109 protein-coding genes, 1 pseudogene and 1 other annotated feature (2 of these 111 running past the window's edge) are annotated in these 115,343 nt (G+C 37.0%); of the genes and pseudogenes, 59 read left to right on the top strand and 51 right to left on the bottom strand.

Features of this window, described 5'->3' with window-relative positions; all coding sequences use genetic code 11:
* Together parC and AC4D4A_RS03355 are read left to right on the top strand one after the other, a co-directional pair.
* Positions 1-1,929 carry the 3' portion of a DNA topoisomerase IV subunit A gene (gene parC / locus AC4D4A_RS03360; protein WP_490994761.1) on the top strand. 504 nt of this gene lie to the left of the window's left edge, so the window shows 1,929 of its 2,433 coding nt (coding positions 505-2,433); its start codon lies off the left edge, out of view; the stop codon is at positions 1,927-1,929.
* A gap of 150 nt (positions 1,930-2,079) precedes the next feature.
* Positions 2,080-2,835: a YybI family spore inner coat protein gene (locus AC4D4A_RS03355; protein ID WP_490994579.1), complete on the top strand. Its 756-nt coding sequence runs from the start codon at positions 2,080-2,082 to the stop codon at positions 2,833-2,835.
* A 209-nt stretch (positions 2,836-3,044) separates the two neighbouring features.
* Here AC4D4A_RS03355 and AC4D4A_RS03350 read toward each other — a convergent pair whose 3' ends face one another.
* A complete protein-coding gene (locus AC4D4A_RS03350) occupies positions 3,045-3,464 on the bottom strand; it encodes a hypothetical protein (protein WP_490994578.1) in 420 nt (139 codons plus the stop codon).
* Between the two features lie 450 nt (positions 3,465-3,914).
* Between AC4D4A_RS03350 and AC4D4A_RS03345 the strand changes: the two genes are divergently transcribed.
* The 4 genes from AC4D4A_RS03345 (at position 3,915) to AC4D4A_RS03330 (ending at position 6,585) form a co-directional block, all read left to right on the top strand.
* Positions 3,915-4,832: a nucleoside hydrolase gene (locus AC4D4A_RS03345; RefSeq protein WP_490994577.1), complete on the top strand. Its 918-nt coding sequence runs from the start codon at positions 3,915-3,917 to the stop codon at positions 4,830-4,832.
* A 167-nt stretch (positions 4,833-4,999) separates the two neighbouring features.
* Positions 5,000-5,449 (top strand): staygreen family protein, encoded by a 450-nt coding sequence (locus tag AC4D4A_RS03340; RefSeq protein WP_490994576.1) that lies wholly within the window; start codon positions 5,000-5,002, stop codon positions 5,447-5,449.
* An 81-nt stretch (positions 5,450-5,530) separates the two neighbouring features.
* Positions 5,531-6,091, top strand: coding sequence for a YcxB family protein (locus AC4D4A_RS03335; RefSeq protein WP_490994575.1), 561 nt, complete (start codon positions 5,531-5,533; stop codon positions 6,089-6,091).
* On the top strand, positions 6,088-6,585 hold the full coding sequence (locus AC4D4A_RS03330; RefSeq protein ID WP_490994574.1) for a metallophosphoesterase family protein: 498 nt from the start codon (positions 6,088-6,090) through the stop codon (positions 6,583-6,585). The genes AC4D4A_RS03335 and AC4D4A_RS03330 overlap by 4 nt, the downstream gene beginning before the upstream one ends.
* 47 nt (positions 6,586-6,632) lie before the next feature.
* On the opposite strand, the gene AC4D4A_RS03325 is transcribed toward AC4D4A_RS03330, so the two are convergent.
* Both AC4D4A_RS03325 and AC4D4A_RS03320 read right to left on the bottom strand, forming a co-directional pair.
* Positions 6,633-7,655 carry an HAAS signaling domain-containing protein gene (locus AC4D4A_RS03325; protein ID WP_490994573.1) on the bottom strand — a complete coding sequence of 341 codons (1,023 nt, stop codon included), beginning with the start codon at positions 7,653-7,655 and terminating at the stop codon, positions 6,633-6,635.
* Complete coding sequence (locus tag AC4D4A_RS03320; RefSeq protein WP_490994572.1) at positions 7,642-7,989, bottom strand: PadR family transcriptional regulator; 348 nt, start codon at positions 7,987-7,989, stop codon at positions 7,642-7,644. Before AC4D4A_RS03320 ends, AC4D4A_RS03325 begins: the two co-directional genes overlap by 14 nt.
* A gap of 406 nt (positions 7,990-8,395) precedes the next feature.
* On the opposite strand from AC4D4A_RS03320, the gene AC4D4A_RS03315 reads away from it, so the two are divergent.
* The 7 genes from AC4D4A_RS03315 (at position 8,396) to AC4D4A_RS03285 (ending at position 14,521) form a co-directional block, all read left to right on the top strand.
* Positions 8,396-8,947 carry a site-specific integrase gene (locus tag AC4D4A_RS03315; RefSeq protein WP_490994760.1) on the top strand — a complete coding sequence of 184 codons (552 nt, stop codon included), beginning with the start codon at positions 8,396-8,398 and terminating at the stop codon, positions 8,945-8,947.
* Between the two features lie 131 nt (positions 8,948-9,078).
* Positions 9,079-9,579 carry a hypothetical protein gene (locus AC4D4A_RS03310; RefSeq protein WP_490557930.1) on the top strand — a complete coding sequence of 167 codons (501 nt, stop codon included), beginning with the start codon at positions 9,079-9,081 and terminating at the stop codon, positions 9,577-9,579.
* 297 nt (positions 9,580-9,876) lie between these two features.
* Positions 9,877-10,155: a hypothetical protein gene (locus AC4D4A_RS03305; RefSeq protein ID WP_139063816.1), complete on the top strand. Its 279-nt coding sequence runs from the start codon at positions 9,877-9,879 to the stop codon at positions 10,153-10,155.
* Positions 10,156-10,194: 39 nt separating this feature from the next.
* The gene (locus AC4D4A_RS03300) at positions 10,195-10,473 is read left to right on the top strand and encodes an alpha-amylase family glycosyl hydrolase (RefSeq protein ID WP_148629692.1); all 279 of its coding nucleotides are present in this window, start codon (positions 10,195-10,197) and stop codon (positions 10,471-10,473) included.
* Positions 10,474-10,915: 442 nt separating this feature from the next.
* The gene (locus AC4D4A_RS03295; protein ID WP_077248024.1) at positions 10,916-12,229 is read left to right on the top strand and encodes a sugar ABC transporter substrate-binding protein; all 1,314 of its coding nucleotides are present in this window, start codon (positions 10,916-10,918) and stop codon (positions 12,227-12,229) included.
* A gap of 85 nt (positions 12,230-12,314) precedes the next feature.
* On the top strand, positions 12,315-13,616 hold the full coding sequence (locus AC4D4A_RS03290) for a carbohydrate ABC transporter permease (RefSeq protein WP_490994571.1): 1,302 nt from the start codon (positions 12,315-12,317) through the stop codon (positions 13,614-13,616).
* Positions 13,613-14,521, top strand: a complete 909-nt coding sequence (locus AC4D4A_RS03285; RefSeq protein WP_490994570.1) for a sugar ABC transporter permease — start codon at positions 13,613-13,615, stop codon at positions 14,519-14,521. Before AC4D4A_RS03290 ends, AC4D4A_RS03285 begins: the two co-directional genes overlap by 4 nt.
* Before the next feature lie 158 nt (positions 14,522-14,679).
* Here the strand turns inward: AC4D4A_RS03285 and AC4D4A_RS03280 are convergent, their stop codons facing one another.
* Positions 14,680-15,672, bottom strand: coding sequence for an aldo/keto reductase (locus tag AC4D4A_RS03280; protein ID WP_490994569.1), 993 nt, complete (start codon positions 15,670-15,672; stop codon positions 14,680-14,682).
* 574 nt (positions 15,673-16,246) lie between these two features.
* Here AC4D4A_RS03280 and AC4D4A_RS03275 point away from each other — a divergent pair.
* The 13 genes from AC4D4A_RS03275 (at position 16,247) to AC4D4A_RS03215 (ending at position 28,024) form a co-directional block, all read left to right on the top strand.
* The gene (locus AC4D4A_RS03275; RefSeq protein ID WP_490994568.1) at positions 16,247-17,107 is read left to right on the top strand and encodes an HAD family hydrolase; all 861 of its coding nucleotides are present in this window, start codon (positions 16,247-16,249) and stop codon (positions 17,105-17,107) included.
* Between the two features lie 191 nt (positions 17,108-17,298).
* Positions 17,299-18,210 carry an N-acetylmuramic acid 6-phosphate etherase gene (gene murQ / locus AC4D4A_RS03270; protein ID WP_066103898.1) on the top strand — a complete coding sequence of 304 codons (912 nt, stop codon included), beginning with the start codon at positions 17,299-17,301 and terminating at the stop codon, positions 18,208-18,210.
* Between the two features lie 25 nt (positions 18,211-18,235).
* Positions 18,236-19,096 (top strand): MurR/RpiR family transcriptional regulator, encoded by an 861-nt coding sequence (locus AC4D4A_RS03265; protein WP_490994567.1) that lies wholly within the window; start codon positions 18,236-18,238, stop codon positions 19,094-19,096.
* Between the two features lie 23 nt (positions 19,097-19,119).
* Complete coding sequence (locus AC4D4A_RS03260) at positions 19,120-20,484, top strand: PTS transporter subunit EIIC (RefSeq protein WP_490994566.1); 1,365 nt, start codon at positions 19,120-19,122, stop codon at positions 20,482-20,484.
* On the top strand, positions 20,481-21,485 hold the full coding sequence (locus AC4D4A_RS03255; RefSeq protein WP_490994565.1) for a MupG family TIM beta-alpha barrel fold protein: 1,005 nt from the start codon (positions 20,481-20,483) through the stop codon (positions 21,483-21,485). The genes AC4D4A_RS03260 and AC4D4A_RS03255 overlap by 4 nt, the downstream gene beginning before the upstream one ends.
* Positions 21,486-21,666: 181 nt before the next feature.
* The gene (locus AC4D4A_RS03250) at positions 21,667-21,918 is read left to right on the top strand and encodes a GlsB/YeaQ/YmgE family stress response membrane protein (protein ID WP_490994564.1); all 252 of its coding nucleotides are present in this window, start codon (positions 21,667-21,669) and stop codon (positions 21,916-21,918) included.
* A 211-nt stretch (positions 21,919-22,129) separates the two neighbouring features.
* Positions 22,130-22,402, top strand: coding sequence for a YhdT family protein (locus AC4D4A_RS03245; protein WP_490994563.1), 273 nt, complete (start codon positions 22,130-22,132; stop codon positions 22,400-22,402).
* A complete protein-coding gene (panF, locus tag AC4D4A_RS03240) occupies positions 22,399-23,841 on the top strand; it encodes a sodium/pantothenate symporter (protein WP_490994562.1) in 1,443 nt (480 codons plus the stop codon). Before AC4D4A_RS03245 ends, panF begins: the two co-directional genes overlap by 4 nt.
* A gap of 241 nt (positions 23,842-24,082) precedes the next feature.
* The gene (locus tag AC4D4A_RS03235; protein WP_490994561.1) at positions 24,083-24,229 is read left to right on the top strand and encodes a hypothetical protein; all 147 of its coding nucleotides are present in this window, start codon (positions 24,083-24,085) and stop codon (positions 24,227-24,229) included.
* A 67-nt stretch (positions 24,230-24,296) separates the two neighbouring features.
* Positions 24,297-24,431 carry a DUF6254 family protein gene (locus AC4D4A_RS03230; RefSeq protein WP_219847586.1) on the top strand — a complete coding sequence of 45 codons (135 nt, stop codon included), beginning with the start codon at positions 24,297-24,299 and terminating at the stop codon, positions 24,429-24,431.
* A 110-nt stretch (positions 24,432-24,541) separates the two neighbouring features.
* Complete coding sequence (locus AC4D4A_RS03225; protein WP_490994560.1) at positions 24,542-25,156, top strand: PH domain-containing protein; 615 nt, start codon at positions 24,542-24,544, stop codon at positions 25,154-25,156.
* Between the two features lie 615 nt (positions 25,157-25,771).
* The gene (locus AC4D4A_RS03220; RefSeq protein WP_490994559.1) at positions 25,772-26,179 is read left to right on the top strand and encodes a hypothetical protein; all 408 of its coding nucleotides are present in this window, start codon (positions 25,772-25,774) and stop codon (positions 26,177-26,179) included.
* Between the two features lie 180 nt (positions 26,180-26,359).
* Positions 26,360-28,024, top strand: coding sequence for an FAD-binding dehydrogenase (locus tag AC4D4A_RS03215; RefSeq protein WP_490994558.1), 1,665 nt, complete (start codon positions 26,360-26,362; stop codon positions 28,022-28,024).
* Between the two features lie 38 nt (positions 28,025-28,062).
* Here the strand turns inward: AC4D4A_RS03215 and AC4D4A_RS03210 are convergent, their stop codons facing one another.
* The gene (locus tag AC4D4A_RS03210) at positions 28,063-29,829 is read right to left on the bottom strand and encodes a glycoside hydrolase family 3 protein (protein WP_066103876.1); all 1,767 of its coding nucleotides are present in this window, start codon (positions 29,827-29,829) and stop codon (positions 28,063-28,065) included.
* Between the two features lie 350 nt (positions 29,830-30,179).
* Between AC4D4A_RS03210 and AC4D4A_RS03205 the strand changes: the two genes are divergently transcribed.
* Positions 30,180-30,353 (top strand): hypothetical protein, encoded by a 174-nt coding sequence (locus AC4D4A_RS03205; RefSeq protein ID WP_180349962.1) that lies wholly within the window; start codon positions 30,180-30,182, stop codon positions 30,351-30,353.
* A gap of 188 nt (positions 30,354-30,541) precedes the next feature.
* Here the strand turns inward: AC4D4A_RS03205 and AC4D4A_RS03200 are convergent, their stop codons facing one another.
* Entirely contained in the window at positions 30,542-31,039 is a 498-nt protein-coding gene (locus AC4D4A_RS03200; RefSeq protein WP_181161997.1) for a phosphatidylglycerophosphatase A family protein, read from the bottom strand.
* A gap of 109 nt (positions 31,040-31,148) precedes the next feature.
* Between AC4D4A_RS03200 and yutH the strand changes: the two genes are divergently transcribed.
* Positions 31,149-32,177, top strand: a complete 1,029-nt coding sequence (gene yutH / locus AC4D4A_RS03195; RefSeq protein WP_490994557.1) for a spore coat putative kinase YutH — start codon at positions 31,149-31,151, stop codon at positions 32,175-32,177.
* Positions 32,178-32,257: 80 nt separating this feature from the next.
* On the opposite strand, the gene AC4D4A_RS03190 is transcribed toward yutH, so the two are convergent.
* Positions 32,258-33,082 (bottom strand): STAS domain-containing protein, encoded by an 825-nt coding sequence (locus tag AC4D4A_RS03190; protein WP_139891957.1) that lies wholly within the window; start codon positions 33,080-33,082, stop codon positions 32,258-32,260.
* A gap of 462 nt (positions 33,083-33,544) precedes the next feature.
* Between AC4D4A_RS03190 and AC4D4A_RS03185 the strand changes: the two genes are divergently transcribed.
* The 10 genes from AC4D4A_RS03185 to AC4D4A_RS03140 all read left to right on the top strand — a co-directional run bounded on the left by AC4D4A_RS03185 (position 33,545) and on the right by AC4D4A_RS03140 (position 47,703).
* Positions 33,545-34,306, top strand: a complete 762-nt coding sequence (locus AC4D4A_RS03185; protein WP_066103869.1) for an ion channel — start codon at positions 33,545-33,547, stop codon at positions 34,304-34,306.
* Positions 34,307-34,729: 423 nt separating this feature from the next.
* Entirely contained in the window at positions 34,730-34,978 is a 249-nt protein-coding gene (locus AC4D4A_RS03180; RefSeq protein ID WP_490994556.1) for a hypothetical protein, read from the top strand.
* 297 nt (positions 34,979-35,275) lie between these two features.
* On the top strand, positions 35,276-36,784 hold the full coding sequence (locus AC4D4A_RS03175; protein ID WP_490994555.1) for a sensor histidine kinase: 1,509 nt from the start codon (positions 35,276-35,278) through the stop codon (positions 36,782-36,784).
* A gap of 192 nt (positions 36,785-36,976) precedes the next feature.
* Positions 36,977-37,738 carry a sporulation protein gene (locus AC4D4A_RS03170; protein ID WP_490994554.1) on the top strand — a complete coding sequence of 254 codons (762 nt, stop codon included), beginning with the start codon at positions 36,977-36,979 and terminating at the stop codon, positions 37,736-37,738.
* A 446-nt stretch (positions 37,739-38,184) separates the two neighbouring features.
* Positions 38,185-39,837 carry a serine hydrolase domain-containing protein gene (locus tag AC4D4A_RS03165; RefSeq protein ID WP_490994553.1) on the top strand — a complete coding sequence of 551 codons (1,653 nt, stop codon included), beginning with the start codon at positions 38,185-38,187 and terminating at the stop codon, positions 39,835-39,837.
* Positions 39,838-39,853: 16 nt separating this feature from the next.
* Positions 39,854-41,935, top strand: coding sequence for a glycoside hydrolase family 3 protein (locus tag AC4D4A_RS03160; protein WP_490994552.1), 2,082 nt, complete (start codon positions 39,854-39,856; stop codon positions 41,933-41,935).
* A 25-nt stretch (positions 41,936-41,960) separates the two neighbouring features.
* Positions 41,961-43,217 (top strand): exo-beta-N-acetylmuramidase NamZ family protein, encoded by a 1,257-nt coding sequence (locus tag AC4D4A_RS03155; protein ID WP_490994759.1) that lies wholly within the window; start codon positions 41,961-41,963, stop codon positions 43,215-43,217.
* A gap of 352 nt (positions 43,218-43,569) precedes the next feature.
* On the top strand, positions 43,570-44,238 hold the full coding sequence (locus AC4D4A_RS03150; RefSeq protein ID WP_490994551.1) for a hypothetical protein: 669 nt from the start codon (positions 43,570-43,572) through the stop codon (positions 44,236-44,238).
* A gap of 257 nt (positions 44,239-44,495) precedes the next feature.
* The gene (locus tag AC4D4A_RS03145; RefSeq protein ID WP_490994550.1) at positions 44,496-46,562 is read left to right on the top strand and encodes a thioredoxin domain-containing protein; all 2,067 of its coding nucleotides are present in this window, start codon (positions 44,496-44,498) and stop codon (positions 46,560-46,562) included.
* Between the two features lie 166 nt (positions 46,563-46,728).
* A complete protein-coding gene (locus AC4D4A_RS03140; protein WP_490994549.1) occupies positions 46,729-47,703 on the top strand; it encodes a Gfo/Idh/MocA family protein in 975 nt (324 codons plus the stop codon).
* Positions 47,704-47,766: 63 nt separating this feature from the next.
* On the opposite strand, the gene AC4D4A_RS03135 is transcribed toward AC4D4A_RS03140, so the two are convergent.
* Positions 47,767-47,976, bottom strand: a complete 210-nt coding sequence (locus tag AC4D4A_RS03135) for a hypothetical protein (protein WP_490994548.1) — start codon at positions 47,974-47,976, stop codon at positions 47,767-47,769.
* 303 nt (positions 47,977-48,279) lie between these two features.
* Here AC4D4A_RS03135 and AC4D4A_RS03130 point away from each other — a divergent pair, with 303 nt between their 5' ends.
* Complete coding sequence (locus AC4D4A_RS03130) at positions 48,280-49,239, top strand: YsnF/AvaK domain-containing protein (RefSeq protein ID WP_490994547.1); 960 nt, start codon at positions 48,280-48,282, stop codon at positions 49,237-49,239.
* Positions 49,240-49,286: 47 nt separating this feature from the next.
* Here the strand turns inward: AC4D4A_RS03130 and AC4D4A_RS03125 are convergent, their stop codons facing one another.
* Together AC4D4A_RS03125 and AC4D4A_RS03120 are read right to left on the bottom strand one after the other, a co-directional pair.
* Positions 49,287-49,718, bottom strand: a complete 432-nt coding sequence (locus AC4D4A_RS03125) for a MarR family winged helix-turn-helix transcriptional regulator (protein WP_490994546.1) — start codon at positions 49,716-49,718, stop codon at positions 49,287-49,289.
* A 6-nt stretch (positions 49,719-49,724) separates the two neighbouring features.
* Positions 49,725-50,207, bottom strand: a complete 483-nt coding sequence (locus AC4D4A_RS03120) for a glutathione peroxidase (RefSeq protein ID WP_490994545.1) — start codon at positions 50,205-50,207, stop codon at positions 49,725-49,727.
* A gap of 154 nt (positions 50,208-50,361) precedes the next feature.
* On the opposite strand from AC4D4A_RS03120, the gene AC4D4A_RS03115 reads away from it, so the two are divergent.
* The 3 genes from AC4D4A_RS03115 (at position 50,362) to AC4D4A_RS03105 (ending at position 51,734) form a co-directional block, all read left to right on the top strand.
* A complete protein-coding gene (locus AC4D4A_RS03115) occupies positions 50,362-51,024 on the top strand; it encodes a hypothetical protein (protein ID WP_490994544.1) in 663 nt (220 codons plus the stop codon).
* A 15-nt stretch (positions 51,025-51,039) separates the two neighbouring features.
* Positions 51,040-51,231 (top strand): YkvA family protein, encoded by a 192-nt coding sequence (locus AC4D4A_RS03110; RefSeq protein WP_490994543.1) that lies wholly within the window; start codon positions 51,040-51,042, stop codon positions 51,229-51,231.
* Positions 51,232-51,467: 236 nt separating this feature from the next.
* Positions 51,468-51,734, top strand: a complete 267-nt coding sequence (locus AC4D4A_RS03105) for an NINE protein (protein WP_490994542.1) — start codon at positions 51,468-51,470, stop codon at positions 51,732-51,734.
* 113 nt (positions 51,735-51,847) lie between these two features.
* On the opposite strand, the gene AC4D4A_RS03100 is transcribed toward AC4D4A_RS03105, so the two are convergent.
* From AC4D4A_RS03100 to AC4D4A_RS03085, 4 genes are all read right to left on the bottom strand, one after another.
* A complete protein-coding gene (locus AC4D4A_RS03100; RefSeq protein WP_490994541.1) occupies positions 51,848-52,582 on the bottom strand; it encodes an exonuclease domain-containing protein in 735 nt (244 codons plus the stop codon).
* Positions 52,569-53,561, bottom strand: coding sequence for a DUF294 nucleotidyltransferase-like domain-containing protein (locus AC4D4A_RS03095; RefSeq protein ID WP_490994540.1), 993 nt, complete (start codon positions 53,559-53,561; stop codon positions 52,569-52,571). The genes AC4D4A_RS03100 and AC4D4A_RS03095 overlap by 14 nt, the downstream gene beginning before the upstream one ends.
* Positions 53,562-53,619: 58 nt before the next feature.
* On the bottom strand, positions 53,620-54,894 hold the full coding sequence (locus AC4D4A_RS03090) for an ammonium transporter (RefSeq protein WP_490994539.1): 1,275 nt from the start codon (positions 54,892-54,894) through the stop codon (positions 53,620-53,622).
* A gap of 146 nt (positions 54,895-55,040) precedes the next feature.
* The gene (locus AC4D4A_RS03085) at positions 55,041-55,370 is read right to left on the bottom strand and encodes a MerR family transcriptional regulator (RefSeq protein ID WP_490994538.1); all 330 of its coding nucleotides are present in this window, start codon (positions 55,368-55,370) and stop codon (positions 55,041-55,043) included.
* Between the two features lie 226 nt (positions 55,371-55,596).
* Here AC4D4A_RS03085 and AC4D4A_RS03080 point away from each other — a divergent pair, with 226 nt between their 5' ends.
* Entirely contained in the window at positions 55,597-55,899 is a 303-nt protein-coding gene (locus AC4D4A_RS03080) for a MerR family transcriptional regulator (RefSeq protein WP_490994537.1), read from the top strand.
* Positions 55,900-56,043: 144 nt separating this feature from the next.
* Positions 56,044-56,309 (top strand) — a binding site (T-box leader).
* 60 nt (positions 56,310-56,369) lie between these two features.
* A complete protein-coding gene (metG, locus tag AC4D4A_RS03075; protein WP_490994536.1) occupies positions 56,370-58,007 on the top strand; it encodes a methionine--tRNA ligase in 1,638 nt (545 codons plus the stop codon).
* Between the two features lie 88 nt (positions 58,008-58,095).
* Here the strand turns inward: metG and AC4D4A_RS03070 are convergent, their stop codons facing one another.
* Positions 58,096-58,344 carry a hypothetical protein gene (locus AC4D4A_RS03070; protein ID WP_490994535.1) on the bottom strand — a complete coding sequence of 83 codons (249 nt, stop codon included), beginning with the start codon at positions 58,342-58,344 and terminating at the stop codon, positions 58,096-58,098.
* 117 nt (positions 58,345-58,461) lie between these two features.
* Positions 58,462-58,848 carry a hypothetical protein gene (locus tag AC4D4A_RS03065; protein WP_490994534.1) on the bottom strand — a complete coding sequence of 129 codons (387 nt, stop codon included), beginning with the start codon at positions 58,846-58,848 and terminating at the stop codon, positions 58,462-58,464.
* Between the two features lie 249 nt (positions 58,849-59,097).
* On the opposite strand from AC4D4A_RS03065, the gene AC4D4A_RS03060 reads away from it, so the two are divergent.
* The 3 genes from AC4D4A_RS03060 (at position 59,098) to AC4D4A_RS03050 (ending at position 61,740) form a co-directional block, all read left to right on the top strand.
* Entirely contained in the window at positions 59,098-59,262 is a 165-nt protein-coding gene (locus AC4D4A_RS03060; RefSeq protein WP_490994533.1) for a hypothetical protein, read from the top strand.
* A gap of 390 nt (positions 59,263-59,652) precedes the next feature.
* Positions 59,653-60,183, top strand: coding sequence for a hypothetical protein (locus AC4D4A_RS03055; RefSeq protein ID WP_490994532.1), 531 nt, complete (start codon positions 59,653-59,655; stop codon positions 60,181-60,183).
* 447 nt (positions 60,184-60,630) lie between these two features.
* Complete coding sequence (locus tag AC4D4A_RS03050) at positions 60,631-61,740, top strand: metallophosphoesterase (protein WP_490994758.1); 1,110 nt, start codon at positions 60,631-60,633, stop codon at positions 61,738-61,740.
* A gap of 1,417 nt (positions 61,741-63,157) precedes the next feature.
* Here the strand turns inward: AC4D4A_RS03050 and AC4D4A_RS03045 are convergent.
* From AC4D4A_RS03045 to AC4D4A_RS02990, 12 genes are all read right to left on the bottom strand, one after another.
* Positions 63,158-63,349: a hypothetical protein gene (locus tag AC4D4A_RS03045; RefSeq protein WP_490994531.1), complete on the bottom strand. Its 192-nt coding sequence runs from the start codon at positions 63,347-63,349 to the stop codon at positions 63,158-63,160.
* Positions 63,350-63,384: 35 nt separating this feature from the next.
* Complete coding sequence (locus AC4D4A_RS03040) at positions 63,385-63,831, bottom strand: YaiI/YqxD family protein (RefSeq protein WP_490994530.1); 447 nt, start codon at positions 63,829-63,831, stop codon at positions 63,385-63,387.
* A 318-nt stretch (positions 63,832-64,149) separates the two neighbouring features.
* The gene (locus AC4D4A_RS03035; RefSeq protein ID WP_490994529.1) at positions 64,150-64,566 is read right to left on the bottom strand and encodes a Zn-ribbon domain-containing OB-fold protein; all 417 of its coding nucleotides are present in this window, start codon (positions 64,564-64,566) and stop codon (positions 64,150-64,152) included.
* A gap of 12 nt (positions 64,567-64,578) precedes the next feature.
* A complete protein-coding gene (locus AC4D4A_RS03030) occupies positions 64,579-65,739 on the bottom strand; it encodes a thiolase C-terminal domain-containing protein (RefSeq protein ID WP_490994528.1) in 1,161 nt (386 codons plus the stop codon).
* Between the two features lie 26 nt (positions 65,740-65,765).
* On the bottom strand, positions 65,766-66,188 hold the full coding sequence (locus tag AC4D4A_RS03025) for a MaoC/PaaZ C-terminal domain-containing protein (protein WP_490994527.1): 423 nt from the start codon (positions 66,186-66,188) through the stop codon (positions 65,766-65,768).
* A gap of 20 nt (positions 66,189-66,208) precedes the next feature.
* Positions 66,209-66,649, bottom strand: a complete 441-nt coding sequence (locus AC4D4A_RS03020; RefSeq protein WP_490994526.1) for a MaoC family dehydratase N-terminal domain-containing protein — start codon at positions 66,647-66,649, stop codon at positions 66,209-66,211.
* 309 nt (positions 66,650-66,958) lie between these two features.
* Positions 66,959-68,704, bottom strand: a complete 1,746-nt coding sequence (locus tag AC4D4A_RS03015; RefSeq protein ID WP_490994525.1) for a class I adenylate-forming enzyme family protein — start codon at positions 68,702-68,704, stop codon at positions 66,959-66,961.
* A 73-nt stretch (positions 68,705-68,777) separates the two neighbouring features.
* Entirely contained in the window at positions 68,778-70,247 is a 1,470-nt protein-coding gene (locus tag AC4D4A_RS03010; RefSeq protein WP_490994524.1) for an aldehyde dehydrogenase family protein, read from the bottom strand.
* 46 nt (positions 70,248-70,293) lie between these two features.
* Complete coding sequence (locus tag AC4D4A_RS03005; RefSeq protein ID WP_490994523.1) at positions 70,294-71,430, bottom strand: acyl-CoA dehydrogenase family protein; 1,137 nt, start codon at positions 71,428-71,430, stop codon at positions 70,294-70,296.
* A gap of 21 nt (positions 71,431-71,451) precedes the next feature.
* Entirely contained in the window at positions 71,452-72,642 is a 1,191-nt protein-coding gene (locus AC4D4A_RS03000; protein ID WP_490994522.1) for an acyl-CoA dehydrogenase family protein, read from the bottom strand.
* A 274-nt stretch (positions 72,643-72,916) separates the two neighbouring features.
* A complete protein-coding gene (locus AC4D4A_RS02995) occupies positions 72,917-74,989 on the bottom strand; it encodes a helix-turn-helix domain-containing protein (protein WP_490994521.1) in 2,073 nt (690 codons plus the stop codon).
* Between the two features lie 321 nt (positions 74,990-75,310).
* A complete protein-coding gene (locus AC4D4A_RS02990; protein ID WP_490994520.1) occupies positions 75,311-76,819 on the bottom strand; it encodes a class I adenylate-forming enzyme family protein in 1,509 nt (502 codons plus the stop codon).
* Between the two features lie 453 nt (positions 76,820-77,272).
* Between AC4D4A_RS02990 and mbcS the strand changes: the two genes are divergently transcribed.
* On the top strand, positions 77,273-78,853 hold the full coding sequence (mbcS, locus tag AC4D4A_RS02985) for an acyl-CoA synthetase MbcS (protein ID WP_490994519.1): 1,581 nt from the start codon (positions 77,273-77,275) through the stop codon (positions 78,851-78,853).
* 90 nt (positions 78,854-78,943) lie between these two features.
* On the opposite strand, the gene AC4D4A_RS02980 is transcribed toward mbcS, so the two are convergent.
* From AC4D4A_RS02980 to AC4D4A_RS02915, 14 genes and pseudogenes are all read right to left on the bottom strand, one after another.
* Entirely contained in the window at positions 78,944-79,393 is a 450-nt protein-coding gene (locus AC4D4A_RS02980; RefSeq protein ID WP_490994518.1) for an OsmC family protein, read from the bottom strand.
* 98 nt (positions 79,394-79,491) lie between these two features.
* Positions 79,492-79,650: a hypothetical protein gene (locus AC4D4A_RS02975; protein WP_490994517.1), complete on the bottom strand. Its 159-nt coding sequence runs from the start codon at positions 79,648-79,650 to the stop codon at positions 79,492-79,494.
* Positions 79,651-80,022: 372 nt separating this feature from the next.
* Positions 80,023-80,691: a vWA domain-containing protein gene (locus AC4D4A_RS02970; RefSeq protein ID WP_490994516.1), complete on the bottom strand. Its 669-nt coding sequence runs from the start codon at positions 80,689-80,691 to the stop codon at positions 80,023-80,025.
* A gap of 42 nt (positions 80,692-80,733) precedes the next feature.
* Positions 80,734-81,357 (bottom strand): annotated as a pseudogene (locus AC4D4A_RS02965) (TerD family protein); the annotation flags it as partial.
* 203 nt (positions 81,358-81,560) lie between these two features.
* Positions 81,561-82,643, bottom strand: coding sequence for a toxic anion resistance protein (locus tag AC4D4A_RS02960; RefSeq protein WP_066103781.1), 1,083 nt, complete (start codon positions 82,641-82,643; stop codon positions 81,561-81,563).
* Between the two features lie 54 nt (positions 82,644-82,697).
* Positions 82,698-84,323 (bottom strand): YceG family protein, encoded by a 1,626-nt coding sequence (locus AC4D4A_RS02955; protein ID WP_490994515.1) that lies wholly within the window; start codon positions 84,321-84,323, stop codon positions 82,698-82,700.
* 313 nt (positions 84,324-84,636) lie between these two features.
* Positions 84,637-85,425: an HAD family hydrolase gene (locus AC4D4A_RS02950; protein ID WP_490994757.1), complete on the bottom strand. Its 789-nt coding sequence runs from the start codon at positions 85,423-85,425 to the stop codon at positions 84,637-84,639.
* Positions 85,426-85,441: 16 nt separating this feature from the next.
* Entirely contained in the window at positions 85,442-86,551 is a 1,110-nt protein-coding gene (locus AC4D4A_RS02945; protein ID WP_490994514.1) for a cysteine protease StiP family protein, read from the bottom strand.
* Positions 86,552-86,664: 113 nt separating this feature from the next.
* On the bottom strand, positions 86,665-88,050 hold the full coding sequence (locus tag AC4D4A_RS02940; RefSeq protein ID WP_490994513.1) for a phosphoribosyltransferase family protein: 1,386 nt from the start codon (positions 88,048-88,050) through the stop codon (positions 86,665-86,667).
* A 1-nt stretch (position 88,051) separates the two neighbouring features.
* Positions 88,052-89,260 (bottom strand): HpcH/HpaI aldolase/citrate lyase family protein, encoded by a 1,209-nt coding sequence (locus AC4D4A_RS02935; protein ID WP_490994512.1) that lies wholly within the window; start codon positions 89,258-89,260, stop codon positions 88,052-88,054.
* Positions 89,261-89,338: 78 nt separating this feature from the next.
* The gene (locus tag AC4D4A_RS02930) at positions 89,339-90,124 is read right to left on the bottom strand and encodes a TerC family protein (protein ID WP_490994511.1); all 786 of its coding nucleotides are present in this window, start codon (positions 90,122-90,124) and stop codon (positions 89,339-89,341) included.
* 74 nt (positions 90,125-90,198) lie between these two features.
* Positions 90,199-90,777 (bottom strand): TerD family protein, encoded by a 579-nt coding sequence (locus tag AC4D4A_RS02925; protein ID WP_490994510.1) that lies wholly within the window; start codon positions 90,775-90,777, stop codon positions 90,199-90,201.
* Between the two features lie 54 nt (positions 90,778-90,831).
* Entirely contained in the window at positions 90,832-91,413 is a 582-nt protein-coding gene (locus AC4D4A_RS02920; protein WP_066103765.1) for a TerD family protein, read from the bottom strand.
* Between the two features lie 33 nt (positions 91,414-91,446).
* On the bottom strand, positions 91,447-92,031 hold the full coding sequence (locus AC4D4A_RS02915) for a TerD family protein (protein ID WP_490994509.1): 585 nt from the start codon (positions 92,029-92,031) through the stop codon (positions 91,447-91,449).
* A gap of 547 nt (positions 92,032-92,578) precedes the next feature.
* Here AC4D4A_RS02915 and AC4D4A_RS02910 point away from each other — a divergent pair.
* Positions 92,579-93,073, top strand: coding sequence for a hypothetical protein (locus tag AC4D4A_RS02910; RefSeq protein ID WP_490994508.1), 495 nt, complete (start codon positions 92,579-92,581; stop codon positions 93,071-93,073).
* A gap of 141 nt (positions 93,074-93,214) precedes the next feature.
* Here AC4D4A_RS02910 and AC4D4A_RS02905 read toward each other — a convergent pair whose 3' ends face one another.
* On the bottom strand, positions 93,215-94,549 hold the full coding sequence (locus tag AC4D4A_RS02905; RefSeq protein ID WP_490994507.1) for a multi antimicrobial extrusion protein MatE: 1,335 nt from the start codon (positions 94,547-94,549) through the stop codon (positions 93,215-93,217).
* Positions 94,550-94,802: 253 nt separating this feature from the next.
* Between AC4D4A_RS02905 and AC4D4A_RS02900 the strand changes: the two genes are divergently transcribed.
* Positions 94,803-95,936, top strand: coding sequence for a DUF2515 family protein (locus AC4D4A_RS02900; protein WP_490994506.1), 1,134 nt, complete (start codon positions 94,803-94,805; stop codon positions 95,934-95,936).
* A 106-nt stretch (positions 95,937-96,042) separates the two neighbouring features.
* On the opposite strand, the gene AC4D4A_RS02895 is transcribed toward AC4D4A_RS02900, so the two are convergent.
* Positions 96,043-97,203, bottom strand: a complete 1,161-nt coding sequence (locus tag AC4D4A_RS02895) for a mechanosensitive ion channel family protein (RefSeq protein WP_490994505.1) — start codon at positions 97,201-97,203, stop codon at positions 96,043-96,045.
* A 231-nt stretch (positions 97,204-97,434) separates the two neighbouring features.
* Between AC4D4A_RS02895 and ilvD the strand changes: the two genes are divergently transcribed.
* Positions 97,435-99,123: a dihydroxy-acid dehydratase gene (gene ilvD / locus AC4D4A_RS02890; protein ID WP_490994756.1), complete on the top strand. Its 1,689-nt coding sequence runs from the start codon at positions 97,435-97,437 to the stop codon at positions 99,121-99,123.
* A 680-nt stretch (positions 99,124-99,803) separates the two neighbouring features.
* Positions 99,804-100,586, top strand: coding sequence for an FxLYD domain-containing protein (locus tag AC4D4A_RS02885; RefSeq protein WP_490994504.1), 783 nt, complete (start codon positions 99,804-99,806; stop codon positions 100,584-100,586).
* Between the two features lie 280 nt (positions 100,587-100,866).
* Here the strand turns inward: AC4D4A_RS02885 and AC4D4A_RS02880 are convergent, their stop codons facing one another.
* Positions 100,867-101,376, bottom strand: a complete 510-nt coding sequence (locus AC4D4A_RS02880) for a hypothetical protein (protein WP_490994503.1) — start codon at positions 101,374-101,376, stop codon at positions 100,867-100,869.
* 218 nt (positions 101,377-101,594) lie between these two features.
* On the opposite strand from AC4D4A_RS02880, the gene AC4D4A_RS02875 reads away from it, so the two are divergent.
* Together AC4D4A_RS02875 and AC4D4A_RS02870 are read left to right on the top strand one after the other, a co-directional pair.
* Positions 101,595-102,638: an ArsR/SmtB family transcription factor gene (locus tag AC4D4A_RS02875; RefSeq protein WP_490994502.1), complete on the top strand. Its 1,044-nt coding sequence runs from the start codon at positions 101,595-101,597 to the stop codon at positions 102,636-102,638.
* Positions 102,635-103,849: an MFS transporter gene (locus AC4D4A_RS02870; RefSeq protein ID WP_490994501.1), complete on the top strand. Its 1,215-nt coding sequence runs from the start codon at positions 102,635-102,637 to the stop codon at positions 103,847-103,849. Before AC4D4A_RS02875 ends, AC4D4A_RS02870 begins: the two co-directional genes overlap by 4 nt.
* A gap of 437 nt (positions 103,850-104,286) precedes the next feature.
* On the opposite strand, the gene AC4D4A_RS02865 is transcribed toward AC4D4A_RS02870, so the two are convergent.
* Both AC4D4A_RS02865 and AC4D4A_RS02860 read right to left on the bottom strand, forming a co-directional pair.
* On the bottom strand, positions 104,287-104,628 hold the full coding sequence (locus AC4D4A_RS02865) for a DUF3221 domain-containing protein (protein ID WP_490994500.1): 342 nt from the start codon (positions 104,626-104,628) through the stop codon (positions 104,287-104,289).
* A 208-nt stretch (positions 104,629-104,836) separates the two neighbouring features.
* Positions 104,837-105,709 (bottom strand): glycoside hydrolase family 73 protein, encoded by an 873-nt coding sequence (locus AC4D4A_RS02860; RefSeq protein ID WP_490994499.1) that lies wholly within the window; start codon positions 105,707-105,709, stop codon positions 104,837-104,839.
* A 416-nt stretch (positions 105,710-106,125) separates the two neighbouring features.
* Between AC4D4A_RS02860 and AC4D4A_RS02855 the strand changes: the two genes are divergently transcribed.
* From AC4D4A_RS02855 to AC4D4A_RS02840, 4 genes are read left to right on the top strand one after another with little or no spacing between them, the layout of a single operon-like run.
* Positions 106,126-107,328: an iron-containing alcohol dehydrogenase gene (locus tag AC4D4A_RS02855; RefSeq protein ID WP_490994498.1), complete on the top strand. Its 1,203-nt coding sequence runs from the start codon at positions 106,126-106,128 to the stop codon at positions 107,326-107,328.
* A gap of 11 nt (positions 107,329-107,339) precedes the next feature.
* A complete protein-coding gene (locus AC4D4A_RS02850) occupies positions 107,340-109,088 on the top strand; it encodes a thiamine pyrophosphate-binding protein (RefSeq protein WP_490994497.1) in 1,749 nt (582 codons plus the stop codon).
* 1 nt (position 109,089) lies between these two features.
* The gene (locus AC4D4A_RS02845) at positions 109,090-110,025 is read left to right on the top strand and encodes a bile acid:sodium symporter family protein (RefSeq protein WP_140461476.1); all 936 of its coding nucleotides are present in this window, start codon (positions 109,090-109,092) and stop codon (positions 110,023-110,025) included.
* Positions 110,022-111,026: an SDR family oxidoreductase gene (locus AC4D4A_RS02840; RefSeq protein WP_490994496.1), complete on the top strand. Its 1,005-nt coding sequence runs from the start codon at positions 110,022-110,024 to the stop codon at positions 111,024-111,026. The genes AC4D4A_RS02845 and AC4D4A_RS02840 overlap by 4 nt, the downstream gene beginning before the upstream one ends.
* A 305-nt stretch (positions 111,027-111,331) precedes the next feature.
* Here AC4D4A_RS02840 and AC4D4A_RS02835 read toward each other — a convergent pair whose 3' ends face one another.
* The 3 genes from AC4D4A_RS02835 to AC4D4A_RS02825 all read right to left on the bottom strand — a co-directional run bounded on the left by AC4D4A_RS02835 (position 111,332) and on the right by AC4D4A_RS02825 (position 113,323).
* Entirely contained in the window at positions 111,332-112,159 is an 828-nt protein-coding gene (locus AC4D4A_RS02835) for an MBL fold metallo-hydrolase (protein ID WP_490994495.1), read from the bottom strand.
* Between the two features lie 184 nt (positions 112,160-112,343).
* Complete coding sequence (locus AC4D4A_RS02830; protein ID WP_139891914.1) at positions 112,344-112,628, bottom strand: hypothetical protein; 285 nt, start codon at positions 112,626-112,628, stop codon at positions 112,344-112,346.
* 317 nt (positions 112,629-112,945) lie between these two features.
* Complete coding sequence (locus AC4D4A_RS02825; protein ID WP_490994494.1) at positions 112,946-113,323, bottom strand: PH domain-containing protein; 378 nt, start codon at positions 113,321-113,323, stop codon at positions 112,946-112,948.
* Positions 113,324-113,569: 246 nt separating this feature from the next.
* Between AC4D4A_RS02825 and AC4D4A_RS02820 the strand changes: the two genes are divergently transcribed.
* The gene (locus tag AC4D4A_RS02820) at positions 113,570-113,869 is read left to right on the top strand and encodes a TIGR04104 family putative zinc finger protein (RefSeq protein WP_490994493.1); all 300 of its coding nucleotides are present in this window, start codon (positions 113,570-113,572) and stop codon (positions 113,867-113,869) included.
* Between the two features lie 59 nt (positions 113,870-113,928).
* Here AC4D4A_RS02820 and AC4D4A_RS02815 read toward each other — a convergent pair whose 3' ends face one another.
* Positions 113,929-115,343: the 3' portion of a coiled-coil domain-containing protein gene (locus AC4D4A_RS02815; RefSeq protein ID WP_490994492.1), read on the bottom strand. The gene runs 3,046 nt beyond the window's last position; 1,415 of the gene's 4,461 nt are visible here — the last part of the coding sequence; the start codon falls outside the window, past its right edge — the gene reads right to left on this strand; its stop codon occupies positions 113,929-113,931.

Raw genomic sequence — 115,343 nt, 5'->3', positions numbered from 1 at the left:
GGTTCCACTGGAATTTCAGCTGGTTACGCCACTGAAATTCCGCCGCATAATCTTGGAGAGATTGTTGATGCAACGATCATGAGAATTGATAATCCAGATTGTACAGTTGATGAGCTAATGACTGCTGTAAAAGGACCTGATTTTCCTACAGGCGGAATCATCCAAGGGGCAGATGGAATTAAAAAGGCGTACGAAACAGGTAAAGGCAAAATTGTTATTCGAAGTAAAACTGCGATTGAAACATTACGCGGCGGCAGACAGCAAATCACGATTACTGAGCTTCCTTTTGATGTAAACAAAGCTAATCTGGTTAAAAAAATTGATGAATTACGCCTTGATCGTAAACTTGAGGGCATCTCTGAGGTAAGAGATGAGACGGATCGTACAGGTTTACGGATTGTCATTGAACTGAAAAAAGAAGTAGACTCTGATGTTATTCTTCAATATTTATTTAAAAACACAGATTTGCAAATTACATATAATTTCAATATGGTTGCCATTCATAAGAAACGTCCTCAGCTTATGGGCATAAAAGCAATGCTGGATGCCTATATTGATCATCGCCGTGAAGTGATAACAAGGCGCTCTGAATTTGATTTGGCAAAAGCCCGTGATCGTCAGCATATTGTTGAGGGACTTATCAAAATGATCTCCATTCTTGATAAAGTAATCGCAACGATCCGTGCATCTCTCGATAAAAAGGATGCAAAGGAAAACCTAATAAAGGAATACGCATTTACAGAGGCACAAGCAGAAGCGATTGTTTCCCTTCAGCTCTACCGATTAACGAATACGGATATTACGGCATTGGAAAACGAAGCTGAAGAACTCCGTAAAAAAATTGAAGAGCTGACAACTATCCTTGGCAATGACAAGAAGTTAATGGCAGTTATTAAAAAAGAACTAAAAGAGGTTAAAAAGGATTTTTCAGATTCACGCAGATCTCTAATAGAAGCTGAAATTCAAGACATTAAGATTAATCTTGAAGTTCTGATTCCAAGCGAAGATGTTATCGTTACGGTCACAAAAGAAGGGTATATAAAACGGACAAGCTTACGTTCTTATAGTGCTTCAGGCGGCCAGGATTACGGAATGAAAGAAGGAGATAGGCTCCTTCATAAGCTGGATATGAATACAACCGATACTTTGTTGCTATTCACAGATAAAGGAAGTTATATTTACTGTCCGGTTCACTTACTTCCTGATATCAGATGGAAGGATACTGGTCAGCATATCAGTAATATCGTACCGCTTGATAAGAATCAGAATCTATTAAAGGCTATTCCAGTTTCTGATTTTGAAAAAGGATCGTTTTTATTATTTGTTACGAAAAATGGATTAGTTAAGAAGTCTGAACTAGCCCTATATAAGGCAACGAGATACTCAAAACCTTTAACAGCTATTAATCTTAAGGGAGATGATCAGGTTGTGGATATCCATCAAACAGATGGAAATCAAAACATCTTCCTGGCAACTTCTATTGGGTATGGATTGATGTTCCCTGAAAGTGAAATTCCAACTGTTGGAGCACGTGCTGCCGGTGTTAAAGGTATAAATCTTAAGGACGATGATTATATAGTTGCAGGTAAAGTTTTTGCTGAAACTGATTCTTCTATGATAGCGTTGATTACACAGAGAGGCGCTATTAAGAAAATGAAACGAAGTGAGTTTGAAATGACTTCCCGTGCTAAACGAGGAGTTGTCATGCTGAGAGAGTTAAAGAAAAATCCACATCGAGTAGCAGGAATAGAATTTGTAAACGATGTTGATACTATTGTGATTTTGTCGGAAAAAGGCATGTTAGAAGAAGTTGCATCCTTCCAATTACGACCTAGTGATCGCTATTCAAATGGTTCGTTCTTTATGGATGAAGGAGAAAATGGACCAATCGTGGAAACATGGGTTAAGACTCCTGAAGTTTCAAATTGATAGCTTCAATGAATTTCTAACCAAAAAGCTGTAAGCAGTGCGAACTGTTTACAGCTTTTTTTCTTTGATTTTCATCAGTTAAGTGCATAATCAAGCTTGATTTCAGGCAATCTATAAAGAATAATCCTATACCTGGGAGTTGATGTTTATATGATGAAATGGATTAATCATTTTATAATTTTTTCGATAGTTGGGTGTTTGCTTCTGCCAGTAGCCGTTGATGCTGCCAAAAAAGATGCAAAGAGCCAGGAAGTTGAACTTGAATCTTATAAAGTGGATGTGACAGGAGACGGGAAGAAGGATCAGGTTTATTTATATGGTAGTCCTTTTGATCAGGAGACAAAATATTACAAGGAATTCAAGTTGGTTGTAAAAACAAAACAGGGAACTAAAAAGGAAACGATTCAAGGAGGATTTAAACCTGCCGTTAAGTTTCTCGATCTTAATGACGATAGTACATTGGAAGTTCTGATGGAGATTCCAACAGGGGGTAGCGGAGGAGTTAATGATTATTATGCCTTTTGCATTTATAATAATAAAATTGAACAGATTGAGCTCCCCGAAACATTAAATATCAACGGAGCATTCAAAAATAATTATCAAGCCACTGTAATGGTACCAGAAATGAATAAATCCTACTTAATTGATTTAAAGGATCATAAAAAGAAGTACGATAAACTCGGAGTTTATCGAAAAGGGAAATTAAGTGAACCATCTGAAACATTAGTAAGTGAATACAAATCATTAAAGGTCAAAGACATTGATAAGGATTGGCATAAGGAATTGGTAGGGATTCAGCAAATTTCCGGCGCATCCGTGGTTGACCGAATCGCTGAGGTTCGATCAAGCTGGGTATATAAAGAAGAGCAATGGGTACTAAAGGATGTTCAAGTGTTGCCAAATTAAATCCTTATAAGAGTGAGATCTCCGATTTCCTTTTGAAGTTAACGAGTGAGCGTGTTTAACAGCAATTATGTTTAAATAAAAAAGCCTCCTTGTCGGTAGGATTGCGTATCCTTTTCGACTAAGGAGGCACTTTTTATTGCGAAAAATTGCTGACATAAACTAATTATCCTGTTTATCCCGCTGAAAACCAGTTCGATATCCAGCTAGCATTATGAATTCATGACAGTAAAACAAGCTACAACAGCTACGAGAGGTATGGCTACTACTAAACTGACACCCATCATGGTGAGAGTCTTTATTGCTGATTTCAAGTCCCCTGGGGTATTCAAATCATTCGTTATTTCAGAGGATGTTCCATAGATGAAGATAATATTTAGAATGGTAACTACACCTACGATGATAAGGGGTAGAATAACGTCAGAAGTTGAAGAGGATAGGTTAATAAAGCCAAAAATGATTAATATAATGGGAATTGCCTCTACCACAGCTACTTTGATAAACATCTTAGTCTGAATGTTTTCTTTTCTTTCTGGCTCAATGACCAATTCCCTGAGTGCTGTTCGAACAGCCCAGCCAATGCCAAATGTTGCGATAACAGCAGCTAAAACAAAATAATAAAGAGCTTCCATCAGTAATACCACCTCAATCAATTATTTTTAAAATAGTCCTATATTAAAAAATCATTCTACTATTAATAGAATAGCACTATTGGATATATTTGTGATGTGATATTCGTTATCATACGACAAATTATTACCTAGCTATTGTTTTATATAATGTATTACAATCTATATACAAAGTAATAAATAAAAAATGATATAGACATAAATCTAGGTGAAAATACAGTATATGATTAGAATGAGCGATTTTATCACCTTGAAGATTAACTATTTGTTAAGAATACATATCTCACACTTCGATAAAAACAGATTTTTAAACCACTTGCTCATTTAATTTCGTGTGATATTTTTAAAAGTTGTTTTTTCGTTTAATAAATATCGGACGGCCAACCCATGACATTACATGCAGCCATCATCATACTAGTAAACCCTATACTTCAGGAGAAGAGGAGAGAACAAATGAAATCGGTTATCTTAGATGTAGATACAGGAATAGATGACGCACTGGCTATAGCTTATGCCGTTCATTCACCGGAATTAGATATAATAGGTATCACTGCGTGTTTCGGCAATATTCCTGTTGAAGAAGCGGTAAGAAATTCACAAATCATTTTAGGAAAATTAGGTCGTTCAGACATCCCAGTGTATGCCGGCGCGCATGAATTTCTTAGACGTGGGCCGCGAAAAGTATATGCTCGTCATGTCCATGGTGAGGATGGTCTTGGAAATGTACTTAATGGGGAGAAGGCCAGTGACATACCAGAGGTCCATGCAGTTGATTATCTGATTGAGCAGGTGAAAAACAACCCTGGTAAAATCACTTATATTTGCGTAGGACCGCTGACAAATCTTGCACTTGCCCTTCAAAAAGCGCCTGAGATAACTACTATGTTTGAAGAAATCATCATCATGGGGGGAGCCGTTTTCTGTAAAGGAAATGTAACACCGCATGCCGAAGCAAATATTCACTGCGATCCTGAAGCAGCTGACCTTGTTTTCCGCTCTAATCTACCGCTTTTCCTCGTAGGGCTTGATGTAACGATGCAAACCCTGCTTAAGAGGGAGGAACTAGTAAACTGGCGGAAGAAGGAAGATAAACTCGGTTCCTTTTTAGCAGATATGACAGAGTTTTATATGGACTTTTATAAGAGGGCCAATCGTGGTATTAAAGGCTGTGCTCTGCACGATCCGCTGGCTGTTGGAGTAGCAATTGACAAGAGCTTCGTCACACTGAAGACAGAACCCATCTCGGTGGAACTCGAAGGAGAGATGGTAGGGAAAACTTGTCCAAGTGGAAACGAAAGACCGCTTGTTCAAGTATGTGTAGATGTGGACGAAAAACGTTTTGTGGAACATTTTTTAAATAGAATTATTTGATGTTTTATAGCGGGTAAAAACAATATGACTGTGAAGGTAAATATCTTGTTTTAACATTCCAGTTTACGAGTAAGGAGAAAAATAGCGACCTATTTCTTTTGCACCATTTTTAGGCTGATGTCATAGAATGGTAAAAAAATCTTCTTATTTAAAGGAGTGTTTCAGATATGTCCTTTCAGACGGAACAATTAAGTGTAACCTATATTCCACCGGTAACCCCTTCAAGTCCTTTAGAGGGTAGAAAATATACGTTAACACACTCTGACTTGACCGGACAGTTGTTTCTAAGCATTGGCTGTGAGGTTGATGCATTGAACATCAACTGGGAGATGAGGGATGAGGTTGTGGCTGATTGGCGCATGTTGAATGGACAATATGTCCTAACAGCCTATATTCATATTAGTAAAGGTGAGTTTGATGAACAAAAGGCTCAATCACGCTATGATCATTTTGTTAAGATGATGCCTGTAGCCTTACATGCTATTGTACATGGTGATCAAACGCTGTTTGCTTACTATCCATGGTTGCTAGATAGCCCTATTTATGTTCAGTTTTCTTCTATTTATCCGGATTACAATAAGATTGAATATTATGGGACGGTCCGACATTATCAATGATAATGTCGGCTGTCCTTTTTGTTTGTTGTCATTACCTGTTACAATAAAGTTGAATTGAAATAGAAGATGTGAGGGAGTAAAATGCAACTAACATATGATCTTAAGCTGACTGATGTAACCAATTTTTATCTCCACATGAACAAACAATCTGAAATAAGTAATCGGAGAATGAGGAATAGACAACTAAGATTATTTTTGATTACTTTATGTATATCACTAATCCTGCAATGGCTATATTTTCGACCTACCATACCCATTTACTATTTGATCAGTTTATTTATTGCAGTCTTACCGGTACTATTTTATTCATTCTATTTAGAGAATATAATTAGAAGGAAGTTTAGAAAATTTCATAAAAACAGCAGGGAACCTAATCTATTTGGTACATACCGCTTATCCATGGGGAAAGGCGGATTAACAGAGATGATTGATGGTGGCTATGAGGTACTCTATGAATGGAAAGATATTAAACAAATCGAAATGCTAAAAAATTATATTTATATTTATACAAATGCTATTCATGCTGTTATTATTCCGGTAAGGGTGTTTGATACAATAGACGACTGTACCTTTTTTCTGAATGAATTGAAGAGACATATAAAGGAATCAACAAAGCAAAATGTAGAGGTGAATCACCGTTGAAAATCATTGTACTATCAGATACCCATATGCCCAGAATGGCAAAAGGGCTCCCACCTCGTTTAAAGGAAGAACTGAAAACAGCTGATCTCATTTTACATGCTGGTGATTGGCAAACGAAGGACGTATATGAAGAACTACTAACCTATGCACCCGTTGATGGTGTTTGTGGCAATGTCGATGGACAGGATCTGATCGACCAATTTGGATATCAAAAGATTCTCACATTAGATGGATATCGAATTGGTTTGGTACATGGACATGGTAAGAAAGGAACGACAGAAGGAAGAGCAATCGAAGCATTTAACGGAGAGGAATTGGATCTAATTATTTTCGGGCATTCTCATATACCTGTTAATAAAGACATAAATGGGATAATTCTATTTAACCCGGGTTCTCCGACAGATAAAAGGCGTCAATCTGAATACTCATTCGGGATTATTCGGATTGAAAAGAGTTTATCGGTTGAGCATGTGTTTTATAAAAATAAGCGATAAGTGTAAACAAAAAGGATGCAAGCTTGATAAAGCTGCATCCTTCTTGTTTACTTTTTCTTTTTTTGCTGATTTTTAGTCGTTTTATAGGCTTTATAAAATGCAAAGCTGCAATCATATACAGATATTAAAATAACAACTGCTAATGTGATGGCTATAATACCTGATGGTAATGTGCCATTTGTAGATTTTTCAAATAATAAATTGAAGCGTTCGATAAAATCGCTATTGTATAAAGTAGTGTCATACAGCATTTTATAAAGAATTGCTATAACAAATGCGCTTTGGATTGTATAAAAAATAGCGATATGGTAGGTCCATTTACCCATCATGTATTTTAATCCAGCTAAACTTATTTCTAAAACTGCCAAAGCTATTAAAAGAGGGACATATGTTTTCAGGACATCTTGGTTAAACAAGGAGGCTTGCAAAACAAGCTCGCCATTAACGGTTTCATACCAACCTAATAGATGTTCAGAAAATAGTAGAACTAGGGTCCATATAAATGTCCAAATAAGTCCAAAGATTGCTTCCGCTTTGGATATTTGATATTTATGCTTTTGAACAGTCCGCCTCTGCAATTGGTCAGTGTTCCATTTCGACTTTACAAGAGGGATGCTATTTGTTTTATTCGCAATTTTATCTATAACTATAAATGTGATGGTCACCCAGGTAAATACCTGAAATGCTGCCTGAATGATTCCTATGATAGAATCCGTAAACATGTCAATTAGAAATGATACAACAGAGGAGTAACTTGTATAATCCGCCATCCCACTGACTGTTTGACCCAATAAAACCAAGCCCGCCATCACAGCAAAGGCTATTAGTAATACGCGAATATAACTATCGTAAAAAATCGGTCCTATAATATATCGGTTATTTCCGCTATAATCGGCAGCAAGAATTCTTGGATTACCCAAGCTATTCAACACGTTCTTCACATCATTTTCAGTATAGTTATCTGGCAGCATATCCTCAATATTTCCCTTGAGTTCCAGCGCAATCTCTTCTTTTGACGTTTCTGGTAGCCACTTTGTAACTTCATAAATATATATATCAATTAAACTCATCGCATTCATCCTCTCTTAACAATTGTACCATCTGATTAGACGTTTCAGACCATGCTTCCTTTAATTTTTCATAAATCTGTCTGCCATTCTGGCTTAATTGGTAATATTTCCTTTGTCGATTTCCATTTAACTCCCAATTGCTAACCAGGAGACCTTGCTTTTCTAATCTTCTCAATAAAGGATATAGTGTGCTTGGGTCAATGGTAACATTTTTTTCTTCAAGGGATTGAACGAGTGAGTATCCATATTCCGGTTTTTGTAATTGACTTAAGACTGCGAGAGTGAGTGTACCTCTCCGCAGTTCTATAATGAGAGATTGTATGAGTTCATCCAAAATGTCTCCACCCCCTAATTCCATAATACTGTATGATGTACAGTATTGTTAAGTGAATAATAACCAAAAATAAATACAAGAAGAGCCAAAAAACGACCTTCATAATTGGATTTTAAGCACCTTGTTTTTTATACTTAAGGTGTTTGTGTTCTAAATGATTTTTGTCGAATATAGGCGATTTATAGCCTTTTCGAGAAATGTATTAAATTATTCCGGGATTTACCATTAAAAATTCGAAAATTCCGAATGTAACAAAGGACTTGAATTGATACATTCGAAAACCGATTAAATCAACCTTTCCAGAGGGTGTGGAATTGAAAAAAACTTGTGTTTGAATGACCTCTTCACGTACAATAGGAGAAGGGAAGAAGGGGGACTGGCAAAAGTGAGTACAGCAACAAAACGAATTAAAAATGTACAGCCTATTCGCCGGCTTGATCAAATAGAGGCCATGAAAAAAGCGTTATTACGCTATTGCAGTTATCGGGATTATATAATGTTTACAATTGGGATCAATATAGGACTGAGGATAGGGGATTTATTGCAGCTACGAGTAAAGGATGTACTGGATGGAACGCACATTGTCATTATTGAACAGAAGACGGAAAAAACGAAACGGTTTCTGATTAATCCGCACTTGCGAAAGGAAATTAAAAAATACGTCAAGAAAGAAAAACTTTCAAAGGATGATTACTTATTTCCGAGCCGTAAAGGAAATGGACCGATTACGAGGGTTCAGGCTTACCGTGTGTTAAATAAAGCAGCCGAAATGGCAGATATTCAGGATATAGGGACACATACTCTACGTAAAACATTTGGTTATTTACACTACCAAAAATTCAAAGATATTGCATTGCTGCAGCAAATTTTAAACCATTCCAACCAAAAAGATACAATGATTTACATAGGATTGACACAGGATTTAATGGATGAAACTTTAATGGATTTCTACTTTTAACCAATTATTTACGAACCAACCACCTCTAGAATGGTTGGTTTATTTGTACAGTTAAGCCAAACCTGTCATAATTAAAAGGCATAAAATCCCAATAATAGGATGACAAATACTTTTGATAGGCGGGAGAACGAATGACTAAAAAACAAGATAAGAAAAAATCAAAGTGGCTATCTCTTTTAATATTAATAGTAGGTATATTAGCAGCTGGAGTGATTGGTCTTACTGTCTATTATCATTTGAATGATTCATCTAAAGAAGCAATGGATCAATTAAAGAAAAACCCTCCGAAAAATATATCGAATCAAGAAAGTGTGTTAATTGCTGAATATCACGCTAAATACAATGATTTAACAGGCTATGGCAGTATTGAAGAATTAGATATGTCAGAAGCCAAAAGTTTATCAGCCATACTTGAAAAAGATACGAATGAAATCATTAGCCAGGGGATAGAAAATAAAAAGGTATCAGAAGATTTTAAACAAATCCACGCAATTGCCAAGGCGACCAAAAATAAAGCAGACAAAGAACAGATTCGATTAATACATCGTTATTTTCATGATCTAGATATTGCGATTAATCAGTATAATGATACGAAGGATGTATTTGGGGTGACTAAGACTCTCGGTAAGTAAGTCTCGTGATTTAATGTAGATATTGTAATAGACAGAGAAGAAAATAAATTTTTAATTAAACGCTTAACTTATACAGTAGACATTTTAAAGATAATAAGGATAGTCAGGCATAGATAATTGCTTGTCTATCCTTTTGTTTACTGACTTCTAACTGCATAAATCCTGATACTCAAGCGATGAAAATTTCGTCAAAAAACGTTGTGAATTCTCAACATTCTTAAACTATGGATATACGATATGGTAAAATGAAAAATTGTTAAAAAAATAGTTTTCTGATATCCATGTTTCCTTCATATAATGAATGGGAGCGGGGTTTCTTGGGTATTACGGGAAGAGACGTTTGCCCGCTTTGCCATCATGACGGTTGGGGGAAGACAATGGGGGTGTTTGGCGGAAGTAGACAAATGGGTAGGAGAAAAAGAGGATATTTCAATATCATTTTTCTGCTCGAACGCCTGGGGTTATGGAATCGAGGGGATGGGGGGAGGACTGAATATGCCTTTGAAGCAGACTCTGCAAATGGTAAAAGGGACTGTAGGATCCCGGGTCGAATGCTTTGCTTTCGGAAAATCATGACCAGCCGAGAAGCTTCAGCACCTGGGTAAATGACGAGTCATGGCGCAGAGAAAGTGCCCAAGCACTCAGCACCTTGTTTTTGGAACCACGTTTATTTATGACGGGCAGGAAATCAGCATGACAAATATCCACTTCGCGACCATTGAGCAGTACAACGGTGTGGGCATGAAAAATTTACACAATATTGAAATATGGCAAGGGCGATTTATACGAGGAGATCATGCAGATCATTGGAAAAATGGAAGAGACAATTCTCGAACATTAGTACAATGGGATGATACTCATCAAGCGGGAATTACAACGAATAAATCTGCTTAGTTTGACATCAATCCCAACTACTCTCATGCTAATGTGTTCAATCAGAAAAAGGATACGCAAAGTATTTTCACGTACTACAAACAGATGATTCAACTCCGAAAAACCAACCTCTTATTTGTGTTTAGAACTATGACATATCCACCACGTACCACAACTGTGAATTTATACCTATGCCGAACCTTCGGGGACGAGCAGGCGGCGAGTCTGGTCTAATTGGCTCTCCAAGAATGTACCATTGTGATACAGGAAGAACTGAATGTACCCGTTAATGGTTATTTTTGAAAGCGTTTTCTAAAGGTGCCGCTGGATTAACTTTTGTTCGTATGAGGAAATGGTCTATCAGAAACGAAAGTAAAAAAAAGTGTGTATCGCAAAAGCACTTACAGCTTCTGTTTCATTAATTTTATACTTGGTACAAAAATTCCCACATAGGAGGTTTCACATGATCAAGAAAAGAATAGTTGGTATATTGGCATCCGCCACCCTATTGGCAGGAATATTGGCGGGATGTTCGGAAGATGAAACGAAAAAAGCAACCACGGAAACAAAACCCAAGGAAACCACAAAAGAAACACTCAAACCTGAAGATGGAGCAACCCTGATTATTTGGGACAACGGAGCGGACGAGGGCGCGTGGGCGACCTATGTCGCAGAGCAATTCACGAAAAAATACAATGTGCCTGTTGAAGTACAAGAAGTGGGACACACAGACGCAGCAGGAAAATTGGAAACTGATGGGCCAGCTGGCTTAGGTGCCGATGTTTTCAACTCCGCCCATGATCATTTAGGAAAATTGGTGAAAGCAGGTTTGGTATATGACAACTATTATGCCGATGACTATCAAGACATGTTCTTGGAAGCAGCGGTAAACGGGACAAGTTTTGTGGATAAAGATGGAAAAAAGAAAATGTTTGGCTATCCCATCTCCATTGAAACATATGCCTTGTACTACAATAAAGACATCGTAAAAGAGGCACCAAAAACATGGGATGACTTGTTCAAAACAGCTAAAGAATTCCAAGCAACGAGCAAAGGAAAAAATCAGAAATATGGTTTTATGATGGAACCAGGTAACTTTTATTATACACATGCTTTCCTATCTGGTTATGGCGGTTATGTATTTGGAAAAGAAGACACCGATCCAACGGATCTTGGTGTCAACAATGAAGGAGCCATCAAATCGGCGGAATTTATGAAAAAAATCAACAAAGAATTGTTACCGATGAAAAAAGAAGACATTACAGGTGATGTGATTTCCTCTTTCTTCAATGAAAGTAAATTAGCCTACCGAATTTCAGGTCCATGGGATGTTAAAAACCATCAAGATGCTGGTGTGAACTTTGGAATAGCTCCACTTCCAACATTGGATAACGGCGAAACGCCAAAATCCTATTCAGGCATCAAAGCGTACTATGTAAACAGTTATTCCAAATATCCCAAAGCAGCAACTCTTTTAGCTCAAATGGCTTCCAGTGAAGAAATGCTCTTAAAAAGATACGAAATGACAGGCCAATTGCCACCAGCGACTTCGCTCCTTGAAAACGAAACCATCAAAAAAGATGAAGTGTCCATGGCTTTCTTGGAACAGGCGAAAAATGCTGTGCCGATGCCAAATATCCCTGAAATGCAAGCTGTATGGGGACCAATGGAAACGGCTTACACATCCATCTGGAATGATGGAACCGACTCGAAAAAAACGTTTGACGCAGCCAAAGAACAAATTGAAGATGCAGTAGCCACTCAGAATAAAAAATAAAGAGTTCATCTATCAATAGAACCAATATCCAGGTAGTGAGATATTGGTTCTTTTTTCTAAGAAGTGAAAAGGAGGTTAAAAACAAATGAAAACACATGCCAAGAAAAGCCTGATCTTTTCTTTGCTGCTCATGGGACTTGGGCAATTGTACAATCGACAGTACATCAAAGGGATCTTATTTATCTTTATGGAGCTATACCTTGTAGTGTTCTGGACATTACCGTTTCGAAATGCTATGTGGGGGTTGGCCACATTAGGGGAAACGGTGCAGACCCGTGTGGGATTTGAAATTCAGCAAGGGGATCACAGCATCTTCTTGTTAATCGAAGGAATCATCTTTTTAATTTGCGGATTGTTCTTTGTATGGATGTATTATTTGAATGTGAAGGATGCTTGGAAAGTCGGACAATGGCGAGATCAAGGGGGAAAACCAAACTCATTCAAAGAAACCCTCCGTGTCTTAATAGATAAAGGATTTCCTTACTTTTTGCTCACACCATCCATTGTATTCACGGCCTTTTTAACCATCTTGCCTCTGATTTTTGGAATCGCAATCGCTTTCACAAACTATTCAGGACCGAACCACTTGCCGCCTGCTTCTCTAGTGGACTGGGTGGGATTTCAAACCTTTGTGGACTTATTTAACTTGAAAACCTGGAACCGAACGTTCATCGGTGTCTTCGGATGGACGATTCTTTGGGCAATTTCAGCCACGGTTACCACGTTCTTTGCCGGAATCTTATTTGCGGTTCTCTTGAATTCAAAGGGAATCAAATTTCGGAAATTTTGGAGAAGCATTTATATCTTGCCATGGGCGATTCCTTCGTTCGTCAGCATTTTGATCATGAGGAACCTATTCAACGGGGAATTTGGACCTATTAACCAATATTTGGAAGTCATTGGACTATCCAGTATCCCGTGGCTTAGCGACCCGATGTGGGCGAAATTCGCGCTTATCATGGTGAATGTCTGGTTTGGATTTCCGTTCTGGATGGTCTTGATGAGTGGCGTCATGACGAGTATAGATCGTGAATTATATGAGGCGGCGCAGGTGGATGGGGCAAACGGTAAGCAACAGTTCTGGAAAATCACCATGCCGATTGTCATGTTCTCTACCGCCCCCTTACTTATCATGCAGTTTGCGGGGAATTTTAATAACTTTAACCTAATTTATCTTATGACGAATGGAGGACCTGTGAATGTGGATTACAGTTATGCAGGCTCCACAGATATTTTAATCAGCTGGATTTACAAACTGACCCTCGACCAAAGCCAATTTAATATGGCAAGCGTTGTGAGCATCCTGATTTTCATTGTTATTGCCATCATTTCGGTTTGGAACTTCAGACGAACGAAAGCATTCAACGAGGAGGACATGATGTCATGAAACAAAAAACACGTGAACGAATTTCATTCGTGTGGAAACATTTTCTGCTTCTCGTGGTGGCCATCTTCGTGCTTTATCCAGTTGTATGGATTCTCATGGGAAGTTTGAATCCTGGGGATTCCCTATTCAGTGCACAGCTTCTTCCTGGGATGGAATGGGGTCTCTTTTGGGAAGGGGTTCGGAATTTTGATTTTGCTCAAATTGCCCAGTCCGTAAAAGGAATCCGTTTATCCCTAGATCATTTTGTCTATTTGATTCAGAAGACCGAGTATGTGACATGGTATAAAAACACCTTAAAAATAGCACTATGGAACATGGTCATTTCGACCTTTTTAGTGGTCACAGCTGCTTATGCGTTTAGCCGATTCCGCTTTCCAGGCCGGAAAGAAGGATTGATGGCTATGTTGATTCTGCAAATGTTTCCCGGATTTATGGGGATGATTGCTATCTATATCCTGCTTTTACAAATGGGATTATTGGACAATCACTGGGGACTCATATTGGTTTATGCAGGCGGATCCATTCCGTTTAACGCCTGGCTTGTGAAAGGATACTTCGATTCCATGCCTCGCAGTTTGGAGGAAGCTGCGAAAATTGACGGAGCAGGTCATTTCACTATTTTCTTTAAAGTGATGATGCCATTGAGCGTTCCAATTCTCGTCTTCGTAGCGGTTTCGAACTTCATCGGTCCGTGGATGGACTTTATCTTTGCTCGACTGGTTTTACGATCCAATGAAAATAAAACCTTAGCGATTGGGTTGTTTGAGATGGTGACGGGACGAGGAAACACCGAATTTACGACATTCGCGGCTGGAGCAGTGCTTGTTGCACTGCCTATCACGATTCTCTTTATGGCGTTCCAAAAATACATGGTAGAAGGGTTGAAGGCTGGGGCGAATAAATAAGCCCCAAGCCCCCTTACGATGGCAGGTATTTAGAGAGCAAAAATTGTTCGGCATTTAGTAGAATCACGAAAGAACATGATCCCGTAATATTGGTTGGCCATTGATTATTCAATAAGTTTATTCCGAATTGAATTCAGAAACTAAACTGGTTTGTTCAGTTATGCTAAAGAAATGTTATCAATCTGCTGTAACTCTTCTTCTGTGAATGTGATATTTTTTAAAGCTCCAATGTTATCAAGAATCTGGCTAGGTTTGGAAGCTCCTATGAGAACACTGGTCACAATTCCATCTCGCAAAATCCAGCTTATCGCCATCTCTGCAAGTGACTGCCCTCGCTCCTCAGCTATCTCATTGAGTTTTTTAATTTGAGTTAATCGGTCTTCGGATAAGGCAGAAGCATTTAAAAATCGTCCATCCGTCTTTATTCTACTGTCGTCCGGAATTCCATGTAAATATCGATTGGTTAACATTCCCTGTTCCAAAGGACTAAACGCAATAATACCTTTTTTTAACTTTTTAGATGTATCTTTCAAATCATTTTGTTCAATTGTTCGATCAAAAATTGAATACCTATTCTGATTTATAATAAATGGGCAATGTAATTCTTGTAAAATTTCAGTCGCCTTTTCTAACGTTTTTCCATCGTAGTTTGAGAGACCTACATATAATGCCTTGCCACTTCTAACGATTTGGGCTAGCGCATTCATCGTTTCTTCCAATGGTGTGTGGGGATCCATTCGATGATGGTAAAAAATATCAACATATTCTAATCCCATTCTCTTTAAGCTTTGGTCGAGGCTTGCAATAAGATATTTTCGGCTTCCCCAGTTTCCATATGGACCATCCCACATATCATATCCTGCTTTAGTACTGATGATAAGTTCATCACGATATGCTGCAAAGTTTTCTTTCATAATAAGTCCTAGATTTTTTTCAGCACTCCCAGGTTCTGGTCCATAGTTATTTGCTAAATCAAAGTGAGTAATTCCATTATCAAAAGCGGTAAAACAGAGTTGTTTCATATTTTCATATGAAGCTGTATCGCCGAAATTGTGCCAGAATCCTAATGAAATAGCTGGTAATTGAAGTCCACTGTTACCACAGTGGAAATATGTCATAGATTTATAACGTTGTCTTGATGCCTGATACATGTTTTCCCTCCTATATTAAATACTCTACTTTACTCAGCGTAGCCTTCAAGTAGACTTGAAGTCAAGCGTAGTATTTTGTTTTTTAAGAGTAATTTAAACATTCTAAATTTATATGGAGGAAGGGGAGTCTATTCGAGTATGGAAGAATTCTTGGGGAAAACTATATGATGTGTAGATAGTATTTCTACTACCTTCTCTATAAGTGAATCTCTCTGTTTTAGAGGTGTTAGAAAATCTCCTAATATACTCCTTTGTAAGATAGATTAACATTGTCTTTTCTTGTTCACAGTTCTTCATTTAGCTTTTCAGCATGCTTGATTTTCGGTTTGTATTTTTGCCCAGTCAGTTCCTTTGCAACAAGGTGAAAATTATCCTCTGTAATTAGCCAGATTTATAATCGGTAATCCCGCTATCTAAGAGGTACGATATACATTGCTATCTAGTTTAACGAGTAATAAATAGGTACACAGGTGTTATTCTCCTACTATGAGGGATTGGAAATGCGAATCTTTTGTGTGGTTGCCGGTAAAATATGATAATCTGCAAGTATATAGGGACCTGGGAGGGATACTGGATGGAGTATAAATTATTGGCGGTTGATTTGGATGGAACCTTGTTGAACGCGAAGATGGATATTGACAAAGAAACGATAGAGGCCCTGCATGACTTTAAATCAAGGAGAGGAAAGGTAATCATCTGCAGCGGAAGAACGCCTTTGGCGACTAGGTGGATTGCGGAGGCTATCCGTTTATCCGATCCAATCATTGCCTACAACGGAGCTGTTATACAAGGGCGGGACGGGAAGATTATTCAGCAATCTACCTTTAAAAAAGAAAGTCTGTTGGCCTTTATAGATGCGTGCCAAAGCTATGGGGTATATGGGCATTTGTATGAGGGTGACTGTTTACTAGTTCCAGAGAAAAATAAGTGGAATGAAAAATGGATTGAGAATAATATCCTGCCTTTACAAGGAACCGGTGCAGAAATGGGAGGATGTGAACGATTCCGGGCTCAGTGCGAAATCAGGCTGTTTCATTCTTTCGATGAATATGTGAAAGAAAACGAACCTGCCATTCAAAAGCTGGCTGCTTTTCGGAAGGAACAAGGAGACTATGAAGGATTTATGGATCGGCTATTCAACATGGAAAATCATTTTGAAGTGAGCAGCAGCTTCGGTTTCACAAGCCTTGAAATTACTCCACCAAAGACTACTAAGGCTTCTGCTTTAGAATATTTGGCAAAAAGGCTTGGCTTGGATATGTCTGAGGTGGCTGCGATCGGTGACAACTTTAACGATAGACAAATGCTGCTTTCAGCGGGACTTGGCATAGCTATGGGAAATGCGCCGGAGGAAGTTAAGGAAGCAGCTGATGCTGTGACCGAGCCTAATGACCGAATGGGAGTAGCGCATGCAATCAAAAAATATATACTATAAAAAAAAGGTTTTTTTAGCATATCCTATGTAGTTCTGCATATGAGAATATGCTTCTTTTTTTGGATTAGAATGAAATAAAATTTTAAATATTCAATAAAATTATTGAATATCAATTTCAGTTGGAGTATATTGGAAGTGTCGAGTTACTAGTAAATGGTAATCGCAAAAGGAGCTACCTGGAGGTCTTACTAATGAAAGAAAATCTTAATCTATTAACCACGGAATCACGCAATGATCGAAGTATGCAGATAGACACTTCCAGTCCGATGGAAATTCTGCGAATTATGAATGAGGAAGACCAAAAAGTAGCCGCTGCAGTTCAAGAGGTTTTACCAGATGTTGAAATAGCCGTTCACTTTGCTGTTTCATCTTTCCAAAATGGAGGGCGCCTTATCTATATGGGAGCCGGGACTAGCGGAAGGCTTGGTGTACTCGATGCTGTTGAATGCCCGCCGACATTCAGTACCAAGCCAGAGATGGTACTGGGTATTATCGCCGGCGGAGAAAGCGCATTCATAAAGGCGGTTGAAGGAGCGGAGGATAGGCCGGAGGATGGCGAGAAGGATTTAAAAGACATCACCCTTACTGAGAATGATACGGTTATCGGTATTGCTGCAAGCGGCCGGACACCATATGTTATTGGTGCACTTCGTTACGCACGGTCGGTAGGAGCCAAAACAGTGGCACTGTCGTGTAATAAACAGGCTAGAATCAGTGAAGAAGCAGATCATGCCATCGAGGTGGTCGTAGGTCCGGAAGTGCTTACGGGATCTACTAGACTGAAATCTGCAACCGCTCACAAAATGATTCTAAACATGATTTCAACCTCTTCAATGGTTTTGCTCGGCAAAGCGTATGAAAACTTAATGATTGATGTCCATGTCAGCAACGAGAAGCTCAAAGAAAGAGCTATCGGCATTATTAGCAAAATCACAGGAGTAAGCTATGAAACAGCGAGACAAACATTAGAGGATGCTGATCATCAAGTAAAGGTCGCCTTAGTCATGCTTAAAAAGGATATTAAGAAAGAAGAAGCGGCTCTGATTCTGGAGCAATCTGGAGGGTATGTCCGAAAAGCCATTGAAGCCGAGCTCTCAGATTGATTTAAACACAAGTAGGTGATGATAAGTGGTTTCCGGAGTATTGAAAATGGTAGTAAACAGGGTAGAACACTTGCCTGCATCTGAACGGAAAATTGCTGAATATATACTGGAAAATCCGTATGAGGTTGTCAATTGTAAAGTCAATGAATTGGCAGAAAAGACGAGTTCAAGCGGGGCAGCGGTCATCAGGCTATGCAAGTCACTGGGGCTGAATGGCTTCCAGGATTTGAAGGTCCGTATTGCCGGTGATCTCGGCAGACCGGAGGAACCGGGTTACAGAGACATTGAACGGGATGAAACCGCCGAGATGATCGTCCAAAAGACTTTGAATAATAGTATACAAAGTTTGCGTGATTCCTCTGAAGTAATCAACTACGAAGAACTAAAAAAAGCGGTCGATGTGCTGTTGAAAGCGAAAAATGTCCATTTCTTTGGAATCGGGGCATCATCAATCATCGCCGTGGATGCGCAGCAAAAACTGCTTCGGATCAATAAAAGCGCAACAGCATTTTCGGATGCGCATCTTGTAGCAACATTGATTGCTAACGCCGAGCTGGATGACGTGGTGTTCACCATTTCGTTTTCTGGTGAAACAATCGAGGTCATCGAAGTTACAAGACTCGCAAAGGAACAAGGTATCCAAACAATCAGTTTGACTAAATATGGGCCCTCATCGGTTGCAGCATTAGCCGATATTAATTTATATACATCCTATTCGAAGGAAGCTCCGTTCCGGAGTGCGGCCACTTCTTCAAGGTTAGCTCAGCTGTTCATGATTGATATTTTGTTTTTGAGCATGGCGACAGAGCAATATGAAGAAACGGTCAGAGCCATCGATAAGACGAGAGAGGCTATAAGATTTATGAAAGGCAAAACATACAAATAATCAGTTTTTTGGGGGGAAAGAAAATGGCTGGTCAAGATTACAAAACTCTGGCTAAAAAAATCTTGGAGCAGTTGGGCGGGGCGAAGAATATTAAAGCCTTTACGAACTGTATGACACGTCTTAGAGTCACACCTTATGATGAATCACTCGTTAACAAAGAAGCCATAAAAAAAATCGATGGAGTTCTCGGCTTTGTTGAAGAAGAAACGCTGCAAATCATTCTGGGTCCTGGGCATGTCAATAAGGTAACAGACGAATTTGAGAAACTGCTCAAAGAATCAGGAGACATCAATCTTAATGAGCGGGCTTCCAGCCTGAAGGGTGAGCTTGAAAAGAAAAACAGCACGCCGTTTAAGCTCTTTTTGAGAAAAATTGCTAGTATATTTATTCCTTTGATACCTGCGTTAGTAGCTTCCGGTTTGGTCAATGGTATTTCTAAGGCTGTCATTCAAGCAGGATGGTTATCGGCTGAATCACAACTTGCAATTATTTTAACAGTTATCGGTGGAGGTTTATTCACCTATTTAGGAATCTTTGTAGGGATCAATACAGCTAAAGAGTTCGGTGGGTCCCCTGCACTTGGCGGGTTAGCCGCTATATTGATTATTAACCCTGCTGCTGCCCAGATTGTCTTGTTCGGGGAAGAATTACTGCCTGGACGCGGTGGTTTAATCGGGGTCATGTTTGCTGCGATATTTATGGCTTTTATTGAGAAGAATGTCCGTAAGTTTGTTCCAGCGTCGCTTGATATTATCGTGACACCGACTATTGCCCTTTTGCTTACAGGTATTATGACGTATCTGGTATTTATGCCTGTCGGGGGATTTGTCTCTGATGTGATTACAGATGGATTGACTGCGGTGCTTGATTTTGGAGGAGCTATTGCAGGGTTCGTTCTTGGAGCGACATTCTTGCCATTGGTCGTGACAGGTCTGCATCAAGGTCTCACACCTATACATTTGGAATTACTCAATACAATCGGTGATGACCCATTATTGCCTATTCTTGCAATGGGTGGCGCTGGTCAGGTTGGTGCAGCGTTCGCTATCTATATGAAAACAAAGAAAACACGCTTGAAAAGAGCGATTGGCGGGGGACTTCCAGCTGGTATTCTTGGTATCGGCGAGCCATTGATCTTCGGAGTTACATTGCCGCTCGGCCGGCCGTTCTTGACCGCATGTTTGGGGGCGGGCGTTGGTGCAGCCTTCCAGGCACATTTCAATATCGCAACGACAGCAATTGGGGTATCTGGTTTACCGCTTGCATTCCTTGTGAATAATGGTGAGGTTCTGCTTTACTTAGTCGGAGTATTAATTGCTTATGTTGCTGGCTTCATCTTTACTTACCTGTTTGGGTTTAAAGATGAAATGGCTGGTGAATTTGATTGATCGGGATTTCCTTTTATTTGAATGATCCTCTGGCTGAGGAACGTATTATCCTTGCAGGCCAAATGGGAGTGAAGCGGGGATTTACCTCGCTTCATATCCCGGAGGAAGCAGGCGAACTGGCAGTACGTGCCAAAAGGCTGCTCCTCCTGGCTAAAGAACAGGGAATCGATGTATATGCCGATGTTTCATTTAAAACACCAGGCCATTTGGGAATCGGAAGTTTGTTTCATCTGAAGGAGTTGGGTATCACTGGGCTAAGACTGGACGATTTCTTTGACCATGGTTTTATTGCTAGTCTGGCAAAGGAATTTAAAATTGCAGTTAATTCCAGTATACTGTTCGAGCGTGATATAAAGATCCTTCTGGATAACGGACTTAAAAGTGAACAGTTAATCGGTTGGCATAATTTTTACCCTCGGAGGGAAACGGGACTAAGTAAATCGTTTTTCCGGGAGCAAAATGCTTTGTACAAGCGATATGACATTCCGGTCTTTGCTTTTGTACCGGGAGGAGGCGAGAAACGCGGCCCTTTATTTGAAGGCCTGCCGACTCTGGAGAAGCATCGATATATATCCCCTTTTATTGCCGCGCTTGAACTATATAATGAAGGAACGGAATATGTATTTGTTGGTGATCCGGAGCCTGGAGAGGACTTACTTAAAAGGATGGTCGACTTTGATAACGGAAAGATTATCATCCAGACAGAGCAAGGATTCAGAAATTATGGTGAATACCGTTTGCGGCCGGATGCTTCCAGGGACGTTCTTCGTTTTATGGATACAAGGGTTGCGGAATCTTTACCGCCACTGCAAAATGATTTCCGTCCGAAAGGAAGCATAACCATTGATAATGACCTGTATGGACGCTATCGCGGTGAAATGCAGATTACGCTGACAGATTTGCCTGCTGATGAACGGGTCAATGTCGTTGGAAGGGTGGCAGAAAGCGATTTGCTGATTTTGAATCATGTGAAGCCGGGTATGGTTATTGAATTAGTATAGGAATATTGTAAACTCCACCCAACAATGGGTTGGAGTTTTTTTTGTAGGGAGACATGGCTCATGATAAATGCTTTTCTCTTCGACGTATTTATATCGTAAAGAAAAAGTAGCCCTCTTTCCTGCTAAATAAAGCCATTTAGACCTTACCAGCATATACTGTCCATGAAGGAGGGAGCTAAAAATGTCCTTTATTGGCATCCTGTTTGTTGGTGGCTTTATTGGTTGGATTGCGGGGTTACTTATTCATGAAAACGTTCACAACAGGATGATAGGGAATTTCCTGGCTGGCATAATTGGTGCGTGGATTGGTACAGGGATTCTCAGTGAAATGGGCCCTGAAACTGGAGGGTTTTATCTATTTCCAGCATTCACAGGTGCTCTTGTCCTTACCCTAATTGTGAGTTTTATTTTAATAAAGACAAGTAAATGGTGAAATTATATAATCTGTCTCCTCAAAATCTGATTTTGAGGCTTCTTTGCGTAGTATAGGTATTTTATTAAAGCTATGCATTATAAGTTATTTTACCAAATTTTGTACCTTCATTTTAAGAGTATAGCTTGGTTTAATGGTAATGTTGTTTGTTTACGTATTATATAAAAAATAATGGCGGGCAAACTAATGGTGCTATTGCAAGGAGGAAGATATGAAAGATAGACGTTTTAAAGTAGCCCATAGGGAAGCAATCATAGGTGTCGTACTTGTCATTATAAATTTTATCTGGTGGTTTGGATTTGCGTATGGGCTAGGGTCGGGTAGTCCGGAGGGATATACATATATTTTAGGTTTGCCAGCTTGGTTTTTTCTAAGTTGTGTAGTCGGCTTTCTTGTTATGGTAGTCCTTGTTACTCTTACTGTCACATTTTTGTTTGAAGAAGTATCCTTTGATGTAGATGACGAAGAGGAGGAGCAATCATGAAGTGGGAAGTCATTGCTCCTTTATTGATCTTTTTAGTTATTATTTTTTATATAGGATTCTGGGCAAATGGAAAATTAAAAACCTCTGATTCTTCCTTCCTGCAGGAATATTTTCTTGGCGGGAGACAATTAGGCGGGTTTGTGCTTGCAATGACTATGATGGCAACATACGGTAGTGCTTCGAGCTTTATTGGCGGACCGGGTGTTGCCTATACACGTGGACTCGGATGGGTTTTACTATCTATGGCTCAACTGGCAACCGGCTATTTTGTATTGATGGTCTTAGGAAAAAAATTTGCGATTATGGCCCGTAAGTATAAAGCGATCACGATCATTGATTTTCTAAAAGGCAGATATAAAAGTGATACGGTCGTTATTATTTCTGCCGTCAGTATCATCATTTTTCTATTCGCTTCGATGACTGCCCAATGGGTTGGAGGAGCGCGTTTGATTGAATCCTTAACAGGTCTTTCATATAAGACAGCTCTTTTTATATTCGCCGTTTCAGTTTTAATTTATGTGATTATTGGCGGTTTCAGAGCTGTCGCTTTAACAGATAGTGTTCAAGGAGTAGTGATGTTAGCCGGAACCGTCATCCTTTTAATCGCCACCATTATTGCTGGCGGAGGAATATCGAACATTATGTCAGACTTAATGGCTGAAAACCCGAACCTAATTACTCCTTTTGGTGCAGAACGAGATTTAACGCCTTTATATGTCTCATCTTTTTGGATTTTAGTTGGTGTGGGCGTTGTGGGTCTACCGCAAATCAGCATGAGAGCGATGTCCTATAAAAATTCGAAGGGAATGCACACAGCGATAATAACCGGAACAATTGTAGTAGGTACTGTGATGCTGGGAATGCATTTAATTGGAATTTTAGCGCGTCCTTTGATACCTGGGATAGAAATAGGTGATATGGTAATGCCTACATTGACTATGGAGGTCTTGCCACCATTTATTGCTGGGATTGTCTTAGCCGCTCCCATGGCTGCAATCATGTCCACAGTTGATTCTCTTTTAATATTGGTAAGCGCAACTATAGTAAAGGATGTATATATCAATTACATAAAAAAAGATGCTACTGAGAAGCAGATTAAAAGAATCAGCTTTTGGGTCACATCAGCAATCGGAATCGCTGTTGTATTATTTGCGTTGAGTCCACCGGATTTAATTGTATGGTTAAACTTGTTTGCATTTGGAGGCTTAGAATCAGTGTTTATATGGCCAGTTATTATGGGATTATATTGGCCAGGCGGGAATAAATACGGTGCGGTTTCATCTATGATTGTAGGGATAGGCAGCTTTATGATTATAGATCGTTTTTATCCAAATCCTTTCGGGATGCATACGGTCGTACTGCCGATTGTTTTATCGTTTTTTACCTATGTTTTAATGAGTAAACTGACGAATGCAAAACAACAGTTATCTATTCAATAACAAGTAAGATAATCGCACAGTCAAGGGCGGTCTCAATATTTAGATCAATCAAGCAAAGAATGCATAGTGTGAAACATTCTTTGCTTTTTCTTTTATCCACGATCAGCTAATTCACATAACATAGCTATTGGAAAAGAAAAAGGAGTAGTCGTCCTTTGAAAGAAGATACAACAACAATTCAAGCTGACAGTGCATATTTACTTTTTACTTTCTAATACTAAATGAGAGAAGGAGGGATCGTATGCCGAAAAGAAAGCATGATGCAGCTCAAAAAAGTAAACAGGGGTTTGATTCCAGTAAAACGGATGCTGAATTCTCTGAGGAATTTGGAAGTGCCAACGCAAATCAAGCCTATAAGAATAAATCTAAAAAGGCAAAGAAATTATAAAATAAAGGAAATAGAGCGGTATGTGTCAGGTTCATAGCCGCTTAGTCTTTTAATCGGAGGTATATATATGTCACATTCAAAAAAAGAAGAAGAAAGACACTGGAAGCAACGAAAAAATTCACAGCATCCTCATGACGAAGTAAAAAGTTATAAGAAGCTTGGTGAAGAAATAGCAAAAATAACAAAAAAATATGATGAATAATGACATAAAAACACATGGACCATCCATGTGTTTTCTTGAGCATTAAATGAATTTTATACTAATCACTTTTCTGATATAGTAAAAGTATAAACTACAATGGGGTGATATACATGTTAAAGAAAATGGCTTCTGATGCATTGGGTTTGTCTGATGTAGGTGTTATTATTCCGCCGGAAGATTATGACAAAACGGATGCAGACGACTATGTTATGCACGAGGATAATGAGAAGATTTATTTCATTATCAAAACGAAGGCAGACGAATATTGCTTTACAAATCTAGCATTAATTCATGTAGATGGCGAAAATGCTGTCTCATCTAAACGTTTATTAAAACGATACCCATATTCTCAGTATAAGATTTCAAATGTCATGCTTGAAACTGCAGGGCGATTAGATTTGGATACAGAAATAAAGTTTGATGTAGGAAATGTTCATTTTGATATTGACGTCAAGAAAAATCAAATTGAAGAATTAAAGGATTTGTATAAAGCATTACTGCGAATTGAGGAAATCACGTATGAAAACTCCATTCAAATGAATTATGCCAAAGAAGGACTCGATCGTGCAGTTCAAACACTCCAACACTCTAGATCTGAAGAAGCATCCTTAACAAACACGTATAAAGGAATAACAGAATTTACATTCGAATGGCTAAAATCCTCCTATAATGAATATCATATGAAAGATTTTGGTGCAGTTTTTGAAAAATACATTAATAATTAATTTTGCCTGGATAGAGTGCAAATTTATGAATAAATAACTAAAAGGGGAGTTCTAAAGTCTATTTATTTTAGGGCTCCTTCCTCTTTTACTAATTCTTCTGGTACCCTCAATAACTTACTCCAATAGAAGACTCATAAATAAATGTAAGTTAACATACTAGGGATGATGAATCCTTGAGCCAATGCACTCGCATCTGCTGTCTTCCCATTTTCGCCTCATAAATAGTTTAGTCCACTTACTTATCGAACTTATCGACTTTCGCTTCGATTTGCGGAAGTATACACTGACGTATTTTAATTTCTTCTGCAACGCAGAGAAAAATTTCAATTCCAAATTAACTAATTTCCTCATAAATACACCATAGAATACATAATCGGGTCTATTGGAAATAAGAGGTGGTTGTCCTCTTATTTTTCATAAAATCTGAAACTCTTGGGACAATTCAATAATAAGCGAAATAAAATCTTGTTGAGAGCCATATAATCGTATGAACGGCAGGGGGATGAATACTAATTTTATAAGAAAGAAGTAAATTGGTACTATGTCGGCAACTATCAGGAGAAACGACGGAGTCTGTGGAAGAATACTTCTATAATACATAAAGGGGAGGATAGGATGGCTAAGAAATATAAAGTGATGATTATCATAGCAGCTGCGGTATTGATATTAGGGATAGCGGCCTTTGCAAGTTATAAATATTACTCAGACGCGGAAAACAAAATTGCCAGGGTCGCCAAGAATAAAGTGGAAGATGCTTCATCAAAGGATGAAACTTTTGAATTTATTGGGCATAGCAAAGTCGAGTACAACAAGGATGAAGATTATTATGTCGTGAGCGGATTCATGGAAGTCAATGATGAATATGAGGCTGGACGCAGAGTGATGTATATAGTAATAGTTGAAGAGAACATGGGGGAATATCAAGCTACAGAAGTGGAACGAACAGATGATGAAGTAAAATATGAATTCGTGGATTATTTCTCCGATTATGAGGAAGAGGAAGATGAGGAAGATGATTATTGAACCAGTCTGGTACTAGGCTGGTTTTTTATTTATAAAAAGGGAGGAATATAAAACTGTTGATTTATGGCTCATCATTTTAAGCAAAGTAAATTCTTCTTTTTATATCAGTATACATACCCAAATTATGGAACTATAGATTAATATAAGAGTATAAACGTTTATCAAAAAGGGGGAAATACATTGGAGTTCGGAGCGATTGTTATTGGGGCTGGTTTGGCCGGTTTGGTGGCTACAGCAGAAATTGCAGATGCAGGGAAAAAGGTATTATTGCTAGATCAAGAACCTGAAGCTTCATTAGGCGGACAAGCTTGGTGGTCATTCGGTGGTTTATTTTTAGTGGATTCCCCGGAACAACGCCGATTTGGTATTAAAGATTCTAAGGAATTGGCTTGGCAGGATTGGATGGGTACTGCAGGGTTTGATCGAGATGATGAAGATTATTGGGGTAAAAAATGGGCAGAAGCGTATATTGACTTTGCTGCTGGGGAAAAACACGCCTGGCTTCAAAAACAGGGTGTTCGCTTTTTTCCTGTAGTTGGTTGGGCCGAAAGAGGAGGTTATTTGGCTGAAGGACATGGTAACTCAGTACCAAGATTTCATATTGTTTGGGGAACAGGTCCAGGTATTGTAGCGCCTTTTGAGAAAAGGGTAAGAGAGCATATTAAAAATGGATTAGTTGATTATCGCCCTCGCCACCGTGTAGATGAACTGATAAGCAATAACGGGATAATTCATGGGTTAAAGGGTTCGATACTGGCAGCCAGTTCGGCTTTAAGAGGTGAGAAAAGCAACAGGGACGTTATTAGCCATTTTGAGTTTTCAGGTAAAGCAGTTCTTGTATCGAGCGGCGGTATAGGTGCCAATCATGATTTAATCCGTGCAAACTGGCCAGAAAGGCTGGGGCCGCCTCCAAAGAACATGATTTCAGGGGTCCCGGCACATGTGGATGGCAGAATGCTGGGGATATCAGAAGAGGCAGGTGGGCGTATTGTAAATCGAGATCGTATGTGGCATTACACAGAGGGAATCAAAAACTGGAACTCGGTATGGGAAAACCATGGAATTAGAATTTTGCCAGGTCCGTCCTCTATTTGGCTGAATGCAACAGGCCAGCGCTTCCCGGCCCCCAACTTTCCTGGGTATGATACACTTGGCACCCTGGAGGCTATCCAAAAAACAGGATTTGATTACTCATGGTTTATTTTGACACAGAAAATTATTGAGAAAGAGTTCGCATTATCTGGTTCTGAGCAAAATCCGGATTTAACGAATAAGAGTATCCGTAAGGTCTTAAGCAGAGTACTCCCTGGTCCTCCTGGTCCGGTAAAGGCATTTATGGATCATGGCGAGGATTTTGTCATTGCAGATAACTTAGTGCAACTGGTTAAAGGAATGAATGAATTAACAAAAGATAATCTATTAAATTACGAAGAAATTGAAAGACAAATAAAAGCGAGAGATCGTGAAATGGATCATACATTCACAAAGGATTTGCAAATTACGGCATTAAGGGGAGCGAGAAATTACATAGGTGACAAATTAATCCGAGTCGCCAAACCGCATAAAATACTTGATCCTCAAAATGGACCATTGATTGCTGTTCGTCTAAACATTGTAAGTCGCAAAACTCTAGGCGGGCTACAAACAGATTTATCAGCACGAGTCCTCAATTCTAAGGGTGAGGCAATACCTGGCTTTTATGCAGCTGGTGAGGTTTCTGGATTTGGAGGGGGAGGAGTTCACGGATATCGTTCGCTAGAGGGGACATTTCTTGGAGGCTGTTTATTTACAGGCAGGGTAGCAGGCAGGGCAATCGCTTCCTACTTAAAAGAGAAAAAGGATTAAACCGAGGATGGTTTAATCCTTTTTTTGCTTTTGACAGATTAAATGTATGTGTCTTTTAATCCGCAGTATGCATCAACTGGGCTGTCACCCTTGAATGGTGATTTACCCATCATTTTTTCTACTAGTACTTCAATTGTTTCTTTATTACCGTCATACGTGTTGATGTATGTTTTCACTTGTGGAACATCCGCTAAGTGGAATGGGTAGTTTACAGAAACAAAGATTGTTGGTACTTCGTGTACATAGAACGGAATATCAGGTGTTCCTTTTAACGCATTCCATGTCATACGTTGAACAACTTCACCCATTTTGATATTAGCGATATTAATGATTAAATCATATTTATCGGTTAATTCTTTAATAGGGCGTTTTGCTGCATATGCGTTCATGATGCTCTTCATTTGTTCTTCTGGTGGCAGGTCCGCGATTTTATCCATTGGAGATTCGTGAATTTCCACTTCAAAGCCTTGCGCTTCAAGCTCTGCTTTCAGAAGATCAATTGGCTTAGGTTTGTTACCGCTAATTAATTTACTGAATGCACCTTCAGCAGTTTTAACATTAACTAGTAATACTCGTTTGTATTTTTCAGGAGTAACAGGCCAAATATCTTGTTTGTCTTTTACCAATGTGATTGCACGATCAGTAACTTCTTTAAATAGCTTAACGTTTTCAGGAAGACCGATTTGTTTAAGCGCTTCTTCTTTCGGCATCATGATTTCCGTTTTTGCTTTTTTGTGAAGACCTAAAGATGCTTTAAGACCAAGGATACGAGTAAGAGCTGCTTCTAAACGCTCTTCTGTAATAATACCGTTTTTGTATCCGTCCATCATGTAGCCGAAATCTTCATCTGGATCGTTGAAGAATAAGAATAAGTCACAACCAGCAGCAATAGCAGTAGGAAGCATTTCGCTGCGTTTCATTGCAGAAGTCATCGCAACCATGTGGCTCGCATCTGTAACAACAACGCCATTGAATTCTAATTTACCACGTAATAAATCTGTGATTAGCTCTTTAGAAAGAGTTGCTGGCAGCAAATCTTCATCTGTAAGGCTAGGGTTGAAGTGCTTGGAATAAGCAGGCATATGGATGTGACCAGCCATGATAGAAGGTAGGCCAGCATCGATTAAGCCTTTGTAAACTTTTCCGAAAGTTTCATCCCACTCATCACAAGATAGGCTGTTAGGCGCGAAGGATAAATGCTGGTCACGCTCATCTACGCCGTCACCAGGGAAGTGTTTAGCAGCAGGTGCAATTCCGCTTTCCTGGATACCTTTCATGTAAGCCAAGCTCATTTCTAAAACTTGATCAGGGTCAGAACCAAAAGTACGGCTGGAGATGATTGGGTTACGCCAGTTCATGTGAATATCTACGATTGGCGCAAAGCTCCAGTTACATCCGATTGCAGAAGCTTCTACACCAGAAACTCGGCCCATTTCATATGCCCATTTCGCATCTTTTGTTGCACCGATTTTAACTTCAAGACCAACTTCAGTACCGTCTGTACAAGCTCCATTACCGCCTGCTTCTGTGTTTGCAGCAATTAGCAATGGAATTTTGCTGTTTTCTTGAAGAATTTTATTTTGATCGTAAACTTCTTCAGCTTTACCAGGATTGTAACGTACAGCACCGATATGGTAGTTGTTTAGCATACCTGTTAAATATTCTTCAGTACGGCTAGCTCCCATATTAACGAATAATTGGCCAATCTTTTCTTCGATTGTCATAGAATTAATTGTGTCTGTTACCCATTTAATATCTTCATCAGATAAATGGTATGGTTTTGCTTTTAAATCCACTTTAGTCATCCTATGTAATACTCCCTTACTAAATATTTGAGAAAAATTTCTATCATCATGTAGTATGTACGTTTTTTCCTTTATTTATGTTTAGGCTTTCATAATTAAAGACGAAGGCATCGACCTTCAAATAAATTAGCCATACATTTAAACTACAAAAAAGTAATTTAACTCAACCACTAGTATTCTAGCATACTAGTTTAAGGATTTCTATAGAAAGTTCAATATTTCACAAACTTATTCAGGATTTAAATAATAAAGATTAATATTTAGAAAAGCCATACAATTGTCAAGATACCTATAGGTATAGTGTTTGATAACGGGAATAATGATAATAGAAGAAAAAGGGGGGATAGACGATGATTCTAAGATTTTCAATACTAATCTTACTCGATATCATTTTTGCAATTACCCTTATTGATCAGCAGCTCATATTGGCAGCACTGATTGCTCTTGCCTTTGTTTATTATACAATAGAGCTTGCAGCTGAAATGGAGTTTGACAATGTGGAATTTGAGTTAGTTCACTTATGATTACCTAAGCGATTAAATGAATTCAAAATGATGTGTATTACACATAATTTATATAAATATCTAAACAGTAGAACGAAAGGGCAGGTATGCTCTTTCGTTCTTACTTGTTAGACTGTTAGGAAATTAACCGACTCGGTTTAATTACCTTATAAAAGAAAAATCCAAAGTATAAATTCAGGATTTTATATTTATTCTACATTCTCTACTCGGTGGGCTAAACGGCTGGAAGCGGCAGCAGCAATCGCCCCAACAATATCATCCAGGAAGGTATGGCACTCACCGGAGGATTTATCATTCAATTTTGCCAGTATGCCTGGTTTCTTTTTATCAATATATCCATAATTGGTAAAACCAATAGAACCATATACATTTACAATGCTAAATGCTAAAATCTCATCAACCCCGTACAATCCCTCATCTGTCCTAATAATGGATTGTAAAGGTTCTTCAAGCATCCCTTTTTCGGAAAGCATATCTAGTTGTATGCCAGTTAAAATGGCATTTTGGACTTCGCGTTTTGAGAGTACGCGCTCCACATTTTTAATACACTCATCCAATAGCAGATTTTCATGATATTGATGCTGAAGGTACAACACTAATTCACCAATATCTGTAACTGTCACCCCTCGATCATGCAACCATTTTCTTGCTGTTTGTTCAGTCATATCTACAGGTTTCCCTTTCATACGAAGACACCAACTCCCATGCATATAGTAAGTATAAATCTTGATGTTAACCACATATAACAGTTATCTTGCCCATATACTTATCATAGTAAGCAAGGAATTAGAGGTGATGAACAATATTGTGATGAACAAACAATTATTACACGAACAATATGGAATTACAGTTGATCAAGAAATAAGCAGTGGGGCAATAAACATATATAACGGTGGAGGCAGAGTATTCATGAGCTTTGCCATAAACATGGAAGAGCAAGAGCTCCAGGAACGAAGCAGTTTGGCGTACCATATGCATAACAAAGGGGAGAAGGGAGTATGGCTTCCCCTGTTAAACAAGGAACAAAAGCTATTAACAAAACTGGAAAGTAACGATTATGTGGTTTGTATAAATGAAATGGAAATTCCTCAGTCATATGAAGTGGGCAGAGAGCTGGCAATATTTCATTATCGTGGCAGGTCTATTCCGCAACGAATCATTTTTTGCAGCAGAATCGGAAAATGGAAGGAAATGTGGGAGCAGCGTGTCGATCAGCTTGAACGAGTTTGGAGAGATAAATTGGCAGCAAAGCCACAAAACGATTTTGAAAAACTGTTTATTGACAGCTATCCTTATTACGCAGGCCTTTCGGAAAACGCAATCCAATATTTAGTTGATACTGAAATAGATGAAAACCCGGAGATGGTTGATGCTGGGACTGTTTGTTATGATCGCTTTACTTCAGAAACCTGGGGATCTGGCTCAAATGGCAAATTATTTAGTGAATGGGTTTTTGACCATAGTGCGAGGGATATTGCTGAGTGGATACGCGCTTATTATTTTAAACAGCCAAATACATACCATCAGGGTGTTGAGTCATTTTTGCGCCAATATCAATCGATTACGCCTTTATCAACATTTTCTGCACGGATGTTATTCTCAAGGTTGCTCTTACCGGTTCATTATTTTGAAATTATTGAGCAGTATTATGTAACAAAATCAGAAGGAGAAAAGACTCGTTTGGAGGAAAGATTAGAAAATTTCGTGAAGCACTCTACTATGTATGAAAGAATGCTAAGTGAAATATATGAACTGGCTGGTATACTAAAGGGGAATATCAAAATGGTTGTTCCTGAATGGATCATGGACAGGAGACCCATTTAGTCTATTTTAAGACATTCTTTGAGTGTCTTTTTTGTTTTAAATAAAAATACTCCCGACTGTATGTGCGGGAGAGAAATTTATCATAGGATATCTTTAACAGCCAAATGTAAGCTAGAGTAGCTTTTAGCTGTAAATTTAATTCCGAGGTTTACCATTGTTTGTGCAATTTCTATTCGGATACCGGATAAGCGCGTTTCGATACCGATGAGTCGCAATGCATCAATAACTTTAAATATCTGATGAGCCACCATTGTGTCCGTAATCGGAACTCCTGATAGATCAATAATAATATAACTTAGATCATATTCACTTCCAGCCTGTAATGCTTTTTCCATCAAGTGGCTTGCACGTTGAGTGTCTAATACTCCAATGATTGGAATAATCCCGATATTGGATGTAATCCTAACAACAGGAATAGACAGTTCAAAAGCAGTCCTCTCCGCCAATACGATTCTATTGGAATATTGTGAAGAATAAGAAATACTAAGCCAGTGTATCGCTTTATCAACAACTGAATCGAATTTAGAAATGATTTCATAGAAAACGTCCAGACTTACTGAATATTTTTTAGCTTGGTCCTTAATGATACCGCCAATTTTATCACGATAAAATCTAACTTCTTCTATTGCATCAGCAAGTGATAAATTTAAGTTTATGAGTAAATCAACGGTTTCCTTTCCCCATTCTTTTAAAACTGCAAAGGTTTCGTTTTGCTCTTGGGCAATTGAAAATCCATATATCTCTATAAGGGTTTTTCGCCAAGTTTTAACCATACTATTGATTTCCTCAGAATATGTATTCGTATCGTCTTTAAATCGTAAATCTGCAAGAGTATCTTCTGAAGAGATTATGTGAGTTGAAACACCTTCTAAAAACACATGTATGCTACTATCAATGCTATGCATATCAACAGCTCCTAATTACTGCGATTTATGACCCATTGTTTTTTTGCAAAGAAAAAAACCCTTTAGAAGGATTAATTTTGAAAATATTTAAGCGCATATCCAATAAGCTAATAACCCTTATACAAAGAATGTATATTATTTTCTCTAACATAACAGTTGGAGAAAAAACTGTAAAGAAATACCTATTTACAAAATGCTTCACATTTAACCAAATTATCTTAAGATTTGCGTAGTTAGAGATAGAGTAACCCGGTATATGGGTAGTAAATAATTGAAATATGTAGGCAAATATTTTAATTGGAATTGCAGAAGCATACGAGAGGAAAGAGGGACACGCTAAATAACTTAACTTTGGACAGCATTATATTGAATAACAAAAGGAATAAAATGGAATTGAGTATATATTAATTATATACGCATTAACCGAAAAAAATCCTGTTCAGAGTAAGAAGAGGTGTTTGAATGATTATCTTACGTAATTTATATTTTAAACTAACACATATGTCTTGGTTATTATTGACCACATCAACCATATTTTTAATCGTATTCTGTACAATTATGCTCAGGTTGATTGAACCAGATACGTTTACTACCTATATGGACTCGTTATGGTTCACAATGACGACCATGTTGACGGTTGGATATGGAGACATGTCACCGACTACTATAGAAGGAAGAATATTTACAATCCTATTTTTGTATGTGGTTGGTATTGGTTTATTCGCCACTTTTATCGGAAAAGTTATGGAAAGTTTTACGGTTTACAGAAGACGTAAAGAGGGTGGAGAGCTTATGTATGAAGGAAAGAATCATATTGTTATCATAGATTGGTCACATAAGGCGCAAAACGCAGTTAAGGAAATTTTAGACAAGAATAAAAAGGCGGAAATAGTGGTTATAGATATGCTTGAAAAGCTATCTTATGTAAATGGAAATATCCATTATATAAGAGGAGAGGCCTCGAATGTTGAGGTATTAAAGAAAGCCAATATCCAAAATGCAAAATCTATCTTGATTTTCTCTGATGATCGGATTCAGAATCAAACCTTAACTGACGGAAAGTCATTAATGATTGCATGTGCGGTTGAAAGAATCGCCTCTCATGTTCATACAGTTGTCGAAATTGAAAGAGAAGAGCATGTTGAAAATTTCTCACATATTAATATTGATAAATTTATATTATCCAATGGAACGATTGCCAAGATGGTAGTAGATGCAATGTAAGTGAGATAACAGGCAAGGCATAAATTTAGAGCTAGTAGGTGGATTATTTAAGGATATCGCTTATCTACTGCCGTTTGTTCATGCTGTTGAAGCTGGAAAAGCTACATTAAGCGGAGTTTATAGAAATATGTTTCCGCATCTATGGTGGGTACTTGGCTATGCTGTTATTATTCTATTTATTTCAATATTTGTTTTTAAAAAGAGAACTCAGGAAGTCTAATTATTAACTTAAAATTATAGATGATTAATCATCTGAAATTGGTGCATGGTCATTAGGCCATGCTTATTTTAGTGAAGTCAGAATTTACTAATCCATCAGATAAGAGGATCATTATTCTTCTAGAATTTAAAGTAGCTTTTTCGCATTATTAATGAAGGATTTTACCATATATCAATAGAATTAAATTGGAAAGGAGGATATCTATGAACACATACGGCAAATTATCTTTATTAACAGTAGGCATCTGTATAGTTTTATCCTATTTTATAACGGATACTATGGCATATCCTAGATTGTTCTTGTTAATGGCTACCATCTTATCTATAGCAGGAATCGTCTTTGCTATTTTATCTAAAAAAATGGTAAGCATGATTTTTGGTATCCTTCTAAATGCCCTTATATGGGTTGGCTTTTTTATATTAATATTAGTTGTAGGTATAGGTATAAACTAAAGGGCCCTCCTTGTTGATAGTGTATCAAATTAATAATTTTTAATTGCAGACTGCTCTATCTATTTATAAAAATATTCTTTAGGTAGATATCCTTTTTTATTACGTCTTTCCAATCGGAGCGGCGTTTTATTTTTGCTTTCATAATCATATTTTCAACTAATTTTCTAATGAATGATGGTGCTAACACATAGCGAAAGGATTGGAATTATATACATATAAAAAGCCTTTATTATTTTGATATAATGAAATCCTCTGTTAATTTAATTGATTAGGCGAAAGGAACACTTAAGATATAAAATGATTAGTTTTAAAAATAATTTGATAAATAATCAGCGAGTGTTAAAGCAAGTTGCATACTTTTCAATCATTTCGTTGGTGTTTATTACCACTATTCTATTTGGTTATAACAGGATGTCGACTCTCTTTAGGAAAGAAGCATCTGAATTATTCCCAACTCATATTTGGCTAGAACATGCTTTATATGAAGATCAACTAGATACAGATGAATTAACTCACTTTTTGCAAACTATTCCAAAAGAAAACGAGTATATCTATGTTTATAATCAAGATACTAAGTCAAAGGCATTATATTATAAGGACACAACGGTACTGCATGATGACGTTGAAGGCATCGATGGCCTTTTATTATTATTGTTAAACAAACTGTTAACACATGTCGATTTAGGGGATGTCTATAATGTGTTTATTAATCAACATTTGGATATGAAATTACTTAATGAAAGTAATTCTACTTTAATCCAAATTGGCCATGAGGTTAATACAGATGCTTTTAAGGGTGAGATCGTTGCTTACCGAAATGTTAGTACAGATCTCTTGGCGGAATTCAAAATAGTAATTTATCAATGCTTGCTATTCATCGGTCTTTCAGTGCTTTTTATTTTCATTAACTATAAAATTATGAAAACTCTTTACTTTACCCCTCTAATAAAAATGAGAGAACATTTTATGAAAATGTCACGATTTCATCTAGAGAGTTTCGTATACGAAAAGCCTGTCACTCCAGACGTAGAAAAGACGATTAATGCAGTCAATACGACGATGTTGGAACTGCAGGATGGAATTAAAGAGACCAAATCCTTCCTTGATGAAATGGTACATGAAATAAAAAATCCAGCCCATAATATTAAAAATGAACTAGAATTGATAGAGGATATGCTACCTGAAGCAGATGAGGAAATGAAACAGAGACTTCAATCCGTTATAAATGAAACTGAAAATATCACTTCCTTATTATCCAGCATAAAAATCATTTATGATATGTATTATTTAGGGGGATCCCCTCCAGATAGTTGGCTGAATCCAATCGAGAAAATCAATCCTATTTTTGAGGAATATAAGAAAAAATACCCTAATCGAGAATTTCATTTCAAGTATAGTATTAACCCCAATATTCATATATGGATTGACCAAGGTTCAATCGAATTGATGATCAGAAACTTGCTTGATAATGCCATAAAATATTCAAAAGAAGACTCCTCCATCTTTATTGGTATCCGTGAGTATAATCAGACCAAAAAGATCGTTATTGAAGTCATAAATTCTGGTTCGAGTATAGATTATAATAATCTTGGAAAGATTTTTGGAAAGTATTATCGTACAAATTCGGCTAAAGCGCAAACGAGTGGAGCAGGTATTGGACTTTGGCTGATTAATAGTATTGCAGACATCTATAATGCCAACGTACATGTGCAAAGTTCAACAAATACCACAGGATTTGCGATTGCTTTTCAGCATTATAAAATTGTAGAACAAAAATCACTTGAGGATGAAGCAATCTCTTCGTAGGAGGTCGCTTTTTTACGTTTCGTTTCTAAATCTTTTATTTTTAAAAGGAATGATCAGTAAGTGTATTTATAAATAGATTGCTTATTATTTCTGTGAAACTCAGGAGATTTATACGATATATTAATTACAGAGTGTTATTTTCCGCTAGAAGTATAGTAAAATAGACTTATAAAAAGGAAATGAGGGATTATCATGTTTGATAAACTGCTGTCATCCATAGGTATCGGTGCTGCCAAAGTTGATACCAGGCTTGCGAAAAAGAGTTATACTGTCGGGGAGACAATCGAAGGGGAAGTTTTCATCAAGGGAGGAAAAAACGAGCAGGACATTGATAATATCTATTTAACATTAATGACCGACTATGTGGTGGAAGTTGATGATAAAAAGGTAAGACGTTCGGTTGCCTTGGACAAAATCTTATTGACTGAGCGCTTTACAATAGCTCCAAATGAAGATAAAGTGGTGCCATTCCAGATAAATGTCCCTTATGAAGCACCTGTTACAATGGGAAGTACCCGTGTTTGGATTCAAACCGGCTTGGATATTAAAATGGCAATTGACCCTCAAGATAAAGACTTTTTAGATATAAAGCCACATCCGCTTGTAAGAGAATTTATAGATGCTGCAGGAAGATTAGGGTTCCGCTTACGTCAGGTAGATTGTGAAAAGACTCCTTCGTATTTCAGAAACGGCTTACCGTTTGTTCAGGAATTTGAATTCAAAGCTACATCCGGTGAATTTGCGAGAAAACTGGATGAACTAGAAGCTGTATTCCAGCTGACAGAAAATGAAGCAAGAGTTTTACTTCAAATAGATCGAAGAGCAAGAGGTTTCTCAAGCTTTTTAGCTGAATCACTAAACATGGACGAATCCTTTGTTAAATTCACTTTTGATAAGTCGGACATTGGCACGCTAGACCGGACATTGGGAGATATCATTAGAAAATATTGCTGATATATGGGTTCGACCAGTCAGATTCAATAAAATTTGACATGGTTTTTATATTTCGATGAAAGAAACTGCTCACTGGCAGTTTCTTTTTTATATAGAAATCTATTTATTTATAAAAATAGTTAGCTGAGAAATTAGATATAAGTAAATGAAACCAAGGATCTCTTAGTTAAGAATATATCCATAGAGGTAAACTAAGCATTAAGAATGAGGGAAATGTACAGAAGTTTGTCATTTTAACATGGAATAATTGATTCTACATTAAGATAGACCTAAGGGTAATAATGAAGTAAGTACTTATGCCGGATGGAAAAATAAGAAAGATGGATGTATTCTCGAGTGAGAGGAATCTATCTAGATACATCCCCAAAGATCCATCTCCGTAGCCTTCATCAACCTTTCTTTCGTTTTGTTCACTCGCTTTGTGATAAAAAAAGAGGAGGAATGATATGAAAAAAATCACCTCAATTGCATTCAGCACGATGATTACTGTGTCTGCATTTAACACATCCGATGGTCTAATGATGACAAGTGCTAAGGGACATTCCGACAATGCCTCATATTGGGACGAACCAGGTCGAATGCTACCGATACTCCTACCTTCAAATGCCAGAATGGCAGGTATGAAGCAGTCTGCACTTGATGACATAGATGTGACAATCGGCCAATACATCGAAAGCGGCTTAATTCCAGGGGCGGTCACCTTTGTGGCACGAAGCGGTCATATTGTTCAAAAAGCTGCATATGGGTTTGCGGCTCTCTATCAGGATGATGGCTTCACGGAAATTGAAACACCTCTTAAAATGAAAGCGGATACAATTTTTGATATTGCTTCTATAAGTAAGCTTTTTACAACTACTGCGGTCATGATGCTTTATGAGCAAGGAATTTTCCAACTCGATGACCCTGTTGCGTTGCATCTGTCTCAATTCGCTGCAAACGGCAAAGAAGACATCACAATCAGACAACTTTTAACCCATACTTCAGGTTTTGCAGCTGGGATGCCTCTTTATATGCAAGAGGGCACTCGAGAAAGTCGCATCCAGTCCGTACTGCAACATGGTTTGATTAACGAGCCTGGGACCACCTATTTATACAGTGATTTGAACATGATAACGCTTGGGGCGCTAGTCGAGAAATGGTGTGGTCTCCGGCAGGACGAGTTTGTTAAGAAAGCCATCACAGAGCCGCTTGGTATGAAGGATACGATGTATAATCCTCCGGCAAAATTAAAGAAACGTATAGCTGCAACCGAATATCAGTCAAAGATAGGGAGAGGGCTTGTCTGGGGCGAGGTTCATGATGAAAATGCGTGGTCGCTTGAAGGTGTGGCCGGTCATGCAGGCGTCTTCTCCACAGCCAAGGATTTAGGGATTCTCGCCCATGCATATCTAAATGATGGTAAATACGGTAAGATACGCATTCTAAAGAAGAAAACGATTGACTTAATTATGAAGAACTATAACGCTGCGTTTCCAGGAAATGACCATGGATTAGGCTTTGAGCTTAATCAGGGCTGGTACATGGATTCGCTTTCTGACACATTCACCGGCGGCCATACGGGCTACACCGGTACAGCTCTTGTGATGAGTCCATCTAATCAGACTGTTGCTATTTTACTTACAAACCGGGTACATCCATCCCGAAATACACCTTCCATTAATCCTATCAGACGAACATTCGCTAGAGGTGTGGGAGACAGCATACCTATAAATGTGAAAAAGGGACAAATGGCTTGGTTCGCGAGCTATGGAGATCAATTAGATAACACACTTTCAGCTCAAGTGAATTTAAAAAGAGATGCTTATTTGAGTTTCGATACCTGGTTCCGTATTGAAGAGGAGAGTGATTATGGATATTTGGAAACATCGACTGACGGAAAAGCATTTACAAGTATTCAAAGCTTCACAGGAAAAAGCAATGGATGGGAGAAGGAGAATGTCCTCATTCCTGCCGGCACGAAATTTATTCGTTTTTCTTATAAAACGGATGATAGTGTCAACGGGCGCGGCTGGTATATTCAAGATGCAAGCATAAAAACAAATGGAAAGAAGGAACGACTGACATTCGAGAGCAATGGATTTGAACGCAGAACAGATTAAATGGGAGGAGCTAATATTGAAAAATAAAAAATGGTTCTTGATTATACTTGTGATGAGTGTATTCCTGACGGCAGGATTCAGCAATCAAACTAAGAAACCAGCTAAGCCAAATGATGGTGTGCGAGATATTGTCATCTATCAAAATCTGCCTGAGGTTGATAAAACGATTAGCGGTAACAGTGTCAAAATGAAGGCAGTGAACGTCTATCATGATGGTCATTTCACAGAGACAAAAAAGGTGAAATGGTCGGTGGCAAATAAACGAATCGCGAAAATCACCTCTGATGGTACCTTGACGATTTCAGGGAAACCAGGAGTGGCAGCCATTCTTGCAACATCGGGAAAAAAGATAGACACAGCTTTTTTGGTGGTGGATAAAAAGGGAAAGGCCACATTTCGTTCTATCAAGCAGAAACGGTATCGGCTTGCTGATTATGCCGTTAGCAAAATGAAGTTAGAAGAAAAAATCGGACAAATGCTCATGCCTGATTATCGGAACTGGGACGGTAGAAATGTGACGGAAATGCTGCCTGAGATAGAACGGCAAATTAAGGATTATGACTTGGGTGGAGTTATTCTATTCCGTGAAAATGTCGTAACGACTGAGCAAACCGCCCGTCTAGTGGATGCGTATCAGCTTGCCTCCGAGAAATATGGGATGCTCATCTCAATTGATCAAGAGGGTGGAATTGTGACCAGGCTGCAATCTGGAACTGATATGCCCGGCAATATGGCCTTAGGAGCTACACGGTCTGGGACAATCACGAAAGATGTTGCGCGTGCCATTGGCGAGGAGCTGGGTTCGCTTGGCATTAATACAAACTTTGCCCCATCGCTCGATGTCAACAATAATAGTAACAATCCTGTCATTGGTGTCCGTTCCTTCAGTGAAGACCCGAAACTTACCGCTGAACTCGGAACTGCTTATATTGAAGGCATGCAGGAAACAGGTACGATTGCAACAGCCAAGCATTTTCCAGGTCATGGAGATACGGCTGTTGATTCTCATGTTGGACTTCCAGAGGTTCCATATGAGATGGAGAGGTTAAAGGAAGTGGAATTATACCCGTTTCAGCAAGTGATGAATTCTGGTGTTGATGCCATCATGACCGCGCATATCACCTTCCCGAAGGTAGATGACACGAAAGTCATTTCCAAAAAGACCGGTGAGGAGGTCTCCGTACCAGCTACTCTATCCAACCGCTTTCTAACTGGGTTGGTTAGGGAGGAAATGAACTATGATGGATTGATCGTTACAGACGCCATGAATATGGGGGCTATCACCGAGCATTATGGAACTGTCGATGCGGCCATCATGTCTGTTAAGGCAGGAACGGACATTGTACTTATGCCTGTTGGATTAGAGGATGTTCGTAATGGTCTACTTGATGCAGTAAAAAATCGTGACATTAAAGTAAAGCAAATTGATGCATCTGTAAAACGGATACTATCACTCAAAATTAAAAGAGGCATTTTTAAGGAAGAATCACCAGAGCCACTTGACGAAAGAATCGAAAAAGCGCTTGAGACTGTTGGTTCACCAGAGCATAAGGCGATTGAGAAAACAGCTGCAGAGAAATCGATTACCCTCGTCAAGAATAACAATCAGATTCTGCCTTTAAATGACGTTGAGGAATCCGGAAAGATTGTTGTTATCGGTATGACATACAACCAAGATTTATATAACGCAATTAAAGAAAAGCATGCAAACACTGAGGAGATTACTCTTCCTTCTAGCTATCAACTGACAGATGCACAGAAGGAGCAGCTCCGTCAGGCGGATTATATTATTATTGGCAGCCATACATCAAATGTAGCAATGCGATTACCTACCCATCCTCAAATGCAGAGAATTAATGATATTATCGACAACTATGATGCACCTTCTATAGCTGTTGCGATTCGTAATCCATATGACATTATGTCCTATCCTCAGGTTGATGCATATATCACTCAATATGGTTTCCGTACCGCAAGCTTTAAAGCAACTGCAGCGGCCATTTTCGGTGAGATAAATCCATCTGGTAAGCTCCCAGTCACCATACCGAACGGGCAAGAGGAAATTTTATATCCATTTGGCCACGGTTTATCCTACTAATTGATAACTAAGGAGGCTTCATATGCTGAAGAAAGGTTTCGCAGTCCTATTCACATTAATCATGATTTTATCGACAATTTCTTTCGCCCAGGCAGGTCAAAAGGACAGGCATAAAAAGAAGGATTTAGAACTAGGCGTCGACGTTATTCTAAGTGATAAAAAAGAATTGCTGGAAGGTAAAAGGGTCGGTCTCATCACAAATCCGACGGGTGTAGATCAAGAACTTAACAGCATTGTTGACCGTTTCTATGAGGATGAGGACATCAATCTCACCGCTTTATATGGCCCGGAGCATGGAGTTAGAGGAGACGCACAGGCCGGCAGCTATGTTGATTTCTACATTGATGAAACTACAGGTCTTCCTGTATACAGCCTTTACGGAAAAACTCGTAAACCAACACCGGAAATGCTAAAAGATATCGATGTACTTGTATTTGATATTCAGGATGTAGGCGCACGCTTCTATACGTACATTTACACAATGGCATTAGCGATGGAAGCAGCAAAGGAACAAGGAATCCCATTCATCGTCCTTGATCGCCCGAATCCCCTAGGTGGATTGAAAGTAGAAGGACCAATTCTTGAAGCACCTGAATATGCATCGTTTATCGGGCAATACGAAATCCCGCTCAGACATGGAATGACTGTTGGAGAACTCGCGAAACTATTTAACAAGGAATTTGGCATTGGGGCGGATTTAACCGTTGTAAAAATGAAAAATTGGAAGCGTTATATGAATTATGAAGATACAGGGCTAGAATGGGTGCTTCCATCTCCTAACATGCCGACACTCGACACAGCCTATGCTTACCCGGGCACAGGATTAATTGAAGGAACAAATTTATCCGAAGGGCGTGGAACAACGAAGCCTTTTGAATTGCTCGGAGCCCCATTCATAAACGGAACAGAACTAGCAAGGGAGCTAAACAAGCTAAACTTAAAAGGTGTTCAATTCCGAGCAGCCTCATTCACGCCGACATTTTCGAAGCATAGTGGAATCCTAACCCATGGTGTTCAGGTTCATATAACAGACTATGATGATTTCGTGCCACTAGAGACAGGTCTTCATATCGTCAAGACCATTCATGACATGTACCCGGATGATTTCGAATTCCGTGCAGAGGACAGCAAGGGAATTTCCTATTTCGACTTACTTGTTGGCAACGGTTGGATTCGCGATGATATAGAAGCTGGAAAATCTGTTAAACAAATCAAGCAAAAATGGGGAAATGATTTAAAAGACTTCATGAAATTACGATCTAAATATTTGCTGTATAGATAAGGGAGAGGAGCTTGAAGGCTTATGCTTTTGAGCTCTTTTTTTGTGGAGAAAATAAGATATAGAGAAAAAATACACGGAGTACTAGAATTTTCATTACTTTTGTTAAATTTCATCATTATGTGAACAGCTGCTAAAAAAGAAAAAGTGATCGAAGGCTTGTTTCCTTATTGTTTCTTTACTTCAACACAACTATATGAAAATGAGACTTCCCAGTCATATAAGTTAATAGAAGGCAATAGTTAGGTTGTAAGATCTATCACAAAAGGTTATGAATATTACAAATTGATCGTACATTATGATAAAATTAGGTATATAGTACTATATAAAAATACAATTGAAGGAGCGAGGGAAAATGAACAAGATAAAAGATATTTTATTTAAACAACGTATACTATTATTAGTAATCATAGTTGTATCACTTATTTTTGTGTCATTTTTCATTGGGAATACAAGCGCTTCAACAAAAATTGACCAAGAAAAGTTAAAATATGATGAAATCAATCAAAAGATAAAAGAAAAAGAAGAAGAATTAGACAAAATAAAGACTGATATAGAGATTACTCAGTCTAATTATGATTATCTTTTTGAAGAGTATGAGGAAGCATTAAGTATTATCGATGAAAAAGATACAGCTTTACAAGAAAAGAATGCAGCTTTAGAAGAAATAGAGAAAGCGCAAAATGAAGTCGATAAATTAAAAAAGCAAGAGGATGATTTGAAACAGTCATTAAAGGATAAAGAGTCTGAATTAAATTCTTTAACTGGTAAAATAAAAGAAGCTAAAGGGCAACCAAAAGTATTAAGTGCAGGTAAATTCACAGTAGGAAAAGACATTCCTGCAGGAAGATATAAAGTAACGCCAAATGGCCAATCACCTGGTAACTTTTTTGTTAATGATGGTATGGATGTGAACATAATCTTAGGTTCTGGTGATTTTGGTGAATCAGAATATGTATTTGAAGCTTTTGAGGGTGACGAGATTGAATTAACTATATCAGCCAAATTTACACCTATTGAATAATAAGTTAATAAATATGAAATTTAAAAAAACCGGATTCTACGAGTCTGGTTTTTTGTTATCGTCAAATCACTTTAATTCCTCTAACTAGTATACCGCTAGTTAATTACTCAATATTATCTCCTATAATTAGCTGTTTTTCTAAGCAACACTTTAACTAAAAATCACTTACATATATTTAAGCAATGAATTAAAGGAATAGCTTTGTGGTAATGTAATGATATGTGTAAATTAACTGAGAAGAAGGTGATGATGTCCATATGTCAAATAATAACAAACCAAATAGACTAATAAATGAGAAATCACCATACCTTTTACAGCATGCTTATAACCCTGTTGACTGGTATCCATGGGGACCGGAGGCTTTTGAAAAAGCGAAACAGGAGAATAAGCCTGTGTTTGTGAGTATAGGATATTCTACTTGCCATTGGTGTCATGTGATGGAGAGGGAAAGCTTTGAAGATGAAGAAGTGGCGTCGATTATAAATGAGCGGTTTATTTCCATAAAGGTAGACCGAGAAGAACGACCTGATTTGGATTCGATTTATATGTCCGTGTGCCAGGTGATGACGGGACAAGGCGGTTGGCCGCTCAATGTGTTTTTAACTTCTGATCAGGTCCCCTTTTATGCGGGAACCTATTTTCCTAAGCATAGCCGGTATGGTCGTCCTGGAATAATAGATGTGATTACTCAGCTACACGATACGTATATTAATGAGCCACATAAAATTGAAATGACGGGTGAGCGGATTAAAGATGCGATTATGCCAACGAAACAGGAGACATCGAGTGAGAAATTAACGATGACTGCAATCGATGCAGCAGTTCAACAATTTAAGAGGGTATTTGATGAACAGTACGGCGGGTTTGGATCGGCTCCAAAGTTTCCTACTCCACATAATTTAATATTCCTACTGCGTTACTATCATATGACGAAGGATCAGGAAGTATTGAATATGGTAGTAAAGACATTAGAAGGGCTATCAAGAGGTGGGATTTACGATCATATCGGATACGGGTTTTCTCGCTATTCCACTGATGAACTATACTTAGTCCCACACTTTGAAAAGATGCTATATGATAATGCCATGCTCTTAATGGCATATACAGAAGCCTATCAGGTTAACGGAGAAAATTCGCATAAAGTGATTTCTGAACAAATCATCGAATATGTTTTACGGGACATGCGACATCCTGATGGCGGATTTTACTCAGCTGAGGATGCAGATTCAGAGGGTGTGGAAGGGAAATTCTATATATGGGACTACTTTGAAATCTTTGATCACCTCGATGAAGACGTAGCAGAATTATATTGCGCTGTTTATGATATAACCCCTGAAGGAAACTTTGAAGGTGAAAATATTCCGAATCTAATTCGTGAACCAATTGACTCATTTGCTGCTCATAATGATTTAGATCCAGCAGAGGTTCGTAAACAACTGGAGGAAGCAAGGAAAGTCTTATTTAATGTTCGCGAGGAGCGGGTTCATCCACATAAGGATGACAAAATATTGACTGCCTGGAATGGATTAATGATTGCCGCTCTAGCCAAAGCTGGTAGAGTTTACAATCATAATGAAGCACTGGATGCAGCAAAAAGTGCTATCCAATTTATTGAACAGAATTTAATCGTGGACGGAAGAGTTATGGTCCGATACAGAGATGGTGAGGTTAAGCAGGAAGGATTTATAGATGACTATGCGTATCTTCTTTGGTCTTACATTGAACTCTATGAAACGACATTTGATTTATCCTATCTCAATAAAGCAAAAACACTTACGCATCAAATGATTGAATTATTTTGGGATGAGGAAAATGGTGGATTCTATTTCTATGGAGAGGATAATGAGGAATTGCTGATTCGTCCAAAAGACGTATATGATGGAGCATTACCATCCGGCAATAGTGTCGCAACCTTGCAAATGCTGAGGCTGGCTCGTTTAACTGGTGAGTTTTCATTAGAGGATAAGGTACAGAACGTTTTTGACGCATTCGGAGATGATGTCATTCACTACCCAATGGGCCATACTTATATGTTAATGGCGTATTTGACGACCCAGATGAAAATGAAAGAAGTCGTTGTATTGGGAAGCGCAGATTCAGAGAATAAAGTTATTTCACATTTACACAAGGAGTTTCATCCACACTTAACCTATCTGGCAAACGAGGATTCCTCTTTATTTAGTGGTGTTGCTAATTTTGCGGCAGGTTATTCCATGGTTAATGATCAGGCAACCTATTATGTATGTGAAAATTTTGTTTGCCACAGACCGTTGACCAGTGAAGATGAAGCAATCGAGCTTATAGATGGCGACAAAGAGTCGTAAGTTTTATTAAATATCAACTTCACTTTTTATATAAAATAGTACATCATGTTTGGTGTGCTATTTTATTTTGTGTCTTTCCACTACTAATTGTCTCATCTATGATTTATTTATATTATAATGAATGTAAATATTCTATAAATTAAATAAATTGAAATTGAGGGATTTTATGAAAACAATTCAGTGGGGTATTATAGGGCTTGGTAACATTGCAGAACGTTTTGCAAAAACAGTGAAAGCAATGGATGGCGTTACTTTAAAAGCTGTCGCATCCAGGACGAAGGATCACGCGCTCGAATTCGGCCGAAAATATGAGGTTGAAGAAAAATTTTGCTATGGTACATATGATGACCTAATACAGGATGAACAAATAGACGCCATTTATATCGCTGTTCCACACCCGTTTCATAAAGAGAATGCGATTCGTTGTTTAAACCACGGAAAAGCTGTGCTTTGTGAAAAGCCTGTTACAATGAATAAAGAGGAAGTTCAAGAAGTCATTCATGCAGCCAAAGAGAATAAAGTCTTCTTTATGGAAGCGATGAAATCACGCTTTATGCCAGTTAATAAAGAAATAAGAAAGCTTGTAAAGGAAGGTGCTATTGGAGACCCTACTTTCATGAGAGCCGAACTCGGCTTTAAAGGGGAATTTGATCCGAAGGGACGCATATTTAACCGAGAACTGGGCGGAGGGGCTTTATTAGATATCGGCATTTATCCTATCTCATATTGCGCTTATATACTTGGAAATAAACCAAAATCGATTCAAAGTTCATTACAATATGGAGTAACAGATGTAGATGAGAATGGGACTGTACAATTAAGCTATGATAATGGATTATTTGCTCAAATTTACTGTACGATAAGGGCAAATACACGAAAAGATGCAAGTCTATTAGGCACAGATGGCAGTATTTATATACCGTATTTTTCAAATGCCCAGTCCACAACAATCACCACGGCAAATAAAGAATGGACGATTGAAGAACCTTTTGAATTTACTGGATTTGAATATCAAATTCGCGAGGTCGGCCGATGCCTTCAAGAAGGAATGCTTGAGAGTCCACAAATGACTTGGCAGGATTCTATTGAAGTCATGGATATCGTCGATCAAATATTTGCTAATAATGTTTTGAAAGGTTGAGAAGAGAGCCATTAGGCTCTCTTTTTTTAGAGGATTTATTGATTACGAATTGTATTAAATAAATTAAGTCAAGAAAATGGGCAGTAGGGTCACGATTAAACCAACCACTAATAATATCGTTCCAAAAATACGAGATAACAATTCTTCGTCACCTGAGATACCGTTCCACAAAACAAGATTCACTAAGAAGAGGGCTTTATTCCTTAATACCAAAAAACCAATAAACATAATAAAAATACCAATGATGATGGCTGTTAAAGTCTCCATTTTCATTCACCTCCACCTCCGAAAATATACTTCACACTCTTTTTTGTTCATTTTAACATATATATCCAATTGTTCTTATGAGTATGAAGGATTGAGAAGGGCTGTTTATTTGCTCGATAACCCTAAAATGACAAAGATAATAAAAAAATTTTAAAAAAATAAAAACGAAAACCTACCATATATGCGAAAAAAACACTTGACATAATGGAGCCGCTGATCTCCACTATATTGTTTATTGATTTCTAGCGCGGGTATACCTTAACTGTGAGCAAGAATCATTCGAACAAAAAATGCTAGGAGGAATTTAACATGAATAAAACAGTATATGGAGTTTATACACAAAGTGCAGAAGTCGTACAGGCTATTAATAGTTTGAAAGCAAAAGGGTATGATGGTTCTGATATTACTGTCGTCGCAGATAATGCAAACAGATTGGATTTAATGGGAAATTACATGATAGATAAAGATGTTAAAACAGTATCAAATGATGAAGATTCCTTTATGGATAAAGTTGCAAAATTCTTTACACTGGATACCAATAATCCAGTTGAAGAAACAATGAGAACGGACTATGGTTTTACTTCTGAAGAAAGCGCACGTTATGCAGAAGAAGTGAACAACGGAAAAATTTTAGTTCTTGTTGATCAGGATGCACAGCTTGGAGATACAATGGGCATGGATCGTACTGAAGATGTGAATGTAGGAGCAAATGCTTCTGCCGCTCTTAATACAACTGATCGTTTGGCGAATGATGATACATTAACTGACGAAGAAAGAAGAATTAAACTTCGCGAAGAACGTTTAAACGTTGATAAAAATGAAGTGAAAACCGGAGAAGTAATTGTTAATAAAGAAGTAACGGAAAGACAAAAAGAAGTTGAAGTACCAGTGGACCATGAAGAAGTTTATATTGAACGCCGTAAAGTAACAGATCAAGATACAGCAGATCAATTGGGAGCTATCACTGACAATGAAGAAATCCGTATCCCTGTGACAGAGGAAAGAATTGAAGTGACTAAAAAACCAGTTGTGACTGATGAGATTGTCATCGGTAAAGAAAAAGTTACAGATACCAAAACGGTTCAAGATACCGTTAAAAAAGAAGATGTTCATGTTGACAAGGATGGTAATCCATTTGTAAATGATCATAATACAACTACTCGTATGGAAGGTGCTTCTGTACAGGATTCATCGTTAACAGATGAAGATACAGACCGTTTAACTACAAAGCCATATCAAAAAAATACGATTGATACGGATAATCTTTAAGATTAATATAGAAAAAGCTGTCTCATTAGAGGCAGCTTTTTTTTATATTAAAGACTTTTTAACTTGGCATTGAGTTTATTTACATATTCCATCAATGCTTGATACTCCTCGATGTCTAATCCACATTCCTCAATTTTTGATTTAATGCAATCAATGATATTATTTTTTTGCTTATATGCTTTTTCTTGCAGAGAGATCAGCATCATGCGTTCGTCCGTCTTAGATCGTTCTTTTATCAGCCATCCGCTATGCTGCATCCTTGAAATAATGGGATTTAACGTCCCAGTTCCCATATTCAGCTTTTGTCCAAGCTTTTTCATTGGAACTTGATCTTGCTCCCATAAGCTCAATAATACTAAGTATTGAGGATATGTTAAGCCAAATGGCTTTAAAACATTAGAATATAGCCTCGTAAATTCATTGGTAGTTTCGTATAAAGCGAAGCATAACTGTTTATTTAATGTAACTTCCTTCTCCATAACCTATCACTTTTCCAATTCTTCCATGATATCTTTCGTAATTTTTTCGGGAGCGGTGGTTGGAGCATAACGCTCGATAACCTGACCTTTTTTATCAATTAAAAATTTAGTGAAGTTCCATTTAATTTTTTTGCTAAGGAGACCTTTCTGTTCAGTCGTTAAATACTGAAAAAGCGGGTCAGCATGATCACCATTTACATCAATTTTCGCAAAAATCGGGAATGTAACACCATAGTTTATTTGGCAAAACTCGGTCGTTTTATTAATATCATCATATTCCTGACTATTAAATTGGTCGCATGGGAAACCTAATACTTCAAACCCTTGGCTGTTAAATTTCTCGTATAACTCCTGAAGTCCTTTAAATTGAGGCGCCAGCCCACATTTACTGGCTGTATTAACGATAAGGAGAGGCTTTCCTTCATAATCTTTCAAAGACTGCATTTTGCCATTTGTCTTTTTTACTTCAAAATCGTAAACACTTTTCATCATATTCCTCCTTTTATATCGTGTACGATATAATTATACAATATATGGTATTTCGAAACCAAATTTAAAGCCTTACGTATAAGGTAATAGAAGGAAATAGACAGGGAAAAGTATAGCTGGTAAACTATTATAAACTTAATAGAGGTGAATGATTTTGGGAAAACGATTGGCGTGTATGCATGCACATCATTCAAATATTCATTATATTGACGAGGCATTCTCACCCTATGAGGTAGACCTTGTACACTTTGTGGATCCAGGTTTAATGAGTCGTTTAACTCATGATTTATCTTTTCAAAAAGAACAAGCTGGAATGAAAATTGCAGAACAAATAAATTGGATGGAGAGCTGTCAGGTAGATGGGATTCTTCTGACATGTACAAATTATATTGCTCTGTTACAGGAAGAACATGTAACATCCAAACTACCCATATTTAAAATAGACGAGCCTTTTTTCGAGGCAATCTGCGGGGTTACTGAACCACAGACTATATTCTTTTCGAATCCAGGAACTGTAAAGGGAACGATGGACCGACTTCATCAATATGCTGCTATAAAGGGTAAGACATTACCTATTAATGTTCATGTTATAGAAGGTACATTCGATTTAATGATGAAGGGGAAGACCGAACAATATAACGAAAGAATAGCGGAATATATTACGTTATATCGTCAAAAATCTCAAGATATCCTATCAGTTGGTCAACTATCTATGTATGATGGTGCTAAACAAACAGGTCTTGAGATTATTAATCCTTTGGATACACTGGTAAAACCGATCGTCCGTGAACTCGGTTTAAATAAACGCCAAAAATAAAATGGAGGTAATCCTATGCTGAAAAAATTATCAAAGAAATCAAAGTTTGCTATCGCTGCAGCCGGATTATATTTAGTATTACCTACAGATGTGATACCTGACTTTATCATCGGTTTCGGCCAAGTAGATGATTTAGCCGTTGCAGGCTTTGTTTTTAAGACAATCTATGAAGATCTTAAAAAATCAAAAAAAGCTATTAATCAGTAACTAATTGAGGAATATGTGATATGGAATGTCCGTATTTAGTGTTCGAACAAATCGGATAAAACTATTAAATCTAAGTTGAAAACTTATTGATAAGCTATTTAACGTAGAGAACGGGTTATTATTAGATTAGTACTTTTACACAGGGTCACTTCTTCAAGTATTATGTATAATTGTTAAATTTAGCAGGTAGACATAGTTATTCGCTTCTTTCATAATGATGTGCGAAGGACTTTGCAATGCTAGAATTTATACTTAATACAGAGAAAGAAGGACTTATTTTGAGAGCACAAAGAAAATCATTTGGAATCGCATTATTATTATGGTTTCTTCTCGGAAGCATCGGAGCTCATAGAATGTATATACAGGAACGCATCCATTATTTCTTTTGGTATTGGTTTGCGGTGATGTGTACATTTTCTATCATTCTATGGATTGATCTGTTTAGATTGAAAGGTATGATTGATAGACAGTATTACTACGACCGTGGTAAATATGGGGTTTGAAATTATTGTCTTATTTAGTGCAAGAGGGGGTTAAGAACCCCCTCTTTGTAGTTTTATAACACTTGAGTTATCTATTTAATAATTTTAATGGAACAATAAAAGGAATATGTTCCTTATCTATACCTGGCTATATGATTATATATTTCACTAAGATTTTTAAATCCTGCTTCCTGGGCTTTCGATAGATAATAGCTCCATAAGTGAGCCGTCATAAAGGCATCGCCCAATGCGTGATGTCTATTTTTGATTTCTATCCCACATCCAGTGCATAGATCTTCTAAGGCATTTGAGTTGCTGACGGGATTAAATAGTTGTGTTAAGAATGAAGTATCAAGGATTCTATGCTGGAATTTTGTCCGTGTCACATCCCAGGTGAGCTTGTGCATAAAGCTTTGCTCATGCTGAGAATGATGGGCAACCAGACTTTTAGTAGAGACAAATTTAAAGAAATTCATCAGGACATCTGAACTGTCAGGAGCGGCTTGAAGTTCTTCATCTGTAATATTCGTTAGGGAAGTAATTTCAGAAGATAAAGGAATGTCCGTCTTAATCAGTGAATAGAAGCGTTCTTCAGTTAATATTTCACTTCCGTGCATTTTCACAGCACCTATAGAGATCATCTGATCACCCTTGTCAGGGAAAAATCCTGTTGTTTCAATGTCAAACACCACCACATCAAGCTGATCAAGAGGACAGCTTAGATCGTCTTTTTTACGCGCTTCTTTTTCTAGCTGCCGCAAAAAAGAGATGTTTTGCGGAGAGGCTTGCCCCTGTACACCGGCGAGTACGTTCGAACTGATCTTACCGCCCATTCCTCTGAAAAATTCGATAAAATCATTCATTCCCATTTTTATCATCCTTTGCTGCAAGCTTTTTCACATATTCAGTCAGTTGAATCCCATTCTTGATTATTTCCTTAACATTTTTCTTTTCTACTTTCGATAGCTTATTCACAGCCAAGTAATGTCCGGATTCATAGTCTGTATGAATTCCATAGACCAGCCGATATGTTTGTAGTTTGGCAAACTGATTAGCATATTTTTCTCGATTTTGTTTTGGTAGCACAGAATCCGGTACACCTTTAAGCCTATCGATAGTGGTGGTTGCATTTAATTTTTCTTTGATTGCGAGAATTCTTCCGGCATTCACATATGGGTATATAGCAGATTCCTTTATATTTAAACAGCCAGAATATGGGCCGTGAGTTTCTAAAAGTAACTGTCCGAATACACCAATCGTTTTTTTTATATGCATTGTATTATCCAGGATACGAGTTAATAAATGTTTTTCATCAATTAGTTGATAAGAATACTTTTTTAATTGCCGTATAAACCTTTCCTCGCCCAGAAATGCTCGACTATCCATAAAAGTAAGCAAATAACGGATAGATTCCCATGAAGCATCATCTATCCAATCATCTAATTGTTGTATCCACTGATTGTATGATCTGCACCAGAAAGGATTACTTGCCATCACTTTACCTTCACAAAGGCTATATCCAACTTGCATTAACCCCTCGGATATTTCTTTCCCCAGCGATAAGAAATAATTTCGCACTTCTGGATGGTTGTGTTCAAAAATGATCCCATGGTCCTGATCGCTCCAGATGCCTTGTTCTTTTCGACCGGCACTTCCCATAACAAAAAAGCAAAAAGGGGAGGGAGGAGGGCCAGAGATTTGGACTGTCTTGTTAAAAGCTATAGTGATGGTCTGCCTTATAATCTCGTCATGCAGCAAATTCAGTTCATCAGGGCTTAAGATTATTGAATTAAATTGCTGCACTCGATAAGCCAATATTTTTGAATAGTCCTGATTTTCGGTTTCCATTCAGACGCTCCTTAATGGAAATGATCCCCTGAACTAAGCACAGTTCAGGGGATACCATTTACACGATAGATTTATCAGTTGTTTCATTTTTAAGTAATTCAGGATAACCATATGCGCCATGCTCACTCATATCCAATCCCATAATTTCTTCTTCTTCCGTAACTCGAAGGCCGCCCATTACTTTTTTCATACCTAACAAAAGAATATAGGATACAAGAAAAGCAAATGCTCCGCATACAACGACACCCAAAGCTTGAACACCTAATTGGCTAAAGCCGCCGCCGTAAAATAAACCAGCTTTTCCGACAGTGGCCAGCTCTTTTGTAGCAAAAAAGCCAGTGGATAAGGTGCCCCATATCCCAGCAGCTCCATGAACGGAAAGAGCATAGATTGGATCATCAATTTTTCGAGCTTCAAAGAAACGGATACTATAAAATACTAGGATTCCAGCAACAAATCCAATGACTACGGATGCCCATGCTTCAACGAATGCACAGGATGCCGTAATGGCAACCAGACCGGCTAATGCTCCATTTAACATCATGGATACATCTGCTTTCCCCATGACAATCCAAGAAATAATCATCGCAGCTATCGTTCCGGCAGCCGCGGCAAGATTCGTATTAACTGCAACAAATCCAAAGAATCCTGCATCCACTGCTACCGTACTGCCGGCATTGAATCCGAACCAGCCAACCCAAAGCAATAAAACACTTAAAGCTGTGTAAACTTGGTTATGTCCATATAAGTTATTAGCTGAGCCATCTTTATTAAATTTACCGATACGCGGTTTTAAAAGGATCGTAGCTGCCAAAGCCGCCATTGCACCCGTTAAATGAACAACAGTGGAACCGGCAAAATCCTGTTTTCCATGATCCGCTAACCAGCCACCGCCCCAAATCCAGTGAGCGATAGGTGGGTAAACAAGGGCAGAGAATAAAATGGCGAAGAGTACATATACACCCATTTTCGCTCGTTCTGCAAATCCACCAAATGCAATGGTTATTGATATTCCGGCGAAGGCTGTTTGGAATAAGAAAAAGACAGCTCCAGATAAACCAACACTTTCTAGATCGTAGCCAGAATAGAAGAAGTCAGATAAACCAATGAATTGACTTAGACCAGCTCCATCCCCAAATATGAATCCAAAGCCCACAGCCCAAAAGACTATAGAAGAGATACCAAATGTAAGAATCGTTTTACCTGCGATGTGACCAGCATTTTTCATTCGAGTGGATCCAGTCTCCAGCAGGATGAAGCCACCAATCATCAGGATGACTAACACCGCTCCCACCATCACCCAAAGGCTATTCATTAAAAAAATCGTATCCATAATTCCACACCTTCCTAATAAGTTTTCCTTTACTGTCTGTATTGTCGCATCATCAAGGATGGAAATTCTACAACCATGTAAGGAAACCTAACGTGGTTTTTGGAAAGGAGTGGAAGTTTATTTACAGTATGGGAATAAACCGTGAGCTAGTTGTATTTTTGTACACCAAATTGAGCATTTAATTGACCTTGGATCATTTTTTTATGCGTTTTAGCCGCATCTTCTTTTTTCTTTTCCCTGAGCATTTCTTGCCTGATCTCATAGGTCTGTATACCATCTTCAATTTTTTCAGCTATATCCATTAATAGTTCAATGTCTGTAAAAGAGTATTTCCGACTCCCACCATTGTTTCTGGCAGGAAAAATGAGTTTACGTTCTTCGTAATAACGGATTTGCCTTTCCGATAACCCGGTTAATTCCTTAACAACACCGATTGTTATGACTTTTTTATCTTTATATGTAGTCTCCTGGCTCATCCGCAATCCTCCTAAATATAGTAAAATGTACCTTGTGATATTATCTCACATAGATGGAATTAAATATATTGAAAATTCAAAAATCATTACTAAAAATTATTTATAATTTATGAAGCTGTAAAAAATATATGTCAGAACATCTCCCAAACACCTTGAGATTCACTGCAAACAAGTAATAATCATCTATATAGCGATCTATATAGCTTGTTTAGGGGGTGAGGGAGCGATGTCTTCATATAAGGATAAGAAGGTTATATCTATAGGCATTGTTAGCGAGCTAACAGGTATCTCCCAACGGAAAATTCGTTATTACGAAGAACGGGGTTTGATTTTTCCTGAAAGATCAAATAAAGGTATTCGAAAATACTCATTTCAAGATGTGGAAACCTTAATGAAGATAGCAGAAAAGATGGAGGAAGGTGTACAAACAGCAGAAATAAGAAATGATATGCAACGCAGAAAAATTCGGGATGAAATGATTAAGGGACAATTAAATGCTCATTTTCGTTTTCGGAACTCAGATAAATAGATGGAATATCATATAAACAACATTTGTTTTAAATATAAAGACTACTAGATATTTGTGTATTAATTGTTGCGACTACTATCAGGAAAGTATTAATTTACTATTGACTTTATTAGCAATAATGAATAAGATAATTGTAATTATTTTCTAAAAGCGATGAAGAGAAAAGTAAAATGTTCTGGATTTTATACAGAGAGCTTCGGTAGCTGAAAAGAAGCAAAAACAAACATTTGAACAATGGACTCTGAGCTTCGTACTGAACGTACTTGTTACCAGTAGGCTACGACGAGATTTGGCACTCGTTATCCATGTCACAGTATAAGAGTAACCATACTCCGTACTTGCAGAGGCAACTCGTGTGAACGATTTGCAAATTAAGGTGGTACCGCGTGGAATTAAACCTCGCCCTTAACATTTAACTGTTAAGGCGAGGTTTTTTGTTTTTTTAAAATAGTAGATCAGGGGGGAAGTTTATGAGTATTTTTATTGGAGGGGCATGGGCGTATGCTAACGGCTCATTACATTTAGGGCATGTTTCAAGTTTATTGCCCGGCGATATTTTGGCTAGATATTTTCGCCTTAAAGGAGAAAAGGTTTTATATGTATCAGGCAGTGATTGTAATGGGACACCGATTACGGTAAGAGCTAAACAGGAAGGTGTTAATCCGAATATGATTGCAAACCGGTATCATAAAGAATTCGAGGATTGCTTTTCAAAATTAGGCTTCTCCTATGATCTTTATACACGAACGGATACCAATCATCACCACAAGCTTGTACAAGAAATCTTCTTAAAGTTACTCGCAAAAGAATTAATATATATAAAAGAAATCGAACAGTCCTATTGTGAGCATTGTGAGCAATTTTTGCCTGACCGTTATGTTGAAGGGATTTGCCCTGTATGTCGAAAGCCCTCTCGCGGAGACCAGTGTGATCACTGTTCAACTATATTAGACCCAATGGATTTAATCGAAAGGAAATGTAAAATTTGCGATAACGAACCGACTGTTAGACTTACCGAGCATTTTTACTTTTCACTAAGTTCATTCCAAACAGTTTTACAAAACTTAATTGAAGAAGCGGGGGTTGAAAAACGTTGGCGAGAAAATGCGATTGCCATTTCGAAACGGTATTTAAAGGAGGGGCTGCAGGATCGAGCGGTTTCGAGGGATTTGCCCATTGGGGTAAGTGTACCAGTTGCCGGATATGAGGATAAGAAAATTTATGTCTGGATAGAGGCTGTATCTGGTTACTATACAGCAAGTAAACTTTGGGCGAAGGAAACGAATAGGGATGATTCGGCATTTTGGCATACATCCACGAAATCTTATTACGTTCATGGGAAAGACAATATCCCATTTCATTCAATTATTTGGCCAGGAATTCTTGCTGGTCTGGGGGTAGAGCCACTGCCTACGCATATTGTTTCAAACGAGTATTTAACATTAGAAAAGAAAAAATTATCGACAAGCAAAAATTGGGCTGTTTGGGTTCCTGACATGCTGGAAAGGTATGACCCAGATTCTATACGTTACTTCCTTACAATCAACGCACCTGAAAGCAGAGATGCCGATTTTTCATGGAAGGAGTTCATTTATAGCCATAATAGTGAGTTATTAGGGGCATATGGGAATTTAGTCAATCGGACTTTAAAATTTATTGAAAAATCATTCGATGGTGCAATTCCTCATTCAGACATTCCTTTGCTTATACAGGAGAGGGTTAATCATTTATATAAGGAAGTTGGTCTTTGTATTGAAAAGGCTTCATTTAAACATGGACTGGAAAAAGCATTTGAACTAGTCAGATACTCAAATAAATACTTTGATGAACAAAAGCCTTGGATAAAAATTAAAGAAAATCCAGGATCATGCGAGCAAACTATAAGTGTATGCATTTATTTAATTGCGAACTTAGCTCAAATCCTTACTCCGTTTCTTCCTTTTTCAAGTGAAAAAATCAAGGGGATGTTAAACATACACGTAACTGAGTGGAAACCGTTTTTTGTTCCTTCTAAATATTTATCGAACGTAAAACCTTTATTTGAACGAATCGACCCAGTTAAAATTGAGGAAGAATTGGAGCGGTTACAGCAGCAAAGTTTATCATAAACAAAAAGGGCATAGCGGATTACCTATGCCCTTACCATACAGAATACATCTATGATCTATAACGGATTACCTTGGTCAAAATTATATTTTATCCTATCTGCTTTTTTTGTTTTGCAGTAATGAACATAATCTCCAATAAAGCAAGGGATATACCGCGCCTATCTTCAACTGTATAATGCATGGATATATCATGCTGTAATGAACTATTTTGCACAGTACGTAGAAAATCCTGGCTTCTTGATCCAAAATTATTCTGTAACTCTTCATAGAGCTGATCACGTAATAAATCCAATTGGATAATCATTTCAGCCAGTTGCCTTTCATTCTCTATTCTCATACTGTATCATCCTTCCACCTTATTAACATAAGTTTAATATAAGTGTAGAGGAATCAAATTAATCTGTCTCTAATCTTGTTAACCTTTCTAACGTACATTTTACTTAATATATGCTTGTTATACTTCTTTTACTGAAATAGCCTTGGAGTAAGTGATCAGCTTGCAGCTTTCAAAATCCTCTTCTTTAAGGAAGCCAAGCTTAATAGCAGCATTCATTTTTTCTTCATCAGGGATTTTCACCGTTTTAATTAATTCATTCATATTTAGTTCTTCTAATTTATATACAGTTGGTACAGTACTGTATTTTTCGTATTTACGAATCTGCCTTTGAAGCTTTATGCCATTGTCGATTAATTCACCTTTATTATTTACTCCTACATGATGGTCAAAATACGTATGAAAAACTTCCTTGAGTTTTTCCATTTCCATTTCTATCTCTTTTTTCTTCTTGCTGAGCTCATTAAATCTCGTAATCATATCAGCAGTGATAAGAGTATTATTCATATGATCCCTCCAAATTAACCTGTTTACTATAGGTTATTTTGGTAGAGAAGAGAATATGTCCTTTGAATAGAAGAGAACTAAAATAAAAAGCTGTATCAAGATAGATCCGAATGCTGCAAATTTTTAAACTTATTTAATTATAAATGATTATGCCTAATAGGAGCGGGAGATTAAAGGAGCATGCTATTAGGCATATATAAAGGGTTACCTGGTAAACCTATATGTACATAAAATATAGGAGGTATAAATATGGATAAGAAAAATAGTAAAACAGAAATGGAAAGAAAACAAAAGGAAGAAATGGATTCAATAGAATCCACGCTACAGGATTCCTCATTTGATATCGAATTAGAATATGAAGTTCCTCCAGTCGAGCCTTATGAAAAGAATCGGATTAATACAGAGCATTTGTGAATCTCCATCTAAGATTGTTAAGAGACGTAGAAAGAAATAACCGGGTTCGGTTAATGGGGAGAAAACAACAAATAACGAATTAATTAGGGAGTTAAATCAATGTTTTATTGAATTTACACATATAATTAACACATCAACATTAAATATATGCATACAAATTAACAACACCCCATACATTTATGCGGTGTTGTTAAAACACGTGCCGATACCTTTCTACATAAAGAAGTTCCTTGATTTGATGCTTGAAAAAACCTAACGAAAGAAGGGAAACACCCTCGATGTAATTGGTAAATAAATACATTTAGAGATATAATCAGTTATAGGTTGTTCGCCTGTAAACAAGTATTTTAAAAGGTAACATTAGTTTATGCATAAAAGGGGGAGATTTATGTGGAAAAACGACTGAGTAATGTCTTAGCAACTGTTTTATTAACTTTACTTCTATTAATGTTAGTGGGTTGTACCGAAGAAAAGGAAGCGAAAACACAAGATAAAAATATTCAGACCATTGAAGCTGTATTACAGAATAGTCTTACAGGTCCAAGTGATGAATTGAAACAAATAGTGGATCAAGAAAGCGAAGAGAAACTTGCAGCTTTACGGGAATATGAAGAAAAGCTATTTAAAGATTATTTTGCGAATGAAACATCATATACTGAATTCGTTAATCGCTACGGTTCAACCGTTATGATAGATCCACTAAAAAATGATTACAAATTGCAAATTAAAACCATTGACTATGAAAAGGTAGATGAAAAAGATAGCGTGTATGATTTCTCATTAGAAATACAGCTCCAAAAAGCAGGCACTGAAGTATCAAAAGATCAAATCGTAACGGGTCAAGCCAATTTAAATGATGAACATAAAATTGAAACGATGTTAATCCGTTTAGAGGATTTATATAAATCTATGATTAATTAACGGTCAATTCAAAAGTCCGTCATGGCTGCAGCTAGTTATTCAGTTCATGTGATTTGTATAGAAAATATAGTTTCATATACTAGATTAATCTGTCTTTTAAAGTAGTGAATCATACTTTATGGGCAGTTTTTTTATTGGTGAAATTATTGCAGATTTAGCGAAATGCCGTAATAAAGTTTATTGAACTATTTAGTAAAGTCTAGAGAAAAAGAATCAATAACTAAGTTATTACGGTATTATACCTACATTAGCAATCGTTCGCTCAAAACACTTCCTCCTATATCGAGGTGATACTCTATCATATAGCCAATAATTGATTGCATCCTTATTGTCTTTTTATGTAGAAAGAAGGAATTTTTTATTTTTTATTGAATAATAAAGAAGGTTTAATTAAAGTGGAGCGGGAGCAGGCTGAACACACGCAATTAAGGGATGGAGTGGTTTATCATAGACAAAATAAAGTCCGTATCATTACCTGATTATGCAAGAGTGGTTGTTATTTCAGATATACACGGGGAAATAGATTTATTAAAAAGCTTATTGCAAAAAGTGAATTACAACAGGGAAGATTATTTAATCATTAATGGAGATCTTTGTGAAAAAGGATCTAACAGTCTTGCTGTTGTAAAATATATTATGGAGTTATCAGAAGAAAACCCTAAGGTACATGTACTAGAAGGCAACTGTGATACTTTAGTAGAAAACTTATTAGAAGAAGACCCTTGGTTACTTAATTACATATCCAAAAGAAGGTATACATTGCTGAATGATTGTCTAAAACACCTAGGAGTTAATATGGATACCATTCGCAATATATCTGAATTAAACGAGATTATTATGGAGAATTTTTCACCAGAGTTTAATTGGCTTAATGATTTACCGACAGCAATAGAAACCGAAGATTTTATCTTTGTACACGCCGGTTTAGATTCCATTCAAGATTGGAAAATGACTAGCAGAGAAAATGCTCTTAGAATGCCATCTTTCCTAGATGAAGCTCATCAAGCAAATAAATTGGTTGTTGTCGGACATTGGCCAGTAATCAATTATCCAGCTGAAATCCCATCCTATAATCCGATTATGGATTTTGATAAGAAAATAATTGCAATTGATGGGGGAATTGTTATTAAGGAAACTGGTCAATTAAACGCTATAATTATCAATAAAAGGCCGCTCGGAAATGAGTATTCCTACACATATGTAGACCGTTTCACAAAATGTGAGATTAAAAAAGATTATAAGATCAAGGCTGATCCCAAAATGACAGGCTCGATATCATATCCTTTATTTGGAATATCTATAATAGAAGAAGGGGAGCATTTCACACTTTGCAGACAGCATCAAACCGACAAAAGGATTTATATCAAAAATGAATATATAAAGCAGCATGAAGATGGAGGCTATAAAGTTAGAACGGACGTCTCCTGTGCTCAATTAAACGTCAACAAAGGAGATATAGTCTCTATATTGGATAATAATTGTGGTGCGTATACCTTAATAAAAAAAGATGGAATGGTAGGCTGGATACCAAAAGAGGTTCTTATGGAGACATACTGATAATGTACTGAATTTTTCCGCAGATCTCATTAAAACATGAGATCTTATTTTTATGGCAGCAATTTGTAAACTTTATTGTTGAATGAAGTGATGTTCGTATATAAAAGTCTTAACAAAGTAATTTTTATCGATTGCTACTAATTTATTGTGTTAATAAATAAACGAGAAGTAAAGTTGCCATAATAACATTATGTAAACTAAAAAGTGTATCAGATGGAAGTTTGGCAGCAAGACTATAACATCTAATCTATTGATTTAAATCTAAAATACGTACAAATTAACATTTATAAGTTAGTTCATGTTTTTTTATAAAGTAAAATTAAAATTCGAAATTAAAATTCTAAAGATAATATGTTCAAAGTTAAATTAAAACCATATGATTAAAACAACCAGAGATTATAAAGAATAAATAACGAATAAATAAAATTATGTAAATGAATTAAATATATAATTAAGATCCATATTTGAAAATTTTTCTATTTTGTCTCAATTGCTAAAGTAATCTTGATTAATGAGACGCTTGTTTAATTGGTTTTCACAACTTCCTATAATATATATTATGTAAACTAGAAAAAATACACAATGATTAGAGGTTTCCCCTAGGTATGTGACTAATGACATATAGATATATTCCTTAATGACATATACAAATCACCCTTTCTTCTTAGATTGCCCTTATAAACAAAAACCTTATTTATACACAAAAAAAAGACAACACTTATGTGTCATCAGTCAGTATGACTACAGACACAATTGTGTTGCCTTATCCTTTCTATACAAATTAATCAAAAATGACATAAATCTGTTGTCATAACAATAAAAATTCAGTTATTTAAGCAAAAAAAAAGACAACACATTTGTGTCGTTAGTCAAGGTATTTAATAATATCTGTACTTTGGTACATTCGAAATGCAGATTCCTTATAATTTCGGACCGTTTTCATGTGAACGATAATTCTCCTCTTGAACGATAATGATAATTTTTACATAATGATTTATAGTCTAAACAACTTTTAACTGTACAACTGATTTGGCTTCAATCACCATGACCCATGTCCGTCGCTTTATCCAGCATCAACTGGGAACCCACAAGCAAGTCTGATTAAACCTAAATCACTCACTCTTACTAAGTGATTAAATATGTTTCAAATAACAACTGTTTCTCCGCTAATTTCATCTTTACAATAAATATATTTCTTCCCAAACTCTTAAATACTTAAAGTTCGATCTTCCACAAACTGGCCCTTAAATGTAAAAATGGATGCTATCCTTCTTAAGGGAAAGCGCCCGATTGCTGAATAACCTTTTCTATTGAACAGTAACCTTGTATTACCCAGCAACCTACTTTCATATTTTGGTTACTAACTTAATCCACTTATATCTTCAGCATTTTTTAAGTGTAAATAAGATATAAGGATCTACTTTTTGAGCTGATCAAGTGCTTGGTAAACTGCCTGATACTTTCCTCCATCCGCAACTTCTGAATGGTACAAGGCCTTGATGGCATTGTTTTTTTCAAGACCATGCTCAGCCTTTAACTCTTTAAAGCGTGTATGCAGTTCTTTATTTCCCTTAATTAGTTGTTGCATTTGCGATTTTGAATACTTCAAAATATTTATCTCCTTTTTAAATCTCTGAGTTTAGCCTAATTTTTAACAGAAATAACCTGTTTAAAAAGATTCCTAAATTGCTCCCGGTCTTCAGCTGTAAAAGGCTTTGGTCCTTTTGTTCGCTGTCCACCTTTTCTAGCCAGTGCACTTAAATAACGTGTTTGTAATAATTGGTCAATATTTTCATTTGTATATCTAAAACCTTTATGGTGGAGGACGATAATTCCTTTTGCTAAACCTAGTGATGCAAGACCATAATCTTGCGTAACGATAATATCTCCTTTTTCCACTAACTTCACAATTCGAAAATCTGCAGCATCTGCTCCAGAATCAACATAAATGGTTTTCACTCCTGATGGCTGTTCTGCATTAGAAAAATGAGAAAAGCTTGTAACAAGGATAACCTGTATTTCAAAATCGCTTGCTTCAGAAATAATAATATCTTTCACTGGACAAGCATCTGCATCCACATAAATTTTCATCTTTCCCCTCCCATTTAGAAGTTCGACTTACTATTTAACTTAATCTTTTTAAACTATAAAAGGGACTGATGACTTTTGTTTAAAAATAACAAAGAGTTCTTCCTTTTGCTGTTTTTTTATATCCTTATATTATACTTTATAGAATTGTGTTCCAATTGCCAACAAAAGATACCTTAGAACTAAATACTTGATTAGAATGTCACTGTTTAGCTAGCAATATATCCCAGATTTAAACAATAATTTTATTATAGTAAGAAACACAAAAACCATAACTCTTTGCTGCCAAAGAATCATGGTTTCAGTCTAACAATTTATTATTTACCTCATTTTCCACTGAGGAAGAGCTCGCTCCTCGTTGATATCCTGCCAAAACATTTGGACATCCCTACCAATCTTTACTTCGTCAGGATTACAGTTTAAAACATTACCTGTTATTTTGATTTCAGGCTGCCCTTCTAGTTCGACCTGAGCAATAACAGTCGGTAGATCATCCTGGAAACCAGGCAGAAATGGTCGATAAGAAATGATATAGGAATAAATTGTTCCGTACACTTCGTTACCGAATGAGTCCCAACTCAGTTCAGGACTGCCGCATTTTGAGCAGGCTGGACCAGGAGGATGTTGATATTTATGACAGGCATCACATTTCTGGATGGAAAGTTCATGTTTATCTGCCGAATCCCAATAAGGCTTGTTATCCTGGTTCTTAAGTGGAATGGGTTTTTGATAGACCATTTTATATCCCTCCTAATTTCTAAGAATCATAGCACCGGCTATATCTGGACCCGCCCAACCTGTACAGATTCCAATTTCACAATTCTCAACTTGACGATAAGTACCTTTGTACTCGTGACGAATTTGCCTAACAATCTCAAGTACATTATTCATTCCATGAGTATAGCCTTCTGAAAGCATTCCTCCTGCTGTATTGGTCGGAAGGCTCCCTCCTATCCTCAAGTTTCCTGCTGCGACGAAATCCCCCACTTCTCCACGTGGAGCAAATCCGAAGGCTTCGAGCTGGCGAAGCACAACCCAGCTAAAGCAATCATATATGGAGGCTACTTGAATATCTGATGGTTGTACACCGGCTGATTTATATAATTGAGGTGCGACATAATCTGATGCTACCTGAGTCAAATCGGACCAATAGTGGGCATGTGGATGACATTCTCTTGCAGAAATTCCCATAATATAAACTGGTTTTGACTTACAATCTTTAGCCCGTTCAGCTGACGTAACAATGATCGCATTCGCTTCATCCAATTCAACACAGCAATCGTGTTTAGTAAACGGATAGCTAATGTATGGCGTTTCCATATATTCCTCCATTGTTAATGGATGACCATTAAGGAAAGCTTTAGGATTTCGTTGGGCATGTTCATAAAAATCTACACAAACATGGCCCAGATGTTCACGTGTAATTCCTGTTTCATACATATGCCTTGTAGCAAACATTCCAAACCACTGAGATGGACTTGCAGAACCATACGGAATAATGAAGCTTCCTCCATCAATTGCTTCCTGAATCATATCAGGATCATATCCTCGACCGACCTTTTTTCCGGAAGAACCATTCATTGATCTCCAAATTAATACCGTTTTTACTAAGCCTGCTTCTATTAATCCAACTGCATCTGCAATTAACATTTCTGTCGAGCTTCCGCCACCCATGACGTCATTAACATAACTGGGACGGATTCCTAAATAAGTTGCCAGCTGGTGTGAAGAGCAGGAATCACCAGTGCTATAGCTCATAACTCCGTCAATTTCTTTAGCTTCAAGCCCAGCATCCTCCAATGCATTCCGTGCAGCTACCAAGGCCATATGGAGTGGTGTGGTTCCTGATTTTCTTGATCGTTCACTCTCTCCAACTCCTACAATGGCATAGCGATTGCTTATATCCCCCACATTAATGCCTCCTTTTCCTGAACAAGTTAACGAAATTTTAGAGTGGCTTTACCGGAACCAACAACTTTTCCTGATTCCTTTTCAGCTATTAAATTTAAATCTGCCATTCTCAGGCCATCTTCCTCATAGATTTTTTCTACAGTTGAGGAACATGTAATTAAGTCACCCGGAATTGTCATCGCTCCAAATCGCATTTTAAACTGTTTAATTTCAGCTGTGGTGCCTGCAAGCTCCATAATGTATTGGCCCAAAAAGCCCATAATCAGCATTCCGTGAGCAATCACACCATTCATGCCAATCTTTTGCGCAAACTCATCGTCAGTATGTAGCGGGTTAAAATCGCCGGATGCTCCGGCATATTTGACTAATTGAACCTTTGTAATGGGCGGCTTTTTTTTTAAGACAGGAAGCGCTTGTCCCGCTCTTAAATCCTGATATTGTATCTCCATCCATTTGACCCCCTATCTTTTCATAAAGCAGCTCGATAAATGATATTCATACGGCTGATGGCTACCATTTCTCCGCTTTCGTCCTTGAATTCTGTATCAAGAACAAGAAATTGCATCTTACCGCTATTTCCGTCTTTTTCGTATAAATCCGCTACCTTGCTTTTACAAATGAGTCGATCTCCAAGCCGGACTGAACGATGATAAATAAACTCCTGCTCTCCATGAAGCATCCGCTTTTCGTCCAGTTTTAGAGGAAGGTGATTTCCTTCACTGCTTAAGGCAATTAAAAAGGTAGGAGGAGAAATAATGCCCTCATAAAATGTGTTTTTAGCGTATGCTTCGTCCGTATATAAAGGATTAGAATCTCCTATAGCATCCGCAAATTGACGAATATGTCGCTTTTCTACCTCAACGGAAAAAGTGCGTCCTTCTAAACCAATTATACTTTTATCAAGCTCCATAGCTTTGCCTCCCATTAATAGGCTTTATGTGTAAAAATGACGGTTGTTTATGCAAATTTTAAGATAATATACATATAGCATCAATGTAGGTTTCAACATAAATATCCACAAAGTCTTGTAATGTTCTACACTTCAATAGTAGATAGCGTTACATGGACAGACCACATTGTGCTGTAGTTGAATGATAAAAGTTTGTATTTATCTAACAAATTAATAACTACTTTTGTATATGTGTACTCAAAATTTTATAGAATGATTTAATCTAATCAGTAGTCTTGTAAATCTCCTGAAATAATAAAATGATTTATTTTATATTTGGCTATTTATTGTCTTTAACTCCTTGTCACGCAGGATTCGTTTAAGAATTTTACCTGCTGGTGATACAGGAAACTCTTCAACAATCTCCAATTCTCGTATTTTTGCATAGTGAACGACTTCCTGATTAACAAAATCGATAAGTTCTTCAACTGTTGTTGTTGCTCCCGGCTTGAGAATAACAAATGCCTTTGGGATTTCTCCAACACCTGCTGAAGGTTTCCCTATTACGGTGGCGTTGCTTACTGCAGGATGCTTAAATAGCGCATCCTCAAGCCTGCTTGGATAGACGTTATAACCTTTATAAATCAACATATCTTTTTTGCGGTCAACGATGGTGATGAATCCATCTTCGTCCAGCATACCGATATCTCCTGTATGGAGCCAGCCGTCTCTAAGCGCTTCTTCTGTTTCGACGGGCTTATTATAATACCCCTTCATAATTTGTGGACCTTTTGCACATATTTCACCTGTAGATCCAGTAGGTAATGATTCTTCGCTGCTGCCATCAGCAGGGATGATTTTCACTTCCGTATCAAAAAGTGGATGTCCAACTGTTCCGATCTTTTGCAATCCAGACCACAGCATAACAGTATTTGTGATTGTTGCTGTGGCTTCAGTTTGTCCATAGCCTTCTCCAACCTTGGCATTTGGAAATGTTTTTGCTAATAGTTTCATTTCCTCTTTTACTAATGGAGCTGAACCGGAGCCGACATTCTTTACAGATGAAAAATCGTAATTATGTAAATCTGGATGACCGAATAAGCCATTCCACATGGTTGGAGAACCACTCACATGGGTCACTTGATATTTCTCAATAAATTCAAGAAATGTAGTAGGTTTAAAACGGTCAATAAGAATGACAGTGTATCCTAGTAACATTGGATATGCCATACAAGCATAAACACCGGAAATATGAAACAAAGGTGAAGGGCTGAGAGATATAGCTTCCTCTGTCAACCACGGGTATTTAGCTAAGTATTTGTCGATATCTTTCTCGACTCTTACAACATCAAGTCCGCCATTCTCTGAAACCTGTGGCAATAATCCAGCCGTCCAGGCTGCCGACTGCAGAAAACTGCTGATCAAATTAGAATGTGTAATCATAACACCTTTAGGTCTACCTGTTGTTCCACCGGTATACGCAATATGGACAAGATCATTTTTCGGATCAATCCCCGGATCAAATTCCTCCTCTTCACCAGAAGCAATCAAATCCGCTAAGCTATACCAATCCGCTCCATAATCCCTTACATCCACTGGATTACTATATGAGAGCATTTCCTGGTCTCCGGTCACAATTACCTTCTTTAAATTTACGTTTGCTTGTAAGCTATGAATATCATTCGCGGTTGTTTCATGAGTGATTATAACTTCAGTATCCGAATCCTGAAGCTGAAAACGGACATCATCTTTTGGAAAATAAGGATTAATTGGTGAATATATAGCACCGGATAAAACAATTCCATAATAAGCAACAATATATTGAGGACACGTTGGTAAATGAACTGAAACAACTGTACCTTTTTCCACGCCAAGCTTCTTCAATGAATAAGCAAACCGAAGAGAATCACGGTAAACCTGTTCATAGCTAATATGCGTATCATGATAAATAAAAGCAGTCCGGTTCCCAAAACGGCTGGCGCTTCCTTTTAAAATCGCTCCTACCGGTAAATTAGGATAGTCAATAGTCCTTGGCATATCTGGATCAAAAATTCGTTCATCTGACCAATTAAACATTTATATCAACTCCAATTGGTATTAGAATAGGTAAGCATAACTTAATAGATGTCTACTTTAGTGGGATATATTTTTATCCAATTTCTATTACACATGCTTTTTCCCGGGTGTATTCTATAAACGAATCTGTTCCAAAACCACTGTCTTTAAATCCTCCAAAGGGTAAATCAATTCCAACCTGAGAATACGTATTCACCCATACATTTCCTGCATCTATCTTGCTTATTAATCGCTTTGCACGGGCTAGATCAGTCGTCCAGATTCCTGCTGCCAAACCAAAATCCGTATCATTAGCCATGGCTATAGCTTCTTCTTCGGTTTCAAATGGTATGACCACTGCTACAGGCCCAAAGATTTCTTCCTGGCATACACGATGACGGTGATTATCCACCTTTATCAGAGTTGGCTCTACCCAATATCCGTTTTCTAACTCCTGATTTCCTTGTAATAAGACATTACCGCCAGATTTCCCACCTACAATAATTTCTCCTTCTTTTTCTCCAAGCTCTATATAGGAAATCACTTTCTTATATTGCGATAGATTACCGATTGGGCCCATCGTTGTTTGCATATCTAACGTATTTCCAAGCTTTACGCATTCCATAGCCTGCTTGAATCCTTTTACTACTTCTTCAAAGATGGACTTCTGAATTAATATCCTGGATCCAGCCACACATATTTGTCCTGCGTTGCCGGTAAAAATGGAATAAGGCAATAATCTTTCCATTACTTTATCCAGGTCTGCATCCTCAAAAATAATATTTGGAGATTTACCGCCCAATTCAAAGATGAATGGTTTTGGATTATTGACAGTTGCCCTGGTAATTGCGCTTGCTGTAACTTTAGAGCCAGTAAGACTGACTTTATTTATTTGCTTATTGCTTACTAAAGCATCACCGATTTCGGTTCCATATCCAGATAAGACATTTATGACACCTGGGGGTAAGATGGATGCCAAAATTTCTCCGTAGCGTAAGGAAGAAACAGACGCATGCTCAGAAGGTTTAATGATAACTGTATTGCCAGCTGCCAAAGCATAGGCAGCTTTTATTGTGAATGTAAATAGAGGGGCATTCCATGGTGTTATCCCTACTACCACTCCTAGAGGTTCACGATACGTATAACCAAACGTTGTGGGCCCCTTTGGGATGGTATCCCCTCTACTCGCATAATTACAAAGCCCGGCTGCATCATACCAAATTTGTTTTAATGAAGTGATAAGCGTATAGCTTGTGTTGCTTATGACCCATCCATTGTCCCTTGTTTCCAGAGTTGCCAATTCTTCAGCATGATCAGTCAGTCGATCGCCAATTTGTCTTAAGAATTCAGCCCGTTGTAATGGTGGAAGTGCAGCCCAATCGGGAAATGCATTGCGGGCAGCTTGGATTGTATATTCTACGTCTTTTATCGTGCTTCTCGGTATCCTAGCCCATGCAATACCTGTAGAGGGATTCATACTTTCAATAAATTCACCGGTTGTTGACGGAACAGCATTACCGTTAATAATATTTTTATATTCTTTTAGTTCATTGATTACAGGCATACTTACTCATCCCTTCCTGTTTTTAAAGATGGTTTAGGCTGAAAATCTACCAATTAAGAGCTGTAGCTGCCTTTTCTCTATATAATCTTGAATTTCCCAGATATGTTTGATAGTATTGAGCTCTTTTTAAATACAGATGACAGTCAATTTCCTCTGTTACTCCTATGCCTCCATGAATCTGAATCCCATGTCCCGCTAAACGAAGATACGCTTCTGTAATAAATGCCCGGGCACTATTAACTGCCACTGCTGCATCTTCTGCCTTATCATCTAGAGCCCAAACAGCGTAGTAACTTAACGATCTTGCCGTCTCCAAATCCAGCTTCATATCTGCAATTCGATGCTTTATCGCTTGAAAACGTCCGATTGGCTGGCCAAATTGAACACGGATTTTTGCATATTCGGCACACATTTCTACGATTTTATCCATGCCTCCAACCATCATTGAAGCAAGGGCAGCGTTCAGATATAAAAGTCCTTCCTCAATGGCGTCCTCACCTCTATTCAATTCACCTAGAATTCGAGAGTTGGAAACGATTACATTTTTAAAGTTAACTTCTGTCAGATGACGAGTTTCATCCATTGATTGAAGTACTCGATAATCTACACCATCATCATTTCTATCTACAAGGACAAAAGAAATACCTTTTCCATCCGTTTCTGATTCAGAGCGAACTAGCACAAGATATGTATCTGCCAGATTGCCTTCAGGAACTAATGTTTTAGACCCGTTAAGAATCATCGTGTCTTCATCATATTTTGCTGTCATTTGAATATCATTCAGGTTAAAAGTCTTTCCTGGCTCTAACCATGCAAGTGAAATGGTTCTTGAACCGTCTGCAATTCCTGGTAAGTATTTTTCTTTTTGTTCGGCTGTACCAAACTTTTCAATCATCGGTGCTGCAAATGCGACGGTTTCTAAATACAATCCTGGTAATAATGCACGTCCTAATTCTTCGAGTACAGGGACTTGATCAACTGTAGTTAATTCAGCACCTCCATATTCTTCTTTCACGGTGATTCCCATACAGCCCAATTGTGCTAGACCCTTCCATGTCTTAGTGAGTAGATTCGTATTTTTTTTCGCCATCTCCCGAGCAATCTTTGTTTGCCCTGCGCCATCTAAATATTTTCGGACCGATCCCCGAAACATTTCCTGTTCTTCACTTAAAGAAAAATCCATTTTTATTGCACCTCCGTTTCATTAACGTAAATCCTTAGGCAATCCCAATAATCTTTCACCAATCGTATTTCTCTGTACTTCGCTTGTACCTCCGCCAATCGTAACTCCAAAGGAAGATAAATATTCTAATTGCCAAAAAGGATTGGCCAGTGCATCTTCTTTCCATAAAACACCCTCATGACCCTGAATGGATACAGCAAACTCAAACAAATCCTTTGTTAATTCGCTGCTCATTAATTTATCCATCGAGCTTTCTGCACCAGGATAGCCTCTTTTCATAGAGGTAGTAATATTGCGATAATACGTTAAAAGTACACCTCGACAACGAGTATAGAGCTCAACCATTTTTTGTCGTGTAAATGGGTCTTTTATGAGCGGCTGGCCATTTTCCTTCAGTTCATTCGTTAGCAACACTAAATCAGAAAATTGCTTCTCCAAAGTGAATATTTGTGCGCCAATTCCAGTTCGTTCATGTAGCATTAAATTAATCATTACCTTCCAACCCTCATCAATTTCGCCAACAATTTCTTCATCATAAGCAACAGCGTCATTGAAATAAACCTCATTAAAATCATGCTTTCCATTCATTTGAATAATGGGACGTACTTCAACACCTGGTTGTTTCATATCTACTAGAAATACCGTGATTCCTTTATGTTTCTTTTCTAAATTGGAGGTTCTCGCAAGTAGAAAACAACGGTCTGCCAAATGCCCATAACTCGTCCAAACTTTTTGTCCATTGATAATCCATTTGTCGTCCTGTTTAACAGCACTCGTCTTCAATGCAGATAAGTCAGACCCGGCATTTGGTTCAGAATAACCCTGACACCATACTTCTTCAGCGTTAAGTATTTTGGGGATAAATTTCTCTCTTTGCTCTTCCGTTCCAATATCCATTAAAGTCGGGCCAACCATATGGATTCCAATATAATTAATAAGATGTGGAGCCCCTGCTCTAACCATTTCCTGATGATAGATGATCTCTTCTATAACAGAGGCACTTCGACCGCCATATTTTTCTGGCCAAGCGATGGCAACCCAGCCGCCATCATTCATTTTCTTCTGCCAATTCCTCAAAAATTGAGCTTGTTCTTCTTCATCTTCTGGCAAATTTCGTTTACCTTCGATCCAACCCTCAGGTAGATTTTCCTCTAACCATATCCTTAATGTTCGACGGTATTCTTCCTCTTTTTTTGTAAAAGAAAAATCCATTTCATCATCCTCCTTCGGCAATCATCAAGCTCCTCACAAACATAACAACTATAATTTGTATTTTAGTAACATAGGTTTTTTAATACAATGTAGGTTTTCACATAATTTCTCTGTAATGAATTGAAGATTATATACTTGTTTTTGCTGGAGAAGGAGGTAATGTAGAAGAAAGTTATATAAACGAAGAGAAGGCATTGCCTTCCCGTATATGAAAATATGAGGTTTTTATTTTAAACAGCAATAATGAGGATGGAAAATTTGTCGTAATTTGAGGCTAGGAAGCTTGGTTCAGTGATTTCTTAAGATAACAGGCTAGTTGAAGGCGTAAAATGTCCTCTGCATCTTCAAATGAAATACTGAGACAATCTTCAATCTTCTTTAATCTTTGGTAAAGTGTATTGATATGGATAAACAATTTAGTAGCCGTTTGTGATGCAGATCGATTCAATTCAAAGTAAGTAATCAATGTTTCTTCTAGTTTGCTGGCTGCATGATGAGGTGTCTGTAAGGGTTCAAATACCTCCTGCAGAAAACGGTTAATTTCTTCTTTGTCTTGATTGATAAATAGCCTGTTCAGTCCAATTTTCGAGTATTCTATTATATCAGGAGTTTCCTTTGAAACAAGATAGGAGAGAGCCATCTCCGCCTCATTATGAGATTTAGCAATCAGGGATAAATTGCTATAGGTTGAACTGATTCCTCCGCAGAGTAATCTGCCCTTTTCCTCCTCATTCCACATCACAATGGTTTGTTCTAAAACCTGCAGAATGAAAGTGTATGATTTGGTATCGGGAAGGCAGAAGAGAACGATTGCCTTATTATGGTCACCGAAAATGGTTTGAATATAAAAGGGTAATTCTTTTTTTAACTGAGCCACTAAACGGTGTATATAGGTATCTAGCACTTCCTCGTCCTGATTTCCTATATATTGAATGATTACTGAAAAAAACTCCTCCTGCTCCTTAATACCTAATTCGGTGGCCTTTGACAATAACGTGTTGGAATCTTTGCTCTGCAGCAATTGATAATATAACTCTCGACGATTTTTGTAATAAAACCCGACTAAGTTCTTTTTCTTAACCAGTTCAAGTGCAAGGACAGAATATCCCTGTTCTAATGCGATATGGTCTAGCTGACTTAAGGGTTCCTTTATCTCGATAATAAGACAGCCAAGAATTAAATTTTCTGTACGGATTGGATATAGACAATGAGACTCTTGCTCAGATGTAATGATTTTGTATGGTAAACCATCTTCCATATTTGTAATCGTACGATAAAGTTTTTGGTACGTATAAGAATAGGGCAGTTTTTTTCTTTCAGGTATACAGCTATTTTCGATTAGGTCTACAAATATTAATTTTTTCCCAATTATTCTGTTTAGCTCACGAATTACCTTTTTTGCCCCCAAATTCTGCAAGGAGAGATTGGTTAGTGTGGAATGAATGTCATCTCTTTTGAGAAGAAGTTGATTTTGATTTTTGATATCGGTGAATAACTTTGCATTTTTAAGTGCTACACCAATTTGAGAAGAAAAGCCTTGCATCAACTGTAAATCTTGTTCTGTTAGACTCTTACTTGATTTAACCTGGCCAAGGATCATAGCACACTCAATTTCCCCATCAACAGCTATTGGAGCTGAAATTAACGATTTAACATGCCGGGGAAAGTCGTAGGTAGGATCCCAATACTGATTATTTTCTGGAGAGACAGTAGCCATCTTTAATAAAAGCTTAGAAGTATCCTTCACGAGCTCCGGAGTTCCATTCATGAACATTTGTCCAATAGAACCTTCTCCTATTCTATACTTCATTTTCCAAAGTCCGTCCATAACATGGCCAACTGAAGTCTTACAAACTATACGATCTAATTGCCGGTCATATAACCACAAAGTACCTAAGTCAGCGGTTGGTATAACTTCCATCGTATTTTTTAATATCGCAGAAAATATTTCTTCAATATCTAACAAAGAAGTGGTTTGACAGATACTCTCTATGATTTTATCGATCTTATATCGGTTTGCATTTAAAACATATTCACTATATATCGGATAAAGAAAATAATAGATTAAATCCATTTCTTTTTCTTCAAACTTTGTCGGTTCAGATAAGCAGATGGATACTATGTATTGAGTAGGGTATTTAAAATAAAGATATGTTTTATGGCCCTTAACTTCCTGGATAGATATAACATCCATTATGTCCATATGCAATCGTTCGAAATCGCTTAAATGTTCCTCTCCCTCAATTAAAATAAAATCTGAAGTTTCAGGACTTGATAACCAAATTTGATACGGGCAATGAACACCTTTTTCCTTCAAAAATGCCTGCAAAACATTTTGGTTACTCATATTTCCTCCTTTGGATATAAATTATTTTTAAAAGATATTCATGTATTCTGTCATAGATTGTCTGTCTACATTATAATATTAAATTTCCTATATTGATTAATCAATCTTATTTATATCTGAAAATTCGACAAAATTCTACAAATACTTATCGATAAAGTTATTTCTCATATGATAATGGCAAGTAACGTTAATTAAGAAAAGTTGATATTGTACGATGTATATTTTTAATTTAACAGCAAAAAAATCTCACAGCACTTTGACTGAGAGATTTTTTTGAATTGCTAAGCAACCATTACTTGCCTAATATAAACTAGTGTCTACCTATGCCCTCACAGCATTATCCCGCAAAGTATGTTTTAGCACTTTCCCGCTCGCGTTTCGTGGTAACTCTTCGACAAAGACAATTGTCTCGGGAGCTTTATATTTCGCGAGATTTTGTTGACAGTAAGTTTGAATATGTTCTGCAGACAGATGTCTTCCCTCTTTAAGCACAATAAATGCCTTTGGAACTTCTCCATAAACAGGATGAGGAATACCGACTACAGCTGCTTCCAAAATTTCATCCAATTGATATAAAACCTCTTCAATCTCAACTGGATATACATTTTCCCCTCCACGAATGAGCATATCTTTTTTTCGATCAACAATATATAACAATCCGTTCTCATCTAACCGACCCAAATCTCCGCTGTACAACCATCCGTCTCTGAGTGTCATGCGAGTCGCTTCTTCATTTTTTAAATACCCTTTCATTACTTGTGGACCTTTAACAATGATTTCACCGACAGCAAAAGGAGGAACGTCCTCTCCATCTTCACCTACGACGCGAACCTGTGTATAGGGTAAAGGCTCTCCAACTGAACCGATTTTTTCTAATGCAAAATGATCTTTTAGGGTGGTTGCCCCTGGAGAGTTTTCTGTTTGCCCATATAGGTTCTGAACCTTTACATTTGGATAATAGGTCTTTAATCGTTTAACGAGCTCATATGGCATAGGGGCCGCTCCGTATGTAAATAACCGTAGATGAGATAAATCCGCCTCTTTCATTTGAGGTGCATTTAATAACGTACTGTAAATGGCGGGAACTCCAAAAAAGATTGTGACTTTTTCCCTCTCCATTGCTTTCAAAGTTTGTTCGATTATAAAAGTTTCTTCAATAATGACTGTACCGCCGTTTAAGATTGTTGGAATAGAAAAGCAATGACTGGCTGCACAGTGAAATAAAGGGGTGACAATTAGTGTACGATCCTCAGAAGTTGTTTCTAAAGACTGTGCCCAGATTTCAGCAATAGCTCTTACATTCTCCGCTGATAGACATACACCCTTAGGTTTACCTGTAGTTCCTGATGTATAGAAAATAACTGCAGTATCTTCCTTGTCTATGTGTTCTTGCTGGAAAGGGATAGATTCGTCCTCTAAAACTGCCTCTATTGTGTTTTTTTCGCCAGTTTCAAGAGTATCCTTAAACTGTTCCACAGTTGCACTTATTTGCTCTAGTACTGGATTTAAACGAGTATCATAGATGAGGGCCTTTGCCTCTGAATGGCGCATAATATACTGCACTTCTGGAGCCGCCAGTTTTGTGTTAATCGGCAATACAGAAAATCCACCTAATTGACAAGCATAATAAGCAATTAAAAAGGTGTCCGAATTAAATAAGTAAAGAGCAATGATATCCTCTTTTTGGTATCCTTTTTGCTGAAAGAAACCTGCTAGGTTTTGTGCTTTTTGATAAAAGTCTGAGTAGGCTGTCTCTTTCCCCTTAAATGAAGTAATCACGTTGCTGGGTTTAGTATGCGCATGTTCACGTAATTGCTCAAAAATAAACACTCTAACATCCCCTTTACTGATTAACTAGTATAAGTATAGCGGGGTTGGATTCATTATATTGTCGATTTATAGTCGTTTAATTTAAATTTGATATAGTTCCCCTTTTTTACGTATATAGAATTCTACATGCCTTTACACGAATCATCTTCCTAAGTTAAAACCTACTATTCCGCCGTAATACTTTCGATTCTTTCGGATGGATAGTCTAATTTTATTTCTAACAATCTATTAGAAATAAAATAAAGATGGTGCATTTATGTCCTCTCCTATTAAACTTTGTTAAATTTTATTCTTCTATATCAATCTTGTAAGCCATTACAAAAATAATTCCTATTCTCTTTCCTTTACTTGTCAGCAAAAAATAGCTAAAATTGTTTTTAATACCTAGTACTAAAAGTTACATATGACAACAGGTATCAGATAATTGATTCATATTTTGGGAGGATTTTTTTAATGAAAAGAGAAGAATTAATAGCTCCTCATGTCTATAATTTAACAAGGGAAATTGAGCGTTATGCCAATGATTCTGAGAAATTGGCTCTAAAGTGGGAGAATCAGGATGGTCTGACTAAATCAATTACATATAAACAATTGGTCGAAGAAGCTAATAAAATAGGAAATGTATTTGCTGAAGCGGGATTACAGATGGGTGATAAAATACTGGTGATTGTTCCCCGTATAATCGAGGCTTATGCCATCTATATAGCTGCATTAAAATCTGGCATCGTACTTATCCCATGCTCAGAGATGCTCCGTGCAAAAGATTTGGCTTTTAGAATTCAGCATGCTGAAGCTCGAGCGGTAGTCTGTTATGAAAAATTCACAGCTGAAATTGATGCGGTTCCTGACTCAGATAAGCTGATTAAATTCTGTGTTGGTGAAGGTAAAGATCAATGGATTTCCCTAGATGAAAAAGTGAAAACAGCTTCCTCTCAATTTGAAGCAGCCAACACTACCAGGGATGATATTGCTTTGTTATCCTATACTTCCGGCACAACAGGCAATCCAAAAGCAGTTGTACATACTCATGCCTGGGGCTATGCTCATTTAAAAACAGCTGCAAAGAATTGGATGTCTATCAATGAAAATGACCTAGTGTGGGCAACAGCCGCTCCTGGATGGCAAAAATGGGTGTGGAGTCCCTTCCTATCCGTACTTGGAACAGGAGCAACCGGCTTCGTGTATAATGGAAAATTCAATGCGGATACCTTTTTAGCTTTGCTGGATAAGTATCAAATAAATGTTTTCTGCTGTACACCTACTGAGTATCGGTTAATTGTAAAAAGTGAAAATCTAAATACGTACAAATTACCTTATCTCCATAGCGCGATTTCCGCTGGTGAAGCACTAAATACAGAGGTAATAAATGCTTTTTACAATCAGTTTAATGTAACGATTCGCAATGGTTATGGACAAACTGAGAGTACATTATTAATCGGCCAATTAAAAGATATCCCAAATAAGCCTGGTTCCATGGGTAAAGCTACACCGGGAAATATAGTAGAAATTGTCGATGAAAATGGGCAGCTGTGCCAAGCAGGTGAAGTTGGTAATATAGGTGTTCATCTTAGTACACCTGCTCTCTTTAAAGAATATTATAAAGATCAGGAACGTACACTTTCGCAAAGAAAAGGTGAATACTTTATTACAGGTGACCGAGCTTTAAAAGATGAAGAAGGTTTCTTTTGGTTTGAGGGTAGAAGCGACGATATTATTATTAGCTCTGGATATACAATTGGACCGTTTGAGGTGGAAGATGCTTTAATCAAGCATCCTGCCGTGAAGGAATGTGCAGTTATAGGAAGTCCTGATGCGATTAGAGGAAATATTGTTAAAGCCTTTATAGTCTTAACAGAATCTTATAAACAGCATTCAGAAAAAGAACTGATTGCAGAGCTTCAGAGTTTTGTAAAAACGTTAACCGCTCCTTATAAATATCCTAGGAGCATTGAATTTACAGAGACATTGCCTAAAACCACATCAGGAAAGATTCGACATGTACAATTAAGAGAGATGGAACTAAGCAAAGACTGAAAAATATTGACCCGACTTTTAAATAAGTTGGGTTTTTTTTCTCTCTATATAAATAAAAACCGCCACTAAATACAGCGACGGTGTAAAAATTTATTTAGTTTGCGAGACTTTTACGCCTTTTGATACAACCTTGGTTGGATTGATTAAGGTATCAAGTGCTGGGCAATGAGCCTCTATATAATGGATAAATTCCTCGATTTTTTCTTGAGGCTCATTAGATTCCATATGGACGATATAACGAATTTCCTCTAAACCAACTTTTACACCTGGTTTTCCCTTGTAACCGCCCGTGTCTAAATCACCTTCAAGCTCGATCACCAAACAATCATACTGTATTCCCATTTTATCCGCATAGCTTTGAGCCATAATGGTTTGACACGCACCGAGTGATGAAAGAAGGAGCTCCAATGGGTTCATGCCAAGATCCGTTCCTCCCGCTCTTTCCGGTTCATCAATTGTCACCTTATGTCCCCTAGCTTCGACCTCGACCTGTACATTTTTAATTAAAGTTGCTTTTGATTTCAGTGTCGTTTTTGCCATCATCAATCTCCTTTTACACGTAATATATGAAAATGAATTTGGTTCTCTCAAGTAGCTGCTTCGTTAAAATGATACGTTTGTAGATTATGCTTTTCGTTTTATTTCTTTTTGTGGTGCTCCGACTCTTTTCGTATCGTCCCGATTTTCTTATCACTGTGTGTATCCCTGCCATTACGGTTTCGAATAGTTCCGGGTGGGAGCTCATATTCTTTTTCAAAATTACCTACTCTGCAATCGTCACTTGTCTGTTTTGTCAATGTAGATCACCCCTATATAATTTTATATCTGACTATACAGGTTAATACCACGAACTATACGATTCTATTCATCGGATTGAACAGACTGCAAAACAAGGTGCAAACATATGTTCTTTTTATAAAAAAATAGCATATTGTAAAAAATACAGTCATAATCTCTAATTTTACGAGCTTTTGTATAGAAAACTGCCAATGTTCGTGTTTTTCATCATTTTATGAGTGTCCGCTCGGTGAAGCAACCGCACTTATCTTCTCTAAACACGAATGAAACTTTATTAAAAATAAATAAAGTTTGTGTTTTTTGTGTGGAATCAATTAAAAATTATTAATGATATTAATCCTTGTTAAGGAAATATAAAGCTTTTAAGTGAATTATCTCAAGATCCCCTTTTGCTTTGCTTCCTCTAACCATTGTGGAAATTCGTTTAATAATTGATCGTACAATTCTTCATCGGACACATCTTCTAAATTATTCAAATGAAAGAAATTTGCATTATCCACATATCGACCTTCCATTGTATCCAGCTTTCTTAACACATCAAAATTAGAATCTCCTATACCTACAAACTGCCAGAAAATCGGCATTTTCGAAGAATTTGCGATGATTTTTTTAATACCTGATTTACATCCGCCATCATTCATAAATACTAAAAAGACGGGCTCATCTGCTGGTTCTTCTTTCATATATTTATGGATAACATCTTTCATAACTTGTGGTTCGTCATTTCTTCCAAATTTATGTATAGATTGATCATTTACTATCTTGTCGTTGACATAATTGACGAAATCCTTTTCTGAAACAGCAGGCAGCCTGGAAAATTCATTGTCATAAACCCATACATCCAATGAACCGTTATCATCAAATTGGCTTGCTACGGCCAGGATTCTCTCTACTGCTTCCTGGACAACCCCATCACGGTATAAAGCTCGCATGGAACCGGATATATCTAACACAAGTCCAACTCTGGCTACAACGCCCTGTAATTTCTTCTTCTCTAAAACAACCTTAGCAATATTCTTTTTTAATAGAATTGGCTGCATACGTAACTCTCCCTTGTTATTTTTTCTATCTGTACAACTGCATTATTTTGAACCTCTTACCCAGTTCATGCCCCAATTAAAAGCACGATCCATATCCTGATGGCCCTTAAAGTACTCTACTAGTCTTTCCACCTTGAATGTTTCATTGTTAACATTTTCTATCATAGCGATTGCACACATATTATTGCCGTTCAGATGTTCATCAAGCTTTACTTCTACATCGGAACCTCCAGGATACTTCAGAGTTACAACACCATCTGCTTGAGACCAATTAGCTACTCCTTGATAAATAAACGCATAAACTAAAATACGTTTAATTTCGGTCACTTTATCTCCGTTAATTCGAAGATTTTCCCCGCCTTCGGCACTTCCCGTACGGTCATCAGCATCCAATTTTATAAAAGGTCTTGCTTTAAAATTCCCAAAAGCATTGCCAAGAGCTTGTACGCAGCCTTTTTCTCCATTTTTCATTTCAAATAAACAACCAAGATCAAGGTCGACATTATTAGACTTACCGAATAAAGCAGACATGAATCCACCGGATTTAGGAGCACTTTTTTGATTCCAATTGAGGTTTACGAGCAGTTCTCCGAGTGATTGATTCGTACTTTTTGTTAGATTGATATTTTGTCCTTTTTTCTTTAATTCAATTTTATTTAAGTTAACCATTGTATGTAACCTTCCTTATTTGTATTTTATTTACATAATTTAATTATATTTTAATTTACAAATTTTAGATAGAATTAGAATCATATTAAGTCGATATATCAAATAAATCATTAAAAAAGCTATAATTCTCTCGAATGGCCTCGAGTTGAGGATATAGAATATAAAAAACCCCTATCTACACTATAGATAGGGGTAATCGGTTAGGATTGGGATAGAACGCGTTTCGCATCCTCTCTAATCGTTTCCAAACGTTTTTTATCTTCGATCCGTTGCATGGACTGTTCTTCTTTAACCTTTTTATATTCATCTATTCCTTTAACAATCGTATCCCACATATTTTCAATGGTATCCATTTTAATACTAGAGCTACCGGAACGCTGAGCAATCTCAATGCTTTGATTCATAATATCGCTAGTGACATCCTTTAACATTTGATTCGTGCGATCTTCAAATGCATTCAATGAATCTGAATGTACTTTTTGACGTTTTGCACTGACCGTATTAATAATGCCCATTTTAAAGATTGGAATCGTTGTAACAAAGGCACTATTAATCTTTGCAACCAAATCATTATTACCGCGTTGCATGGTTTTAATTTGTGGAGCGGCGATGACAGCTACCATTCGGGCTTTTTCTAAATCATCAATTTTTCTTTCTAGTAATTCTTTGACTGTACGAAGATTTTCCAGCTCCATCCGAGCCATTTGGTTGCCTGAATTTACTCGTTGTTCGCATTCAGGGATTAACGTCTGATTTACTTCCTCTAATTTCATTTCAGCAGCTACCACATATTTTTCTAATTCGAAATAATATTCAATATCTTCTTCATATAAGCCTTCGAGATTTTGATTTGTCCGCTTTAATTCATCCTCAATCATCGCAAATTCTCTATGAATTTTATCAAGCTCTCCACCTAATGTTTGATATTTTTTAAAGAGAGCTTCCGTTGTCGCCTTCGCTTTTTTAAACAATTTTGCGATGAAATTAGGTTCTTTCATGATTTCATTTTTATCAAACCGTTTCATTAATTTCTCTAATTGAATTAATAATTCACCGGATTCATCAATTTTCGAAAGTGCCATCGTGTTTAATATTCTGTCTGAAAACTGAGAAAGCCGTTCTGCCGGTGCTCTCCCTAGTGATAATAATTCATTCTGATTGCGCAAATCCATATTTTCTACAATTTGAAGGACCTGTGCTTCATTGCGCAGCTGCATTCTAACTTCATTAGCAGACTGTTCTGTCAGATCTGTATTTTGTTTTATCTGTAATTCATTTACCATTATTTATTTCCCCAATCATTGGAATATTTGTTAATTTGTCTTTTGAGATATCCTTTAAAATATTCTTTTAATAATCTTTTTAATGAATGATTTTTCTTCTTGCTGAAAGTCTGGAATTTCTTGTTCAAAAACAATATCTTCTAACCAATGGGTATCGTAATGAGATGGGTCTACAAAATTTTCTATATCGGTTTGTCCTGCTGGATTGTATAACACAATATCCACACCAAATTCATTTAAATACAGCAGCAGTGCCGCATCCTCACGGGTAAATGTACTGTTAGTTCCCATATTGTATAGAACGATTCTTGGCACATCCTGAGAATAATCGAATTGTTGTAATTGTTTCAGAAAGTCTTCAGGAATCAAGCTCGCTTGTTTAAATAAAAATAATTGCAAATCATATTCTGTTTCATGATTCAGCTTTAGTAATTTAGGATGTTCACAGTACTCTTTAATCGTCCAGGCGATGGCCCTCTGCAGTTCAATCGGCAAATGTCCATATCTCCACCAATTTCCTGCGAGCATTTTTTCGGGTGACAGTGTTCCATCTTTATCTAAGGAATGCTGAAAATGAAAATGATAATTGGCTTTTGTCTTTGTCGTGAAAGGAAATTCGCGAATGTTTTTCGAGAGTGAAGAATCCTTGAGCCCCTTCATTTTAGACCAATAATCCGCTCGATCTCGTGAAACTCCATTGATTTTTGTGAATATGACAGGAATGATTACTCGATCCTTATCAATTTTAAATTGAGGCCTAATCATTGCTTTTTCTTTTGCATATATAAATACATCATCATAGGTCATTCTTAATGTTGTCGATGAAGGGTTGAAATTTCTAAATTGCCAAGGTTTATAAATACCAGACTCATGATCATTTAACATGATTTCAAGCTGTTTGTTGGCTCGATACGCTACAGTCGTTTGCCGCTCTCTTTCTTTCACAGGGAATGGTTCCAGCTTCCCTTTATTCGTATACACATAGGGTAGTGAAAATTCATTTTCCCGATCAAGATCGCTAAAAAAGTCTGTGCCGGCAGGATGTAAAATTAAAACATCACACCCAAATTCCATGAGCAGTAATAAAAAATATTGCTGACTTAAGGATAGATCTCCATACCAAACGACTTTCGGAAAATCTGAACCTATTTGGAGGTCTTTAGACCATTTTTCCCAATGATTTTTAAGCCATTTGATCATATCGATGATAAATCTGCGGAATTCAGGTGAGAGCAACCCGCTCTTCTGTTTATCTTTAAAATGTTCAACCACTTTAATGATTGATATTTGTACATGCCTGTTAATGGTAGAATCCGTATGCTTAGGTATTAAGTTTTTACCATAAAAAATGGCTATCAATCGTTTAATTGATAATCCTTTATTTTCTGTACGGTGTAAAGTTAAAACATCCTGTATAGTTTGGAAGACCTGATTATCGATCGTTTTATCCAATTCTTCACTTAACACATGTATATAAGGTTTTTGGTGCATGTCGTATAAAGAGTTAAAGTATTCATCTTCGTCGAGCGGAATACCTAATACTCGGAGACTGATTCTTTGAAAACGAAAAGTTGATTCATCTAAATGATAGGATGGTCTTGTACGAATAGAAGAAAGAAATAACTCTAACCATTCTGCTGTAGATTTGTTTAATAAGGGTTCTATTTTTATGTAATTCAATATTTAAACTCCTTTCTCTAAGATGATTCGTACATTAATATTATATATCTAATTTTTTACAGTTGCGCTATGAGTTTTGGAAAATACGCTCTTTTTTTACAAAAAATATAACTTTGGGAGATTATTATACACTCGTATTTAGTCAGTTTTTCTATAAACTAAAAAATCTATGATATTTTTGGTCAATTACATAGATGTTTTTTAGGAATCGCTATTTAGTTAGAAATAAAATGGCTAAAAACAATTGAAATAATGAGCTGTAACCCAATGGGATTGTACTTTATACTCTTACTCCCACCGTGTTACAGCTTTCTTACAGGCTCAGGAGATTTTTAATTAAATCCTCTGTGGAAGCTGCTCCTTTACCTTTTAACCAGTTTATTTTTGGATCGTTCGGTTTGACATCATAAAGCTCTCCATGCTTTAGACTATATCCTTTATCAGCGATTGCGATCATGTCATAGTCCATAAGTGAATCCCCGGCAGCAGTGTGAATATCATAATCCAGCCGCTTTTTTAAATGCTCTACTGCAAAAACTTTATTTAAATTACTTGGCAGTATATAGAGTTTTCTTCCATGCAAAAATGTTCTCCATCCAATTTTGTTTAATTCATCTTCAAAGGATAGCAGTTCATGATGTGGTAGGGTATCTTTATTTACATGGTACATATAGAACAAGGAATCGATATAAAACTCACGCTCAACCCAGGAATCATGACGGATCTTTGCGAAAGTATTTAGCATGTCATGATGTGGAAGTGACGTAACAGAAAGATGGTTTTTTATAAAATCGTCCCACTCAGAGTCAGGCTTTCCATCTACTAAAATAGTTCCGCCATTGCTCACAATCGCATATTTAGGCTTTATTTTCTGTTGAAATACTTCAATTCTTTCATACTGATAAAGCGCTCTTGTCGTTACTGGTACAAATAGATGTTGTTGATTAAATTGTTGTAAAAGGTCAATTGAAGTTTGAGACATATAGGTGATAACCTGATCATCTTTAAATTCGACTGGAGTAATTTGATTATCGATGGGGTATTTGTCCATCATATTTTTTGAATAAATTAAAGTTCTGTCTAAATCGGATGTAAATAAAATAATAGTAATCCCTTCCTTATACCTCTTTTATAATTCCGCAGCATGTATAGGACATATCCCTGAATTCCTCAACCGGTACATTTCGCTCTTTAGCCAAGAACAGAATATGTGATAAATCATTTGAATGATTAGGGTTGATTAGGATTTTCCAGGGTATCCTTCGCAATAAAACACGTGTTGTTTCTCCAACACCTGGTTTGATAAAATGTGTATTGCTAATATTGTAGATGTTTTGAATTCTTTCAATAGAATCCATTCCTAGCCACGTAGGTGTTTTATCCTCTTTGCTTAATTGTTCTAAGGATTGTTTCACTTGCTCTTCTACTTTTCCAAAATTCTCGCTGATCGTATCCACATAAAAATTCGATAAATCTGCATCCGCTAATTCTTTATAAAACTTTGCACCATGAAAGTCATCCTTGCTCATGAATTCATAGTTTAATACAGTACGACTTACTAATCCTGATACCGTAGAGTTTAAACAAGCGGACGGGATTAAAAAGTCATCTCTTGTTCCATATATATCTACACAATGCCCTGGATCGGCTAACACGGCCAATGAAGGATCAATATGATTGGAGTGAGTTGAATTGTATTTCTCGCATGCTTCAGCTAACTCAAACGTAATAGCCCCTTTTCCAGTCCACCCGTCTATTACCTGGATGTTCGCATGAGAATGCTGCTCAAAAATATAATCAATAGCTGCCTCATCAATGCCTCTGCCGCGAATGATAGATATAGAATAGTGAGGAACATTGATTTGATATTTATAAGCGTAATAACGTTTAATCAACACCCCAATTGGTGTTCCGGCTCTTGCTAAGCTGACTAAAACTAAGTTTTCCATTCCTTTACGTTCAATAATTTGTTCGGCCACTGTTCCAATAGCCACAGCCAAACGCTCAGAATATTTTTTTAATGTATCATGAAATAAATTAATATATTCTTTTGGAGGATGATATTCGATAGGGAGCATTTCCGAATAGTGTATACCGGATTGGATTAAACTTTCTCTTTCTTCCGTTTTGGTTTCAAAAACGTAATCACTAATATCTCTTAATAAAAAAATGGCATCATCTTCGTTGTAGCTTCCCATTTGATCCGGTATGAGTTTTGGTTTAAGCATAAAATCCCTCCTGGTTGTATAGTGGAGCAGTATTTAACTATAAAAGTATGAAAATATATTTGATATCTAACAGTTCTAGTCCAATTAGAAAGAAAATGGTTGATATGAATTCCTTACTGGTTCATTTCCGTCATAGTGATGACAGTAATGCAATTAATTCCGGTTTGTTTTAATGCCGATAGCATGGAATTTAATGATTCATGAGATGAGTTTCTTTCAATAAATATAAATATCTCGTCATAGCGGTTGATTTCAATATTATATAAGTAATTTACGACCCCTTTATTTTCAGGACTATCGAAAGTGAATTTATTATGAATTAGGTAATCACTCTTTTTTAAAGAGTATATTGGACTTCGAGTAGTAGATTGAAAATAAACGTCACTCCCCATGGACGAAGCAATCATCATAGGTATATACATAAATTCCCCGGTACCTATAGCCAAAGTTCTCTTACCTTTGCGATGCTCTTTCAAAATACCGCCTATCTCTTCAAAAATAGGAGAAAAACTTCTTTCTTCTTCTATATCCAGACCAAATCTCCCTGTAGCCTGTGAATAAGGGGAAACATTTAGAGACTCATCTGTATTAATAGAAGTAAATTGATTAAAGTGCTGGTCTTTAAAATAATGATGGATAGGTATATATGAAACGTGTTGCTCAGAAGTTTGATTAGGAGCAGCAAGCTGGTCCTCCAGCTTTAAATCAGGTTGACCATTAATCGATATTGTTCCATCCATTAAAGACACTGGATGTATGGTAATCCCTAATTCTTTTTCTAATTGTTGATATTGAGCACGATGCTCAGCTGTGCGCCAATCCAAAATTGATATCAAAGTAAATACCTTTTTAGATTGATAAACAGAATTGATTTTTCGGATAATGTTGATTGCTGTTTTACCCGTCGTTATTTCATCATCCACTAATACAATTTCTTGATCGTTATCAAAAAAAGCAGGGTCACTTGAATAGACATAATGGCTGCTGGCATGAGAATGTTCTTCTTCGAAATTAATGATTGATGGAATTTTAGCTATTTTTTCTCTGGTTGTGTGTATGTATTTTGCATGTTTATCAAAGGAACTAAAAACCGCATGACCCAATGCTGTAGCCGTCTCAGCAAAACCAATTATGGTTAGTGGCTTTGGTAGTTTGATTGGATTCTCTTTTACTAAAAGCAAGGTTTCCTCAATGCATTCACCAGTTTTTATAGCTTCAGCTATTTTTGCTGCACGCATATCTTTTTTGCCGTAAACGACTTCTATATATCGTAGGGATAATAAATGACCAATCAGTAGAGGTATTTTAGGGTTAACAGCTAGATGTTTGCCTAAAACCGTACTTACGAATAAAAAATTTCGCTTCTTATTGATGCGAGTCGCCATTTTAAATAAATGATGTGTTTCGAAATCATATGGATTATGAAAGACTTCGATTCCAACCGTTAAATCATCCAGTATTTGGTGTGATACTTCTCTTACATTCAATCTTGTTGTCATTTTATTTCACCTCTAGAATTTGTTCATCATGTCCTTGATTTAGGAGTAAACTAGTAAAATCTTGATCAACATTATATACACCGAATACCTTGGCACGGAGTAAGATTTTTTTCGCCCAATAATAATGGGGTTTTATTTCATTCATTTTATTTTCATACATGCTTTTTAAAACCCCTGCTTCCCCTTCGCGGTTTGCTAGGATGCTTATCGCATCTATATATTCTTCATGTGTAATGGTATACAAAGAATGCACTGCTTTAATATGCGTAGGATGTATAATGGTTTTTCCGTTAATTCCATTCAATTTATCGAGGAGGACTTCGTTAATTAATCCATCTAAATATTCATTGATTAATTCAGTCCGCTTTACTAGACCGGAGCTGCCATATCTTCTTTGAAAAGGGGATACACGCAGTGTTGGTTTTAAGATACGGTTATCTTTTGAGAAGAACTCCCAAACTGGCCCGGAAACTACATATTCATCACCTTGTCTGGTAAAGAGATTGATAATATCCGTGATACAATCTCTAATCACCGACACATCATAAATAGTGGTGTCTACTTTTCTCCGTATACCAAATAAACCAGAAAAATCAGTAGCTCCTATCCGGATGTTTAATATATATTTCTTATATGAATCCAGTAATTCTTTTATTTTTAATAGAGCAACCATTCTGGTTTCTTTATAAATAATTTCAGCTGACTCCAATATAGGCATACCATATAGTAAGCTATTGTTTTTATTGAGTTCATCCAGGATTGCTAAAAATTCTTTCCCATTGTCAAAATTGAATTTTGGGAAAACAAATCCTGTCAGAATGTACAAATAATCGTTAATTAGTTTAGTTATTCGTCTCATTTGGATTGGATCCCGCACTCTTATAAAAATAAGCGGCAGTTCATCCATACTTATTTTGTTTTCCTCAAGATGCTCAGATAGTATACAGAGATGTTCCAATAATTTGTTTTCAGCATCCACAACTATACAATCAGCCACTGAGTCTTCCAAATCAATCACTAATGAAGTAAGCTCTTGATACTTTTTATTAATGATATCCATTGCAATATTTTCTTTTATAGCAGGCATATAAAGAGTGGCCCCAAGGGCATAAGCAAGAACCTCTTTATCTGTGTATTTCGTAAAAGGCTCCGGTTCCATATAAAAAATCTCTTTCATTTTTATGGATGATTCATAGCTGAAATGTTGCATTCTTATGCTCCTTTCATATAAAAATAAAGACTACTGTTTACGAACACAGTAGCCGTCTTTAATTTAAGCCAGATCTTATTATTTATCTTTAGATGCAGCGATTTCCGTGTTTTTATCAACATTTTTACCTTTATTGATATAATGAATGATAAAAGTTGCGAGAAAAGCGACAATGATAATCGCAAAAAATACATAATGAGATACATGAAACCCAAAAACACTTGCAAACATTTTTGCTGAAATAATCCCAATAAGTATAAATGCAGTAGTTTCGAGTTCAGGTACACGTTCAATTAATGTTAAGAATACACCGGCAACCGTACGCATCATTAGGATTCCTAACATACCGCCAACCAAAAGCACCCATACTTGATCAGATATCGCAAACGCAGCTAAAATAGAATCCACTGAGAACGCAATATCCATTAATTCTACTGAAACAACCGTGCTCCAAAATACTCCGATTGTACGTGTAAGCCATGAATTCTTATTAAATTGTTTCACGCCGTCTTCGCCATCTCCGGCTTTTGACCTGAAATGCTGGATTACGATCCATGCTAAGTACGCAGCACCTAAAACTTTAATGAACCAAAATTTAACGAGGTATACGCCTATTCCAATAAATATGAAACGGAAGAAGTAGGCACCGAACATCCCATACATAAGTGCTCTTTTACGTTGTTTTTCAGGAAGATGCTTTACTAAAACAGCCAGAACAAGGGCATTATCAGCGGATAATAATCCTTCTATTATTACTAAGGAACCAATTAGTCCCCATGCTACAGGATCAGTTAATACGTCCGCCCACATGTTCAAGTCAAAGAATAAAGCATACGTACTTAAGATTTGTTCTAAAATTTCCAAAGTGTTAACCCTCCGTTGTATATCTTAAAAATAATGGGGGAAAGAAATAATTCCCCCTAACTAATCACTGATTCTTAAACGCTTAAGCCATATGCTTTAACCAATGAGTGTAACCCGCCTTGATAACCGGAACCAACCGCATTGAACTTCCAATCAAGATTATGTCTATAAATCTCACAAAATACAACAGCTGTTTCAATACTGAAATCTTCTCCAAGGTCATAACGTAAAACCTCAGCGCCCGTATCTTCATTTACTAGACGTACAAAAGCGTTGGTAACTTGTCCAAAATTTTGACGGCGATTTTCAGCATCATGAATCGTTACTGTAATAGCAATTTTGTTTACATCAGCAGGGATTTTAGAAAGATCGATTTTGATTTGTTCATCATCGCCATCCCCTTCTCCAGTTCTGTTATCTCCAGTATGGGTAACGGAACCGTCCGTACTTTGAAGATTATTATAAAAAATGAAATCGAAATCGTTACGGCATTTGCCGGAAGCATTTAAGATGAATGCAGAGGCATCCAAGTCAAAATCTTGACCTCCATCAAAATTTTTAACATCCCATCCTAAACCTACAACGATTTTTTGTAATGTTGGATCATTTTTAGTCAGATCAATACGTTGACCTTTACTTAGTTGGATAGCCATGTGCAAAATCACACCTCTCAAATTCGTAAATTACTATTTAATAAACGAATGTTATTATCCTATTTGTAATCCATAGTCATTGCATAGAGCAGCTAAACCGCCTTGATAACCGGAACCGATCGCACTAAATTTCCATTCTCCTTGATGGCGATATAATTCACCTACAACAACGGCAGTTTCAATGCTAAAATCTTCTCCCAAATCATATCTGATCAGTTCTTCATTCGTTTCTTCGTTCACAATTCGAATGAATGCATTTGAAACCATACCAAAGTTTTGACTTCTGGAATCAGCATCATGGATGGTTACAGCAAAAGCAACTTTTTGTATACTTTGAGGAATACTTTGGATTGAGATTTTAACCTGTTCATCATCGCCGTCACCTTCTCCAGTTAAGTTGTCACCAGAGTGAGTTACGGAACCAGCACCACCTGTTGTATTATTATAGAAAACAAAATCTTCTCCGCCGGATACTTTTCCGCTTTCATTCAAAAGAAATACGGATGCATCAAGGTCAAAATCGTGTCCGCCATCATATTTATTTACGTCCCATCCTAAACCTACGATTACTTTTGTTAAACCAGGATTTGTTTTTGTAAGATCTACTTTTTGTCCTTTTGATAATGAAATTGCCATTTTAATTCCCTCCAGTATTTTAATTAAAATTTATTATTGATATTTGCTGCAAATCTCCGATAGACTGCTATCTTTTGTTCCATCACCAATAGCAGCAAACTTCCATTCTGAATTGTGACGATAAATTTCGCCTGTAATCAATGTTGTTAATCCAGCATAATTATCGGATAAATTAAATCGAACTAATTCTTCACCTGTATCGTGATTCATAACACGTATATAAGCATTCTCAATCATGCCGAAGTCTTGTTTTCTTTGAACACAGTTATAAATGTTTACGACAAAAACTAATTTGTTGTATGTATTTGGAACGGATTTTAAGCTGATTTTAATGGTTTCATCATCACCATCGCCATCCCCAGTTAAGTTGTCTCCTGAATGAATAACAGAACTACACGCACTTTTTTTATTCCCAAAATATACAAGATCTTTATTGCTCTGTAATTTATCTGCACTCAGCATAATAACTGATGCATCACAGTCTACATCGGAACTTCTGCTAAAGAAGCCGCCTTTTTTCTTTACTGGATCCCAGCCTAAACCAACCATAATCATATTTAGATTCGCATTACCTTTTGTCAGGTCAATTCGTTGTCCTTTTTGTAAGCTTATAGCCATTAACGTTCTCTCCTTCTTTCATTTTGGATTTTCTGTATAGTAGCCATGGGTGAAACAACGAACATTTACATAGTTCAATAAATTTCGTTAGTTAATATTTACTAGTTTATGAATTTATTAACTAGTAAAGCGCTATATATTTACTATAATAACTAAAAATACCTTACATTTACAACTTTTTATATTAATTTCCATGAGATACTTTATATTTGTCGAATTTTTAGGCGTTTTGTATTATTGTCTCTTCCAGTTATAACCTTTTATTCTTCTTTTCCCTGGATGCTTTTCATCAATTTAGACTCTTCATTTACAGGAAATAAAGATTACTAATTTAGTAAGTACTAAATATCGTCATACCGGCAGCAATATACATTCAATAAATAATAAATGAATATATATAGTAAAACTAAATGATGGTGGTATATTGCCGTTATGATAGACATTAATAGCAGGACATTGAGGTCTAACTAGACAGGAATTACCCATTAACTGAAAAATAGTAGTTATTGATGGTGGAAAGAATCTTTATGAAAGGAGTAGAGGTTGAATGAAGAGGATTTTAATTGCTTTAGTGATTGTATTATCTGCTGGATACAGTAACTATCCAAACATTAAACAGCCTGAGGTAGGAAGATTACCTTTACACAACATTGAAGAAAGCAACTTCATTAGGATCTGTACCGATACAGCCGCAGATATTAAAGCCTCCTCACATGAATTGGAAATGACGTTAAATCAAATAGACTTCAAAGATACGCAGTGGAAAAATGAACTGCAATCAATAGTAGCTAATTTGTCCTTTGCCACAAACTATTATGCACTCGAAACTACTAAAATGAGTGATGAATTAATCAGCAAGTATACAAAAACGATAACCACCTACGAAGAAGGAATTACAACCATCAGAGTAGTCATTGATTTGATTAAACATTGTTTGGAGTCGTTCAATAAGGAAGAGCTATTAAAAACTACCCCTCAGTTGGAGGCAGGCAATGTACAAATTAAACTGGCATTAGAGAAATTAGAACAGGAAGAAAAGTAATAAAAGTACTAATGATTTAGGGGAAATATGTATAACAGATAAGTTGGATACAAAGAATATTTACTCTCATCACTCTTTCTCATGTTATGAGTCTTTTAGCTGCAAAAAAAGAGATTATTCATCTGAATAACCTCCCTTCTTCTACATGGATTCCATTTGAGTAGCTTGCTTATCTATGTCCTTATTATATTTTTGCACCACCATATAAACGAATACTAAGCCAACCAATTCCCCAAGAGAAGCAGCTATGGCACCCGCTCTTCCATTTAATGAAGGGAACAGGACAACAAATGTCACTAAAATAATTACAACCGTAATCAGATTATAAAGTTGTGGCTTTAACATAGCCCCTGTTTTCTTGTTTAGCATTAAAATGCCGCCAAAGTAATCCACCCAAGGAAAAACAAAGGTTTTTATAATAAAGAATTGCAGCACCTGCAATGTCTCTTTAGCCAATGTACCGGTTGTGCCAAAGATGGTATCCATAAACCAGAAGCCTGTAGGTGTATAGCATAATATAAGCAATAACGTTGTAGGAACTATACTAAAAATCACAATACACTGAAAGACCGCTTTTTTGTTTGTATCATGAAATTGAAGAACGACCTGATGGGTGTACATAAAAAAGCTGATGATCAAATTCGTTACACTAAAGGCAAGAGCAAAAGAAGCTATTCCGAGATTAACATTGTCAATAAAGCTTAAACAAGCATAAATGATAGGTGTTACAAGTGTTTGAAAGGATAAGTAAAAGACCAATGGCGTATAAAACTTTCCAATCTCTTTTTGGGTCAATGGTTGTTCATCTTCTTCATCCAGTTTGTCTGTCTTTATTAAACGATGGCCTCTCCAAATACTGATTACACATTCGATTAACATACCAGTTAAAAAAATGATGGCTCCGGCTATGCTTGATAGTAAATCCGAATAATGGATGAAATACAATGCGATTGCAATCATACCAATGAGGCGAATAATCACACCATAGGTCACCCATTTTGTTTCAAGATGATTAATCATAATTCCTTGATATAACGTACGGATACCTGATAGTAAAATTACGACTGCTAATACCTTAAATGTATTCATTAAAGCTGACAAATTTTCAGGTTCTGCATTAAATAAATGAGTGAATAGCCATTCTCCAAGCGGTGAAAACGCAATTAACATACAAATAAGCATTAAAGCAACAATGATTTTTATAAAAAAAGAGCAAATAGCCTGGAAGGTCGACTTCCCTTTTGTCAACGCTGAGCTTGTTTGCCTGAATACTAAAGCCGGTCTTTCCATAATACTAAACAGTGAAAAAGCAATTGCATAGTTGGATATAATGACCTCCGCTTCTTCAGCTCGACTAAGTGTCCCGTTAATAATAACGTGAGAAACAGAAGTCAAACTAGCCGACAGAGCCAATGGGATAAAGAATAACAATATTTTCCCTAATGAATATTCCGTTGATGCCATTTGTTGTTTCATGCCGTAACCTCACTTCTTTTCGTTCAAAAAATTTATCACAAAACTACAGTGAAATATCTAATATGTTCATTCCATCCGGAAACTCAATAAAACATCAATAAAGTAAAAGCCATCCATGCCGGTCATTAAATTAGATTACTTCTCAAGCGGGAATCGTCTATCTTAACGCTCTATGCACATATGTATAAACCGAATTTGCAAAGAATAAAATAAAGCACCTTTAATTATTTTTCAATTAGAAGGAGATATATTTATGTCCTTTCCCTGGTTTAAGAAGAAAAAAACAGAACTACCTGGAACATTAACAGAAATGAAAAAGATGCTTGACCAAAAAAAGAAAGTAACATACAAAATGACGCATGAAGATGAAATGATTTTAAGACTGATACGTGAAAAAACAAGCTTGGCCAATCAGAATAATATTACCAGGACTACAGCTTATCTTGCTTATTATCAAAACCATCCAGAGATTCATTGGTCATTTCTTGCCCATATGGTTTCCAGAAATGCTGGATGGAATATGACTGACCTAAAAGGTACTTGTTTATCAAGATTGCTGGAGAAAAAGGAAGCTGATACATTCTTTATGTTTTTAGAACGGGGCAACTGGTTGATTTTTAATGATGCCTATCCTCAATTACTCATGTATGAAGAATCACTTAAACGTGGTCGAAATCTCGCCTACTTGCTGCCTCATCTATTTGTTTCAGTGTATATGGAAACAGTTTGGACTTACTTTTGGCAATATAGAGATTCAGCTCTTATAACGCTGGCTCTTATCATAAATGAACAAAATCATTTAGAAGAAACACTCATAAAAGAGCCTAATATTCATAATCAGGTATTTGTAAAACCGGAATTTTCTCTACAGGATCTTTTATCGCTGAATCAAATTCTCTTTCCTTATTTGAAAAATAATACGAATATCAGTTTTGTGGGTAAAACGATCCATCACTTTGAACAGCTCGATAGTCGAATTGAAATCGGAAAGGATTTGTATGGTTGTTTATTTGATGATGGACGTTTGAATAAAATTGAACAATGGGCATTAAATACACCACATACAGGCTCAAGAAAGGATTATTGGCCCCATCTTTTTAATGACATAAATGAAGAATTTCCAGGAAAAAAGTATAAAGTTCGATTAAGAGAATGCAGGCTGCTATCTGGGTCTCCTCACTTTTATAGCCCTTCACTCTCATATGTATGGAAAGACGTCTCGCACTCGCCACCTCAATATACAGAATGGTATAAGGATTCAATGATTGTAAAGGAAATGGTTCCAAGTATGAATAAAACTATTGAAAATGTAGAAGTTGATTATTGTAAAACACTGGAGAAGTTGGAGATGGCATGTATGGCAAAGAATGTATTTCCTCTTTTTTAAATTATGGTTAATATCTAAGGTTTCCCAGCACTGTTATAGTGAATACTCTTAATAAAAAAATATACCACTATGAATCGTATAATTCACAGTGGTATATCAAAATGACTTAATTTGATCTTTCTTTTATTAATGAAAACTCAGGATCAACTGAAACTTTTTGTAAAGGTACTGCCAATGATATTCCCTCTTTTTCTAACAGCTGCATGATACTTAAATTGATTTGATGTTTAATTTGGACATGTTCTTCCCAAGCAGTAGTATTTGTAAAGAAATAAACTAGTATTTTTATATAATGATCTTTAAATTGATCGAAGGCTACGACAATGGTGTCCTGATGAACACCTTGATGTGAGCGCAGCAAATGTTTAATTTCCTCTATTAGATTATCAAGTTGATCTGTCTCCCTTTGGTAGGCGACGTCCAAATGAAAATCGATTTTTCGTTTTCCCATTCGACTCCAGTTCGTGATTGCATCGCTGGCCAGCGTAGCATTGGGTACAGTCACTAACGCCTGGCTGAATGTACGAACCTTTGTACTTCTAAAGTTTATATCCTCCACAGTTCCTTCAACATTAGATGTTAAAATCCAATCACCGATAGAAAAAGGTTTTTCTGTGACGATTACAATTCCGCCAATTAAATTACCAACAGCGTCTTTAGCTGCTAAGGCAAAAGCTAAACCACCCAAACCAAGACCGGCTACCAATCCATTTACGTCATAATCAAATTCTTGACCGATAATACTAATGCTGATGGCTACGATAATCACTCTCATGGCTCTGGATATAAAGGGAATGAGGATCAAATCGATTTTTTGATTCATTTTCTCATTAATATTTAATAAAATACCTTGTGAAGGTGAGGACAAATTAAATAATCCCCAGGTAATCAAAAAGATAATCATTGAACGCAATAATTTTAAGAAAAAAGGATTATGTTGATTGATGAATGGAAAGTACTTTACCCCTATGTACAGACCAATGATAATAAACAGCCAACTGATCGGTTTTTCAAAGCTTTTAAAAACTTGAATAAATAAATCATTTGGCTTATCCTCTCTCAATTTTAATATCAACTGAAAGACATACTTCGTAACTAGCTTCCTAAAAAGGATGAATAGCAAAACAATCCCTAATGCAATCCCAGTGTTAACCCATTTCTCATAGTCTCCTTCATATAAAGTGACCATTAACTTGTAATCTAACAAACGATCAAATCCTTTCTGTCTTGATTGAAGTTCTACTACCAAGTCAGAATTTTTATCCATATTATGAAACATCATGTAAGTAATACGCATTATTTTACCCTGATTTTCAATAAAATGAAAATAATGTGTCTTCAAACGAAGAGAGTTTCAACAAGTATGAAAGTTACATCAGCAATTTACGATATTTATATAAAAAATATAATTCTTTTCCAATTATGATAGGATATTACTTCATTTAATGTTAAAATGTTGAATAATTCTAAATATACAGATAAATTTACCTAATTGGAGATGATTGTCATGACTGAAATGCGTAGTAATATGATAAAAAAAGGAATAGATCGCGCTCCACATAGAAGCTTACTGAGAGCGGCTGGTGTAAGTGAAGAGGATTTTGGAAAACCATTCATCGCGGTTTGCAATTCCTATATTGACATCGTTCCTGGTCATGTACATCTGCAGGAATTCGGAAAGATTGTAAAGGAAGCAATCCGTGAAGCGGGTGGGGTTCCGTTTGAATTCAATACTATTGGTGTCGATGATGGGATTGCTATGGGCCATATCGGCATGCGTTATTCTTTGCCGAGTCGTGAAATTATTGCGGATTCTATTGAAACAGTCGTATCAGCGCATTGGTTTGATGGAATGGTTTGTATTCCAAACTGTGACAAAATCACACCTGGTATGATGATGGCTGCTCTTCGTGTCAATATCCCAACTATTTTCGTCAGTGGCGGACCAATGAAAGCTGGTAAAGATAAAGATGGCAACTCCCTCTCCCTCACTTCCGTTTTTGAAGGTGTCGGTGCCTATCAATCCGGACAAATTGATGAAGAGCGACTGCAGGAGCTTGAACAGGTCGCCTGTCCAACATGCGGTTCATGTTCCGGAATGTTCACCGCGAACTCAATGAATTGCTTAGCGGAAGGCTTAGGTTTAGCTTTACCTGGTAACGGGACAATCCTTGCCGTTGCAGAGGAAAGAAAGGATTTTGTCAGACAATCAGCCAAACAGCTGATGCAGCTCATCAAAACAGACATTAAACCGCGTGATATCGTGACCATCGATACGATTGATAATGCATTTGCTCTTGACATGGCCATGGGTGGTTCAACGAATACAGTCCTTCATACTCTCGCATTGGCTCATGAAGCTGGATTCGAATACCCGATTGAGCGTATTAATGAGATTGCCAGCCGAGTCCCCCATTTGGCAAAAATAGCGCCGGCATCTGATTATCATATTGAGGATGTACATAATGCCGGTGGTGTCAGTGCTATTATTAATGAATTGCTGAAAAAGCCGGGTGCTTTAAACGGAGAATGTATAACTGTCTCTGGCCAAACATTGAGAGAAAACGTGCTGGGCTGTGAGATTTTAGATTATGATGTAATTCGTCCTTTAAGCAATCCACATTCTGAACGTGGCGGCTTGGCTGTACTGTTTGGCAATCTTGCACCAAATGGTTCAATTATTAAAGTTGGAGCGGTCGATCCCGAAGTTGGCGGCTATCACAGAGGCCCTGCTATTTGTTTCGATTCTCAGGAGGATGCTTTATCAGGTATTATTACCGGCAAAGTAAAAGAAGGAGATGTAGTCGTCATTCGTTATGAAGGCCCAAAAGGCGGTCCTGGTATGCCGGAAATGCTCGCTCCTACCTCGCAAATTGTCGGAAGAGGATTAGGAGCAAAAGTCGGATTAATTACAGACGGACGTTTTTCTGGTGCCTCTAGAGGAATCAGCATTGGCCACATATCACCTGAAGCGGCTGAAGGCGGCCCCATTGCCTTTGTTGAAAATGGCGATATCATTGAACTCGATATGAATAAACGTACCATTCAACTGGAAATCTCAGACGAGGAATTTGAACTCCGCAGAGCGAACTGGAAAGGTTTTGAGCCAAAGGTCAAGACCGGCTATCTGGCACGATATTCGAAGCTGGTCACTTCCGCCAGTACAGGTGGGGTTATGAAAATCTAATGACTAAAGGGGTGTAAACAGCTGTTTACATCCTTTTTTTTGCCTTTTCATAAGGCTATTACTTAAGGCAACTTCTATTATTTCACAATCGCTCCGTTAATAAAAATAGCTACTGCTCTGATTTGCAATCATCCTCGCTGGCTCTATTTTGACTAGCCGTTTTATGATTTGCGAATTACCATTTTGTATATATCAAGATAACACAGCCTCAAACAGCTTCAACTAACTACTCTCTAAAAAAACAACTTTATTAGTTTTTCATATTCCAACTTCCTTTAATGCTATTTATTTAGTATTCTGACCTGCAATTATAAATTTATCCCCATTACAATAAAGCCGTCTTTTCTATTCCGCTTCCGTCAATATGTCACATTAGTAAAAAACAATCTTCTCAAATATTTAATCGTTGGCCCTTTTTTGGTATAGAAAACACCTAAGTTTTTGTGCTGTCATATTTGCTTATTTCATCCAAATCATTTTCCTTAAGATATCGTTAAATAATATTGTCTTATATCATTATTATCCTCCCATTATAGCATTGACAGGCTTCCCCTTCCTCACAAACCTTTTTTCAAGTGACTACACAGACAACAGTTTATTTTTAATTTTATTCTGATGACAAATGTATATAAAAGGATTTAAAATAATTATATAAATATAATTATAAAGGAGGATTTACAGTGAAAAAACTAACATCTATTTTTTCTGCCTTTATCGTTTTATTACTTGTTTTATCTGCGTGTGGGAACGAAGATACTAAAGAATCTAAAAAGGATAGCGTTGATCAAGCGTTCTTAAAGGATATAGAAAAAGCTACTGCCGCACGTTGGAAGCTTGCTGATAAGGAAGTAACTGAAGAAACTGATGAAAAAGAACATTATACAAAACTTGTTAGTTCTGAAACTGACATATTAGCAAAATATAATGATAAACAGTTCAATGATGTAAAATTACAAGCCCTAGCTGAAAAATATTTAGAGGGGTTGGAAAAACAAAAAGAAGCAGTGAAATATATAAATGTAGATCTGGATAAATATAGTACTCTTTGGTCTGAGGGGTATGATTTACGTAGTACGGTCCTATTACAACTCCAGGAAGAATATAATATTAAGTTGGATGAAGATGGATTTGCTGACTTAAAGACGAATGCACAAATTGTAAATACAGAAAAAGAATACAAAACTAAAATTGATGAAATGATTAAAAACATAAAATTTGCTCCAACTAAGGAGCATGATTGGTATGAATATAGTGCAGTTGTAGAAAATACATCTGGAGTAGCCATGGATTACTTAGAATTAGAGATTGATTTAATGGACAAGGACGGTGTAGTTGTAGATACAGCACAAATTTATCACTCTAATGTATGGAAACCAAATCAAAAAATCAAACTAGAATTCCAAACTGATAAGGAAGTCAGTAAGATGGAATGGACTGCGGACTACGATATTATAATTGAATAATTAATTAAGAGCCTATTCTATTCTTCCTATTAATAGAATAGGCTCTGTCTATGTCTTAGAATAAAAATGCAACATTTTTAAAGAAGTGCTTTTTACATTGTATTTTTTAAAATGAATGCTGAAACTGTATTGGTTCATGCAAAGAAAAATCAGCTTTATATAAAGTAATATTTCCGGATGGCGGCAAAGAGCTGTTTGAATTGTCATGGAAGTTTTTGTCCAATGATATTGTCCATTTTGCTTCATCATTTTTAACTAATACAACTGCTAGGGTTCCAAATTAGACAACTTCTTCCCAAGTATAATCACTAGATTCCTCTTCTACCCTGATATGAATTCCTTGTGTATCTACCAGGATTTCTCCTCGGTAACTTATCCATTTACCTGATAGAGTTGGACCTACATTTTTATAATTTTGATCTCCTCTGTATCCATATGTCCCAATATACTGATGAACTTTATTATCTTTCGCTTTATATGTAACTGCCGCAACATCATCAGCCAGCCATTTGACGGAAAAGTCTCCTTTTGTCTGATAAGGAAGTGTATCCTTTTCACGAGAAAAAAGATGATAATAGACTCTAAAATAGCGCGTTTCTCCAGTAAGTTTATTCTCTTTCATTAATAATGTATGTGTTGAGTCAGGCGAAAGACTCCGAATGGTGTTTACTTTTGATTGATCATAAACGATCAGGATTATATGCAATAAGGTAAATAAAAGAATGACACTTATGCCAATCATCATTTGTTTTTTTGTAAAAGAAGAGAACAGCCATAATGCTAGACCCAAGAAAAATACTCCTTTTAAAATTTATTCTCCCTATCATTTTTTCATAATATGGAAATAAAGTGAAGATAAAAAAACAGTATATGAAACTAGCAAGTCTAAATAAACACAAATTTAAATCGATTAATCAACATTGAAATGAATTAATTTTCAAAATATATTGAATATGTAATTCAACTAATTTAGAATTTATATATATTCCAAAAAATGGAGGGGATGGAATGAAAGATCTTTATTCGTTTGAATCGATAGAAACGTTATCTATACAAGTAGAATCTTCACCTATTTGGGAAGTCATCCTTGGTATAGCTGGCTATACTCATGAAAAGATGCGGCATACCTTTGAGCAGGAAGCCATATGGTCCTCTTGGGAAAACAAACTGCCAATATCTCTTGCTAAGGATTTAAAAGAAATCGAAAATACAAACCTTTGGTATGGGCTTATAATGCTACAAGCAAAATTTTCTTCATCCTCTATTCACGAGTTTCTAGATGCTTTGGCTGAAATTTCGCCAAATACTTTTTACGAAACTGTACTACCTTATAAAAATCGGGTCTGTGAAGAATCCCGTATAAAAACAGCGACGAATTATAAGGAAAAGCATTTGTTTACAGAGTATAGTAAACATTTTTCAGATCATGATTATTTGGAAGACTACGTTCTTAATCTCGGTAAATATAAATTCAAAGAGATATGTGCCCTCTATCAAGCCATTATAGATGGGTGGCATCATTGGGTAAGCAGCTTCGAGGAATGGAGTAAATGGCTAAAAGCACTGGAATTTGAAGAAAAACAGCATCAATCATTGGAAGCAAAGAATCCAACTGAGATCATAGAGCAAATTAGCGGCAGAGCGAATTATATACCGGAACCTTCCGTATGGACTGTTAAGATGGTCCCTCATGTTTCTTACCGACCATGGATACTCGAAATTCGCACAGTAGATACCAAACTGATTTTCTTTCCAGTGAAAGAAGACTATTTTAGGCAATCAGATGTCCCTTCACAGGAATTAATTAATGGCCATAAAGCACTTGGGGATGAGCTTCGATTAAAGCTGCTTTATCAATTAATTAAAGGTCCAATGTCCCTGCAGGGATTAAGCTTCCAATTTTTAATTTCAAAGACAACTCTGCATCATCAGCTTTCCATTTTAAAATCGGCTAAATTTATTCGTGCAGATAAAGGAATCTATTCAATTAATGCCACTCAGCTTAAAGATTTTTCAACTAAGCTATTTCATTATTTGGGTAACTCTTTATGAAAAACTATTCAAAATCGTTTAAAGCACTTTGGATTGGAGAAATTGTTTCTGAATTAGGCGGAGCAGCTGGTGGAATTGTCAATGGATTGCTACTATATGAATTGACCGATTCGAAAGAATGGATGGGTATACTTTGGCTGATTTATTTTATCCCTTCGTTAATTTTACAATGCATCAGCTCTCCATTCTTAAATTACATGGTTAAAGAAAAGCTTTTGCGAAATATACAGCTGATTCGCTCATTCGCTTATTTACTTCCCTTATTGGGTTTTATTTTTCTCTCAGAGAATGGCGCTATTATCGGTTTATTCATATTGCAATGCTTACTGGGTTTAATGCAGCCTATTTATGCAAGTCTCTCTTTCTCCCTTCTTCCGGAGCTTTGTGAGGACAAGGAACTGGTAAATGCTAATGCATTATTGGACGGCACACTTCGTCTTATGAGCTTTCTCGCACCGGGAGCTGCCTCCTTATTTTTATTGTTCATCCCCATTCACTTCATCTATGTCTTTTCTGCAATTATGTTCTTTATAAGCTTTCTTTCTCTTAAACGTCTGCCAGATAATACTAAACAGACCGTATCTGCCTGGACAAAGCGATTTTGGTGGAAAGAGATGAAGGAAGGATATAAAATGTTTTTTCAATATCCAGGTCTTTTCCGATTGACGCTTCTCTCTTCTACCGTTCAATTTGCCGTGGGAGCCACGATGGTTTTAAGCGTCCCTTTTATTAGAGGAAGCTTGGACGGAGAATATTGGGAGTATGCGATCTTTTCTGCAGCCTTTCCTGTTGGGTATGTTATTTGCACATGGGTATTAACAAGACTTCCTAAATCCCCTTTGTTCATGTACATCGGTTTAATGGGTGGAGGCTTATCTTTTATATTATTATTTTTCACACATTCCATTCCTTATGCATGGTTGTGTGAACTAAGTGGAGGTATATTATTTCCTTTGTTTAATGCACAAAGTGCCGCCATGTTTCAAAAAGGTGTAGCAAAAGAACGTTTAGCACAATTGAGCTCCGTTCGATTATTTTTCCTCCGGCTCACTATGCCATTAGGAATTCTGTTTGCCTCCTCTCCATTTTGGGATTTAGGGGTAAGGCCGGTATTTCTAATAATCGGAACGATCATTTTTGTTCCCGGTTTGTATTACTTTTTTATAACGCTCAAGAACACAGGAAGAACATCCTTTATACAAGTAAAATAAATGACTGAATGGTAAATAAACCGAGGATTTCAGAAGTAATTCTCGGTTTATCCATTGAATGCTTGAGACATAAAACTATAAACACCAACCCTTTTTATGAACTCTATTGCCTATTGCCTCCTCCTTTATGGCTGAACATCAGAGAAATAACTTCCTTATCTATTGATTCTTTATGCCTAAAATTACAGACAATGTTACTGTTTCTTTATATTCTCCCGACTGACAAACATCTAGCAGGGCTTCTCTAAGCTCCTGTTCAAATTTTTCCACATTATTTTCAAGAAATCGTTTTGAACCGAAAGAGGTGGAATATAGTTTTCCGAGTATTGATTCAACGTTCCAAATGATTTCGTATGTAGGTAATTGGTGAATCTCTAAATGAAATTTTGAGTTAGTTAGTACTTCCTCATGCAACAAAATTAGTAATATTCTTATAATTATTCAATCTTTGTCGCCCTATAAATCGGCGGGAAGGATTCGTCCACATGATTTATCCAAACTCTGACCTTTTGTCCGTGTTTCAGTTTGCCGGTGTAGGTGCTTTGGTGAATGGAAAGCCTGCCGACGTCCTTGTATTTGGCGCGGATTTCGCGAAGGGTTAAATTCGCGTCGTCGTCCTTAAAATTTGAATCCAGCACAATATGGGTTGACCCGTTATTACCAAGAATAATAGTACCTTCGGTTCCAGGTCCTTTGTTTTCGTCGATGGTTTGAAAGATGATGATGGCGACCAATCCGAACGCACCAACTGAAAGAATCCACTTCCACTTTTTGCTCATACTACCACCTCCTATCTCTCTTTTATCAATAATTCCGCATTGCGTAAACATCCTTTTGTCGTAAATCTTCGCAGATTGAGAGATCACGGTCAAAAAAAAGACCGATTCCCATTAAGAGAATCGATTTTAATTCTATGCAGTTAATCCAAAAATCACCTATTAAGAATAAAAAACAAGCGTATGTGCAAAATGACACATACGCTTGTTTTTATAATTTATCTGAAGTGACATTGCTATCAATTAGCTGTAGCTGATATTGCTGAATTATATCGGTTAACATTTTACTGTATATTTTTTCGCCTTTTTCATTCTCAGCCGTACTGTAGCCGGCATCCTCCAATGCTTGAGCCTGTTCCATATAGGTGTTAGCCTCAAAAAGGCCATGCTTTTCATAACGTTGATTTTCTTTTAGAAATGCACCATGGTCATCGATGGACTCATCAATCGAATTATAGGCTCTGAAATCACTTTTCGTTTTTTGATTATGAAATTCCGTTGTGTCCATGCTTGCAACGGCCCCATCCCAGTTATGGCCTTTAATGCCAAACAAGTTATTATACTTCTGAGACAGTCCTGATTTTCCCCATTCAGATTCAAGGATAGCCTGCGCAATTGTAATGGATGGCAATATACCATATTCCTTATAATTATCTACAGCGGCACTTTCTATTTTAGCAATAAATTCATATTGATTGCTTTTATTACCTTTTTTAAATGAATCCAAGTAGGTTATATAGGATTTCACCTGAGATTTCTGTTCATCTGTATAATTTAACGTATCCATTACTTCTTCAATATTTTTAAGCTTATATTCGTTTCCTTCTCTTTCGATAAACAGATTAGTTGTTTGTTCGATATTGTAAGGCGCTGCAGTGTCTATATTATATTCAATAGCTGCAATAGCAGCGACATTTTGCCAGTTGGCCTGGACTTTTCCTTTACTTGCATCATCCACTATTGACTGGATTTCCTTCATTCGATCATTCGTAATAAAAGTCTTTTGCTCAGTCGGGAACATTTTCCAAAGAACAAATATCATAAACGCAATCATTGCGAAGAATACTAACTTTAAAGGTTTCATTTGATTTTCTCCTTTTGACAATTCGACATTTAACCGGAAGAAAGTCAGGATAAGCAGTAGATAACTACTATAAACGTTATCTAGTACGTTATCAAATTATATTGTATCAAATTGAGGAAAACTTTAAATGAAAGTTTCTTCAATAATATGTAATGGTTGGTAATCTATTAGAATAAACTCATTGTTTAGTACCCATCATCACCTCTTTGTCTAAATACAGAATAATAGTTTGGATAGAAAAAACCATGAAATTTTTATTTCGACTAAAAATATTATCCTGTTATTAAAATCTAATATTTTAAATTTTCTGAATTAATATTGCTTTTGAACTTTCAAATCTTTATAATCTTCCTTAGATATAATATTAGAAACTTTTCTGCATCCATTAATGTAAGCGTATACACCATACTGAAGGAGTGATCTTTATCGAATCTATTTTAAAACCTGCCATAATTTTGACAGGCGGGTTTAGTGGAATACAGCTTATGGAGACAATCCAAAAGCTGCAAATCAAGAAAGCTTTTATCATGATTTCAGGAAAGCTTTACAAAGATGCGAAAACGCATCTCTTCTCAAAGCTTGAAAAACAAGGGATATCGTTTCAACTCTATATTTGCGACAAAGGTGAACCAACCTTCAGTCAGGTGAGAAAAACCACCCATACAGCTCTCTCAGAAGGCTGTGATGGTATTGTGGCAATCGGTGGTGGCAGTGTAATTGATCTCGCTAAGGCAGTTTCTGTCTTTGCCATTAATTCAGAGCATACTTTACTTACCACCCAGCAAGAATCCAAAATTAATCGTCTTCCCTTGATTGTCATACCAACCACAGCCGGTTCAGGATCAGAAGCAACAAAAGTTATGGTCATTACTGACGATGAAACTGGCATTAAACGCAATCCCTCTCATCCAAGTTTTGTACCGGATGCGGCCATATTAGATTCCTATTGGATCAAGAAATTACCGCCGGCCATCTCCGCATATACAGGCTTAGATGCACTTACCCATGCAATGGAAGCTTATGTTTCAACAAAAGCAACTGAATTAACAGACTTCTATGCTCTTCAAGCCTTCAAGAAAATCACCAACGCCCTTCCAAACGTTTACATAAAAACAAATGAACAACAAGCCTATGATGATATACTGATCGGCAGTTTATATGCTGGAATAGCATTCTCAAATTCATCAACTAACTTAGCACACGCCACAGGCAGAGCCTTAGGGACAAAATATAAAATCCCCCATGGTTTAAGTGTTGCACTCCTGCATCCATTTGTAATTGACTTCGGAATTGAAGATGCAGAAGATCGTTATGCAGAACTGGCCGTTGCTATTGGACACAACCCCAATGAAAGCAAATCAGCCCTGGCCAGAAAAATACTTAAACTGGTCTATCAATATAATGAGCAGTTTCAAATTTGGGAGACAGGAAGACCATACATCCCAACGGAACAAATGTGTTCCTCACAAATAAAGGAATTAACGGCGCTCACTCTTTGCGGCAATGGTATTGACACAAACCGCAGGATTCCAACTCAAGAGGATACTGAAAAGATTTTTCATCAATTATTTCAAGTATTGAACCCTGATTTGATTCATCAATATAATCGTAATGATTAAGGAGGAATATTATGGCTGAAATGAGTGGCGGCGAAGTCATCGCAAAAATGCTAAGCCTTGAGAATGTTGAAAAATTATTTGGCATCATTGATGGAACTTATTTTGGATTCTATTCAAACTTACAGAACCATGGTATTGAATTGATTTCTCCACGTCATGAGACGAGCGCAGCCCACATGGCTGGAGCCTATGCCAGATTGACTGGTAAGCTTGGAGTTTGCATGGCCAGCAATGGGCCGGGAGTAGCCAATATCCTTCCTGGACTAGTTGTCGAGCAGGCAGAAGGTAACCGGGTGCTTGTGATTACCAGTGCCAGGCGGACCGGCATCATGTACCCAGACCGTGGAGGTACCTATCAATGCTTTGATCAGACAGCAGTGATTGGCCAGATTGCGAAATGGAGCGAAGCAGTTCCTTCATTCGATAGGATTCCAGAAATGCTCCGCACCGCCTTAAGAAAATGTTTCGAAGGACGCCCAGGAGTCGTTCATCTTGATATACCGGAAAATATTCTCAATACGAAAGTGAAATGTGACCTTTCATTTTGGAGGGCTAGCCAATATCGTGTAACCCAGCCACCTGAACCAAATAAACAACAATTAGATGAAACGGTTGAACTGCTTATAACAGCTAAATTTCCTGTTATTCATGCTGGCAGCGGAGTCATTCATGCACGCGCCTTCAATGAGCTTGAGAAGGTTGCGGAATTATTACAATCGATGATTACAACAAGTTGGGCCGGACGAGGCGCTATTTCAGAGAATAACCGCCTTATGCTACCAATGGTTCATATTGAGGCTAATAACAAGGTTCGCAATGAAGCAGATGTGCTTTTAGTGCTAGGCTCAAGGATAGGAGAAACAGATTGGTGGGGAAAAGCACCTTACTGGAACAATAACCAAAAGGTAATTCAAGTCGATTTAGATCCTTCTATTCTCGGTGCAAATAAGCCAACTGAGGTCAGCATACTCTCAGATGTAAAAATCTTTTTAGAAAAATTATATCAACGACTTCTTCCCTTCAAGGATCAATTGAACTACCTTCAGCGCGAAGCATTGCTATCCAAATACCTTGAAGATAAGCAAAAGCACAGGGATAAGCTTAACGAACATCTAAATGATCATGCCACTCCGATGAACTCAGCTCATATTCCTGCTATATGCAGTGAGGTATTTCCAAAAGAATCACCACTTGTTATTGATGGCGGAAATACAGCCATTTGGACAAATTTCTATTATAAGGTTAGAGAACCGGGAACAGTCATTTCGACATTTAAATTCGGGATGCTCGGGGCAGGTGTCGGTCAGGCGCTCGGCGCAGCTGCTGCTAAGCCAGATGTACCTGTCTGCTGCATCATTGGAGATGGAGCAATGGGCTTTCATCCACAAGAGATTGAAACAGCAGTGCGGAATGGCTTGCATATTATCTATATCGTTCTTTGCGACCGTCAATGGGGAATGGTAAAAATTAATCAGCATATAGCCATGAAGCCAATTAAGACCTTAATCAAGAAAACCCTCAGCCCTGAAGAAAGCATTAATACAGACCTGGGCAATATCAATTTTCAACAGTTAGCTGAAAGCATGGGTGCACATGGGGAATATGCCAATAATCCAACTGAATTCCGCGAGGCCCTTGAGCGATCAATCCGAAGCGGGATTTGTTCGGTTATTCATGCTGATGTAGATCCAGTCAAGCATATGTGGGCACCAGGCTTAAAATATTTTAAAGAAATGCATGCTGAACCAAGGGGTAAATAGCATGAATATCGATGATATCCAATTAAATTTCAACGCAACTTCACTGACAATTATGAATATCTTAATCGGGTTTATCATGTTTGGGGTCGCTTTGGACTTAAAATTGGCAGATTTTAAGCAAAGTGTTAAAAACCCAAAACCGGCTATAATCGGGCTGTGTTGTCAATTCGTCTTGCTTCCGGCATTTACGTATCTACTCGTCCTTATCATACAGCCAAGACCAAGTATCGCTCTAGGATTATTTTTGGTAGCTGCTTGTCCGGGCGGCAATTTATCTAACTTCTTGACCTACTTAGCTAAAGGTAATACCCCATTATCCATCAGCATGTCGGCTATTTCAACCGTACTGGCTATTTTTATGACTCCCTTTAACACCTTGCTTTGGGGTTCTCTTTATGGACCAACAGATAGTTTGCTCAAATCCTTTACTATCAGTCCGCAAGACTTGCTAGTGACAATCTTTCTAATGCTCGGGTTACCGCTTGCTATCGGGATGTATATCAATCATAAATATCCGGAAAAAGCCCAGCAAATCAACAAATGGGCGAAAAAAGCTTCTATTGTTTTCTTCCTAGGCTTTGTCATCGTTTCACTGGCAGCAAATTTTAAATATTTTATTGAGTTCATTGGGATGGTTGCGATCATTGTATTTATTCATAATTTACTTGCCATAGTCATTGGTTACACCACTTCCTCGCTGTTAAGGCTTCCGATTGCTGATCGTCGGGCCATCTCGATTGAGGTCGGGATCCAAAACTCAGGACTAGGACTTGTTTTGATCTTTAATTTCTTTGACGGACTAGGTGGTATGGCCATAGTAGCTGCCTGGTGGGCAATCTGGCATATTATATCTGGGCTTACCATTGCTACTTATTGGTCAAAGCGGCCACCTCATAAAGAAACCGTCCAAGAATCAGCCAGGAGTGTGAAAACATGAATGTACTCATAACAGGCGCGGCAGGTTATTTAGGAAGCCTTCTTGTCCAACGACTATCTGTGGCAGAAAAAAACGGGAAACCTATTCACATTATCGCTACTGATATTCAAGAAAAGCCTATATTTTATTCCGACACTACCATAGAATATGTACAGCTCGATATCCGCTCAGAGGATGTACATAAGGTAATGGCCACATATCGTATCGATACGGTCGTCCACCTGGCTTCTATCGTTACACCAGGAAAAAAGAGCAACCGTGAACTGGAATATTCCGTTGATGTTCTCGGTACAGAAAATATTCTAAAGGCTTGCGTCAGCAATGGCGTGAAACGTCTTATCGTCTCCTCAAGCGGTGCTGCATATGGCTATCATCCAGACAATCCTGATTGGATTACAGAAGATGTGCCGATTCGGGGCAACAAGGAGTTTGCATATTCCTATCACAAAAGGTTGGTTGAACAGTTATTAGCTCAATATCGTCAAACTCACCCAGAACTGGAACAGGTCATCTTCCGAATAGGTACCATCCTTGGCGAGACAGTGAACAATCAGATTACCGCTCTGTTTGAAAAGAAAGCCTTAATTGGCATCTCTCGATCTGATAGCCCATTCGTCTTTATCTGGGATCATGATGTCGCTTGCTGTCTCGAACGGGCCGTTACAGGTGATGTGACAGGAATCTTTAATGTTGCTGGTGATGGTAAGCTAACAATCGATGAACTTGCCTATATATTATACAAGCCAGTCATACGGATCCCTGTATTAGTCGTAAGATGGGCTCTTTATATCTTAAAACGATTATCCCTAACTCAATATGGAGAGGAACAGGTTAACTTCCTTCGCTATCGACCTGTTCTAGATAACACTAAACTGAAAAACATTTTTGGATATACTCCAACTTATACAACAAGAGAAGTATTTGAATACTACCTGAAGCACAATGCTAAAATGAAAAGTCAACGTCATCAGTACCGAATTGATGTGAAATCATACAATTAACGTATTTATTTCATTATAATACGGTAACATTAATTGATAATTTACAAATGGGAGCAGATGCTAAAAGTTCTAAGATAAGTCAAGATGATTACATCTTAGTGCTAAGTACTAAACGTAAAGTCAGGTTCGCCAATTTAAATTACTTGTAATTATCTCGACTAAAATGAATATAGGGAACAAGACGTGTATCAGTTCTTAAATAAGGGTGGCCATACGTTTGTTACAAGCCTTTTGGGTTCTATAACTAAAAGGCATTTTTTTATTTAATAACAGTTTTCCTAAAAGTTTTTCTCTTCTTGTTCTACTTAAGTTTCAAATAAAGTCCCATTTAACGCTTGTATATATCGCTCAGCAGATTTTTGAACGGCTTGTTTGGCATCCTTCTGAATGATACGATGAAAAGCGTTGTAAATCCGGTCAAAGTTCATTTTGGCTACTTTATCGGCTATGTCCATTACTTTTTTAGCAGACAAGGGAATCAGATTGGGATAACTATACATAAAACTAACCCATTTACGATCAGCCACCACCTGAATAATATCTCCTGTCAACAAAATTCCTTTATGATGATTTCCTTTATTCCATTCAAGGACAGTGCCACCTTTAAAATGGCCACCTAATCTGTGAAGGATTAATCCTTCAGACAACTTTAAAGATTCTCCTGACCAAAATACAATTTTTTCACTTTTTCTTAATACCCACTCCTGGTCGTCTTCGTGTATATAGATTGGGATATCAAAGGCTTCAGCCCATTCTATCTGACTGGAATAGTAATGAGGATGTGACAATGCAAGTGCATTTAAGCCACCCATTTTTTTTATTTTATCGACGGTTAATTGGTCAATATAAGTAATACAGTCCCATAACAATGTAAAATTATCGCTTTGAACGATGTATGCTGTTTGACCGATACCAACATCTGGTTCTGTTTTCATACTGTACAAATCTTTTTCTTCATACTTTATTTCATTTTTAAATTGTTTTGAAGATAGCATCTCTTCCATTGTTGTCCACTGCTGCCCATTAGGATTAATATACTGTCTTTCCTCACTGCAAATTAAACATTTCACCGGTGGGTCATTTAAGTAGTCCGTTTGTGTCCCGCAAGTTGTACAAATGTAAAGTGTACTCATTTTTATAGCACCATCCCTTTAATTTGGTTCAGTTGTTTATGTGTTAAGTATATGAATTACCAAGAATTTTTACGTCCTGACAAAGGATGATATGATCTACAACTTAAGTCGCAAGTACTCCTGTATTCGTTAGATAAATAAAAGAGACCAGTTTCTATTTAACTGGTCCCCGTTCATTTGTTTCTTATTTAATTAGTGTCTTCTGAGCCCTAAAAAACTCAGTAAATGCTGCATTAATTTCCTTCGTTACTCTGAACTTGGATTTGCATCCAGTACAGCTATAGCGGAAGCCCCCTTTTTTTACATCCAAAAAGCCTATGAACATAAATATCGGGATTAAATACCAACCTGGCATTGGGATGCAGCATGCAATCAAAATAGCCAAAAACATCATATCAGAGACAGTAATTAGTTTTTTCACTTGATTTCCTTGGCATTTTCCGCATTTTACAATTTGTTGATCATTCATTATAATTCCTCCCTCTCATAATAATGAAAGCGCTTTATAAATAGAATTAGACATAAAATAAATAGTTCGTTTTGATAAAACGTATTCATATCGTTCACAATTTAGACACATATTATAATATTCGTCACAAATTTATAATGTCCTTCATTATTTCCAATTTACACAAAAATGTTTATTTATTAGTAGGGATTTTTATGATTATATGAAGCAAAAAGACTACGGATTATATTTCTTATGATGGTATTAGGTAAGAGGAACAATAAAAAGGGAGAGCGTTTTAAAACGCCCTCCCATTATTAATTGATTTGTTTTTTTATTTACCCACAAACATAATATGCAAGCAATTTTTGAACATCTTCAATGCTACTGCCTTTTTTGAATGTCTTAGTTATTGGTATATTTGCTCCAGATAACCAAATTTTAAGCTCGGCATCCAAATCGAATGTTCCAGCTGTTTCCGTACTGAAATGAGTGATACTTTTATAAGGAATGGAATGATACTCAACTTTTTTCCCCGTCATTCCTTGTATGTCTACAAGAATAAGTCTGTTGCCCGTAAATACAATCATATCCCTGATTAACTTGTACGCTTGTTGAACTTCTTCACCTGGAAACAATACTTCTTTTAGAGATTTGGATACTTCATCCTTACTTACAGTTGAAGAATTACCCATTAACCCATCTAAAATTCCCATCTATGCATCCTCCTTTATGATTCTGATTACTTAAAGTATACCTTACTAATGATTTTATATAAAATGGAATTAAATACTATAATATATTTGTACAAGTGTTCGACAAAAAAGATACAGGTTCTGTATTTATATGAAAGATATGAACTTACAAATAGGATGCTTGGTGGATGTCTTTATTTCCATCCCACCACTCTATTTTCAAATTCAATTAGAGTATTAAGGATCTTCAATAAAGGAGGAATTACGGTGCCAACTTGTCAAAACTGCGGCAGCAAATGGTCATGGAGTGATTCGCTTAAAAAATTAGCGTCATTCCGCAAAAATATGAAATGTAATAATTGTGGAGCTAACCAGTACCAAAGCACGTATTCACGAAAACTCACTTCTATTGTTGTATTATTTCCACTAGTAACCATTCCTTTTACGGTACTATTTAATTTATCCTTACCCTCTGTAATCATCATCGAATTAGTATTAATGCTTGTTGTTTTATTATCAATGCCTTTATTTTTACAATTGACTGATAAAGAAGAGCCGTTATGGTGAAAAAAGGAGACTGCTTAGAAATTCTAACAGTCTCCTTTTCTCTATTTTTACCTTCAATTCTATTGTAAAACTTCCTCACCTTGATAAATTCGGTAGGAAGGTACCACCGTATCAGTCACAATCTCTTTACCATTTTCACGGACAAAATCAAGTTTGTAATAAGAGTCAAAGCGCTGGCTGATCTCTGTTTTCACTAATTCTGGCGGTGTAACAACGATTAACTGGAATTTCAGTTTTTCTGCCACCGCAAAAATTGGATCAAGAACGTGTGCTGATGCCGCCTGGCCAAATGGATTATCACATACTAATGATACCCAGCTGTTATCTGCTTCACTCTTAACGGATAGAAGCATCATCATCATGACCATCCGGGCAGATAATTTTTGGCCGCCGCTTCCGTCTGACTTCGTCTTAGAACCTTGGTTAATAGTTTTCCAGGTTGAGTAATGTTCCTTCTGAGGCCGTCCATACATGAATGCGTTATCTGTACGCATGTTATAAACAAGCAGCTCAGGGAAACGATTGCGAAGAGATACAAACAGTATTTGTTCATCACTGATTAATTGTTTGATTTCAACCTCCAGAGCTTTATTGTGATCATCAATTGTCTCGAATTGCTTCGTGATTTTATCAATTGCCATAACGAAATGCTGCTTTAAAAGTGGTTCCACTTCTTCCGCATTTTTAGGCAATAGATCTTCCTTTAATTGAACCAGTGGGAATGTTCCACGCTCATTTTTGATTTTCATTTTCACAATCATGGAACGTATAGCATCGGACATACTCATAACCTTCATACTCGCACGGCTTGCCCAGAAATCCTGCGCCTTTTCAGCTCGTTCTTTATCACGGTCCAATTGCTCCAAGCCGCTTCTTGAAAATCGTTTCATATTCGAAATAATCGTTTCAATATGCGCATAATGGCGCGTATCCATATGATCTAATGAGGTCAAAACTTCATTTTTAAATCGAAGCTCCCAATCTTTATCCTCAATGGTCAGCTTTAGCTTACGAAGCGATTGTTCAAGCTTGGCATGTTTAACCTGTTTTTCTTCAATGAAGTTTTGGTGGGCTTCACACCAGGCTAATATACATGATTTCCCCTGATTTTTGATTCTCTCCACGACCTCATCTGTATAAGGCACTGGGTTTTCCTTGAGGATTACGGATAATGTTAATTGGTCTCCCTCATATCCATTAATACGTTCGTTTGTCTCTTTCAGCTTCTTCTCAGTCTGATCCAATTGTTTTTTGGTTAATTTAGTTCGGTCTTTAATTTCTACCTCTTTAACATCCAGATCCTGATCTTCCCATTTTTCCGGCTCTTGTTCATGCTTGCTTAGCTTTTTCTGTGCTTTTTTCGCTTGTTCATTTGCCAGATTAAGAGAGGTTTCTGCAACGGTTACTTCCTTATCCTGCTTACGCTCCTCTTTATCTGCTTCTTTTGCTTCTTTTTGAGCAGTTTGCTGCAAAC

It is taken from the genome of Pradoshia sp. Z5_111, assembly GCF_058267535.1.
Note: the sequence above shows the minus strand (reverse complement) of the source record. Positions and strands in the feature narration are given on the sequence as shown.

Excerpts from the sequence above, each read along its gene's own strand:
- AC4D4A_RS03355 (WP_490994579.1), top strand. The coding sequence starts at position 2,080 with ATGATGAAATGGATTAATCATTTTATAATTTTTTCGATAGTTGGGTGT.
- AC4D4A_RS03350 (WP_490994578.1), bottom strand. The coding sequence starts at position 3,464 with ATGGAAGCTCTTTATTATTTTGTTTTAGCTGCTGTTATCGCAACATTT.
- AC4D4A_RS03345 (WP_490994577.1), top strand. The coding sequence starts at position 3,915 with ATGAAATCGGTTATCTTAGATGTAGATACAGGAATAGATGACGCACTG.
- AC4D4A_RS03340 (WP_490994576.1), top strand. The coding sequence starts at position 5,000 with ATGTCCTTTCAGACGGAACAATTAAGTGTAACCTATATTCCACCGGTA.
- AC4D4A_RS03335 (WP_490994575.1), top strand. The coding sequence starts at position 5,531 with ATGCAACTAACATATGATCTTAAGCTGACTGATGTAACCAATTTTTAT.
- AC4D4A_RS03325 (WP_490994573.1), bottom strand. The coding sequence starts at position 7,655 with ATGAGTTTAATTGATATATATATTTATGAAGTTACAAAGTGGCTACCA.
- AC4D4A_RS03310 (WP_490557930.1), top strand. The coding sequence starts at position 9,079 with ATGACTAAAAAACAAGATAAGAAAAAATCAAAGTGGCTATCTCTTTTA.
- AC4D4A_RS03305 (WP_139063816.1), top strand. The coding sequence starts at position 9,877 with ATGAATGGGAGCGGGGTTTCTTGGGTATTACGGGAAGAGACGTTTGCC.
- AC4D4A_RS03300 (WP_148629692.1), top strand. The coding sequence starts at position 10,195 with ATGGCGCAGAGAAAGTGCCCAAGCACTCAGCACCTTGTTTTTGGAACC.
- AC4D4A_RS03295 (WP_077248024.1), top strand. The coding sequence starts at position 10,916 with ATGATCAAGAAAAGAATAGTTGGTATATTGGCATCCGCCACCCTATTG.
- AC4D4A_RS03290 (WP_490994571.1), top strand. The coding sequence starts at position 12,315 with ATGAAAACACATGCCAAGAAAAGCCTGATCTTTTCTTTGCTGCTCATG.
- AC4D4A_RS03285 (WP_490994570.1), top strand. The coding sequence starts at position 13,613 with ATGAAACAAAAAACACGTGAACGAATTTCATTCGTGTGGAAACATTTT.
- AC4D4A_RS03280 (WP_490994569.1), bottom strand. The coding sequence starts at position 15,672 with ATGTATCAGGCATCAAGACAACGTTATAAATCTATGACATATTTCCAC.
- AC4D4A_RS03275 (WP_490994568.1), top strand. The coding sequence starts at position 16,247 with ATGGAGTATAAATTATTGGCGGTTGATTTGGATGGAACCTTGTTGAAC.
- murQ (WP_066103898.1), top strand. The coding sequence starts at position 17,299 with ATGAAAGAAAATCTTAATCTATTAACCACGGAATCACGCAATGATCGA.
- AC4D4A_RS03260 (WP_490994566.1), top strand. The coding sequence starts at position 19,120 with ATGGCTGGTCAAGATTACAAAACTCTGGCTAAAAAAATCTTGGAGCAG.
- AC4D4A_RS03250 (WP_490994564.1), top strand. The coding sequence starts at position 21,667 with ATGTCCTTTATTGGCATCCTGTTTGTTGGTGGCTTTATTGGTTGGATT.
- AC4D4A_RS03245 (WP_490994563.1), top strand. The coding sequence starts at position 22,130 with ATGAAAGATAGACGTTTTAAAGTAGCCCATAGGGAAGCAATCATAGGT.
- panF (WP_490994562.1), top strand. The coding sequence starts at position 22,399 with ATGAAGTGGGAAGTCATTGCTCCTTTATTGATCTTTTTAGTTATTATT.
- AC4D4A_RS03235 (WP_490994561.1), top strand. The coding sequence starts at position 24,083 with ATGCCGAAAAGAAAGCATGATGCAGCTCAAAAAAGTAAACAGGGGTTT.
- AC4D4A_RS03230 (WP_219847586.1), top strand. The coding sequence starts at position 24,297 with ATGTCACATTCAAAAAAAGAAGAAGAAAGACACTGGAAGCAACGAAAA.
- AC4D4A_RS03225 (WP_490994560.1), top strand. The coding sequence starts at position 24,542 with ATGTTAAAGAAAATGGCTTCTGATGCATTGGGTTTGTCTGATGTAGGT.
- AC4D4A_RS03220 (WP_490994559.1), top strand. The coding sequence starts at position 25,772 with ATGGCTAAGAAATATAAAGTGATGATTATCATAGCAGCTGCGGTATTG.
- AC4D4A_RS03210 (WP_066103876.1), bottom strand. The coding sequence starts at position 29,829 with ATGACTAAAGTGGATTTAAAAGCAAAACCATACCATTTATCTGATGAA.
- AC4D4A_RS03205 (WP_180349962.1), top strand. The coding sequence starts at position 30,180 with ATGATTCTAAGATTTTCAATACTAATCTTACTCGATATCATTTTTGCA.
- AC4D4A_RS03200 (WP_181161997.1), bottom strand. The coding sequence starts at position 31,039 with ATGAAAGGGAAACCTGTAGATATGACTGAACAAACAGCAAGAAAATGG.
- yutH (WP_490994557.1), top strand. The coding sequence starts at position 31,149 with ATGAACAATATTGTGATGAACAAACAATTATTACACGAACAATATGGA.
- AC4D4A_RS03190 (WP_139891957.1), bottom strand. The coding sequence starts at position 33,082 with ATGCATAGCATTGATAGTAGCATACATGTGTTTTTAGAAGGTGTTTCA.
- AC4D4A_RS03185 (WP_066103869.1), top strand. The coding sequence starts at position 33,545 with ATGATTATCTTACGTAATTTATATTTTAAACTAACACATATGTCTTGG.
- AC4D4A_RS03180 (WP_490994556.1), top strand. The coding sequence starts at position 34,730 with ATGAACACATACGGCAAATTATCTTTATTAACAGTAGGCATCTGTATA.
- AC4D4A_RS03175 (WP_490994555.1), top strand. The coding sequence starts at position 35,276 with ATGATTAGTTTTAAAAATAATTTGATAAATAATCAGCGAGTGTTAAAG.
- AC4D4A_RS03170 (WP_490994554.1), top strand. The coding sequence starts at position 36,977 with ATGTTTGATAAACTGCTGTCATCCATAGGTATCGGTGCTGCCAAAGTT.
- AC4D4A_RS03165 (WP_490994553.1), top strand. The coding sequence starts at position 38,185 with ATGAAAAAAATCACCTCAATTGCATTCAGCACGATGATTACTGTGTCT.
- AC4D4A_RS03150 (WP_490994551.1), top strand. The coding sequence starts at position 43,570 with ATGAACAAGATAAAAGATATTTTATTTAAACAACGTATACTATTATTA.
- AC4D4A_RS03145 (WP_490994550.1), top strand. The coding sequence starts at position 44,496 with ATGTCAAATAATAACAAACCAAATAGACTAATAAATGAGAAATCACCA.
- AC4D4A_RS03140 (WP_490994549.1), top strand. The coding sequence starts at position 46,729 with ATGAAAACAATTCAGTGGGGTATTATAGGGCTTGGTAACATTGCAGAA.
- AC4D4A_RS03135 (WP_490994548.1), bottom strand. The coding sequence starts at position 47,976 with ATGAAAATGGAGACTTTAACAGCCATCATCATTGGTATTTTTATTATG.
- AC4D4A_RS03130 (WP_490994547.1), top strand. The coding sequence starts at position 48,280 with ATGAATAAAACAGTATATGGAGTTTATACACAAAGTGCAGAAGTCGTA.
- AC4D4A_RS03125 (WP_490994546.1), bottom strand. The coding sequence starts at position 49,718 with ATGGAGAAGGAAGTTACATTAAATAAACAGTTATGCTTCGCTTTATAC.
- AC4D4A_RS03120 (WP_490994545.1), bottom strand. The coding sequence starts at position 50,207 with ATGAAAAGTGTTTACGATTTTGAAGTAAAAAAGACAAATGGCAAAATG.
- AC4D4A_RS03110 (WP_490994543.1), top strand. The coding sequence starts at position 51,040 with ATGCTGAAAAAATTATCAAAGAAATCAAAGTTTGCTATCGCTGCAGCC.
- AC4D4A_RS03105 (WP_490994542.1), top strand. The coding sequence starts at position 51,468 with ATGCTAGAATTTATACTTAATACAGAGAAAGAAGGACTTATTTTGAGA.
- AC4D4A_RS03100 (WP_490994541.1), bottom strand. The coding sequence starts at position 52,582 with ATGGGAATGAATGATTTTATCGAATTTTTCAGAGGAATGGGCGGTAAG.
- AC4D4A_RS03095 (WP_490994540.1), bottom strand. The coding sequence starts at position 53,561 with ATGGAAACCGAAAATCAGGACTATTCAAAAATATTGGCTTATCGAGTG.
- AC4D4A_RS03090 (WP_490994539.1), bottom strand. The coding sequence starts at position 54,894 with ATGGATACGATTTTTTTAATGAATAGCCTTTGGGTGATGGTGGGAGCG.
- AC4D4A_RS03085 (WP_490994538.1), bottom strand. The coding sequence starts at position 55,370 with ATGAGCCAGGAGACTACATATAAAGATAAAAAAGTCATAACAATCGGT.
- AC4D4A_RS03080 (WP_490994537.1), top strand. The coding sequence starts at position 55,597 with ATGTCTTCATATAAGGATAAGAAGGTTATATCTATAGGCATTGTTAGC.
- metG (WP_490994536.1), top strand. The coding sequence starts at position 56,370 with ATGAGTATTTTTATTGGAGGGGCATGGGCGTATGCTAACGGCTCATTA.
- AC4D4A_RS03070 (WP_490994535.1), bottom strand. The coding sequence starts at position 58,344 with ATGAGAATAGAGAATGAAAGGCAACTGGCTGAAATGATTATCCAATTG.
- AC4D4A_RS03065 (WP_490994534.1), bottom strand. The coding sequence starts at position 58,848 with ATGAATAATACTCTTATCACTGCTGATATGATTACGAGATTTAATGAG.
- AC4D4A_RS03060 (WP_490994533.1), top strand. The coding sequence starts at position 59,098 with ATGGATAAGAAAAATAGTAAAACAGAAATGGAAAGAAAACAAAAGGAA.
- AC4D4A_RS03040 (WP_490994530.1), bottom strand. The coding sequence starts at position 63,831 with ATGAAAATTTATGTGGATGCAGATGCTTGTCCAGTGAAAGATATTATT.
- AC4D4A_RS03035 (WP_490994529.1), bottom strand. The coding sequence starts at position 64,566 with ATGGTCTATCAAAAACCCATTCCACTTAAGAACCAGGATAACAAGCCT.
- AC4D4A_RS03025 (WP_490994527.1), bottom strand. The coding sequence starts at position 66,188 with ATGGAGATACAATATCAGGATTTAAGAGCGGGACAAGCGCTTCCTGTC.
- AC4D4A_RS03020 (WP_490994526.1), bottom strand. The coding sequence starts at position 66,649 with ATGGAGCTTGATAAAAGTATAATTGGTTTAGAAGGACGCACTTTTTCC.
- AC4D4A_RS03015 (WP_490994525.1), bottom strand. The coding sequence starts at position 68,704 with ATGTTTAATTGGTCAGATGAACGAATTTTTGATCCAGATATGCCAAGG.
- AC4D4A_RS03010 (WP_490994524.1), bottom strand. The coding sequence starts at position 70,247 with ATGCCTGTAATCAATGAACTAAAAGAATATAAAAATATTATTAACGGT.
- AC4D4A_RS03005 (WP_490994523.1), bottom strand. The coding sequence starts at position 71,430 with ATGGATTTTTCTTTAAGTGAAGAACAGGAAATGTTTCGGGGATCGGTC.
- AC4D4A_RS03000 (WP_490994522.1), bottom strand. The coding sequence starts at position 72,642 with ATGGATTTTTCTTTTACAAAAAAAGAGGAAGAATACCGTCGAACATTA.
- AC4D4A_RS02995 (WP_490994521.1), bottom strand. The coding sequence starts at position 74,989 with ATGAGTAACCAAAATGTTTTGCAGGCATTTTTGAAGGAAAAAGGTGTT.
- mbcS (WP_490994519.1), top strand. The coding sequence starts at position 77,273 with ATGAAAAGAGAAGAATTAATAGCTCCTCATGTCTATAATTTAACAAGG.
- AC4D4A_RS02980 (WP_490994518.1), bottom strand. The coding sequence starts at position 79,393 with ATGGCAAAAACGACACTGAAATCAAAAGCAACTTTAATTAAAAATGTA.
- AC4D4A_RS02970 (WP_490994516.1), bottom strand. The coding sequence starts at position 80,691 with ATGCAGCCAATTCTATTAAAAAAGAATATTGCTAAGGTTGTTTTAGAG.
- AC4D4A_RS02960 (WP_066103781.1), bottom strand. The coding sequence starts at position 82,643 with ATGGTAAATGAATTACAGATAAAACAAAATACAGATCTGACAGAACAG.
- AC4D4A_RS02945 (WP_490994514.1), bottom strand. The coding sequence starts at position 86,551 with ATGCTTAAACCAAAACTCATACCGGATCAAATGGGAAGCTACAACGAA.
- AC4D4A_RS02940 (WP_490994513.1), bottom strand. The coding sequence starts at position 88,050 with ATGACAACAAGATTGAATGTAAGAGAAGTATCACACCAAATACTGGAT.
- AC4D4A_RS02935 (WP_490994512.1), bottom strand. The coding sequence starts at position 89,260 with ATGCAACATTTCAGCTATGAATCATCCATAAAAATGAAAGAGATTTTT.
- AC4D4A_RS02925 (WP_490994510.1), bottom strand. The coding sequence starts at position 90,777 with ATGGCTATCCAACTAAGTAAAGGTCAACGTATTGATCTGACTAAAAAT.
- AC4D4A_RS02920 (WP_066103765.1), bottom strand. The coding sequence starts at position 91,413 with ATGGCAATTTCATTATCAAAAGGACAAAAAGTAGATCTTACAAAAACA.
- AC4D4A_RS02915 (WP_490994509.1), bottom strand. The coding sequence starts at position 92,031 with ATGGCTATAAGCTTACAAAAAGGACAACGAATTGACCTGACAAAAGGT.
- AC4D4A_RS02910 (WP_490994508.1), top strand. The coding sequence starts at position 92,579 with ATGAAGAGGATTTTAATTGCTTTAGTGATTGTATTATCTGCTGGATAC.
- AC4D4A_RS02905 (WP_490994507.1), bottom strand. The coding sequence starts at position 94,549 with ATGAAACAACAAATGGCATCAACGGAATATTCATTAGGGAAAATATTG.
- AC4D4A_RS02900 (WP_490994506.1), top strand. The coding sequence starts at position 94,803 with ATGTCCTTTCCCTGGTTTAAGAAGAAAAAAACAGAACTACCTGGAACA.
- AC4D4A_RS02895 (WP_490994505.1), bottom strand. The coding sequence starts at position 97,203 with ATGGATAAAAATTCTGACTTGGTAGTAGAACTTCAATCAAGACAGAAA.
- ilvD (WP_490994756.1), top strand. The coding sequence starts at position 97,435 with ATGATTGTCATGACTGAAATGCGTAGTAATATGATAAAAAAAGGAATA.
- AC4D4A_RS02875 (WP_490994502.1), top strand. The coding sequence starts at position 101,595 with ATGAAAGATCTTTATTCGTTTGAATCGATAGAAACGTTATCTATACAA.
- AC4D4A_RS02870 (WP_490994501.1), top strand. The coding sequence starts at position 102,635 with ATGAAAAACTATTCAAAATCGTTTAAAGCACTTTGGATTGGAGAAATT.
- AC4D4A_RS02865 (WP_490994500.1), bottom strand. The coding sequence starts at position 104,628 with ATGAGCAAAAAGTGGAAGTGGATTCTTTCAGTTGGTGCGTTCGGATTG.
- AC4D4A_RS02860 (WP_490994499.1), bottom strand. The coding sequence starts at position 105,709 with ATGAAACCTTTAAAGTTAGTATTCTTCGCAATGATTGCGTTTATGATA.
- AC4D4A_RS02850 (WP_490994497.1), top strand. The coding sequence starts at position 107,340 with ATGGCTGAAATGAGTGGCGGCGAAGTCATCGCAAAAATGCTAAGCCTT.
- AC4D4A_RS02845 (WP_140461476.1), top strand. The coding sequence starts at position 109,090 with ATGAATATCGATGATATCCAATTAAATTTCAACGCAACTTCACTGACA.
- AC4D4A_RS02840 (WP_490994496.1), top strand. The coding sequence starts at position 110,022 with ATGAATGTACTCATAACAGGCGCGGCAGGTTATTTAGGAAGCCTTCTT.
- AC4D4A_RS02835 (WP_490994495.1), bottom strand. The coding sequence starts at position 112,159 with ATGAGTACACTTTACATTTGTACAACTTGCGGGACACAAACGGACTAC.
- AC4D4A_RS02830 (WP_139891914.1), bottom strand. The coding sequence starts at position 112,628 with ATGAATGATCAACAAATTGTAAAATGCGGAAAATGCCAAGGAAATCAA.
- AC4D4A_RS02825 (WP_490994494.1), bottom strand. The coding sequence starts at position 113,323 with ATGGGAATTTTAGATGGGTTAATGGGTAATTCTTCAACTGTAAGTAAG.